Annotated in this window: 105 protein-coding genes (1 of these 105 only partly in view); 37 read left to right on the top strand and 68 right to left on the bottom strand. The window is 70.6% G+C overall.

Features of this window, described 5'->3' with window-relative positions:
- Positions 1–63, top strand: partial view of a prenyltransferase/squalene oxidase repeat-containing protein gene (locus JHE00_RS18275; RefSeq protein WP_200319583.1) — the 3' end only. Its footprint begins 828 nt before the window's first position; the window shows 63 of its 891 coding nt (coding positions 829–891); its start codon lies beyond the left edge, outside the window; its stop codon occupies positions 61–63.
- A 61-nt stretch (positions 64–124) separates the two neighbouring features.
- Here JHE00_RS18275 and JHE00_RS18270 read toward each other — a convergent pair whose 3' ends face one another.
- The 14 genes from JHE00_RS18270 to JHE00_RS18205 all read right to left on the bottom strand — a co-directional run bounded on the left by JHE00_RS18270 (position 125) and on the right by JHE00_RS18205 (position 20,281).
- Positions 125–1,015, bottom strand: coding sequence for a sugar phosphate isomerase/epimerase family protein (locus JHE00_RS18270; RefSeq protein ID WP_200319581.1), 891 nt, complete (start codon positions 1,013–1,015; stop codon positions 125–127).
- Positions 1,016–1,058: 43 nt separating this feature from the next.
- The gene (locus tag JHE00_RS18265; RefSeq protein WP_200319579.1) at positions 1,059–2,066 is read right to left on the bottom strand and encodes a sugar phosphate isomerase/epimerase family protein; all 1,008 of its coding nucleotides are present in this window, start codon (positions 2,064–2,066) and stop codon (positions 1,059–1,061) included.
- On the bottom strand, positions 2,063–3,463 hold the full coding sequence (locus JHE00_RS18260; protein WP_200319577.1) for an alkaline phosphatase family protein: 1,401 nt from the start codon (positions 3,461–3,463) through the stop codon (positions 2,063–2,065). Before JHE00_RS18260 ends, JHE00_RS18265 begins: the two co-directional genes overlap by 4 nt.
- Positions 3,460–4,557, bottom strand: a complete 1,098-nt coding sequence (gene eboE / locus JHE00_RS18255; protein WP_200320381.1) for a metabolite traffic protein EboE — start codon at positions 4,555–4,557, stop codon at positions 3,460–3,462. Before eboE ends, JHE00_RS18260 begins: the two co-directional genes overlap by 4 nt.
- Positions 4,557–5,420: a TatD family hydrolase gene (locus JHE00_RS18250; protein ID WP_200319575.1), complete on the bottom strand. Its 864-nt coding sequence runs from the start codon at positions 5,418–5,420 to the stop codon at positions 4,557–4,559. The genes eboE and JHE00_RS18250 overlap by 1 nt, the downstream gene beginning before the upstream one ends.
- A complete protein-coding gene (locus JHE00_RS18245; RefSeq protein ID WP_200319573.1) occupies positions 5,417–6,811 on the bottom strand; it encodes an EboA domain-containing protein in 1,395 nt (464 codons plus the stop codon). Before JHE00_RS18245 ends, JHE00_RS18250 begins: the two co-directional genes overlap by 4 nt.
- A complete protein-coding gene (locus tag JHE00_RS18240; RefSeq protein ID WP_200320378.1) occupies positions 6,808–7,659 on the bottom strand; it encodes an SCO3242 family prenyltransferase in 852 nt (283 codons plus the stop codon). The genes JHE00_RS18245 and JHE00_RS18240 overlap by 4 nt, the downstream gene beginning before the upstream one ends.
- A gap of 89 nt (positions 7,660–7,748) precedes the next feature.
- Complete coding sequence (locus JHE00_RS18235; RefSeq protein ID WP_200319571.1) at positions 7,749–8,897, bottom strand: inositol-3-phosphate synthase; 1,149 nt, start codon at positions 8,895–8,897, stop codon at positions 7,749–7,751.
- 14 nt (positions 8,898–8,911) lie between these two features.
- Complete coding sequence (locus JHE00_RS18230) at positions 8,912–13,504, bottom strand: ThuA domain-containing protein (protein ID WP_200319569.1); 4,593 nt, start codon at positions 13,502–13,504, stop codon at positions 8,912–8,914.
- 37 nt (positions 13,505–13,541) lie between these two features.
- A complete protein-coding gene (locus JHE00_RS18225) occupies positions 13,542–14,699 on the bottom strand; it encodes a Gfo/Idh/MocA family protein (RefSeq protein ID WP_307831994.1) in 1,158 nt (385 codons plus the stop codon).
- Positions 14,696–15,751, bottom strand: coding sequence for a substrate-binding domain-containing protein (locus JHE00_RS18220; RefSeq protein WP_200319567.1), 1,056 nt, complete (start codon positions 15,749–15,751; stop codon positions 14,696–14,698). Before JHE00_RS18220 ends, JHE00_RS18225 begins: the two co-directional genes overlap by 4 nt.
- Positions 15,748–16,803 carry an ABC transporter permease gene (locus JHE00_RS18215; RefSeq protein ID WP_200319565.1) on the bottom strand — a complete coding sequence of 352 codons (1,056 nt, stop codon included), beginning with the start codon at positions 16,801–16,803 and terminating at the stop codon, positions 15,748–15,750. Before JHE00_RS18215 ends, JHE00_RS18220 begins: the two co-directional genes overlap by 4 nt.
- Entirely contained in the window at positions 16,800–18,287 is a 1,488-nt protein-coding gene (locus JHE00_RS18210) for a sugar ABC transporter ATP-binding protein (protein ID WP_200320374.1), read from the bottom strand. The genes JHE00_RS18215 and JHE00_RS18210 overlap by 4 nt, the downstream gene beginning before the upstream one ends.
- Before the next feature lie 455 nt (positions 18,288–18,742).
- Positions 18,743–20,281, bottom strand: a complete 1,539-nt coding sequence (locus JHE00_RS18205; protein ID WP_200319563.1) for a lytic murein transglycosylase — start codon at positions 20,279–20,281, stop codon at positions 18,743–18,745.
- A gap of 626 nt (positions 20,282–20,907) precedes the next feature.
- Between JHE00_RS18205 and JHE00_RS18200 the strand changes: the two genes are divergently transcribed.
- Positions 20,908–21,291 carry a VOC family protein gene (locus JHE00_RS18200; RefSeq protein WP_200319561.1) on the top strand — a complete coding sequence of 128 codons (384 nt, stop codon included), beginning with the start codon at positions 20,908–20,910 and terminating at the stop codon, positions 21,289–21,291.
- Positions 21,292–21,573: 282 nt separating this feature from the next.
- Here the strand turns inward: JHE00_RS18200 and lpdA (JHE00_RS18195) are convergent, their stop codons facing one another.
- From lpdA (JHE00_RS18195) to JHE00_RS35590, 12 genes are all read right to left on the bottom strand, one after another.
- The gene (lpdA, locus tag JHE00_RS18195) at positions 21,574–22,974 is read right to left on the bottom strand and encodes a dihydrolipoyl dehydrogenase (RefSeq protein WP_200319559.1); all 1,401 of its coding nucleotides are present in this window, start codon (positions 22,972–22,974) and stop codon (positions 21,574–21,576) included.
- An 8-nt stretch (positions 22,975–22,982) separates the two neighbouring features.
- On the bottom strand, positions 22,983–23,723 hold the full coding sequence (locus JHE00_RS18190; RefSeq protein WP_307831993.1) for a lysophospholipid acyltransferase family protein: 741 nt from the start codon (positions 23,721–23,723) through the stop codon (positions 22,983–22,985).
- Positions 23,693–23,866 (bottom strand): hypothetical protein, encoded by a 174-nt coding sequence (locus tag JHE00_RS18185; protein WP_200319557.1) that lies wholly within the window; start codon positions 23,864–23,866, stop codon positions 23,693–23,695. Before JHE00_RS18185 ends, JHE00_RS18190 begins: the two co-directional genes overlap by 31 nt.
- Positions 23,867–23,890: 24 nt before the next feature.
- The gene (locus JHE00_RS18180; protein ID WP_200319555.1) at positions 23,891–24,298 is read right to left on the bottom strand and encodes a nitroreductase family deazaflavin-dependent oxidoreductase; all 408 of its coding nucleotides are present in this window, start codon (positions 24,296–24,298) and stop codon (positions 23,891–23,893) included.
- A gap of 42 nt (positions 24,299–24,340) precedes the next feature.
- Complete coding sequence (locus JHE00_RS18175; RefSeq protein WP_200319553.1) at positions 24,341–25,294, bottom strand: threonine ammonia-lyase; 954 nt, start codon at positions 25,292–25,294, stop codon at positions 24,341–24,343.
- A gap of 76 nt (positions 25,295–25,370) precedes the next feature.
- Positions 25,371–26,537 carry an MFS transporter gene (locus JHE00_RS18170; RefSeq protein WP_200319551.1) on the bottom strand — a complete coding sequence of 389 codons (1,167 nt, stop codon included), beginning with the start codon at positions 26,535–26,537 and terminating at the stop codon, positions 25,371–25,373.
- Positions 26,538–26,667: 130 nt separating this feature from the next.
- Positions 26,668–27,516, bottom strand: a complete 849-nt coding sequence (locus JHE00_RS18165; RefSeq protein WP_200319549.1) for a sugar phosphate isomerase/epimerase family protein — start codon at positions 27,514–27,516, stop codon at positions 26,668–26,670.
- Positions 27,513–30,692: a ThuA domain-containing protein gene (locus tag JHE00_RS18160; RefSeq protein WP_200319547.1), complete on the bottom strand. Its 3,180-nt coding sequence runs from the start codon at positions 30,690–30,692 to the stop codon at positions 27,513–27,515. The genes JHE00_RS18165 and JHE00_RS18160 overlap by 4 nt, the downstream gene beginning before the upstream one ends.
- Before the next feature lie 95 nt (positions 30,693–30,787).
- Positions 30,788–31,948 (bottom strand): Gfo/Idh/MocA family protein, encoded by a 1,161-nt coding sequence (locus JHE00_RS18155; protein ID WP_200319545.1) that lies wholly within the window; start codon positions 31,946–31,948, stop codon positions 30,788–30,790.
- A gap of 12 nt (positions 31,949–31,960) precedes the next feature.
- Positions 31,961–32,737: an ABC transporter ATP-binding protein gene (locus JHE00_RS18150; RefSeq protein WP_200319543.1), complete on the bottom strand. Its 777-nt coding sequence runs from the start codon at positions 32,735–32,737 to the stop codon at positions 31,961–31,963.
- Positions 32,738–32,747: 10 nt separating this feature from the next.
- Complete coding sequence (locus JHE00_RS18145) at positions 32,748–33,767, bottom strand: ABC transporter substrate-binding protein (protein ID WP_200319541.1); 1,020 nt, start codon at positions 33,765–33,767, stop codon at positions 32,748–32,750.
- A 26-nt stretch (positions 33,768–33,793) separates the two neighbouring features.
- Positions 33,794–34,681 carry an ABC transporter permease gene (locus tag JHE00_RS35590; protein WP_200319538.1) on the bottom strand — a complete coding sequence of 296 codons (888 nt, stop codon included), beginning with the start codon at positions 34,679–34,681 and terminating at the stop codon, positions 33,794–33,796.
- A 144-nt stretch (positions 34,682–34,825) separates the two neighbouring features.
- Here JHE00_RS35590 and JHE00_RS18135 point away from each other — a divergent pair, with 144 nt between their 5' ends.
- From JHE00_RS18135 to JHE00_RS18110, 6 genes are all read left to right on the top strand, one after another.
- The gene (locus JHE00_RS18135) at positions 34,826–35,854 is read left to right on the top strand and encodes a LacI family DNA-binding transcriptional regulator (RefSeq protein ID WP_200319536.1); all 1,029 of its coding nucleotides are present in this window, start codon (positions 34,826–34,828) and stop codon (positions 35,852–35,854) included.
- Positions 35,855–35,859: 5 nt separating this feature from the next.
- Positions 35,860–36,996, top strand: a complete 1,137-nt coding sequence (locus JHE00_RS18130) for a mandelate racemase/muconate lactonizing enzyme family protein (RefSeq protein WP_200319534.1) — start codon at positions 35,860–35,862, stop codon at positions 36,994–36,996.
- Between the two features lie 99 nt (positions 36,997–37,095).
- The gene (locus JHE00_RS18125; RefSeq protein WP_200319532.1) at positions 37,096–38,253 is read left to right on the top strand and encodes a dihydrodipicolinate synthase family protein; all 1,158 of its coding nucleotides are present in this window, start codon (positions 37,096–37,098) and stop codon (positions 38,251–38,253) included.
- Complete coding sequence (locus tag JHE00_RS18120) at positions 38,253–39,062, top strand: sugar phosphate isomerase/epimerase family protein (protein WP_200319530.1); 810 nt, start codon at positions 38,253–38,255, stop codon at positions 39,060–39,062. Before JHE00_RS18125 ends, JHE00_RS18120 begins: the two co-directional genes overlap by 1 nt.
- Before the next feature lie 338 nt (positions 39,063–39,400).
- The gene (soxR, locus tag JHE00_RS18115; protein WP_200319528.1) at positions 39,401–39,865 is read left to right on the top strand and encodes a redox-sensitive transcriptional activator SoxR; all 465 of its coding nucleotides are present in this window, start codon (positions 39,401–39,403) and stop codon (positions 39,863–39,865) included.
- Between the two features lie 53 nt (positions 39,866–39,918).
- Positions 39,919–40,467 carry an RNA 2'-phosphotransferase gene (locus JHE00_RS18110; protein WP_200320370.1) on the top strand — a complete coding sequence of 183 codons (549 nt, stop codon included), beginning with the start codon at positions 39,919–39,921 and terminating at the stop codon, positions 40,465–40,467.
- Between the two features lie 76 nt (positions 40,468–40,543).
- On the opposite strand, the gene JHE00_RS18105 is transcribed toward JHE00_RS18110, so the two are convergent.
- On the bottom strand, positions 40,544–41,125 hold the full coding sequence (locus JHE00_RS18105; protein WP_200319526.1) for a TetR/AcrR family transcriptional regulator: 582 nt from the start codon (positions 41,123–41,125) through the stop codon (positions 40,544–40,546).
- A 194-nt stretch (positions 41,126–41,319) separates the two neighbouring features.
- Here JHE00_RS18105 and JHE00_RS18100 point away from each other — a divergent pair, with 194 nt between their 5' ends.
- Positions 41,320–43,479: an MMPL family transporter gene (locus tag JHE00_RS18100; protein WP_200319524.1), complete on the top strand. Its 2,160-nt coding sequence runs from the start codon at positions 41,320–41,322 to the stop codon at positions 43,477–43,479.
- A gap of 72 nt (positions 43,480–43,551) precedes the next feature.
- On the opposite strand, the gene JHE00_RS18095 is transcribed toward JHE00_RS18100, so the two are convergent.
- From JHE00_RS18095 to hisD, 4 genes are read right to left on the bottom strand one after another with little or no spacing between them, the layout of a single operon-like run.
- Entirely contained in the window at positions 43,552–43,710 is a 159-nt protein-coding gene (locus tag JHE00_RS18095; RefSeq protein WP_200319522.1) for a CG2302 family histidine operon protein, read from the bottom strand.
- Positions 43,711–44,310 carry an imidazoleglycerol-phosphate dehydratase HisB gene (gene hisB / locus JHE00_RS18090; RefSeq protein WP_200319520.1) on the bottom strand — a complete coding sequence of 200 codons (600 nt, stop codon included), beginning with the start codon at positions 44,308–44,310 and terminating at the stop codon, positions 43,711–43,713. It lies immediately after the preceding gene.
- Positions 44,307–45,440 carry a histidinol-phosphate transaminase gene (locus JHE00_RS18085; RefSeq protein WP_372440469.1) on the bottom strand — a complete coding sequence of 378 codons (1,134 nt, stop codon included), beginning with the start codon at positions 45,438–45,440 and terminating at the stop codon, positions 44,307–44,309. The genes hisB and JHE00_RS18085 overlap by 4 nt, the downstream gene beginning before the upstream one ends.
- Positions 45,437–46,762, bottom strand: coding sequence for a histidinol dehydrogenase (gene hisD / locus JHE00_RS18080; RefSeq protein WP_200319518.1), 1,326 nt, complete (start codon positions 46,760–46,762; stop codon positions 45,437–45,439). The genes JHE00_RS18085 and hisD overlap by 4 nt, the downstream gene beginning before the upstream one ends.
- Before the next feature lie 111 nt (positions 46,763–46,873).
- Between hisD and JHE00_RS18075 the strand changes: the two genes are divergently transcribed.
- Positions 46,874–47,668 carry a carbon-nitrogen hydrolase family protein gene (locus JHE00_RS18075; RefSeq protein WP_200319516.1) on the top strand — a complete coding sequence of 265 codons (795 nt, stop codon included), beginning with the start codon at positions 46,874–46,876 and terminating at the stop codon, positions 47,666–47,668.
- Here JHE00_RS18075 and JHE00_RS18070 read toward each other — a convergent pair.
- The 4 genes from JHE00_RS18070 to nadA form a co-directional block, all read right to left on the bottom strand.
- The gene (locus tag JHE00_RS18070; protein WP_200319513.1) at positions 47,665–48,306 is read right to left on the bottom strand and encodes a LuxR C-terminal-related transcriptional regulator; all 642 of its coding nucleotides are present in this window, start codon (positions 48,304–48,306) and stop codon (positions 47,665–47,667) included. The two genes, JHE00_RS18075 and JHE00_RS18070, sit on opposite strands and share 4 nt — an antisense overlap.
- A gap of 104 nt (positions 48,307–48,410) precedes the next feature.
- On the bottom strand, positions 48,411–49,262 hold the full coding sequence (gene nadC / locus JHE00_RS18065; RefSeq protein WP_200319511.1) for a carboxylating nicotinate-nucleotide diphosphorylase: 852 nt from the start codon (positions 49,260–49,262) through the stop codon (positions 48,411–48,413).
- Complete coding sequence (locus JHE00_RS18060; protein WP_200319508.1) at positions 49,259–50,923, bottom strand: L-aspartate oxidase; 1,665 nt, start codon at positions 50,921–50,923, stop codon at positions 49,259–49,261. The genes nadC and JHE00_RS18060 overlap by 4 nt, the downstream gene beginning before the upstream one ends.
- Entirely contained in the window at positions 50,920–51,927 is a 1,008-nt protein-coding gene (nadA, locus tag JHE00_RS18055; protein WP_200319506.1) for a quinolinate synthase NadA, read from the bottom strand. The genes JHE00_RS18060 and nadA overlap by 4 nt, the downstream gene beginning before the upstream one ends.
- 112 nt (positions 51,928–52,039) lie before the next feature.
- Here nadA and JHE00_RS18050 point away from each other — a divergent pair, with 112 nt between their 5' ends.
- On the top strand, positions 52,040–52,723 hold the full coding sequence (locus tag JHE00_RS18050; RefSeq protein ID WP_200319504.1) for an NUDIX hydrolase: 684 nt from the start codon (positions 52,040–52,042) through the stop codon (positions 52,721–52,723).
- A 5-nt stretch (positions 52,724–52,728) separates the two neighbouring features.
- Entirely contained in the window at positions 52,729–53,436 is a 708-nt protein-coding gene (locus JHE00_RS18045) for an LON peptidase substrate-binding domain-containing protein (RefSeq protein ID WP_200319502.1), read from the top strand.
- Between the two features lie 7 nt (positions 53,437–53,443).
- Here JHE00_RS18045 and JHE00_RS18040 read toward each other — a convergent pair whose 3' ends face one another.
- The 4 genes from JHE00_RS18040 to JHE00_RS18025 form a co-directional block, all read right to left on the bottom strand.
- Positions 53,444–54,022, bottom strand: a complete 579-nt coding sequence (locus tag JHE00_RS18040) for a DUF2567 domain-containing protein (RefSeq protein WP_307831991.1) — start codon at positions 54,020–54,022, stop codon at positions 53,444–53,446.
- Between the two features lie 96 nt (positions 54,023–54,118).
- Positions 54,119–54,841 (bottom strand): dethiobiotin synthase, encoded by a 723-nt coding sequence (gene bioD, locus JHE00_RS18035; RefSeq protein ID WP_200319500.1) that lies wholly within the window; start codon positions 54,839–54,841, stop codon positions 54,119–54,121.
- 35 nt (positions 54,842–54,876) lie between these two features.
- The gene (locus tag JHE00_RS18030; RefSeq protein WP_200319498.1) at positions 54,877–57,153 is read right to left on the bottom strand and encodes a SulP family inorganic anion transporter; all 2,277 of its coding nucleotides are present in this window, start codon (positions 57,151–57,153) and stop codon (positions 54,877–54,879) included.
- 489 nt (positions 57,154–57,642) lie between these two features.
- Positions 57,643–58,878 carry a cytochrome P450 family protein gene (locus JHE00_RS18025; protein ID WP_200320364.1) on the bottom strand — a complete coding sequence of 412 codons (1,236 nt, stop codon included), beginning with the start codon at positions 58,876–58,878 and terminating at the stop codon, positions 57,643–57,645.
- Positions 58,879–59,178: 300 nt separating this feature from the next.
- Here JHE00_RS18025 and JHE00_RS18020 point away from each other — a divergent pair, with 300 nt between their 5' ends.
- On the top strand, positions 59,179–59,817 hold the full coding sequence (locus tag JHE00_RS18020; RefSeq protein WP_200319496.1) for a nucleoside/nucleotide kinase family protein: 639 nt from the start codon (positions 59,179–59,181) through the stop codon (positions 59,815–59,817).
- Here JHE00_RS18020 and JHE00_RS18015 read toward each other — a convergent pair.
- From JHE00_RS18015 to JHE00_RS17990, 6 genes are all read right to left on the bottom strand, one after another.
- Entirely contained in the window at positions 59,801–60,958 is a 1,158-nt protein-coding gene (locus JHE00_RS18015) for a glycosyltransferase family 4 protein (protein ID WP_200319495.1), read from the bottom strand. The genes JHE00_RS18020 and JHE00_RS18015 overlap by 17 nt on opposite strands.
- Before the next feature lie 45 nt (positions 60,959–61,003).
- Positions 61,004–62,071: a C40 family peptidase gene (locus JHE00_RS18010; protein WP_200319493.1), complete on the bottom strand. Its 1,068-nt coding sequence runs from the start codon at positions 62,069–62,071 to the stop codon at positions 61,004–61,006.
- Between the two features lie 426 nt (positions 62,072–62,497).
- On the bottom strand, positions 62,498–62,722 hold the full coding sequence (locus JHE00_RS18005; RefSeq protein WP_200319492.1) for a hypothetical protein: 225 nt from the start codon (positions 62,720–62,722) through the stop codon (positions 62,498–62,500).
- 58 nt (positions 62,723–62,780) lie between these two features.
- Positions 62,781–64,568, bottom strand: a complete 1,788-nt coding sequence (locus JHE00_RS18000) for a D-alanyl-D-alanine carboxypeptidase family protein (RefSeq protein WP_200319490.1) — start codon at positions 64,566–64,568, stop codon at positions 62,781–62,783.
- 74 nt (positions 64,569–64,642) lie between these two features.
- Entirely contained in the window at positions 64,643–66,022 is a 1,380-nt protein-coding gene (locus JHE00_RS17995; RefSeq protein ID WP_200319488.1) for an NYN domain-containing protein, read from the bottom strand.
- Positions 66,023–66,058: 36 nt separating this feature from the next.
- Positions 66,059–66,886 carry an endonuclease/exonuclease/phosphatase family protein gene (locus JHE00_RS17990; RefSeq protein WP_200319486.1) on the bottom strand — a complete coding sequence of 276 codons (828 nt, stop codon included), beginning with the start codon at positions 66,884–66,886 and terminating at the stop codon, positions 66,059–66,061.
- A 119-nt stretch (positions 66,887–67,005) separates the two neighbouring features.
- Here JHE00_RS17990 and JHE00_RS17985 point away from each other — a divergent pair, with 119 nt between their 5' ends.
- Both JHE00_RS17985 and JHE00_RS17980 read left to right on the top strand, forming a co-directional pair.
- Positions 67,006–68,697: a DEDD exonuclease domain-containing protein gene (locus JHE00_RS17985; protein ID WP_200319484.1), complete on the top strand. Its 1,692-nt coding sequence runs from the start codon at positions 67,006–67,008 to the stop codon at positions 68,695–68,697.
- A 150-nt stretch (positions 68,698–68,847) separates the two neighbouring features.
- Positions 68,848–69,129 (top strand): Lrp/AsnC family transcriptional regulator, encoded by a 282-nt coding sequence (locus JHE00_RS17980; protein ID WP_200319481.1) that lies wholly within the window; start codon positions 68,848–68,850, stop codon positions 69,127–69,129.
- Between the two features lie 67 nt (positions 69,130–69,196).
- On the opposite strand, the gene qcrB is transcribed toward JHE00_RS17980, so the two are convergent.
- From qcrB to ctaE, 4 genes are read right to left on the bottom strand one after another with little or no spacing between them, the layout of a single operon-like run.
- Positions 69,197–70,870, bottom strand: coding sequence for a cytochrome bc1 complex cytochrome b subunit (gene qcrB, locus JHE00_RS17975; RefSeq protein ID WP_200319479.1), 1,674 nt, complete (start codon positions 70,868–70,870; stop codon positions 69,197–69,199).
- A complete protein-coding gene (qcrA, locus tag JHE00_RS17970; protein ID WP_200319477.1) occupies positions 70,867–72,015 on the bottom strand; it encodes a cytochrome bc1 complex Rieske iron-sulfur subunit in 1,149 nt (382 codons plus the stop codon). The genes qcrB and qcrA overlap by 4 nt, the downstream gene beginning before the upstream one ends.
- A gap of 4 nt (positions 72,016–72,019) precedes the next feature.
- Positions 72,020–72,844: a cytochrome bc1 complex diheme cytochrome c subunit gene (gene qcrC / locus JHE00_RS17965; RefSeq protein ID WP_230424533.1), complete on the bottom strand. Its 825-nt coding sequence runs from the start codon at positions 72,842–72,844 to the stop codon at positions 72,020–72,022.
- Positions 72,845–72,890: 46 nt separating this feature from the next.
- Positions 72,891–73,520: an aa3-type cytochrome oxidase subunit III gene (gene ctaE, locus JHE00_RS17960; RefSeq protein WP_200319475.1), complete on the bottom strand. Its 630-nt coding sequence runs from the start codon at positions 73,518–73,520 to the stop codon at positions 72,891–72,893.
- Positions 73,521–73,657: 137 nt separating this feature from the next.
- Here ctaE and JHE00_RS17955 point away from each other — a divergent pair, with 137 nt between their 5' ends.
- Positions 73,658–74,077 carry a hypothetical protein gene (locus JHE00_RS17955; protein ID WP_200319473.1) on the top strand — a complete coding sequence of 140 codons (420 nt, stop codon included), beginning with the start codon at positions 73,658–73,660 and terminating at the stop codon, positions 74,075–74,077.
- A gap of 5 nt (positions 74,078–74,082) precedes the next feature.
- Complete coding sequence (gene trpD / locus JHE00_RS17950; protein ID WP_200319471.1) at positions 74,083–75,120, top strand: anthranilate phosphoribosyltransferase; 1,038 nt, start codon at positions 74,083–74,085, stop codon at positions 75,118–75,120.
- Here trpD and JHE00_RS17945 read toward each other — a convergent pair.
- A complete protein-coding gene (locus JHE00_RS17945; RefSeq protein WP_200319469.1) occupies positions 75,086–76,069 on the bottom strand; it encodes a GlxA family transcriptional regulator in 984 nt (327 codons plus the stop codon). The genes trpD and JHE00_RS17945 overlap by 35 nt on opposite strands.
- A gap of 173 nt (positions 76,070–76,242) precedes the next feature.
- Between JHE00_RS17945 and JHE00_RS17940 the strand changes: the two genes are divergently transcribed.
- A complete protein-coding gene (locus tag JHE00_RS17940; RefSeq protein WP_200320360.1) occupies positions 76,243–77,013 on the top strand; it encodes an EamA family transporter in 771 nt (256 codons plus the stop codon).
- Positions 77,014–77,063: 50 nt separating this feature from the next.
- Here JHE00_RS17940 and JHE00_RS17935 read toward each other — a convergent pair whose 3' ends face one another.
- Both JHE00_RS17935 and ctaC read right to left on the bottom strand, forming a co-directional pair.
- On the bottom strand, positions 77,064–77,480 hold the full coding sequence (locus JHE00_RS17935) for a cytochrome c oxidase subunit 4 (protein WP_200319467.1): 417 nt from the start codon (positions 77,478–77,480) through the stop codon (positions 77,064–77,066).
- A gap of 50 nt (positions 77,481–77,530) precedes the next feature.
- A complete protein-coding gene (gene ctaC, locus JHE00_RS17930) occupies positions 77,531–78,478 on the bottom strand; it encodes an aa3-type cytochrome oxidase subunit II (protein ID WP_200319465.1) in 948 nt (315 codons plus the stop codon).
- 168 nt (positions 78,479–78,646) lie between these two features.
- Between ctaC and asnB the strand changes: the two genes are divergently transcribed.
- Positions 78,647–80,575 carry an asparagine synthase (glutamine-hydrolyzing) gene (gene asnB / locus JHE00_RS17925; protein ID WP_200319463.1) on the top strand — a complete coding sequence of 643 codons (1,929 nt, stop codon included), beginning with the start codon at positions 78,647–78,649 and terminating at the stop codon, positions 80,573–80,575.
- A gap of 97 nt (positions 80,576–80,672) precedes the next feature.
- On the opposite strand, the gene JHE00_RS17920 is transcribed toward asnB, so the two are convergent.
- The 5 genes from JHE00_RS17920 to JHE00_RS17900 form a co-directional block, all read right to left on the bottom strand.
- A complete protein-coding gene (locus JHE00_RS17920) occupies positions 80,673–82,055 on the bottom strand; it encodes an FAD-binding oxidoreductase (RefSeq protein ID WP_200319461.1) in 1,383 nt (460 codons plus the stop codon).
- Between the two features lie 70 nt (positions 82,056–82,125).
- Positions 82,126–83,154, bottom strand: a complete 1,029-nt coding sequence (locus tag JHE00_RS17915; protein WP_200319459.1) for an ABC transporter substrate-binding protein — start codon at positions 83,152–83,154, stop codon at positions 82,126–82,128.
- Complete coding sequence (locus JHE00_RS17910) at positions 83,151–84,005, bottom strand: ABC transporter permease (protein ID WP_200319457.1); 855 nt, start codon at positions 84,003–84,005, stop codon at positions 83,151–83,153. The genes JHE00_RS17915 and JHE00_RS17910 overlap by 4 nt, the downstream gene beginning before the upstream one ends.
- Positions 83,989–84,795, bottom strand: coding sequence for an ABC transporter ATP-binding protein (locus tag JHE00_RS17905; protein ID WP_200319455.1), 807 nt, complete (start codon positions 84,793–84,795; stop codon positions 83,989–83,991). The genes JHE00_RS17910 and JHE00_RS17905 overlap by 17 nt, the downstream gene beginning before the upstream one ends.
- Before the next feature lie 135 nt (positions 84,796–84,930).
- On the bottom strand, positions 84,931–85,920 hold the full coding sequence (locus JHE00_RS17900; protein WP_200319453.1) for a carbohydrate kinase family protein: 990 nt from the start codon (positions 85,918–85,920) through the stop codon (positions 84,931–84,933).
- Positions 85,921–86,012: 92 nt separating this feature from the next.
- On the opposite strand from JHE00_RS17900, the gene JHE00_RS17895 reads away from it, so the two are divergent.
- Entirely contained in the window at positions 86,013–86,177 is a 165-nt protein-coding gene (locus JHE00_RS17895; protein ID WP_200319451.1) for a hypothetical protein, read from the top strand.
- A 144-nt stretch (positions 86,178–86,321) separates the two neighbouring features.
- Here the strand turns inward: JHE00_RS17895 and JHE00_RS17890 are convergent, their stop codons facing one another.
- Positions 86,322–86,693, bottom strand: coding sequence for a HesB/IscA family protein (locus JHE00_RS17890; RefSeq protein ID WP_200319449.1), 372 nt, complete (start codon positions 86,691–86,693; stop codon positions 86,322–86,324).
- A 138-nt stretch (positions 86,694–86,831) separates the two neighbouring features.
- On the opposite strand from JHE00_RS17890, the gene JHE00_RS17885 reads away from it, so the two are divergent.
- Both JHE00_RS17885 and JHE00_RS17880 read left to right on the top strand, forming a co-directional pair.
- Entirely contained in the window at positions 86,832–87,488 is a 657-nt protein-coding gene (locus JHE00_RS17885) for a DUF3043 domain-containing protein (RefSeq protein ID WP_200319447.1), read from the top strand.
- A gap of 66 nt (positions 87,489–87,554) precedes the next feature.
- Positions 87,555–88,544, top strand: coding sequence for an aldo/keto reductase family protein (locus JHE00_RS17880; RefSeq protein WP_200319445.1), 990 nt, complete (start codon positions 87,555–87,557; stop codon positions 88,542–88,544).
- Positions 88,545–88,549: 5 nt separating this feature from the next.
- On the opposite strand, the gene ispD is transcribed toward JHE00_RS17880, so the two are convergent.
- The gene (gene ispD / locus JHE00_RS17875) at positions 88,550–89,287 is read right to left on the bottom strand and encodes a 2-C-methyl-D-erythritol 4-phosphate cytidylyltransferase (protein ID WP_307831990.1); all 738 of its coding nucleotides are present in this window, start codon (positions 89,285–89,287) and stop codon (positions 88,550–88,552) included.
- Between the two features lie 110 nt (positions 89,288–89,397).
- Here ispD and cobT point away from each other — a divergent pair, with 110 nt between their 5' ends.
- Positions 89,398–90,432 carry a nicotinate-nucleotide--dimethylbenzimidazole phosphoribosyltransferase gene (cobT, locus tag JHE00_RS17870; protein ID WP_200319443.1) on the top strand — a complete coding sequence of 345 codons (1,035 nt, stop codon included), beginning with the start codon at positions 89,398–89,400 and terminating at the stop codon, positions 90,430–90,432.
- Between the two features lie 53 nt (positions 90,433–90,485).
- Here cobT and JHE00_RS17865 read toward each other — a convergent pair whose 3' ends face one another.
- On the bottom strand, positions 90,486–91,589 hold the full coding sequence (locus JHE00_RS17865; RefSeq protein WP_200319441.1) for a branched-chain amino acid aminotransferase: 1,104 nt from the start codon (positions 91,587–91,589) through the stop codon (positions 90,486–90,488).
- Positions 91,590–91,651: 62 nt separating this feature from the next.
- Between JHE00_RS17865 and JHE00_RS17860 the strand changes: the two genes are divergently transcribed.
- Positions 91,652–91,954, top strand: coding sequence for a hypothetical protein (locus JHE00_RS17860; protein WP_307831989.1), 303 nt, complete (start codon positions 91,652–91,654; stop codon positions 91,952–91,954).
- A 16-nt stretch (positions 91,955–91,970) separates the two neighbouring features.
- Here JHE00_RS17860 and JHE00_RS35145 read toward each other — a convergent pair whose 3' ends face one another.
- Positions 91,971–92,597: a DUF402 domain-containing protein gene (locus JHE00_RS35145; RefSeq protein WP_307831988.1), complete on the bottom strand. Its 627-nt coding sequence runs from the start codon at positions 92,595–92,597 to the stop codon at positions 91,971–91,973.
- A complete protein-coding gene (locus JHE00_RS35140) occupies positions 92,594–93,505 on the bottom strand; it encodes a hypothetical protein (protein ID WP_230424531.1) in 912 nt (303 codons plus the stop codon). The genes JHE00_RS35145 and JHE00_RS35140 overlap by 4 nt, the downstream gene beginning before the upstream one ends.
- Positions 93,506–93,583: 78 nt before the next feature.
- Here JHE00_RS35140 and JHE00_RS17850 point away from each other — a divergent pair, with 78 nt between their 5' ends.
- Both JHE00_RS17850 and JHE00_RS17845 read left to right on the top strand, forming a co-directional pair.
- The gene (locus JHE00_RS17850) at positions 93,584–95,077 is read left to right on the top strand and encodes a leucyl aminopeptidase (RefSeq protein ID WP_200319439.1); all 1,494 of its coding nucleotides are present in this window, start codon (positions 93,584–93,586) and stop codon (positions 95,075–95,077) included.
- A complete protein-coding gene (locus tag JHE00_RS17845) occupies positions 95,074–96,036 on the top strand; it encodes an SMI1/KNR4 family protein (protein WP_200319436.1) in 963 nt (320 codons plus the stop codon). Before JHE00_RS17850 ends, JHE00_RS17845 begins: the two co-directional genes overlap by 4 nt.
- On the opposite strand, the gene JHE00_RS17840 is transcribed toward JHE00_RS17845, so the two are convergent.
- A complete protein-coding gene (locus JHE00_RS17840) occupies positions 96,033–96,398 on the bottom strand; it encodes an oxidoreductase (protein ID WP_200320352.1) in 366 nt (121 codons plus the stop codon). The genes JHE00_RS17845 and JHE00_RS17840 overlap by 4 nt on opposite strands.
- Before the next feature lie 170 nt (positions 96,399–96,568).
- Between JHE00_RS17840 and lpdA (JHE00_RS17835) the strand changes: the two genes are divergently transcribed.
- From lpdA (JHE00_RS17835) to lipB, 5 genes are all read left to right on the top strand, one after another.
- The gene (gene lpdA, locus JHE00_RS17835) at positions 96,569–97,942 is read left to right on the top strand and encodes a dihydrolipoyl dehydrogenase (protein WP_200319434.1); all 1,374 of its coding nucleotides are present in this window, start codon (positions 96,569–96,571) and stop codon (positions 97,940–97,942) included.
- A 56-nt stretch (positions 97,943–97,998) separates the two neighbouring features.
- Positions 97,999–99,777, top strand: coding sequence for a 2-oxoglutarate dehydrogenase, E2 component, dihydrolipoamide succinyltransferase (gene sucB, locus JHE00_RS17830; protein ID WP_200319432.1), 1,779 nt, complete (start codon positions 97,999–98,001; stop codon positions 99,775–99,777).
- Between the two features lie 70 nt (positions 99,778–99,847).
- Positions 99,848–100,732 (top strand): TIGR01777 family oxidoreductase, encoded by an 885-nt coding sequence (locus tag JHE00_RS17825; protein WP_200319430.1) that lies wholly within the window; start codon positions 99,848–99,850, stop codon positions 100,730–100,732.
- Positions 100,729–101,361 carry a phosphatase PAP2 family protein gene (locus tag JHE00_RS17820; RefSeq protein WP_200319428.1) on the top strand — a complete coding sequence of 211 codons (633 nt, stop codon included), beginning with the start codon at positions 100,729–100,731 and terminating at the stop codon, positions 101,359–101,361. Before JHE00_RS17825 ends, JHE00_RS17820 begins: the two co-directional genes overlap by 4 nt.
- Positions 101,358–102,104 (top strand): lipoyl(octanoyl) transferase LipB, encoded by a 747-nt coding sequence (gene lipB / locus JHE00_RS17815; protein WP_200319426.1) that lies wholly within the window; start codon positions 101,358–101,360, stop codon positions 102,102–102,104. The genes JHE00_RS17820 and lipB overlap by 4 nt, the downstream gene beginning before the upstream one ends.
- 98 nt (positions 102,105–102,202) lie before the next feature.
- Here the strand turns inward: lipB and JHE00_RS17810 are convergent, their stop codons facing one another.
- Both JHE00_RS17810 and JHE00_RS17805 read right to left on the bottom strand, forming a co-directional pair.
- Positions 102,203–103,138 (bottom strand): LLM class F420-dependent oxidoreductase, encoded by a 936-nt coding sequence (locus JHE00_RS17810; protein WP_200319424.1) that lies wholly within the window; start codon positions 103,136–103,138, stop codon positions 102,203–102,205.
- 10 nt (positions 103,139–103,148) lie between these two features.
- Entirely contained in the window at positions 103,149–103,751 is a 603-nt protein-coding gene (locus tag JHE00_RS17805; RefSeq protein ID WP_200319422.1) for a TetR/AcrR family transcriptional regulator, read from the bottom strand.
- A 114-nt stretch (positions 103,752–103,865) separates the two neighbouring features.
- Here JHE00_RS17805 and JHE00_RS17800 point away from each other — a divergent pair, with 114 nt between their 5' ends.
- The 4 genes from JHE00_RS17800 (at position 103,866) to JHE00_RS17785 (ending at position 107,271) form a co-directional block, all read left to right on the top strand.
- Complete coding sequence (locus JHE00_RS17800) at positions 103,866–104,408, top strand: hypothetical protein (RefSeq protein WP_200319420.1); 543 nt, start codon at positions 103,866–103,868, stop codon at positions 104,406–104,408.
- A 42-nt stretch (positions 104,409–104,450) separates the two neighbouring features.
- Complete coding sequence (locus JHE00_RS17795; RefSeq protein ID WP_200319418.1) at positions 104,451–105,407, top strand: oxidoreductase; 957 nt, start codon at positions 104,451–104,453, stop codon at positions 105,405–105,407.
- Positions 105,408–105,444: 37 nt separating this feature from the next.
- Complete coding sequence (gene lipA / locus JHE00_RS17790; protein ID WP_200319416.1) at positions 105,445–106,452, top strand: lipoyl synthase; 1,008 nt, start codon at positions 105,445–105,447, stop codon at positions 106,450–106,452.
- Positions 106,453–106,593: 141 nt separating this feature from the next.
- Complete coding sequence (locus JHE00_RS17785) at positions 106,594–107,271, top strand: DedA family protein (protein ID WP_200319414.1); 678 nt, start codon at positions 106,594–106,596, stop codon at positions 107,269–107,271.
- 82 nt (positions 107,272–107,353) lie between these two features.
- On the opposite strand, the gene JHE00_RS17780 is transcribed toward JHE00_RS17785, so the two are convergent.
- Positions 107,354–109,288 (bottom strand): acyl-CoA dehydrogenase family protein, encoded by a 1,935-nt coding sequence (locus JHE00_RS17780; protein ID WP_200319412.1) that lies wholly within the window; start codon positions 109,286–109,288, stop codon positions 107,354–107,356.
- Positions 109,289–109,414: 126 nt separating this feature from the next.
- Here JHE00_RS17780 and JHE00_RS17775 point away from each other — a divergent pair, with 126 nt between their 5' ends.
- Together JHE00_RS17775 and JHE00_RS17770 are read left to right on the top strand one after the other, a co-directional pair.
- Entirely contained in the window at positions 109,415–110,602 is a 1,188-nt protein-coding gene (locus tag JHE00_RS17775; protein ID WP_200319410.1) for a L,D-transpeptidase, read from the top strand.
- Positions 110,603–110,633: 31 nt separating this feature from the next.
- The gene (locus JHE00_RS17770) at positions 110,634–111,386 is read left to right on the top strand and encodes an SIR2 family NAD-dependent protein deacylase (protein WP_200319408.1); all 753 of its coding nucleotides are present in this window, start codon (positions 110,634–110,636) and stop codon (positions 111,384–111,386) included.
- 291 nt (positions 111,387–111,677) lie between these two features.
- On the opposite strand, the gene JHE00_RS17765 is transcribed toward JHE00_RS17770, so the two are convergent.
- Both JHE00_RS17765 and JHE00_RS17760 read right to left on the bottom strand, forming a co-directional pair.
- Complete coding sequence (locus JHE00_RS17765) at positions 111,678–113,153, bottom strand: MFS transporter (protein ID WP_307831987.1); 1,476 nt, start codon at positions 113,151–113,153, stop codon at positions 111,678–111,680.
- A gap of 56 nt (positions 113,154–113,209) precedes the next feature.
- The coding region (locus tag JHE00_RS17760) for a hypothetical protein (RefSeq protein WP_200319406.1) at positions 113,210–113,454 on the bottom strand (245 nt) is incomplete at its 5' end.

Raw genomic sequence — 113,454 nt, 5'->3', positions numbered from 1 at the left:
GCATCCCTGGAGTGGCGGGGCTACCGAACGGTCAGCGCGGTCCACACGCTGCTCACCGCCTGACCGCGGTGAAGGGCACCTTTACTGCATCCAACGCAGTAAAGGTGCCCTTCACCGCAATGGGTCAGAAGCGGAGGTCGCGGAGGTAGTCGTAGCCGACTTCCGCGGTGTGCAGCGGGTCGGAGGGCTGGTCGTGCTCCACGACGTAGTGCTTCACGAGACCGCCGATCCACGTCTCGCGGAAGATCCGCGCGAAGTCGATGTCACCCGTGCCGAGGTCGGCCCAGCCGCCGTCGGGCCCCCGGTCCTTGACGTGGAACTGCGTGACACGGCCGAAGTTCTTGTAGAACTCCTTCACCGGGTCGACGCCCGCCACCACGATCCAGTAGAGATCGAACTCGAAGTGGATGTTGTGGCGCGAGGTGGTGCGGGCGATGATGTCGAACGGCCGGTGACCCTCGAGCTTCTGGAACTCGTGGTCGTGGTTGTGGTAGCCGTAGTCGATCCCGGCCCTGCGGAACGCCTTGCCCGCCACGTCGAGGCGGCGCGCGAAGTCCTTCCACTCGGCGATGGTGTCGTAGTTGGCGTAGGCGCAGTCGGCCGTGCGGTAGCCGAGGATCTTCGCGTCCTCGATCAGCTTGTTCACGTCGGCGCCGTTGAAGTCGACGTGCGCCGAGACGGCCTTGAGCCGGTACTTGTCGAGCAACTTGCGGAACTCCTGCGGCGAACGGCCGTAGGTGCCTGCCAGCTCGACGTTGCGGTAGCCGATGTCGGAGAGCTCGCCGAGCGTGCCCTCCAGGTCGGCCTCCAGCGCGGTGCGCAGCGTGTAGAGCTGCACGGCGATGCGGTCCTTCGGCAGCCGCCTGCCCCAGCCGTGACCCGGCTTGCCGCCGTGGCCCCAGCCCGCCTGCGCGGTGCCTGAAGCCGCCGCCGTGATCCCGGCGACGGCCGCGGCGCCCGCGGCAGTGCGCAGCATGTTCCTGCGAGACAGGCGAAACTCCGGTGAATCGCTCATTCTCGGTTTTCCCTTCGGTGAGGTGAGGGGGAAAGGGGAAGTCTCAGTCGCGGTCGGTGCTGAAGGCGGCGTCGAACGCGGCGGTGGGCTTGTCGAAGTTGAGGTTGCGGATGTAGTTCACGGCCTCGGCGGCGCCGCGGAGGCGGTCCATGCCCGCGTCCTCCCACTCCACCGAGATCGGGCCGGTGTAGCCGATGGAGTTCAGCGCACGGAACGCGCTCTCCCAGTCGACGTCGCCGTGCCCGGTGGACACGAAGTCCCAGCCCCTGCGCGCGTCGGCCCACGCCAGGTGCGAGCCGAGCCTGCCGTTGCGGCCGTCGAAGCGCTTCTTGGTGTCCTTGCAGTCGACGTGGTAGATCCGGTCGGCGAAGTCGAGGATGAAGCCCACCGGGTCGAGGTCCTGCCACACGAAGTGCGAGGGGTCCCAGTTCAGCCCGAACGCGGGACGGTTCCCGACGGCCTCGAGCGTGCGCTTGGTGGTCCAGTAGTCGTAGGCGATCTCACTGGGGTGCACCTCGTGGGCGAAGCGCACACCGACCTCGTCGAACACGTCGAGGATCGGGTTCCAGCGCGTGGCGAAGTCGGCGTAGCCGTCGTCGATGACGTCCTGCGACACCGGCGGGAACATCGCGACGTACTTCCAGATCTTGGAGCCGGTGAAGCCGATCACCGTGTCGACGCCCAGCTTCGCCGCGGCGCGCGCGGTGTCGGCCAGCTCGGCGGCGGCGCGCTGGCGCACACCTTCGGGCTCGCCGTCGCCCCAGATGCGGGCCGGCAGGATGTTGCGGTGCCGGTCGTCGATCGGGTCGTCGCAGATGGCCTGGCCGACGAGGTGGTTGGAGATGGCCCACACCTTGAGGCCGTAGGACTCCAGCAGCTTGTGCCTGCCCTCGACGTAGTCGTCCTCGGACAGTGCGCGGTCCACCTCGAAGTGGTCGCCGGAGCAGGCGATCTCCAGCCCGTCGTAGCCCCAGCTCGACGCGAGCCGGCAGACCTCCTCGAAGGGCAGGTCGGCCCACTGGCCGGTGAACAGGGTAACCGGTCGGCTCATCGGATCGCTCCCTCTCGGATTCCTTGAAGTTGCAGCAGCAGGTCACGGACGTCGGTGGCTCCCATGCGGCCCGACGACTCCACAGTGGACGGAATCGCGGGGTCGGAGCACAGCAGCACGGGACCGTCGGCGGGCGAGTCGGGCAGCCTGCCGTGAGAGCCGCGCACGAAGCGCGGGTCGGTGGGCACCACGTTCATGGCGTAGCGCAGGCCCACCTTCTTGCGGACCAGGTTCAGCCCGGCCTTGGCCTTCACCAGCGGGTCGTCGGGGTCGAGGAACAGCTCGGCGGGGTCGTAGCCGGGCTTGCGGTGGATCTCCACGCCCTTGGCGAAGTCCGGCTTGCGGTCGTCGTCGAGCCAGTAGTAGTAGGTGAACCACGCGTCCGGCTCGGCGACGAGCACCAGCTCACCGGCACGCTCGTGGTCGATCCCGTAGCGGGCCTGGGCCTCGCGGTCGAGCACCTCGTCGACGCCGGGCAGCGCGCCCGCGATCTCGCGCACGCGCCGCAGGTCCTGCTCGTCGTTGACGTACACGTGCGCCACCTGGTGGTCGGCGACGGCGAACGCGCGCGAGGTCCACGGATCCAGGTACTCCATCCCGTCCTGGGTGTAGACCTCGAGCAGGCCCTCGCGGCGCAGCGCGCGGTTGATGTCCACGGGCGTGTCCGCGGAGGTGATGCCGTACTCCGACAGCGCCACGACGGTCGCGCCCGCGTTCTGCGCGTCGGCGAGCAGAGGCGCCAGTTCGGCGTCCACGGCGCGCGCGGCGGCGATGGCCTGCGGCGAGTCGGGACCGAAGCGCTGCAGGTCGTAGTCCAGGTGCGGCACGTACACCAGCAGCAGGTCGGGCCCGTCGGTGCGCAGCAGCCGCCGCGACGCGGCGACGATCCACTTGGTGGAGGCGATCGAGGCCGTCGGGCCCCAGTAGTTGAACAGCGGGAACGCGCCCAGCTCCGAGGTGAGCGCGTCGTGCAGCTCCGGCGGGCGCGCGTAGCAGTCGGGCGACTTGCGGCCGTCGGCGTGGTAGATCGGGCGCGGGGTGATCGTGAAGTCGGTGGTGGCGCCCATCGCGTACCACCAGCACACGTTGGCGGCGACGTAGCCGGGAGCCGACGCGCGCGCGGTCTCCCACACCTTCTCGCCCTGCACCAGCCGGTTGTGCTGCCGCCACAGGTAGACCTCGCCGAGATCCCGGAAGTACCAGCCGTTGCCGACGATGCCGTGCTCGGCGGGCATGCGCCCGGTGAGGAACGTCGACTGCGCGCTGCACGTCACCGCGGGCAGCACCGTACCGAGCTCGGCCTGCCAGCCCCGGGTCGACAGCGCGGTCAGGTTGGGCATGTGACGCAACAGCTTCGGCGTCATGCCGACGACGTCGATCACCACGAGTTTCTTCATGCGGGCACCTCCAAGCTCGCCCAGCGCAGCTCGTCGGCGATGCCGGCGGCGAGCTCCTGGCGGTCGTGTCCTGGCAGGACGTTCCAGGTGTAGGTCTCCACCTCGACGTGCGGCAGCGGGCCCTGCGCGGCCAGCGCATCGAGGGCGCCGGTGAGCACACCGGTGGTCGATTCCAGCGGCGATGCCGGCGTGGCGTGCAGTGGCACGTGGAAGTGCACGCGCCACGGCCCCTGTGCGGGCAGGGTCTCCAGCGCCTCCGGCAGGTCGTCGGCGGCCAGCACCTCGCCCGTCGGCAACTGTTCCCGCACCTGGTGCAGATAGCGCGGTTCGGCGAACTCGCGTAGCGCGGCCACGGCCTCGTCGGTGCCGGGCCGCTCGACGTGCAGTGCGGCCGAGGCCTGCACCTTCACCACCTTCAGCCCGGAGGCGCGGATCCGTTCGACGGTCCGCGCCGGATCGGCGAAGGACACCGCGAGGTGGCAGGTGTCCAGGCACAGCCCGATGTACTCCGGGTCGACCCGGCCCGCGAGCCAGTCGACGGCGTCGGCCACCGTGTCGAGCACGCACCCCGGTTCCGGCTCGATCGCGAGCCGGATGGGCTGTTCGTTGCGGGCGAGCGCGGAGCGCAGGACGCGAGTGACCTCCTCGAACGCGATGCTCGCGCGCACGTCGTGCGACGTGCTCCACGGCTCCCGCCACGCGAGCGGCAGCGTGGAGATGCTGCCGTAGGCCGCGTCCTCGGGCAGCAGGTCGCCGAGCACCGTGATGCAGTCGAGCGTGTAGCGCAGGCGCTTCGGGTCGGTCCAGGTCGGCACGTAGACCTGGTGCTTGACGACCTCGGCGTGGAACCCGCCGTAGGGAAAGGCGTTGAGGGTCTGCACGGCCAGTCCCCTGGCCTTCAGCTCCGCGGCGAGCGTGCGCCGCGCCGCCGGGTCGGAGGCCAGCCCCGCGGCCACCTCCGAGGCCAGCCACAGTCCCACGCCGAGCCGGTCCTGCCCGAGCTTCTCGCGCACCGGCACCGCGTAGGTGTCCAGCTGCGCGAGAATCCCGGCGAGGTCCTCGGCCGGGTGCACGTTGGTGCAGTAGGAGAGCATCACGTGCGCGCCCCGCGCAGCACCGAGTTGCCCTCGAACGTTTCGCCACCCGGCTGCGCGGACTCCAGCGGGTCGAGCATCAGCTTGCCGCTCTGGCCGTAGAACTCCACGGGGTTGCCCCACAGCACGGTGTCCACATCGGACTCGGTGTAGCCCGCCGCGAGCATGGCCTCACCGGTGCGCAGAGTCTTGAGCGGGTCGGAGCGGCCCCAGTCGGCGGCGGAGTTCACCAGCACCCGCTGCGTGCCGTGCTCCTTGAGGATGGTCACCATGCGGTGCTCGTCCATCTTCGTGTCGGGGTAGATGGAGAAGCCCATCCAGCACCCGGCGTCGGCGACCAGGCCGACGGTGAGCTCGTTGAGGTGGTCCACCACGACCAGCTCGGGCGCGATGCCGGACTCTCGCACCACGTCGAGGGTGCGCTTGGTGCCCGCGAGCTTGTCACGGTGCGGCGTGTGCACCAGCACCGGAAGCTCGTGCTCGATCGCGAGTGTCAGCTGCTGGGCGAAGGCCTTCTCCTCGGCCTCGGTCATCGAGTCGTAGCCCACCTCGCCGACCGCGACGACGCCGTCCTTGGCGAGATAGCGGGGCAGCACCTCGAGCACCTCGGCGCAGCGGGGGTCGTTGGCCTCCTTGGGGTTCAGCGCGATCGTGCAGTGGTGGCGGATGCCGAACTGCGCGGCGCGGAAGCGCTCCCAGCCGATGAGGCCGTCGAAGTAGTCGGTGAACGAGCCCACGCTGGTGCGGGGCTGGCCCAGCCAGAACGCGGGCTCCACGAGCGCGCGCACCCCGGCGGCGTACATCTGCTCGTAGTCGTCGGTGGTGCGCGAGGTCATGTGGATGTGCGGGTCGAAAATCCTCATTGTCCTGCCTCCTGGAGCACGAGATAGGCGTCCTGTGGCACGTCGCGTCCCGCGGCCTCGCGTTCGGCCGCGTAGTCGGTGACCATGCGGGCCAGTTCGGCGTCGGCGCGCTCGGCGAGCCCGCTGACCGCCCCGACCGGCACCCCGGTGAACAGGCACTTGAGCACGCCGTGGCGCCAGGTGTGCGCGTCGAGGTGCCGCGCGGCGAACGGTCCGAGCGCCGCGGCGACGAGTCCGGTGTCGTTGGCCCGCAAGGCGTCCTCGACCAGGCGCAGGCCGGTGTCGACGACCTCGCCGTCGACGGGCAGCAGGTGCAGTCCGCGCAGCACTCCCCTGCGCTCGGCTCCGTCGCCGTAGCGGTACAGCTCGGCGACCTCCTTGGCCAGTTCTCCGCCCGAGAGCCCGATGCTCAGCGCCGCGAGCAGGCGGGCCCTGGCGTGGTCGTCGGTGGTGCCGTGCACGAGACCGTCCGCGTCGAGCGGCGAACGCCCCGCCTTGCGGCCGGTGGCGGGAAACAGCGTGCGGATGCGCGCCGGATCCGTGCGCACGGCCCGTTCGGCGTCGGCGAGCCAGTCCGCGGCCCGCAGCGCGGTGATGCTGCGCCGAGCGACGTCGGGAGCGGCGTGGCTGTGCCGGGGCAGCTCGACGGCCGCGAGGCCGGGGTAGCCGACCTCGGCGAGCGCGGCGAGGGTGCCCGCCAGGTCGAGCCGTCCCTCGCCGAACTCGAGGTGCTCGTGCACGCCGGGCAGCATGTCGTCGAGCTGCACGTTGAACAGCAGCTCCCCCGCCCTGCGCACGCACTCCGCGGCGTCGACCGGTTCCACGGCCACGCAGTGCCCGACGTCGAGCGTGATGCCCAGCAGCTCGGGCGAACCGAGCTCGGTGCGCAGGCGCAGCGCCTGCTCCAGGTGCTGCACGAAGTGGCCAGGCTCGGGTTCGAGCGCGAGCCGGACACGGGAGGTCTCCAGTACCGCGGCGACGCCGTCGCGCATGCGGGCCCACGCCGTCTCGTCGTCCACACCGGACGGTGTGACGCCGGACCAGAAGGACACGCACTCGGCGCCGAGGTCCTCCGCGATGCGCGTGGCGCGGCGGAGGAAGTCGATGCGCCGCGCGGGATCGGCGGAGACCAGGGTCGGCTGGTGTTTGTGCCACGGGTCGAGCAGGTACCGCGCACCGGTCTCCACCACCACGCCGAGACCGAGCTCGTCGAGCCGCGCCCGCACCCGGCGGGTCTGCTCCACGACGTCGTCGGCGAACGGGTCGAGGTGGTCGTGGTCCAGCGTCAGCGCGACGCCGGTGTAGCCGAGGTCGGCGATGACGGCGAGCGCGTCGTCGAGGCGGTGGTTGGCGAAGCCGTTGGTGCCGTAGCCGAATCGCAGGTCGCTCACGTGGGGCTCACCTTCTTCGCCAGCTTGCGGGCGAGCGGCAGCGCCGTCGCCAGCACGGCGGCGACGCGGGTGGCGCCGTGCCGCGCGGCGAGCGCGGCCTGCAACGGGACCATGCCGTGGATGCCCGCCATCGTGGCGGTGCGGACCCGGCCCGCCGAGGGCCGTTCCATCGCGGCGTACTGAGCCGTACCGACCGTGGTGGCGAAGCCGCCCGCGAAGCCAGCCGCGGCGAGCCGGTGCCCCGGCCCCGCGGAGCGGCCGGACACCGACACCGCGGTGGCGACGGCGGTACCGGCCAGAGCCGTGCCCGCCGTGCTCGGGGAACCGCCGTGGACCTCACCGGCCGACACCGCGGTGACGCCGTGGGTGTGGACGGCGAGCGCGACGGCGGCCGGCGCGGCGTCCCGCCACCGGCCGCCCGCGCCCAGCAGCACGTCCAGCGCCCGGCACGCCGCCATGCCGCAGGGTCCCGCCGCCGTACCCTTCAGCTTCGTGTCATAGGCCCAGACCGCGGCCGCGAGCGGGAGCGCGACGCGCAGGGCGGACTGACCGCCGCCGAACCGGGCGATGCCCAGTCCGGCCGCGGTCAGTGCACCCCCAGTGGCGAGTGCCGCGCCAGCACTCAGCCGTCCGGACGGGATCGGCCGCTCGGGTCGCTCGACGGCGTCGAGCTCCCGGTCGGCCCAGTCGTTGAGCGCCATTCCCGCCCAGTAGAAGGCCACCGACGCGAGCGGCAGCGTCCAGCGCCTGCCCCGCAACGGTGAGCCCGACGCCGCGGCGCCGGCGATCGTGTCGCCGAGCACCGTCAGCGCCGCCGGTGCCCGCACGAGCTCGGCCACCGCGCGCAGCGAACCACCCGTGCCTGCCGGTTCCGGGGTCGCCGGGTCCGGGTCGGGAGTCTCGACAGGTCCGTTCGTGGTCACCGCGCCCGCCGCGCTCACCGCGCCTCCGCCCACGCCGACAAAGCGGCGAACTGTTCGGAGAGCCGGTGCTCGTCGGTCCCGACCGGGTCCTTGAAGAAGAAGCCCAGCCAGCCCAGCGGCCCGGACTCGCCGGCCCGGTGCGCCGCGGCCACGAACCGCGCCAGGTCCAGCACCAGCGGCGCCGCGAGCGACGAGTCGTAGCCGGTCCACGTGAACTGCAGGCTCATCCGCGCGCCGAGGAAGCCCTCGAACGACACGTGGTCCCACGCGATCTTCTGCTCACCCAGGTCCGGCACGTTGTCGATGTGCAGCGGCGCGGTGACGTCGCCGCCCAGCAGGGTCGCCAGTCCCCTGCCCTTGGACGCGAGCTTGCTGCCCGCGTGCTCGGAGTCGGCGAGGGTGAGCCCGTCGCCGCCGCCGAGCAGGTTGGTGCCGGACCACGACCGCACGTTCAGCGCCCTCGCCGCGAACATCGGCGCGAGGGTACTGCGAACGAGGGTCTCGCCCGTCTTGCCGTCGGAGCCCGCGTACGGCAGCCCCTTGGCCCGCGCGAGCTCCTCCAGTGCGGGCAGCCGGATGCTCGTCGACGGGGTGAAGTCGATGAACGGGCTGCCCGACCGCAGTGCCGCGTACGCCGACACGGAGCTCGGCGGCAACACGGTGCGGCCGGGCACCGCCATGGCGGCCTCGAGCGCGGTCAGCGATCCGTGCTCCGGCAGAGCCGGGAACACCGGCTCCGTCGACGACACGTTGACCACCACGACGCGCGCGAGCCCGTTCCGCGCGGCGAACTCGCCGATGTCATCGGCGAGCCGCCGCGCGGCGTCGGCCTGGGAACCCTGGTGGGTCGCCGGGTGGTAACCCGGCCGCACCTCAGCGTCCACATCGGACAGACCTGGGCGGACTGCCTCGAAGACGCGGTGGGGGATCACCCCGGACTCGGTCAGCAGCTCAGCGCGCTTGTCCAGCGCGAGGTCGGCGATGTCGTGCCCGCCGACGTAGAGCTCGTCCCAGCCGGGCAGGCCGAGGTGATCGAACCGGGGCAGCGCACTGACGCAGCCCGTCGGTTCCACCATCCTCGCCCGCAGTGCCAGCAGTCCCGCGATCGCCGTGGTGGCGACCGAACCGCGTGCACCGATCAACCACAACCCTGTGGGTTCCATGGAGCTAGGCCCTTCTAACTCGCGGCGGCCAGTCGTGCGCCACCCTCGATGTGCCCGATCACTGCTTCCGCGTCACGCACGAGCGTGTCGCGGACCTTATTGTCCGGGACCGCTTCGGCCTGGTCGATGAACTTTCGTAGCTCCTTGATCGCCTTGACATCGTTGCCGTTCGCCTCGGCCTTGCGGGCCTTGGAGAGCTGGCCGGACAGGGCCACGTGATCGGTCAGCGTGAGCCGGTTGCTCGCCCTGAACCGGTCGACCAGCTGGCCGATGTCGCGCAGCGACGTCGTCGACGCGAACGTCACCGACTGCTCCGCGGTGTTACCGGCCACGTCCGTCGCGCTCACCGTGAGCGAGTGCAGCCCGAGCGGCAGCTCGTGCAGCGGCACCGTGGTGCCCGACGCGATCGGCTCGTCGTTCAGAGTCGCCGTCTGGCTCGCCAGACCCGACGTCTCGTCACCAGCCAGCCAGGAGACCACCAGGTCAGAGGCATCGCCGTAGACCCGGCCGTCCGCGACACCCGCCACGATCACCGTGGGCTTGGTCGCGTCGATGCTCACCGTCGCGGCCTTGTCCGACTCGACGTTGCCCGCCGCGTCGACCGCCCGGTACAGCAGCGTGTGTTCTCCGTCACCAGTGATCACCACGGGCTCCGAGTACTCGGTCCACTCGCCGCCGTCAAGGCTCCATTCGATGCGCTCGACACCGGAACCCTCGTCGGTGGCCGAGAGCGTCACCGCGACATCACCCTGGTGCCAGCCGCTGCCACCCGGCTCGTCGAACGAGGCCTCGGTGACCGGCGCGGTGGCGTCCAGCTCCTTGATCTGGACGTTGCGGAACGACACGTCGTCCTCATCGCCGTGGTTCTGGATGCCGACGAAGCCCTGGGTCAGGTCCCGCTCCGGGTCAGTGCTCACGAAGTCGTTGATGAGGACGTCGTTGAGGTAGACCTGGATGGTCTGGCCCTGCACCACGATCTCGTAGGCGTTCCACTCACCCGGCGGGTTCAGCGCCGCGTCGCGCGCCTCGAGGTCGGCCGACTGGAACGTGTAGATCGAGCCCGTGGTCCGGTCGTCGGCGTCGGTGGCGTCGATCTGGATCTCGTAGCCCTGGTTGACGGCGATCCACGGGTCGTCGCCCGGGTCCGGGAACCCGACGAAGACGCCCGAGTTGTCGTCGCCCGCCATCTTCCAGTCCATCTTCAGGCTGTAGGCGGCGTACTCCTTGTCGTGCCACCACAGGCCCATGCCGCCGACCGAACGGACGGTGCAGTCGTCCTGCAGTTCGAAGGAACCGGGACCGGCCTGGTTCCAGCCCTCCATGCTCTCGGCCGTGCCGTCGAAGAGCATCGAGTAGCCCTCGTCCGGCTGACCGGGCTCACAGACGGCCGGGCCGCCGGGGTCCGTGACACCCGGACCCTCGAACTGGACGTTGTCGACGTCGAACAGGCTGCCCGAACCCGATCCCTTGAACACCAGGTACAGCGGGTTCGTGCCACCCGGGTCGGTGACCGGGGCCGGAGCGATGTCGGCGTAGTCGTCGAAGCCGCCCGTGTTGGTCACCTCGACGGTCTGCAGCAGCTCACCGTCGACGCCGCCGGAGCGCACCTCGATGGTGCCGCCGTCGCCGCCCGAGGACACGCGGTAGCCGATCGACTCGACGCCGGCCAGGTTCGCCGGGTCGAAGGAGATCCAGTCACCGTCCTCGATGGCACCCACGCGCTTGCCGCCGCTGGCGCCCTCCGCGTCGATGACCTCGACACCCTCGCTCTCGGTGAAGAACTCGGCCTGCTTCAGCTTGGGCTGCAGCGTGACCTGGTCCGAACCGGTCAGCGAGGGCACGTCGCCCGCACCGTTGTCGGTGTAGCTGGCGTCGATGACACCGAAGATGTCCGCGTCCAGACCGTGGCCCTCGTCGGCCGGGGTCTCGATCACGCCCTCACAACCGGTGGCCCTCGACAGCGGGTGGCCGTGGTTGTCGTGGCCGAGGATGTACTCCACGGTCACGCGGGAACAGTCGATCTCGCCGTCCTCGGGGTCGGTCACCGACACCTTGAACGGCACCTTGTCACCGAAGCCGAAGAAGCCGCCGTTCACCGGAGCCTCGATCGTCACCTCCGGCTCCGTGTTGCCCGCGGTCACCACCACGCTCGCCGCGCCGGTGAGACCGCCCTCGTCGGTCACCGCCAGCTTCGCGGTGTAGCGACCGGGTTCGGTGTAGGTGTGGCTGACCGGGCCCGCCTCGGTGGAGTCGGTCGTGCCGTCCCCGTCGAAGTCCCACGCGTAGGTGAGCGCGTCACCGTCGGGGTCGGTGGTGCCCGTCGGGTCGAAGTTCACCTCGAGCGGCGTCTGGCCCGACGTCTTGTCCGACGTGAGGTCGACCCGCGGGGTCCGGTTGCCCTGGGTGTAGTCGATCCGGTACACCGCCGAGTCGTCCGAACCACCGAAGTAGCCGCTGCCGTAGTCCAGCACGTACAGCGAGCCGTCGGGTCCGAACTCGATGTTCATCGGCCTGGTGAGCTGCATCGAGTCGAAGAACGGCTCGATCGCGCCCTCCTCACCGTTCTCGCCGATGTCGATCGTCTTGATCCAGCCGCGGTCCCACTCGTAAGCGAAGTTCTTGCCGTCGTAGGTCTCGGGGAACTTCGTCTCCATGTCGAGTTCGGCGTCGAAGTTGTACGTCGGGCCGCCCATCGGCGACTCGCCGCCGGTACCGAACTCGGGCTTCGAACCGCCGTCGTAGGGAATCCACGCTGCCTGCGAGGGCGGCAGATCGGTGAGACCCGTGTTGTGCGGGCTCTCGTTCTTCGGCGCCGCGCAGTCGAACGCCTCGCCGGACTCGCCGGTCGCGAAGTCGTAGTCGATGTACGGGGTGTTGTCGCCGACGCAGTACGGCCACCCGAAGTTGCCGGGCTCCTTGATCAGGTTGAACTCGACCATGCCCGCGGGGCCGCGGTCCGGGTTCGCCTGGCCCGCGTCGGGACCGTAGTCGCCGAGGTAGATCCAGCCGGTCTCCTTGTCGACCGCGAACCGGAACGGGTTGCGGAAGCCCATCGCGTAGATCTCGGGCTTGGTCTTCTCCGTGCCCTCCGCGAACAGGTTGCCCTCGGGGACCGTGTAGCCGCCGTCCTCACCGACCTTGATGCGCAGCAGCTTGCCCCGCAGGTCGTTGGTGTTGGCGGACGTGCGCTGCGCGTCGAAGACCGGGTTGCGGTCGGCCCGCTCGTCGATCGGCGTGTAGCCATCGGACGAGAACGGGTTCGAGTCGTCCCCTGTGGACAGCAGCAGGTTGCCGTCGGCGTCGAAGTCGATCTCGCCACCGGCGTGGCAGCAGATGCCGCGCTCGGCGGGAACCTGCAGGATCTCCTGCTCGCTCTCCAGGTCGAGGACACCGTCGTCGCTCAGCTGGTACCGCGACAGCTGGTTGTAGCCGAGGTAGGGCTCGAAGTCCTCCGGAGTGCCGTTCTCCGGCGCGTCACCGGGAGGGGTGTCCAGCGGCGGGGCGTAGTAGACGTAGACCCAGTTGTTGTTCTCGAAGTCCGGGTCCACCGCGATGCCCTGCAGACCGTCCTCGTCGTGGCTGTAGACGGGGATGGTCGCGGCCACCGTGGTCGTCGCCTCCGGCGTGGTCACGAAGACGCGGCCGTCGCGCGAGGTGTGCAGCACGCGCCGGTCCGGCAGCACCGCCATGGCGATGGGCTCACCGGTCACGGACTCGCCCTGCGCCAAGGTGATCTGGTCGAAGTCCTCGTCGTTCGGGACCTCACCACCCGGGTCCTCGTTCGAGCAGTTGCCGTCGGCCTCGCCCGCCGCGTAGCGGATGCCGCCGAGCAGGTGCTGGCGGAACTCGGGCTCGTCGTAGGACTCGACGGTGTGCCCGCCACCGGTGTACCAGGCGCGGCCACCGCTGTTCTCGTGACACCAGGAGATGGGGTGGTCGCCCATGGCGCCGTCACCCGGGTCGTAGCTCTCCTCGTCGAGCGAGGCGAGCACGTGGACGTCCTGCCTGGGGTTGTCGCGGTAGTTGTACCACTCGTCGGTGCGGTTCCACTGCTCCGGCAGGTCCACTGTGGACGGGTGCTCGTGGTCCTCGACGTTGACCGTGGCTTCCTGGATCTGGGGGTGCGAGTCGAACCACGCTCCCACCAGATCGCCGTACCAGGGCCAGTCGTACTCGGTGTCGGACGCGGCGTGCACGCCGGCGTATCCGCCACCGCCCTCGACGTAGCGCTCGAACGCACCCTGCTGCTCGTCGTTCAGCACGTCGCCCGTGGTCGACAACCACACCACGGCGTCGTAGCCGGCGAGGTTGTCATCGGTGAACGCCGCGGAGTCCTCGGTCGCGTCAACGGTGAAACCGTTCGCTTCCCCCAGTTCCTGAATGGCGGCGATGCCCGTGGGGATCGAGTCGTGCCTGAAGCCCTCCGTCTTCGAGAAGACGAGGACACTTGCGTTGCCGTGCTCTGGCGGCTGCTGGCCGGTCTCGGCGGCCGACGCGGTGACCGCGAGACCACCGAGACCGGTGCAGGCAGCGAGGGTGGCGGCGCCGAAGCGCCACCAATTTCGGGGAGATCGGGGACGGGACGGGGTACTACTGCTTCGTCGCACTGGTACCTTTCCTTGTTCGACCGGCGGGGAGAGTTGCCTAGGTCGGGCTGACTTCCACCTGCTTCCAGCGCGACGCCTCGGACGCGCTGTCTTCCACCGCCTCGAGCACCTGCTGTACGCGCAGGCCGTCGGCGAAGCTCGGTTCTGGCGACTGTCCACTGCCGATCGCCCTCAGAAGGTCGGCGATCTCATGGGTGAACGTGTGCTCGTAGCCGAGGCCGTGCCCCGGCGGCCACCACGCGCCCACATAGGGGTGGTCGGGTTCGGTGGCGACGATGCGGCGGAAACCCGCGGTCTCGCCGGACTCGTCACCGTCGTAGAACCACAATTCGTTCATCGACTCGAAGTCGAACGCGAGGCTGCCCCTCGAACCGTTGACCTCGATGCGCATCGCGTTCTTGCGGCCCAGCGCGTACCGGGTCGCCTCGAACGTCGCGATCGCGCCGGAGGACAGGCGTCCGTGGAACACCGCGCAGTCGTCGACCGTCACGGACTCGGAGGCACCGTTCTCACCGGGACGCGAGCGCACGAAGGTCTCCGTGAGACCCGCGACGCCGGTGATCACCTCACCGGTGACGAACTGTGTGGCGTCCACGATGTGCGCGCCGATGTCGCCCAGCGAGCCGGAACCGGCCTGTTCCTTGCGCAGCCGCCACGTCATGGGCGACGTCTCGTCGGAGAGCCAGTCCTGCAGGTACACGGCCCGCACGTGGCGCAGCTGCCCGAGCCTGCCCTCGGCGACGAGCTTGCGGGCCAGTGCCAGCGCGGGAACCCTGCGGTAGTTGAAGGCCACCATCGACCGCACGCCCTTCGCGTCGGCGCGAGCGGCGGCCTCGGCCATCCGCTGCGCCTCGGCGACGGTGTTGGCGAGGGGCTTCTCGCACAGCACGTGCTTGCCCGCCTCCAACGCGGCGATCGCGATCTCGGCGTGCGTGTCGCCGGGCGTGCAGATGTCGACCAGGTCGACGTCGTCACGCTCGATGATCGCGCGCCAGTCGGTGGCCACCGAGTCCCAGCCGAACCGGTCGGCGGCCACCTTGGCCCGCTGCTCGTCGCGCCCGCCGAGCACCACCATGCGCGGGGTCAGCGGGACGTCGAAGAAGCGATGAACGTTGCGCCATGCCTGCGAGTGGACCGCTCCCATGAAGGAGTGCCCGATCATGGCGATGCCGAGCGACTGTGCACCTTCGGTCACGAGTCGAACCCGACGTCCATGTAGCTGTCCACGTTCTCCCTGGTGACGACCGCCGAGTAGGTCGTCAGCATGGCCGGGACCTCGTGCTCGGCCAGGTCGCCGAGGCCCTTGTTCTGGCCCAGCAGGCGCGCCATGCCGATCGCCGAGGACGCCATCGACGGGCTGTAGAGCACCGTGGCCTTGACCGGGCCGGAGTCGGCCTTGATCAGGTCCATCATGTTGCGCGACCCGGCGCCACCGACCATGAAGAAGTCGGTGCGGCCCGAGTTCTCGATGGCGGCGACCACGCCGATGCCCTGGTCGTCGTCGTGGTTCCACAGCGCGTTCAGGTTCTGCGCGCCCTGCAGCAGGTTGGAGGTCCGGGCCTCGCCCGACTCCGGCGTGAACTCCGCCGAGACCCGCGGGCCGACGTCGAAGCCGTGCCGCCGCAACGCGTCCCGGAAGCCCTGGCTGCGCTCCTGCGTCAGCGGGAGCGAGTCGATGCCGGCGACCTCGCCGATCACCGGGTTGTTCACGTTGTCCTGCTTGAGCCGCTCGGCGATGTAGTTGGCGGCGTTGACGCCCATGCGGTAGTTGTCGCCGCCGATCCAGGTGCGGTACGCGAGCGGGGAGTCGAACACCCGGTCCACGTTGACGACCGGGATCCCGGCGTCCATGGCCTGCTGGCCGGCCTGGGTGAGCGCCTTGCCGTCGAAGGGCAGGATCACCAGCACGTCGACACCCGCGTTGATGAGCTGCTCGACCTGCGCGATCTGCTGGTTGACGTCGTTGGTGCCCTCGGTGGCGTTGAGCGTGACGTCGGAGAACTGCTCGGCGGCCGCCCTGGCGTTGATCGTCATGGCCGCCATCCAGCCGTGGTCGGCGGCGGGAGCCGAGAAGCCGACGGTCACCGGCTCACCGGGCTCGGCGTTGTCGCCCTGCGCCATGTTCTCCTGCTGCGGGTCGCTCTGCTGCTCGGGCTCGTTCGACGTGCAGCCCACCAGCACGGCGCCGGCACCGAGCCCGGCGGCGCCGAGGAGGAATCCGCGTCGCGCTAAGTTGGTCTGGATCATGACTGGCTCCCGGTGGCTTGAGTGGGTTGCGGGCCTGGTTCTGATGTCGCTGGTTTGCGCTTGCGTCGCCTCGACGTGGTTTGCTGCAGCAGCACGGCGGCGACGATGATCGCGCCCTGTGCGATGTTCTGGATGTCGGTGTCGAGGTTGTTCTGCGTGAAGATGTTGCGCAGCACGGTGAAGATCAGGACGCCGATGAGCGTGCCGATCAGGCTTCCCCTGCCGCCCGAGAGCAACGTGCCGCCGATGACGACCGCGGCGATGGCGTCGAGCTCGTAGAACAGTCCGTTGGTCGAGGCGCCGGACGTCGTACGCGCGACGACCATGATCGCGGCGATGCCGCAGCACAGGCCGCTGATGCCGTAGACAAGCGCGGTGTGGCGCTTCACGTTGATGCCCGACAGGCGCGCGGCCTCGGCGTTGCCGCCGATCGCGAAGGTCCGCCTGCCGAAGGTCGTGCGGTTGAGCACGATCCAGCCGACCACGAACACCAGCGCGAGCACGATCACCAGCACGGGGATGCCGAGGAACGACGCGCGGAAGAACTCGGTGAAGCCGGTCTCGGTGACCACCTGGGTGCGGCGGTCGGACAGGCGCTCCGCCAGTCCCCTCGCCGACACCATCATCGCCAGCGTCATGATGAACGCCACGACCTTGCCGTAGGAGATCAGAACTCCGTTGACCAGGCCGCAACCGAGGCCGACGAGCAAGGCGCACAGCACCATCACGAACGGTCCGTACGACTGGGTGGCGAGTGTCGTCATCCACACGCTGGAGAGCGCGACGATCGAACCGACCGAGAGGTCGATACCTCCCGCGATGATCACGAACGTCATGCCGACGCTCACCACACCGATCGCCGCGGCCAACCGCAGCATGGTGGAGAGGTTCTCCTGCGTCGGGAACGTCTCGGGGCGCGTGATGATACCGATGACGCACAGCAGGATCAGTACACCGAGCAGGCCGAGCAGCCGGACGTCGAGGCGCAACGAGCGGCGCAACGCGCTCGCGGTGGACGAGGCCACCGGCGGTGTGTCGAGTGCCTTGGTCATGCGGCACTCCCTTCCATAACCATGTCCAGCACGTCACCTTCCGTGAGTTCAGCCGCGGGCCGGTCGGCCAGCACGTCGCCCTCGCGCAGCACGAGCACCCGGTCGGAGAGCCCGAGGACCTCCGGGATCTCGCTGGACACCAGGACGATCGCGACGCCGGTCGCGGCGAGTTCGTGAATGAGCCGGTACAGCTCGGCGCGGGCGCCGACGTCGACACCGCGAGTGGGCTCGTCGAGCAGCAGGACCCGGCAGCCGTGCACGAGCCAGCGCGCCACGACCGCCTTCTGCTGGTTGCCGCCGGACAACGTGCGCACCAGGCGCCACGGGTCCGCGGGCCGCAGATCCAGCCGCTCCAATGTGGACAACGAGTCCTTGGTCTCCCTGGACCGCTGCGTGAACCCGACGGTGCTGTAGTCGTCCAGGCTCGCGAGCGTGACGTTGTGCGTCACCGACATGTCGAGCAGCAGCGCCTGGCTCTTGCGCTCCTCCGGTGCGAGTCCCACGCCGGCCTTGACCGCCGCGGCCACACTGCCGGAGCGCAGTCGCTTGCCGTCGACCGAGACCGTGCCCGCGTCGGCACCGCGCGCGCCGAAGATCGTCTCCAGCACCTCGCTGCGCCCCGCGCCGACCAGTCCGGCCAGGCCCACGATCTCGCCCGCCCGGACGGAGAACGAGACGTCGCGGAACTCACCGTCGCGGCGCAGGTCGCGCACGTCGAGCACCGTGTCGCCGAACTCGACGGCGGCCGCTCCCGCCTCGCGGAACGCGGTCTGAACCTTGCGGCCCGCCATCAGGTCCACCAGCTCCGACGTCGACGACTCGCGCGCGTCGAGGTTGGCCGACACCGTGCGGCCGTCCTTGATCACCGTGACCCGGTGGCCGATGCGGCGAAGCTCCTCGAGCCGGTGGGAGATGTAGACCACCGCGACGCCCGAGGCCGTCAGCTCGGTGATGATGCGGAAGAGGTTGTCCACCTCGTCGCTCGCCAGCGCCGCGGTGGGCTCGTCGGCGACGATCAGCTTGGCGTCGTGCGCCAGCGCCCTCGCCATCGAGACCAGCTGCTGGCCTGCCGCCGACAGCTCACCGACCTCCTCGTCGGGCGAGATCTCGGCGTGCCCCAGCCGCTCGAACAGCTTCGCGGTCTCCGCGCGCGCCGCGGCGGGCCGCGTGAAGCCGTACCGCGCCCGCTCGTGACCGAGGAAGATGTTCTCCGCCACCGACAGGGTCGGGATCAGGTCCAGTTCCTGGTACATCGTGGCGATGCCGAGCTTGAGCGCCGCGACCGGCGAGGGCAGCGTCACTCGCTCGCCGTTCCAGACGATCTCGCCGCCGTCGGGCTGGTGTGCACCGGCCAGTGTCTTGATGAGCGTCGACTTGCCCGCGCCGTTCTGGCCGAGCAGACAGTGCACCTCGCCCGCCTTGACCTCCAGGTCGACGCCGTCGAGTGCCCGAACGCCGGGAAAGGTCTTGACGATGCCGCGCATGGCGAGCAGAGGCTTCGCGTCCTCGTCAGCGCTCACCGCGTGCAGACTTAAATCCACATCAGCCCCACTTCCTCCTTTGACATGCAAAAGTAGAGTGACCCACAACACCCGTCAAGGTGAAGTTGCACGCTCGTAAACAACTACTTCGCGTAGTCGCCCGGACAAAACGGGCGCGACCAGGTGAAAGATCGGTGGCGAGGGCGCCGCTGTGACATGTCCGGACCTCGTTCACGACGGCGTTCGGAGTCCGCGAAGGTGCCACCCGGGCCGAGCCACGTCGGCGACACACGCCGGAAACGCGCCCGGCTCAGGCGCTCGGCAGCGTGTTCGGGTGGGGGTTGTGCGGGATCGGGCCAGAGCCGCGGTCCCGCCGGATGCGCGCGCCCGCGGACGTCACCGCGGGCCGGAGGGTGCGCCCCGGCGCACGGCGTGGCGCGCGCCAGGGCGACTCGACGTCAGGGAGTGGGAGGGGCGCAGTTCGGCGGCTCGGTGGTCTCGTCAGGGTCCTCGGTCTCGTCCGAGTCCGTCGAGTCGTCCGACTTCGTGGTCGCGGCCGACAGGGCCTGCGGCGACTGAGGGGCCGACCCGTCGGTGGTTTCCGTCGACTCGGTGTCCTCCGGGTCCGGTGTCTCGCACGTCGGCGGCTCGCTGGTCCCGGGCGGAGTGCCGTCTGTCGGCGGCGTGGTGCCGGGCGGGGTCGTTCCCGGCGGGGTCGTTCCCGGCGGGGTCGTTCCCGGCGGGGTCGTCGGCGGTGTTGTCGTCGGCGGCGGCGTGGTGCCGGGTGGGTTGCCGCTCCCCGGCGGGTTACCGGTCTCCGGCGGATTGCCCGTCCCCGGCGGGTTGCCGCTCTCCGGCGGGTTGCCGCTCTCCGGCGGATTGCCCGTCCCCGGCGGATTACCGGTCCCCGGCGGATTGCCGGTCTCGGGCGGCAGGGTCCCCGGCGGCTGAACGGTGCCCGGCAGCTCCGGCTGGTTGGGCGGGCCTGGCTTGTCCGGCGTGCCGGGCGGCTTGCTGGAGGTGGGCGGGTTGGTCGCGCCGGGGGCCGGCCTCACGGCAGGGGCCTTCGGTGCCTGCCCGCCGGGCCGGGGCGCGCGGTCGAACCGAGGTGTGGGCCCGCCGTCGGCGAGAACGACCTCGCCGGGTGTGCCCTCGGTCGGCGTGACACCGCCCGCGTACAGGTTCGCCCAGAGCAGCACCGAGCGCACGTACGAGTCGGACTGGTTGTACCGGAACACGGCCCGCGCCCGGTCCTGCGGATCGCGCAGGTCGCCACCGCCCGCGCACAGGTACCTACCGGCGGAGACCGTGGCGTCGTAGATGTTGTGCGGATCCGCCACGCCGTCGCCGTCGCCGTCGGTGGCGTAGGCGCTCCACGTGGTGGGGATGAACTGCATGGGCCCGACGGCCCTGTCCCAGGTCGAGTCGCCGTCGAGGGCGCCTCCGTCGCTGTCGCGGATCGCGGCGAAGGCGCCCGCGCCGTTGAGCTGCGGCCCGAGGATCGGGGTGAGCGTGCGGCCGTCCGCGCCGACGTTGCCGCCGCTGGCGTGGCCGGACTCGATCTTGCCGATGCCCGCGAGCAGGCTCCAGTCGATGTTGCAGCCGGGGTTCAGGCCCGCGAGCGTGCGCTCCGCGTCGCGGTAAGCCTTGAGCACCGCGCCGGGGATGCCGAGCGAGCCGGTGCCCGACGCGCCCGTGGCACGCGTGCCGTCGGGCAGTTCGGGAATGGGCACACCGAGCGGAGCGCCGTCCCTGGACAGCGCGAGTGGATCACCGGCGTCGGCGAGGATCTGCGGGCTGAGCTCTCGCTGTTCGGGCACCTTTCCACCGGCACCGAAGGGGTCCTGCGCGTCGTCCGCCGCCATCGGCAGCAACATCGAGCCGCCGCCGACGAACGGCACGAACGCCAGTGACACGGCCGCCAGCGAGGCCACCCGTGCTCTGCGCGCGTTGGCGCGTCCACGGCGCGCGGCAGCCCTGCGCTGCGATCGGTGCATGCTGTTCTCCCCTTCGAACGTCGTCGGCCGAACGAGCCGCCGGCTCCGTCCGCCCGCGCCGGCACCAGGATTGTCACCCCGGCCGACACCACGATGAATCCGCCGAATGCCAGGGCCAGCCTGCCCCATGTACCGCCGTTTTGGCTACGGCCAAAATGGGCAAAAGGATCTCCGCACCGGATCTTGACCCGAGAGCGACGAGGCTCGCGTGGGATCGCGCGCGAACCGAAAGCACCGGCGCTTTCCCTGGCACACCGGGGTTTCGAGGGTCCGGACCGCCGCCCGCCACGGCGGCGGGAAAACCGGCGGCCCGACCAAGCGCGACCAGGCCGGTTGAAACACCGCGGACGCCCCAAGATCCTCCGACGGCCCGATGAACGGAACCACAACCACACCAGTCCAACCCCTGAACCTTGCCGCACCAACCACCCCGCGAGTCCCCCACTCCAGCACGCGAGTCCCCCGCTCAGGTGCGCGAGTTCCCCGCTCCTGCACGCGAGGTGCGCACTCCCGGTAGCGAGCGACACAGTCCGGGGCCGAGTTCGCGCCCGGATGGCTCGACGAACGGCCACGTGGCCGCGGAAACCCGTCCACCACGCGGATACCGACAACGGCAAGATGACGACATGGCCCGGATTCGCGATGTTGTGTTCGACTGCCGACACGCCGCCTCGTTGGCCCGTTTCTGGGCGGCCGCACTGGACGAGCACCGGGTCGCACCGTACGACGACGCCGAACTGGAACGCCTGCGCGGCCTCGGCATCACCAGCACCGAGGACGATCCGACCGTTCTGGTCGAACCCCCGCAGCGGACGCGGCCCCGCCTGTTCTTCAACACGGTTCCCGAAAGCCGGTCAGTGAAGAACCGAGTGCACCTCGACCTCGACACCGACGACCTCGACGCCGAGGTCGCCAGGCTGACCGCGCTCGGAGCGACGGTCCTCACCGAGCACGAGGGTCACGTCGTACTGGCCGACCCCGAGGGCAACGAGTTCTGCGTGATGGAATGACACGGCACCACACACGGGTTTGACACGACGACGACCGCCCGCCGACCGGTGTGACCGGCCCGCGAACGGCCGACTCGTCATCCACACCGCAGGACTCGCGGTCCCGAACGCGGGACTCGCAGTCTGGAGTGCACGACACGCTCACCGAGCGGGCAACTCGCAGTCCGGAGTGCAGGACTCGCGGCGCCGAGCGCGCAACTCGCGCGCGGGAACGGGAGACTCGCGCGCCTGGACGGGGAACTCGCGCGCCCCAGCGGGGGACTCGCGCGGCGGGGGCCCTGCCTACATGTTGATCATGTGGCCCGCCAGGCCGTGGATGGCTTCCTTCACCGCTTCGCCCAGGGTCGGGTGGGCGTGGACGTTGCGGGCCACCTCGTGCACGGTCAGGTCCCACTGCTGCGCCAGGGTCAGCTCAGGCAGGAGCTCGGTGACCTCGGGGCCGATCAGGTGGCCGCCCAGCAGCTCGCCGTACTTGCCGTCGCTGATGATCTTCGCGAAGCCCACCGTGTCGGCGAGCCCGTGGGCCTTGCCGTTGGCACTGAACGGGAACTTCGCCACCTGCACGTCGTAGCCCTCGGCGCGCGCCTGCTCCTCCGTGAGCCCGAAGCTCGCGATCTGCGGCTGGCAGTACGTCGCCCTCGGGATCATGCGGTAGTCGAGCTCCATCGTCTCGGCGTCGGCGATGGTCTCGGCCGCCAGGATCGCCATCGACTCGGCCGCGTGCGCGAGCATCAGCTTGGCCGTCACGTCACCGATCGCGAAGATGTGCGACACGCTGGTACGGCACCGCGAGTCGACGTCGATCGCGCCGCGCTCGGTGAGTGCCACACCGGTGTTCTCGAGCCCGAAACCGTCCACATTGGGCTGGAAGCCCATGGCCTGCAGCACTTTGCCGGCCTCGAGCACCTGCTGCTCGCCGTCGGTGGAGACGGTGACGCGCACGCCGTCGGCGTTCTCCTCGATGGCCTCCACGCGGGTGGACGTGAGCACGTCGATGCCGAGCCTGCGGTAGCGCCGCGCCAGCTCGGCCGACACCTCCTCGTCCTCGAGCGGCACCACGCGGTCGAGGAACTCGACGATGGTCACCTTCACGCCGTAGTTGTGCAGCACGTAGGCGAACTCGACGCCGATCGCTCCCGCGCCCGCGATCACGATGCTGTCCGGCAACTCGGAGGCGAGGATCTGCTCCTCGTAGGTCACCACGCGCTCGCTCACCGCCGTGCCGGGCAGCAGCTTGGGCGTGGCGCCCGAGGCGATGATGCAGTGGTCGAACGTCACGGTCTCGACCTCGCCGTCGGCGCGCCGGACCTCGATCGCCTTGTCGCTCGTGAAGGTGCCGCGGCCATCGAGCTGGGTGATGGCGTTCTTCTTCATCAGGTAGTGAACGCCCTTGACCCGGCCGTCGGCCACCTTGCGACTGCGCTGGTACGCGGCCTGGTAGTCGAACGACACCTCGCCGTTCACCTGAATGCCGAAGGTGCGGGCCTCGGTGGTGAACAGGTGGGCCAGCTCCGCATTGCGCAGCAACGCCTTCGACGGGATGCAGCCGACGTTGAGGCACACCCCGCCCCAGTAGCGCTCCTCGATGATGGCGGTGTCGTACCCGAGCTGTGCCGCACGGACGGCGGCGGTGTACCCGCCGGGACCCGCACCCAGCACCACGACGTCGAAGTGTTCGCTCATGGCCGCGATTATGCCTTCACGAGGTCGGGCGGCGGGTCCTCCCCGCGCACCTCCGCGAGCAGCGAGGTGACCGCCGCCATGATCCGTTGCGTGGCCTCGCGCTGCTGCGTGGCCGTGGGCCGCTCGGACACCAGGTCCGAGAGATCCACCGGTGGCCCGGCCAGCAGTTCCACCCTGCGCCGCGGGAACACGCGGGGCAGCCGGGCGCCCACGGGCAGCACGTGGTGCGAGCCCCAGCACGCCAGTGGCACCACCGGCGCACCCGTGGTGAGCGCGACCCGCGCGAGACCGGTCTTGGCCTTCATCGGCCACTCGTCGTCGCGGTCGGAGAACGTGCCCTCGGGGAACACGACCACGCAGTCGCCCTCCCGCACCGCCGAGACGGTGTCGCGGAACGACTCCAGCGCGCTCGCTTTGCCGCGGTTGACGGCGATGTGCCTGCCCGAGGTCATCACGTTGCGCACCACGGGCACCTTCCACAGTCCCGACTTCGCGAAGAACCGCGGCACCCGGCCGCCCATCAGGCAGGCGGCCGTGATCATGACCGGGTCCGCGTACGAGAGGTGGTTGCTCGCCACGAGCACGCCGCCCTCGCGGGGAATGTGGTGTGCGCCGGTGACCCGGTACCGGGTACCGAGTGCCAGAAACGGTGCGAGCACGTCGATCGCGAGCCCGAACCACCGTCCCCTGCCGGTACGGGGAAACCGGCGCAGTGCGGTCAGCGGTCGGAGTCGACTTCCTTCGGCCACCCCGCGAGATCCCGGACCAGCCGCTGTGCCCTGATCAGCCCCGGCAGTTCCGCGGGGTTCAGTTCCCCCCGCTCCGCCTGGTGCTCCGCCTCGGCCAGCTTCGCCAGCAGACCGGCGACGTCGACGTTCGACTGCTGCCCCATATCTTTCTGTCCCTTCGTCGAAGCTCAGGCCACACGCTCCAGCACCACGACCGGGATGTTCCGGTCGGTCTTCTTCTGATAGTCATCGTAGGAGGGCCAGACCGCCGCCATCTTCGGCCACAGCACGGCCTTCTCCCGCTCGCCGGCGATGCGCGCCTTCGCGGTGAACTTGTCGGCCTTGACCTGCACCTTCACGTCGGGGTTCGCGACGAGGTTGTGGTACCAGCCCGGGTGCTCGTCGGCGCCGCCCTTGGACGCGACGATCACGTAGGCGCCGTCGTGCTCCTGGTAGATCAGAGCGAACTTGCGCTCCTTGCCGGTTTTGCGGCCGGTCGTCGTCAGGATCAGGATCGGGGCGCCGTTCTCCCAGTCGTGGCCGACCTCGCCGTCGGTCTCCTCGTAACGGCGGACGTGCTCATCTCCGAACAGCATCGGTCAGTCTTCCCTTCCTCGGATACCCGCTCACCCTAATCCTCAGGCGCCGAGTACGTCGGCCAGGAGCGCGCGGTCCACGTTGCCGCCCGACACCACGATCACCGTGCGTCCACGGGGCAGGTCGCCCGCCCGGTGGAGGTAGGCCGCGAGCCCGACGGCGCCGCTGGGCTCGGTGACAAGCCTGCTCCTGGTGGCCAGCACGCCCATCGCCGAGCGGATCTCGTCCTCGCTCACCGTGACGATGCCATCGAGCCTGGTGCGCAGGTGGGCGAACGTCAGCTCGGACAGCTGGGACCGCAGGCCGTCGGCGATGGTCCGGGCGCGCAGTTCGATAGGCCAGTCGACCAGCTCGCCCGCTCGCAGGCTCTCGCGCGCGTCGCCCGCGAGCTCGGGCTCCACGCCCACCACCGCGGCGGACGGGCACAGCGCTTTGACGGCCGACGCGACCCCCGAGGAGAGCCCGCCGCCGCTGACGGGCACGAGCACCAGCTCCACGTCGGGCAGGTCCTCGGCGATCTCGAGGCCGATCGTGCCCTGGCCCGCGATCACGTCGGGGTGGTCGAAGGGCGGCACCAGCACCGCGCCCAGCTTCTCCACCAGCTCGTACGCCGCGGCTTCGCGCTCGGCGATGGGCACCAGCACCACCTCGGCGCCGTAGGCCCGGGTGTTGTCGATCTTGATCTGCGGCGTGACGTCCGGCATGACGATGTGCGCGGGCACGCCGAAGCTGCGCGCGGCGTAGGCGACGGCCTGCGCGTGGTTGCCGCTGGAGTAGGCGACGACGCCGCGCCGCCTGCTCGCCTCGTCGAGGCGGGCGAGGGCGTTCTGGGCACCCCGCAGCTTGAAGGCTCCGATGGGCTGCAGGCTCTCGGGCTTGAGCCACAGCGGGCGGTCCTCGTCGGCCCACGGGCTGGCGAGCAGCGGCGTGCGCACGATGGCCCCGCGGATGCGGTCGGCCGCGGCACGGATGTCGTCGATCGTCACGAGTTCCACACCCGTGAGTCTGCCTCAGCCCACCGGCCGGCCGGTCGCCAGTGGCACCTCGGCGTGGTCGGCCGTCCGGTGCCGCTCAGGCTCGTGAAGCACTGTGGACCGGGGCGCTCGCCGCGAGGCGGAACAGGCCCAGCGCCACCACCCCGAGCACGGCGGAGACCACGGGCAGCGAACCGGCGCCCAGCGACAGCAGGCCACCACCGAGGGCGCCCCCGAGCGCGACGCCGACGTAGTTGGCGCTGGTGTTCATGCCCAGCGCCTGCGGACCGACGGGGCCCGCGATCCGCAGCAGCCGATCCCGCACGGGCGAGGAGGTCCAGAACGCGGCACCGGCCCACACCACCGCGAGCGGCGCGACCACCCACAGCGGCACCGGCCGCACCAGCCACAGCAGCGCGAGCACCACCATGATCGCCACGAACACCGCCACACCCAGCGCGAGGGTGCGGCCGGCGCCCCAGCGGTCGGTGGCGATGCCGCCCAGAAGGATGCCGATCATCCCCGCCACGCCGGAGGCGGCGAAGATCATCGCCCTGGCCTCGATGCTCGCGTCACCGAGGCCCGCGAGGAACGGCGCGAGGTAGGTCAGCAGCATCATCGAGCCGGTGATCAGCACGGCGCTCCCGAGCAGCGCCAACGCGACCGGCCGCGACACGAGCACGGCGACCTGGTCGCGCAGCGGTACCGCGGGGTCCGGACCCGACCTCGGCAAGGTCGCGAGCAACCACACCAGCGCGACGACGCCGGCACCGGCCATGGTCGCGAACGTCGCGCGCCAGCCGACCTCGCCGCCGATCCAGGTGCCGACGGGCACACCGACGGCGATCGACCCGGTGACGCCGAGCCCGACGATGCCGAGGAAGCGGCCCTGTTTTCCCTCCGGGGCGAGCTTGGCCGCGGCGGCGAACAGTGCCGGGGTGCTCATCGCGGCCGCGATCGCCGCGAGGACCCGCAGGCCCAGCAGCACCCCGAACGACGGGGTCACCGCTGCGAGTGCGTTGGCGGCGACGAACAACGGCAGTGCGATCACAAAGACCCTGCGGCGGGGCCAGCGCGCCACCACCACCGCCGCGATCGGGGCGCCCACGGCCACGGTGATCGAGAAGACGGTCACCAGCTGCCCGGCGGCGCCCACCGACACCCCGAGGTCGGCGGCGATCTCGGGCAGCACCCCCGCGATCACGTAGTCGTCGGTGAAGAGCACGAACGCCGCGAACAACAGGCCGAACAACCACACAGGCACAGCGGACCCCTGCTCCCCCGACGACACCGCCGCCGCAGCGTAGCGCCGCGGCGGCCCGATCCCGAAACGAATAAGCGCCCCCGGGCGCCCGCGTCGCGGGGCCCGGGGGCGAACTCATCCCTGGAGTGGCTCAGAACCGGATCGTGCGCAGCGTCTTGTAGCTGCGCGCGGCACTGGCCAGCGGATCGGCGGGCTGGTCGTGTTCCACGACGTACTCCCGCACCCCCGAGACGTCGCGACGCCGGAAGATGCGCCGGAAGTCGATGGTGCCGTGACCCACGTCCTCGAACGAGCCGTCCTCGGCCATGTCCTTCACGTGGAACACCGGGAACCGGCGCGGATACCGCTCGAAGTACTCGACCGGGTCGTAGCCCGCCTTGATCGCCCAGTACAGGTCGAGCTCGAAGTCCACGTACCTCGGGTCGGTCTCACTCGCCAGGATGTCGAAGAGCACCTCACCGTCCACGGTCCTGAAGTCGAAATCGTGGTTGTGGTAGAGGAATCCGAGCCCCGCCTCGTGCGCGGCCCTGCCAGCCTCGGTGAACTCCGCGGCCACCTGCCGGTAGCCCTCCGGTGTCCACAGTGAACTCGGCAGTGACGGCACCACCACCCACTTCGCGCCCAGCACGTGGGCGTTAGCGAGCTCCTGCTGCCAGTCACCGCGGATCGCGTCGAGCGAGAGGTGGGTGAGCACCGCCCTCAGCCCCGCCCGGTCCAGCATCGCGCGGAACTGCTGCGGGGTGTGCCCGTAGAGCCCGCTCACGCCCACGGTCGAGTAGCCGATCCTGCCGAGCGCGTCGAGCGTGCCCTGCGGGTCATCGGCCATCAGCGTGCGCACGGTGTAGAGCTGGATCCCGATGTGGCCGGGCGGAACCCTGCGCGGACCGGACGCGAGCGCCGTGCCGCCGAGTAACCCGCTCGCCCCGGCGACCGCGGCGGTGCCCGCCGCGAGCCGGAAGAAGTCCCGTCGTGTGCTCATGGCGTCACGCCCTTTCCGTTGAACTGCAGCACGTCCACCGAGAGCAGGTCGGGCTGCTCCGGGGTCCAGTCCGGGTTCACGAACACGAGGTAGAGCTTGATCGTCCGGCCGGGGTCGGTGAGCGTCACGTCGTGCTCGACGATGCTGTCCCAGCCGCCCGTGTCACCCACGTCGACCGAACCGAGCAGCTCACCGTCCGGCGCGTCGGCACGGAGCTCGATCGTGCCGCCGAGCCCCCCGGAACTCGCACCGACCGTCAGCGAGTCGATGCCCTGCAGGTGGATCGGGTCGTAGGCGACCCAGTCGCCGTGCTCGATCTCGCCCAGCCGCTTGCCTGCCGAGGCCCCTGGCCGGTCGAGCACCTCCACACCGTTGTTGTCCTCGAAGTGCTCGGCTTCCTTGTGCTTCGGCTCCAGCGTCACGTGCGCCGAGCCGGTGAGCGGCGGAACGTCGTTCTCACCGCCACCGTCGGTGTACTGCGCGCTCAGCGCCGCGTACAGGTTCTGCCCCGGGCCGTGGCTGTCGCCGGTGTCGGTGGCCACCTCACCGGTGCAGCCCGTGACGTTGTCCATCGGGTGCAGGTGGTCGTCGTGGCCGAGCTGGGACTGCACCACGACCTTCGAACAGTCGATCTCGGTGTCCTCGGCGTCGGTCACCTCCACCTGGAACGGGATGGTGTCACCGAAGTCGAACATCCCGCCGTCCGGTGGCAGCACGATCCGCACCTCGGGCCTGGTGTTGCCCGCCGTGATCTCCGTGACCGCGACGCCCTTGAGCTCCTCGTTCTCCGTGCTCGTGACGGTGAGTCTGGCGCTGTACTGCCCCTCTTCGGCGTAGGTGTGCGTGGGGTTGGGCTCCGTGGAGTCGGTCGTGCCGTCGTTGTCGAAGTCCCACGCGTAGGTCACCGGCTCGCCGTCGCCGCCCGCCGAGCCCTCACTGGAGAAGGACACCTCAAGCGGAGCCGGACCGGAGTCGACCGAGGGCGTGATGCGCGCCGTGGGCGAACGTCCCTCGGCGGCGTAGTCGATGCGGTAGATGCCCGCACCGTCGTTGCTGCCGCCCCGGCCGGTGCCGCTGCCCTCGCCGAAGTCGATGACGTACATCGAACCGTCGGGGCCGAAGTGGGCGTCGAAGGGCTGGACCCAGTCCATGTCCTCGAAGATCCCGTTGGTCGAGAGCAGGTCGCCCGCGGCCGCGGGGTCGAACCGCGGATCGGTGAACTCCTGGTCCTCCTGCTGCACCGACATGACCTTGAACCACGTGCGGGTCAGCTCGTAGTTGAACCACTTGCCGTCGAAGTACTCGGGGAACTTCGAGATCCGCTCGTTGTCCGGGTCGTAGTCGTAGACCGGGCCTGCCATCGGACCGCCACCGCCCGTACCGAGCTCGGGGAACTCGGGCGACTCCGAGTACGGGTACCACATGTACGCACCCTGGGCGGGCGGCAGCTCGGTCAGGCCGGTGTTGTTCGGCGAGTCGTTGACGAGGTTGCCGCAGTCGAACTTCTCCCCCGAGGTTCCGGTGGCGAAGTCGTAGTCGTTGAACGGCGTGTTGTCGCCGACGCAGTACGGCCAGCCCTCGTTGCCCGCCTCGGTGATCCGCAGGTACTCGACCGTCCCTTCCGGACCGCGCTCGGGGTTCTCCTGCCGCGCGTCCGGTCCGTAGTCACCGACCAGCAACGCGTTCGTCTGCGGGTCGACGGTGATCCGGAACGGGTTGCGTACGCCCATCACGTAGATCTCCGGCCGGGTCAGCTCCGTGCCCTCGGCGAAGAGGTTGCCCTCGGGGATCGTGTAGGTGCCGTCGTCCTGCGGCGTGATGCGCAGGACCTTGCCGCGCAGGTCGTTGGTGTTGGCAGCCGTCGCCTGGGCATCCCAGGCGCGCCTGCCCTCGCGCTCGTCGATCGGGGTGAACCCGTCGGAGGCGAAGGGGTCGGTGTTGTCGCCCGTGGCCACGTAGAGGTCGCCCTCGGGCCCGAACGTGATCGAGCCGGCCATGTGGGAGTTGGCCCTGCCCTCACCGCGGAAGGTCGGAATCTCCAGCAGCCTGGCCTCGGTCTCGATGTCCACCGTGCTGTCCTCGGCCACCGTGAACCGCGAGAGGTTGAGCTGCGCCTTCTCCGGGTCGGAGTAGAGCAGGTAGAGCCAGTTGTTCGTGGCGAAGTCCGGGTCGAGGGTGAGCCCGAGCAGCCCGTCGGACTGGCTGGTCATCTCCGGCGTGTAGTTGAAGTCGAGCGCCGTGGTGACCTTGAGCGTCTCCTGGTCGATGACCTTGAGCGCGCCGGTGCGCTGGACGAAGAACACCCTGCGGTCCTCGGCCACGGCCAGCTCGAACGGGTCGGCGAGGTCCTCCTGCACCAGCGGCACGCGCTGGAAGTTGCCCGTCTGGGTCGCGGAGCAGTCGCCCTCGACCGCGCCCGCGGCCCACTCGATGCCGCCGAGCAGGTGGGACCGGAACTGCTCGTCGGAGAACTTCTCGGCGTCGTGGCCGCCCGCGGTGAACCAGGACCGGCCACCGTCGTAGTTCTGGCACCACGAGTACGGGTGGTCGACACCCTCGTCGAGTCCGTCGATGCCGTCGCGGACCTTGATCTGGGCGAGGGTGTGGACGTTACCGGTCGGGTTGGCCCGCCAGTTGTACCATTCCTCGTTCTGCTCCCAGAGCTCCGGAAGGTCCTGAGTGGACGGATGCACGCGGTCGAGCACCTTGACCCGGCCGACCTGCGGCTCGGGGTGGTTCTCGAAGATGGCGCCGACCAGGCCCTCGTACCACTCCCAGTCGCGTTCGCTGGCCGAGGCCGCGTGGATGCCGGCCCAGCCGCCACCGCCCTGGACGTAGCGCTGGAGCGCCTCGCGCTGCGCCGCGTCGAGCAGGTCGCCGGACTCGGGGGTGGAGTTGGTGTTGTTGAAGAGCACGGCGTCGAACCGCGAGAGGTTCTCGTCGGTGAACGCCGCGGCGTCGTCGGTGGCCTCGACGGTGAAACCGTTCTCGGCGCCGAGTTCCTCGACCGCCGCGATGCCCGCGGGGATCGAGTCGTGTGGATAGTTGGTGACCTTGGAGAACACGAGCACACTGAAGCGTTCCTGCGCCGCCACGGGGACCGCTGCCGCGATCCCCGTGGTCAACAGCAACGCGAGCAGTGCCGACAGAATTCTGGCACGTCGCGAGCCGGACATGTGGGTCCTCTCCATTGAGTTCCGAAAGCGCTTTCACGATCTACATGCCGGGTTTATTCAGTTGTCGTGCCGGGATTTGTCGAAAATCGTGTGAATCAGAGGGTGAGCTCGGGGACCTCGATCCTGCGTCCCTCCCTGGCCGACTGGAGCCCGAGCTCGGCCAGCTGCACGCCACGCGCGCCGGCCAGGAAGTCCCAGGAGAACGGCTCGTCGGCCACCACGTGGCGGAGGAACAGTTCCCACTGCGCCTTGAAACCGTTGTCGAAGTCGGCGTTGTCCGGAACCTCCTGCCACTGCGAGCGGAAGTCCTCCGTCGCGGGCAGGTCCGGGTTCCACACCGGCTTCGGCGTCATCGAGCGGTGCTGGACGCGGCAGCGGCGCAGACCCGCAACGGCGCTGCCCTCGGTGCCGTCCACCTGGAACTCCACCAGCTCGTCGCGGAACACCCGCGTGGTCCAGGAGGAGTTCACCTGCGCGACGATGCCGCCGTCGAGCTCGAAGATGCCGTACGCGGCGTCGTCGGCCGTGCAGGCGTAGGGTTTGCCGTCCTCGCCGACCCGCTCCGGGATGTGGGTGGCGGCCAGCGCCTGCACCGAGCGGACGGGACCGAAGATCTCCTCCAGCACGTACCGCCAGTGGCAGAACATGTCGACGATGATGCCGCCGCCGTCCTCGGCGCGGTAGTTCCACGACGGGCGCTGCGCCTCCTGCCAGTCGCCCTCGAAGACCCAGTAGCCGAACTCGCCGCGCACCGAGAGGATCTTGCCGAAGAAGCCGCCGTCGACGAGGCGCTTGAGCTTGAGCAGTCCCGGCAGGAAGAGCTTGTCCTGCACCACGCCCACCTTCACACCGGCGTCCCGGCAGATCCGGCCCAGCTCCAGCGCCGTCTCGGTGTCCTCCGAGATGGGCTTCTCGGTGTAGATGTTGAGCCCCGCGGCCACGGCCTTCTTGACGCCCTCGACGCGGCGGCTGGTGACCTGGGCGTCGAAGTAGATCTCGGCGCCCGGTGCCTTCAGTGCCTCGTCCAGGTCGGTCGTCCAGCTGTCGACGCCGTGTTCCTTCGCGATGGTCGCGAGCTTGCTCTCGTTGCGGCCGACCAGAATCGGCTCAGGACGCAGCACCGTCCCGTCGGCCAGCCGCAGCCCGCCCTGGTCCCGAATCGCCAGGATCGACCGCACAAGGTGCTGCCGGTAACCCATGCGACCGGTGACCCCGTTCATCACGATCCCGATGGACCGTTCCTCGTTCGCCGCCATCGAACACCTTTCTCACTCAGCCACCGCGGCGGCGCCGAGGTGGTCGCGAATGTGCCGGGTCGCCTTCGCGAACTCCGGCTCCGACATGGTTTTGCCGTAGTCGCGCTCCTTCGGGAGGTTGACCTCGATGACCCCGGCGACGGTGCCCGGCCTTGCCGTGATCATCACGACCCGGTCGGCCAGGTACACGGCCTCAGCGATCGAGTGCGTCACCAGCAGCACGGTGGTCTTCGTCTCCTGCCAGATCCGGCGCAACTCGACGTTCATCTGCTCACGCGTGAGGGCGTCGAGTGCGCCGAACGGCTCGTCCATCAGCAGCACCGGCGGGCGGTGCAGCAGCGCGCGGCACAGGGCGACGCGCTGCTGCATACCCCCGGACAGCTCGTGCGGGTAGGCGTCCTCGAAGCCGGTGAGCCCCGTCATCTCGATGAGCTCGTCGACCCTCGCCTTGGCCTCCCGCGCGGGCATTCCTCGCATCTCCGCCTGCAGCAGGATGTTCTTGCGCGCCGAGCGCCATTCCAGCAGAGCGGCCTTCTGGAACACGTACCCGATGTCCTTGCGCGGGCCGCTGACGCTCTCGCCGTGCAGCCGGACGCTGCCGCTCGAGGGCGCCAGCAGACCCGACGACAGCTTCAGCAGCGTGGACTTGCCACAGCCGGACGGGCCGACGATCGCGACGAACTCACCGGGGTCGACCCGCATCGTCACGTCGCGCAGCGCGGTGACGTCTCGCTTCTTCGTGCGGAAGCGAACCGCGACGTCTTCGATCTCGACCGCGTAGCCAGTCATCTGCCTCAACTCATTCCTTCGGTGCGAGCTCACTGACCCAGTAGGCGCTGGGCTCTTCGGCGCTGGAGATCACGTCCGCCTCGGCGAAGATCTCGATCGTCTTCTGCCAGTCGTCCTCGGTGTTGACACCGGGAGCCTGACCCTCCGTGGCCTCGGTGTGCAGCAGCTCCAGGGTCGAGGCGAGCTGCTCGGCCAGCACCTCCTTCGACGGGAGCTGCTCCGAGGAGCCCTCCATCGAGTCGACGGCGGCCTGCTGGTCCTCCTGCACCGCGGTCCACGCCTCGCTGGTCGCGGCGACCATGCGCTCGGCGAGATCTCCCCTGTCGTCGAGGAGTTCCTGCGACGCGATGAGACCGTTCGAGTAGAAGTTGAGCCCGTTCTCGGCGAAGCGGAGGTACGAGACGTCCTTGCCCGCCTTCTCCTGCATCGTCGGGCCCTGGTCGGTGGCGTAGCCGAGCAGCGCGTCGGTCTGGCCCGACATCACGGCGGCCATCTTGCCCGCGGCGTCGGTGTTCTGGACGTTCACGTCGCCCTCGGCCAGTCCGTTGGCCTTGAGGAACGCCGGGAACGTCTTGGTCAGCGCGTCACCCGCGGTGCTCGCGATGGTCTTGCCCTTGAGATCGGCGGGCGAGTTCACGTTCTGCTCGGTGAAGAACTGCACCGACGACGGCGTGGTCTGCAGGAAGACGCCGATGCTCTTGACGTCGAGGCCCTGCGACACCCCGGCCAGCAGTGCGGGCGTGTCGGCCCAGCCGAAGTCGGTCTGGCCCGCGGCCGCCGCCTGGACGGTCTTCTGCGAACCCTGGCCGGCCCTGATCTGGAGGTCGATGCCGTGCTCTTCGTAGATCCCCTGGGCCTTGCCGTAGTAGAACGGCGCGTGCTCGCCGTAGGGGTACCAGTTCAGGGTCAGCGTGACCTTGTCGAGGGTCTCGCCTTCGGCGTTGGTGGTGGTCTCCGGTTCGGATCCGCCACAGCCCGCGGCGAGGAGAAGCACTGCGGCAGCGCCGGCGACAAGTGCGGGTAGTTTCATGGCTTTCCTCTGTCTCCCAAGGGGTTTCACATCGTTGTGGTGGAGGAGTCGGCACGCCGGCTGGCGTGCCAGGGCAGCACGAGGTGCTCGAGCCACTCGACAAGCACGAACAGCAGCACGCCCAGCAGCGACATGATCAACAGCCCGGCGAACAGCACCGGGGTGTCGAGGTTTCCGTTGGCCTGCAGGATGACGAAGCCCAGTCCCTCGTCGGCGCCAACGAACTCGCCGACGACCGCACCGGTCACAGCCATGGTCGCGGCGACCTTGAGGCCGGCGAACAGGTGCGGCAGCGACGCGGGGAACCGGATTTTCCAGAACGTCTGTCCTGGCTTGGCGCCCATGGTGGCCGAGAGTTGCAGCATCTCCGGGTCCACGGACTTGAGCCCGGTGACCATGGAGATCACCACGGGGAAGAACGCCATCAGCACAGCGACGACGATCTTGGGGCCGATCCCGAAGCCGAGCCACACCACGAACAGCGGCGCGATGGCGATCTTGGGGATGACCTGTGCGAACAACAGCAGCGGGTAGAGCGTCTTCTCCACCGTGGTCGACTGCACCATGATCACGGCCGCGAAGACACCGACCGCGGCGGCGATGACGAAGCCGAGCAACGTCTCGTACGTGGTGGCCCACGTGTGCTGCCAGAAGTAGTCGGGGCGGCTCGCGATGGAGTCGAACGTGTCGCCGGGCGAGGGCACGAGGTAGGGCTCGATCAGCTCCGCGGCCGTCACCGCCCACCACGCGAAGAACAGCACCACCAGCAACGCGATCGGCCGCCAGGCGTTCTCGACGAAGCCCACGAGCCGCTGTGCGAGACCGGGCCTCGCCCGTTCCGTCACCCCCGCCTGCGGCCCGGGACCCGGGGGTTTCCCGGGTTCGGTGCGTGCCGACTGACTGTGCGTGACCATGACCCTCCGTTCACCGTCGAACGTGTCGGAAAGCACCTGATCGAGACCTGGAGTATGTCTCTGAATGCGCTTTCAGAATGCGCTTTCAGGTAGAGTATGCAGACCGGGAAACTCGGTCAAGCTTTCTTTATCCGGGAGTTGCGCATGGACGCTCACCCACACGTCACGCTCGAGGACGTCGCTCGCGCCGCTGAGGTCTCGCTGGCCACGGCTTCCCGTGCGCTCAACGGCACGACCAAGGTCAGAACGGACCTGCGCGAGCGCGTGCTCGCCGCGGCCGAGAAGCTCGCGTACACGCCCAACGCGCACGCGCAGGCACTGGCCGGGGCCTCCCACCGCACCGTCGGCGTCATCTGCCACGACGTCAGCGACCCCTACTTCGCCGCCATCGCGCGCGGCGTCATGCGCGTGGCCGGGGACAACGGCCTGCTCGTGATGCTGGCGAGCACCTTCCGCGACCCGCAGAAGGAGATCGCCTACATCTCCATGCTGCGCGCCCAGCGCGCCTCGGCGATCCTGCTGGTCGGCTCCGGCTTCGAGGACAAGGCCTGGGAGCGCGCACTCGCCGCCGAGATCGACCCCTACCGCCGGGGCGGCGGCCAGGTCGCCGTGGTCAGCCGCCACCGCAGCCTGCGCGTCGACAGCGTGCAGCCGGAGAACCGCGAGGGCGCCGCGGAACTGGCCAAGGCCCTGCTCGAGATGGGCCACCGCAGGTTCGCGGTGCTCACCGGCCCGCGCACGCTCACCACGGTGGTCGACCGGCTCTCCGGGTTCCGCGAGACACTCGCCGAGGCGGGCATCGAGCTGGCCGAGTCCGCCGTCGCCGAGGGCACCTTCACCCGCGACGGCGGCCACGCCGCGATGTCGGAGCTGCTGGCCAGGGGTGTCGACGCCACCTGTGTGTTCGCGGTGACCGACGTGATGGCCATCGGTGCGCTCACCGCGCTGCGCGAAGCGGGCCGCTCGGTGCCCGACGACGTCTCGCTCGCCGGTTTCGACGACATCCCCGTCGTCCGCGACCTCTCCCCACCGCTCACGACGGTGGCCCTGCCACTGGAGGAGCTCGGCGAGCGAGCCATGGAGCTGGCGTTCCGGGGCAACCGCGGCACCCGCAGCCGCGTGCTCCGGCTCCCCGGCGAGGTCGTGCTCAGAGCCAGTACCAGAAAGGTGTAGCAACGATGCGAGACCTGACGATCGACCGGATCGAGACGTTCGCGGTGGCCCTGCCCACCCTGCGCTCGTTCGGTGTCTCCGGCGGCTCCGTCGCCGTGGCCGGCTCCCCGAGCATCCGCGTGCTGGTCAAGGTGACGGCGGGTGACGTGCACGGCTGGGGCGAGGCCACCCCGATCCCCGCCTGGACCTACGAGACCACCGAGTCGATCGTCACCACGATCGACCGCTACCTGGCGCCCGCGGTGCTGGGCAAGCCGTGCTGGGACCTCGACGGCGTCACCACGGCGTTCGACCGCGCCATCAACCGGGGCTTCACGATCGGCTCACCGCTGGCGAAGTCCGCGGTCGACATGGCGCTGCACGACCTGCTCGGCCGCGCGCTGGGCGTCCCCGTCAGCATGCTGTGGGGCAGGCGGCGCGCCGAGCGGATCACACTGGGCTGGATGGTGTCGGGCCAGACGCCGAGCGAGGTCGCCGACGCCGTCGCCGAGGGCCGCGAGCTGGGCTACGACGCGTTCAAGGTCAAGATCGGGCTGCACGGCGAGCGCGAGGACCTGGCCGTGGTGCGCGCGGTGCGCGACGCCGCGCCGAAGGCTCCGCTGTGGGTCGACGCGAACCAGGGCTTCACCATCGACGCGGCGCTGCGCCTGTCGCGCGAGCTCGACGCGCTCGGCGTCACCGCGTTCGAGCAACCGTTGCCCGCCAACGACATCGCGGGCCTGCGCAGGCTGCGCGCCGACTCCCCCGTGCCCGTCGCGCTCGACGAGAGCCTGCGTCACCCCAGCGACCTAGCGACGTTCGTGAAGCTCGAGGCCGTGGACGTCGCCATCGCCAAGGTGCAGCGCAGCGGTGGCCTCACGTTGTCGCTGCGGCTGTGCTCGCTCGCCGAGGACTGCGGCGTGCGGCTGATGGGCTCCGGGCTCACCGACTCCGACCTCGGGCTCGCCGCGTCGCTGCACCTGTTCGCGGCGTTCGGCATCGACACGCCGGTCGACCTCAACGGCAGGCAGTTCGTCGACTCCGTCTACGCCTCGGGAGTCGAGGTGAAGGGCGGCGTGGCCGAGGTGCCGACCGGACCGGGCCTCGGTGTCGAGGTCGACGAGTCGGTGGTGCGCGACCTCGCGGTGGACCCGCTGTCCTGAATCCCCTGGCGCGCCCGGCTCTTGTCCGGGCGTCGGGCCGTGACCTATGGTGTCTGAAAACGCTTTCTTGCAAGCGCTTTCAGTAGAGACGGAGTTGTCATGACTGGGTTGCTGCTACCCACCAGGGACGGCACGCTCGAGAGCTGGTCGCCGTCCGGACGCACGGTTCCGGACGCTCCGGCCGAGCCGCCGCGCTCGCGCATCGCCTACGCCGCCGCCCACGTCGTCGCCGACCCGCTCTCCCCCGGCGACCCCGCGCACTCGGTGGTGCTCGACTGGGACACCACGCTCGCGTTCCGCCACCACCTGTGGTCGTGCGGACTCGGGGTCGCCGAGGCCATGGACACCGCCCAGCGCGGCATGGGGCTCGACTGGGCCACCACGCAGGAGCTCATCCGGCGCACCGGCGCCGCGGCGAGGTCCACCGGCGGTCGCTGGTGCGCGGGCGTCGGCACCGACCAGCTCCCGCCCGGTCCCTCCACTGTGGACAAGGTGGTGGACGCGTGGCGGGAACAACTCGCGCTCGTCGCCGCCGAGGGCGCCACCCCGGTGATCATGGCCAGCCGTGCGCTGGCCGCCGCCGCGTCCGGGCCCGAGGACTATCGCTCCGCGTACGGCAAGCTGCTCTCCGGTGCCGAGGGCAAGGTGTTGCTGCACTGGCTCGGCGAGCAGTTCGACCCCGCGCTCGCGGGCTACTGGGGCCACTCCGACGTCCGCGCCGCGGCGGCCGAGCTGGCCGCGCTGTGCACCGAGCACGCCGACGTCATCGCGGGAGTGAAGGTGTCCGTGCTGGACGCCTCCGTGGAGACCGAGTTCCGCCGCGCGCTGCCCGAGGGCGTCGCCTGCTACACCGGCGACGACTTCAACTACCCGGAGCTGATCGCGGGTGACGAGCAGGGCCACAGCGAGGCGCTGCTCGGCATCTTCGACCCGATCGCGGCGGTCGCGGGCGCGGCACTGGCCCGCCTCGACGCGGGCGACACCGCGGGCTTCTCCGAGCTGTTCGACCCGACGGTGCCGCTCTCGCGCGAGATCTTCCGCGCGCCGACCAAGCACTACAAGGTGGGCGTGGTCTTTTTGGCCTACCTCAACGGCCACCAGTCGCACTTCCGCATGGTCGCCGGCTTGGAGTCGGCACGCTCGATCGCGCACCTGTCCGACGTGCTGCGCCTCGCCGACGCGGCGGGCGTGCTGGCGGATCCCGAACAGGCGGTGGCGCGGATGCGCCCGCTGCTGACCGCGGCGGGGGTGTCGTGATGGAACGGCTGAGCCTGAACCAGATCACCACCAAGCGCTGGTCGCTGGCCGAGGCCATCGAGGGCTGCGCCGCCAGCGGCGTCGGCTGGATCGCGCCGTGGCGCGACAAGGTCGCCGAGATCGGTGTCGAACAGGCCGCGAAGCTGCTCAAGCAGCACGGGGTGCGGGTGTCGTCGTTGTGCCGTGGTGGGTTCTTCACGGGCGTGACGCCCGATGGGTCCCCTGTGGACGGCGTCGCCGACACGCGCGAGGCCATCGACGAGGCGGCCGCGCTGGGCACCGACGTGCTGGTGCTCGTGGTCGGCGGCATCGCGAACAACGACCTGGCGGGCTCGCGGCAACGCGTGGCCGACGCGCTGGGCGAGCTGGCGCCGTACGCGCTGGAGCGTGGCGTGCGGCTGGGGCTCGAGCCGCTGCACCCGATGCAGTGCGCCGAGCGCTCGGTGCTCTCCACACTGGACCAGGCGCTGACGCTGGCCGAGGAGCACCCCGCCGAGGCGGTGGGCGTGGTCGTCGACGAGTTCCACGTCTGGTGGGACCCGCGCGTCGAGGAGTCGATCGCGAAGGCGGCGGGCCGCATCCTCGGCTTCCACGTGTGCGACCAGCTGGTGCCGCTCACCGACACCTTCCTGGGCAGGGCGCTGCCCGGCGACGGCCCGATCGACCACCGCGGGCTGCGCGCGTGCGTCGAGGCGGCCGGCTACCAGGGTCCGATCGAGGTCGAGATCTTCAACGCCGAGCTGTGGGCACAGCCAGGTGACCAGGTACTTCGCCAGGTCATCGACTCCTACGCCGAGCACGTGGACTGAGTCTGGAGTCGCGGCCGGAATTTTCCTGGAATCGTGGTTTAGGGGTCGGGCCTCCCGGGTAGACGTTCGGACACGTTCTGCCTCGGGAGGCCGGCATGGCCCAGGAAAATCCACTCGACGACATGTTGAGGGCCTGGCGCGACGACATCGACAGCGATCCGTTCCCCGTCATCAGCGATGTCGTGCTGCCCCGGCAGACCCGGCGCAAGCTTCGGAATGACTCCCGTCACACCTCGCACCGCACGGACCGGCCGAACATCGATCGGACCTCGACAACTCCCTGACCTGCACCGCCCGGCAACCTCGACCTAGGTGTAACTCGGGGTACTGTGGCGGCTGTGACGACGAAGCTTGCCGACCACCTGAGCATCGGACAGGTATCGGACCGCAGCGGCGTGCCCCACACGGCGCTGCGGTTTTACGAGGACCGTGGGCTGATCTTCTCCGAGCGCTCCGCAGGCAACCAGCGCCGGTACCCCCGCGCCGTGCTGCGGCGCATCGCGTTCATCCGCGCCGCCCAGCGCGTGGGGCTCAGCCTGGAGGAGATCGGGCAGGCGCTGGCGTCGCTGCCGAAGGACCACGCGCCGACGAAGGCGGACTGGGCGCGGCTGTCCCGCAACTGGCGCGACGAGCTCGACGCCAGGATCGACGCGCTGCAGCGGCTGCGCGACCAGCTCACCGGCTGCGTCGGCTGCGGCTGCCTGTCCCTGCGCACGTGCGGCCTGCACAACGTGGACGACAACCTCTCGCGCTTCGGGCCCGGCGCCCCGTTGCTCAAGCCCACCAGCGAAGGCGGCATCTGAGCGCGTAAAGCGCTTGCGGTCGAGGTCGGCATCGTGGGCCAATGGCTCCGGACATGAAAGAACACGACCTCATCCGCATGTCCAAGCGGCTTTCCCTGCATCTGCGCCACGCGCCCGAGCGCATCGGCATCGAACTCAGCGACGACGGCTGGGTGGACGTCGACGAACTGCTCGCCGCTCTCGGCAGGCACGGACTCCGCCTCACCCGGGCCGAGCTGGCCGAGGTGGTCGAGCGCAACGACAAGCGCCGCTACGCCTTCGACGACTCGGGCGCCCGCATCCGCGCCAGCCAGGGACACAGCGTCGGCGTGGAGCTGGGACTCCCGCTCGCGACGCCACCACCCACGCTCTTCCACGGCACGGTCGCCCGATTCGTGCCCGCGATCCTGCGGGAGGGCCTGCGGCCCATGCGCCGTCACGACGTCCACCTGTCCGCGACCGAGGCCACGGCCCGCGCGGTCGGCGCCCGCCGCGGCGGACCCGTGCTGCTGGTGGTGGACGCCGCCGCGCTGACCGAGGCGGGACACGAGTTCCGGTTGAGCGCCAACGACGTCTGGCTCACACCCCACGTCCCGCCCGCCTTCCTGCGCCAGCTGCGGTGAAGGGCACCTTTACTGCGTTGAACGCGGGAAAGGTGCCCTTCACCGCATCGGTGAGCTCGGGCTGGCGGGGCCGCAGTCAGGGCCTCGGGGATCGGCGGCGGGGGCGGCCCAGCAGGCGCCTGCCCGCGGCCATGAGGTGCTCGCGCAACGTCTCGTCGTCGATCTCGGCGTTCTCCTCGCCGCCGCCCGCGAGCGCGAGGCCGCCGAGTACGACGTGGACGGTGATCTGGTCGGCGAGCGTGGGATCGGGACCGACGAGCACGCTCATCATCCGCGTCTTGAAGTTCTCAGCGCCCTTGAGCGAGCGTTCGATCGCGCGCTGGATGCCGGGGTCGCTGTTGAACAGCGCCACGAGCGGACGGTGCCTCACGACGAGATCGACGAAGCCGACGAGTGCGTGCTCGATCTGCGCGCCCCGCGTGCGCTGCGCCGCAGCCTCGTCGATGACCGTCTCGAACTCCGCCAGCGCCGGGGCGGCGACGGCCTCGGTGATCTCGTCCTTGGTCTTGAAGTGGTAGTACACGGCGGCTTTGGTGACGCCGAGGTCCGCCGCGATCATCTGCAGCGACGTGCCTTCCACGCCGTGCAGGGTGAACTGTCTCAGCGCGGTGGCCAGCAGACGTGACCTGGTGTCCTCTGTGGTCGTGCCTGCGGTCATCGATCCTCCTCACGAGCAGCACGACAGTACGCCCCGGCCTCCCGGGCGGCAAACCCCGATACCTGCCGATCGGCTAGCTCGCCACTTGCTGTTCGGCAAGTCACACACTTGCCGATCGGCTTGGCCGCTCCTAGCCGATCGGCTAGCTTGTGCGTAACTCGATCGTGTGAACCACAGCAGAAACGGAGCCCGTTGTGGCCCTCTTTCTCTCCCGGCTCGGCCGCTTCTCCTTCCGGCGGCGCAAGCTCGTCGCCGGACTGTGGGTGGTGCTGCTCGCCGGGCTCGGCCTCGGCGCCGCGACCCTCTCGGGACAGCTGACCAACTCGGTGACCATTCCCGGCACCGAGTCGCAGCGCGCCATCGACCAGCTCGAAGAACGTTTCCCCGAGGCAGGCGTCGGCGGAGCCACCGCGCGCGTCGTGCTCGCAGCGCCGGAGGGCGAGACGCTCGACCGCGAGGCCGTGGCAGGAGTGGTCGCCTCGCTGCAGGACGCGCCCAAGGTGACCGCGGTCGTCGATCCGTTCCAGGCGCAGTCGGTGTCACCGGACGGCCGCGTCGCGCTCGCGCAGGTCAGCTACTCGGTCCCGGGCTTCGAGCTCACCGACACCGACCGCGAGGCACTGCTGGCCGCGGCCGATCAGGGCCGCGACGCGGGGCTCGAGGTCGAGTTCGGCGGCGACGCGCTCCAGCCCGTGTTCGAGACGCAGGCCACCGAAGTGCTCGGCGTCGTCGTGGCGGCCATCGTCCTGGTGATCACGTTCGGCTCGCTGATCGCCGCGGGACTGCCGCTGCTGACCGCGCTGATCGGCGTGGGCGTCGGCATGGCGGGCATCCTCGTCGCGTCCGGCCCGATGGAGCTCAGCTCGTACTCGCCGGTGCTCGCGCTGATGATCGGCCTCGCCGTCGGCATCGACTACGCGTTGTTCATCGTCTCGCGCTACCGGCACGAACTACGCGACGGACGCGCACCCGAGGACGCCGCGGCCCACGCCGTGGGCACCGCGGGCTCGGCGGTGGTGTTCGCGGGACTCACGGTGATCATCGCGCTGTCCGGGCTCACCGTCGTCGGTGTGCCGCTGCTCGGCGAGATGGGTGTCGCCGCGTCGGTCACCGTGGCCATCGCGGTGCTGATCGCCGTCACGCTGCTGCCCGCGGTGCTCGGCTTCGCCGGGATGAAGGTGTTCGCCGGGCGCGTTCCCGGCCTGCGCAAGACCGAGCGTTCCACGCGGCCCGCGGGCGAACGGTGGGCGTCGTTCGTGGCGCGGCACCGGGTGCTCGTGCTGCTGGGCTCCGTCGTGGCGCTGCTGGTGATCGCGATTCCCGCGCTGTCCATGCGGCTCGGCCTGCCCACCGACGAGACGGCGGGCCCCGAGACCACCCAGAACAAGGCCTACAACCTGATCAGCTCGGGCTTCGGTCCCGGCGCCAACGGTCCGCTGGTGGTCGTCATCCAGACCGACGAGGACCCGCAGGGCGCGGTGCAGGCCGCGACCGAGCGCATCGGGGCGCTCGACGGCGTCGCGGCCGTCACTCCCCCGCAGCTCAACCCCGCCGGCGACACCGCACTGCTCAACGTGATCCCGCTGAGTGGGCCGAGCAGCGAGGAGACCGAGAACCTCGTCAGCGACATCCGGTCCGAGGCGGGCGAGCTGCGCGACTCGACGGGCGCGGACATCTCCGTCACCGGGCAGACCGCGATGAACATCGACGTCTCCCAGAAGATGGCCGACGCGCTGCTTCCCTACCTCTCGCTCATCGTGGGGCTCGCGTTCATCCTGCTGATGCTGGTGTTCCGCTCGGTGGTGGTGCCGCTCAAGGCGACGCTCGGCTTCCTCGGCTCGGTGGTGGCCGCGTTCGGCGCCGTCGTCGCCGTGTTCCAGTGGGGCTGGCTCAGCGACCTGCTCGGCGTGGAGTCGACGGGGCCGATCATGTCGATGCTGCCGATCCTGCTCATCGGCGTGCTGTTCGGGCTCGCGATGGACTACCAGGTGTTCCTGGTGACCCGGATGCGCGAGGAGTACGTGCACGGCGCCGAACCGGGCACGGCGGTGATCACCGGCTTCAAGCACGGTGCCCGCGTGGTCACGGCCGCGGCACTGATCATGATCAGCGTGTTCGCCGGGTTCGTCCTCGCCAAGGAGTCGCTGATCCAGTCGATCGGCTTCGCGCTGGCCTTCGGTGTGGCCGTGGACGCGTTCGTGGTGCGCATGACGCTGGTGCCCGCGGTGATGTCGTTGCTGGGCAAGCACGCGTGGTGGCTGCCGAAGTGGCTGAACCGCATCCTGCCCAATGTGGACGTCGAGGGCGAGAAACTCGCCAAGCGCGAGGGAGAGCGAGCCCTCGAACCGGTGTAGCGGTCACGAAAACAGGGCCCGTCGCCGCGAAGGTCGATCCTCGCGGCGGCGGGCCCTGTGTCGTGTGAGTACCTAGGCCAGCCAGGCCACGGCGCCGCCGATCGACAGCAGCGCGGCGAAGGTCAGCACCGCGGCGAGTCCGCGCGAGCCGTTCCTCCACGTGCTCCAGACGCCGCCCACGAGGAAACCCGCGACGGCCAGCAGCAGAAGTGCCACCCACTGACCCGACATCTACAGCACACCCTTCGTGGAGGGGATCCCGCCCGCGCGGGGATCCGGTTCGGTCGCCGCGCGCAGTGCCCTGGCGACGGCCTTGTACTGGGCTTCCGCGATGTGGTGCGGGTCGCGGCCGTACTCGACGCGGACGTGCAGCGCGATCTGCGCGTGGAACGACAGCGAGTCGAACACGTGCCGCGTCAGCACGAACGGGTAGTTGCCACCGATCGTGAACGTGCTGAACTGCTCCGGCTCGCCGACGTGCACGCAGTAGGGCCTGCCGGAGACGTCGATCGCGGCGTGCGCGAGCGTCTCGTCCATGGGGATCCAGCAGTCACCGAAGCGGCGAATGCCTTTCTTGTCGCCGAGCGCCTCGCGGATCGCCTGGCCCAGCACGATCGCGGTGTCCTCGACGGTGTGGTGGGCGTCGATGTGCACGTCACCCTCGGCCGCGACCGTGAGGTCCAGCGACCCGTGCACGCCGAACGAGTGCAGCATGTGGTCGTAGAACGGCACCCCTGTCGACACGTCGACAACGCCGGTACCGTCGAGATCCACCTCGACGCGGATCGACGACTCCTTGGTGGTGCGCTCGATCTTGCCTACCCTGCTCACCTCGGGACCTCCTTGCTCGCCCGCAGAAAGGCGTCGTTCTCCTCCGGCGTGCCGACGGTGACCCGCAGGTGCCCTTCGACGCCGACGTCGCGGATCAGCACTCCGCTGTCCACATAGGCCTGCCAGCTGGCCTTCGCGTCGGTGAACCGTCCGAAGAGGATGAAGTTGGCGTCGCTGGGCACCGGCGAGAAACCGAGGCCGCGCAGCTCGTCCACCACCCGGTCACGTTCCGCGGCGAGCTTCGCCACCGACGCCAGCGTCTGGTCGGCGTGGCGCAGCGCGGCGCGCGCGGCGGCCTGCGTGAGGCTCGAGAGGTGGTACGGCAGGCGGACGAGCTGCAGCGCGTCCACCACCGCCGGCGCGGCGGCCAGGTAGCCCAGCCTGCCGCCCGCGAACGCGAACGCCTTGCTCATGGTGCGCGACACGATGAGCTTGGCCGGGTACTCCTCCAGCAGCGTCACCGCACTGGGCTGCGCCGAGAACTCCGCGTAGGCCTCGTCCACCACCACGATCCCGGGAGCCGCACGGAGCACGGCCTCGAGCTCACCGTGCGGGATCGAGCCGCCGGTCGGGTTGTTGGGACTGGTCAGGAACACCACGTCCGGCGCGCGCTCGGCGACGATCCGCGCGGCGGCGTCGGTGTCGAGTGTGAAGTCCTCACGACGCGGCGCAGGCACCCAGTCCGTGCGCGTGCCCGCGGCGATGATCGGGTGCATCGAGTACGACGGCTCGAACCCGAGCGCGCTGCGACCCGGGCCGCCGAAGGCCTGCAGGATCTGCTGCAGCACCTCGTTGGAGCCGTTGGCCGCCCACACGTTGCGCTCGGTGAGCGCCACCCGCGTGGCCACCGACAGGTACGCCGCGAGCTCGTCGCGCAGGCGCAGCGCGTCGCGGTCCGGGTAGCGGTGCAGCTCCGCGGCCACCTCACGGACGGCCTCGGCGACGTCGGCGACCAGCTCGGGCGGCGGCGGGTACGGGTTCTCGTTGGTGTTGAGCCGCACCGGCACGTCGAGCTGCGGAGCGCCGTACGGGCTGCGGCCGCGCAGGTCCTCGCGCAGCGGCAGCTGGTCCAGCGTCACCGCGTCGACGGCCGACACGACCTCGGCGGGCGCGTCCCCGGCGGCGCTCACGCGGCGCCCTCCGGGAACCGTGCGGTGACGGCCTCGCCGTGAGCGGGCAGGTCCTCGGCGTTGGCGAGGGCCACCACCTTGCCCGCCACCTCGCGCAGCGCCTCGGCGCTGTAGTCGATCACGTGGATCCCCTTCAGGAAGCTCTGCACCGACAGGCCCGACGAGTGCCGGGCGAAACCACCGGTCGGCAGCACGTGGTTGGAGCCCGCGCAGTAGTCGCCGAGCGACACCGGCGCGTACGGGCCGACGAAGATCGCGCCCGCGTTGCGCACGCGCGCCGCCACGGCGGCCGCGTCCTCGGTCTGGATCTCCAGGTGCTCGGCGGCGTAGGCGTCCACCACGGCGAGCCCGTCGTCCACAGTGGAGACCAGGACGGTGCCGGACTGCCTGCCGTGCAACGCCTCCGTCACGCGCTCGGTGTGCTTGGTGGCGGCGACCCTGCGGACCAGCTCCGCGTCGACGGCGTCGGCCAGCTCCGGCGACGTCGTGACGAGCACGCTCGCGGCGAGCGTGTCGTGCTCGGCCTGACTGACCAGGTCGGCCGCCACGTGCGCCGGGTCGGCGGTGCCGTCGGCCAGGATCGCGATCTCGGTGGGACCTGCCTCCGAGTCGATGCCGATGATGCCGCGCAGCATGCGCTTGGCGGCGGTGAGGTAGATGTTGCCCGGCCCGGTGACCAGGTCCACGGGCTCGAGCTCGGCGCCGTCGGTGTCGGTGCCGCCGTAGGCGAGCAGCGCCACGGCCTGCGCCCCGCCGACCGCCCACACCTCGTCCACGCCGAGCAGCTCGGCCGCGGCGAGGATCGTCGGGTGCGGCAGCCCGTCGAAGTCGGCCTGCGGCGGCGAGCACAGTACGAGCGAGCCCACCCCGGCCGCCTGCGCGGGCACCACGTTCATCACGACGCTCGACGGGTACACCGCGAGCCCGCCGGGGGCGTAGAGCCCCACGCGACCGACCGGAACCCAGCGCTCGGTGACGGTGCCGCCCTCGGCGACCGTGGTGGTGACGTCGGCGCGCCGCTGGTCGGCGTGCACCACGCGCGCCCTGGCGATCGACTCCTCGATGGCCTCGCGCACGGCGGGGTCGAGCCCGGCGAGCGCGCGCCGCAGCTCGTCCGCCGGGACCCGGACCGACGAGGGCCGGACCCGGTCGAACCGCTCGGTGTACTCGAGCGCGGCCTCGGCGCCGCGGTCACGCACCGCCTCGACCACGGGACGCACCTGATGCAACGCCGCGTCCACGTCCACCTCGGCGCGCGGGAGCACCGCGCGCAGCTGTCCAGGTGCCGGGACACGACCTCGCAGGTCGGTGCGGTTCAACATGCCCTCAAGGGTACGAGGTGAGCACTGCCACCCAGCTCACGGGCCTTGCCGCCCGTCGCCGCCCGTGCGCGCTGGCATACTGCCCCTACACCCGCGTGCGAGGAGGTCACCGTGCTCCGGATCGCCCTGTGCCAGCTCACGTCGAGCGCCGAACCCGCCGAGAACCTGGACCTGATGCGCGAATGGGTCGCCAAGGCCGCGGGCGAGGGCGCACGCGTGGTCGTGTTCCCCGAGGCGGCGATGGCGCGCTTCGGCGTGAAGCTCGGCCCGATCGCCGAGGCACTCGACGGCCCGTGGGCGCGGGCCGTGAGCGAGCTCGCGCGCGAACACGACGTGCTGGTGGTGGCCGGGATGTTCACCCCGGACGGCGAGCGGGTGCGCAACACGCTGCTGCTCACCGGCCTCGGCGTGCACCGGGGCTACGACAAGATCCACCTCTACGACGCGTTCGGCTTCCGCGAGTCCGACACCGTCGCGGGCGGCGACGACCTGGTCACGGTGGACGTCGACGGTGTCACGCTGGGTGTCGCGACGTGCTACGACGTGCGTTTTCCCGCCCTGTTCCAGGCCCTGGCCGAGTCGGGCGCGGGCGCCGTCGTGCTGCCCGCGTCGTGGGGAGCGGGTGAGGGCAAGCGCGAGCAGTGGGAACTGCTGGTGCGGGCCCGCGCGCTCGACTCGGGCACGTGGGTGCTCGCGTGCGGGCAGGCCGACCCGAAGGCCGCGGGCGTCGACGTGAACCCCAAGGCGCCCACCGGCATCGGGTACTCGACCGTGGCCGACCCGTTCGGCCGCGTGCACGCCCAGCTCGGAGCGGAGCCAGGACTGCTGGTGGCCGACGTCGACCCGGCCGTCGCCGAGAAGTCGCGCATCGCCACCGCCGTGCTGGCCAACCGCAAGATCCGCTAGCGGCCAGGGCGCCCGGGCACCGTGATGCCCTCCTCGATCGCCAGCCGGGTCAGCTCGGGCCTGCGGCGCCTGCCCGTCTTGTCGCGGATGCGGTCGAGGTAGGAGCGCACGGTGCGCACGCTGATCCGCATCGTGTCCGCGATGTCCTGGTCGCGCTCGCCCGCCGCCACGAGCGCGAGCACCTGCTTCTCGCGCTCCGACAGCTCCGCGCGCGTCGCGGCGTTGCGCTGCGCGGCGAGCACGAACGACGCGAGCGCGGGCGAGACGTAGGAGCCGCCCGCACCGATCTCGCGTACCGCGTCGAGGATCTCGCCGCCCTCGGCCTCCTTGGTGAGGTAGCCGCGGGCGCCCGCGGAGATCGCGCCGAGCACCTCGGACTGTCCGGCGTGGGCCGAGATCACGAGCACGTGATAGCCCATCGCCACCACCTGCCGCACCGCCGCGGCGTCGGCGAGGCCGCGCAGTTTGAGGTCCAGCACCACCACCGTCCCCGGCCGCTGGTCGCGCGCGGCGAAATGCCCGACCGACTCGGCGACGGCGCCCAGCTCGATGTCGTCGGCCTCGTACAGCACCCGCGCGAGCGCTTCGCGGTAGAGCGGGTGATCCTCGATCACCCCGACGACGACGGTCTCAGCCATGCACCTCACCCCACCCTCGCGCGCCCGAGCAGGGTATCGGACCCCGTGAGCCGCCTACAGGAAATCGCCACGACGCCCGTGGTCGTGACAGCTGGGACGGCGCTCTACTTCAAGTCCATCCCGAGATCCAGAGCCTGGGCCGAATGGGTGAGGCCACCGACCGCGAGATAGTCCACTCCGGACTCCGCGTAAGCGCGAGCGTTCTCCAGCCGCAGTCCGCCCGAGGACTCCAGCCGGGTCCGGGGCGAGGCCTCGTCCCGCATCCGCACCGCGCGCACGCAGTCCTGCGGCGTGAAGTTGTCGAGCAGCACCTCGTCGGCGCCCGCGGCGAGCGCCTCGGCGAGCTGGACCAGATCGTCCACCTCCACCTCGCAGGCGAGCCCGGCCGCGTGCTCGCGCGCGAGCCGCAGCGCCTCGGCGACCGAGCCCGCGGCGACCACGTGGTTGTCCTTGATCAGCACGGCATCGCCGAGGCCCATCCGGTGGTTCACGCCACCGCCGCAGCGCACGGCGTACTTCTCCAGCAACCGCAGGCCCGGCAGGGTCTTGCGGGTGTCGCGGATCGCGCAGCCCGTGCCCCGCACCGCCGACACCCACGCCGCCGTCGCCGTGGCGACGCCGGAGAGGTGACACACCAGGTTGAGCGCCGTGCGCTCGGCCGTGAGCAGTCCGCGCACGCTCCCGCGCACCACGAGCGCGGGCTTGCCCGCGACCAGCGGGGCGCCGTCCTCCTCGCGGGCCAGCACCTCGTAGGCGTCGCCGAGCACCTCGTCGAAGACGGCCAGCGCGGCGGGTACGCCGGCGAGCACGCCGTCGGCGCGGGGGGTGAGCTCGGCGATGGCGGTGGCCTCGGCTGGCACGGTGGCCGCCGTGGTGGCGTCGGGTCCGTAACGCAGGTCCTCCGCCAGCGCCGTGGTCACGACGCGGCGGAGGTCGTCGAGGTCGAGTGCGGTCACGCCGCTCCCTCCAGTACGGGGTCGGCCAGCACGGGCTGGCCGGACGGGCTGAGCTTGATCAGTTGGCTGCGCCGCCACGCGAGGTCGTCGCGGGCGGTGACGTCGGTGCGCACGTGGCAGCCACGCGACTCGGTGCGCCGCGCCGCGGCCGCGACGAGCGCCTGCGCGAGCAGGGTCAGCGCGGCGTCCTCCACCGCATCCTGCGTCCACAACGGACGGTCGGTGGCCGAGAGGTCGAGCACCGAGCCCGCCGCCGCGAGGCCGTCGGCGTCGCGGCCGATGGCGGCGTAGCGGCTCATCACGCGCTGCAACGCGTCGCGTTCGGTGACCGCCACCGGACCGGTCTCGGGCGCACTGCCGTGCTTGGGGTTGGCGAGGACGCCCGCGGCCAGGTCGGCGGCCACGGCCTCGGCGGCGCGCTCCCCCACGACGAGGCCCTCGAGCAGGCTGTTGGACGCGAGCCGGTTGGCGCCGTGCAGCCCGGTGCGCGCCACCTCGCCCGCCGCGTACAGACCGGTGACGCCGGTGCGCCCGTCGGTCCCGGTCACCACGCCGCCGCACGCGAAGTGCGCGGCCGGGGTCACCGGGATCGCCTCCCGCGCGGGGTCGGTGCCAGCCGCGACGCACGCCGCGTGCACCGTGGGAAAGCGGCGCGCGAAGCCGGAGATCGCCGTGGCGTCGAGGAAGACGTGATCGTCGATGCCGCCTGGCGCCTGCGCCATCCTGCGCGTGATGGCCGCCGACACGACGTCGCGCGGCGCGAGGTCGCCCAGCGGGTGCACCCCGCGCATCACGGGCTCGCCCGCGCCGTCGAGCAGCACCGCGCCCTCGCCGCGCACCGCCTCGGTGACCAGCGGGCACCGGCCGCGGGCGCCCGGCGTGTAGAGCACCGTGGGGTGGAACTGGACGAACTCGATGTCGGCCACCACCGCTCCCGCGCGCAACGCGAGTGCGAGGCCGTCGCCGGTGGCGATCTCCGGGTTCGACGTCGCCTGGTAGAGCTGGCCGTAACCGCCGGTGGCGAGCAGCACCGCGGGTGCGCGCAGCACCCCGGGGACCCCGGCGGGGTCGAGCACGGTGACACCGGCGACGTCACCGGCCGGCGTGCGCAGGGCGTCCACCGCGAGGTGGCGTTCCAGCACGGGAATCCCGTGCTCCCCGGCCGCCGCGACGAGCGTGCGCTCCACCTCGGCGCCCGTCGCGTCGCCGCCCGCGTGGATCACGCGGAACGCGCTGTGCCCGCCCTCGCGGGTGCGCGCGAGACCGGAGGCGCCCGCGTCGAACTCGGCACCCCTCGCGCGCAGCCGGGCGACCGCGGCGGGACCGGCACCGACGATCTCGCGCACGGCGCCGTCGTCGCAGAGACCCGCACCCGCCGTGATCGTGTCGGCCACGTGCGCGGCCACCGTGTCGCCCTCGTCGCGTTCCCCGTCGAGCACCACGGCGACGCCGCCCTGCGCCCAGCGCGTGTTGCCGTCGGCGACGCTGGCCTTGGTCACCACGAGCACGCGGAGCCCGAGCTCCCGCGCACGCAGTGCCGCGGTCAGCCCCGCGACCCCGCTGCCGAGCACGACCAGATCGGCCCGGGCCTCCCACCGAGGATGCTGTCGACGCTGTGGACGCCCGGTTTTCGCCTCATGATCGCTAACCGGACCGGTCATTCCCCGCCGCCAGGCTTGCCGATCTCGATCATCCGCTGCACGGACGCGCTCGCCCGTGCCGCGACGTCGAGGTCGACGTGCACCTCGTCGGCACCCTCGCGCAGCGAACGCAACAGCGCGGCCGGGGTGATCATCTTCATGTAGCGGCACGACGCCCGGTCGTTCACCGCGCGGAAGTCGATCTCGGGCGCGGCCTTGCGCAGCTGGTGCAGCATGCCGACCTCGGTGGCGACGAGCACCGACGACGCCTGCGTCTCCCGCGCCGCGTGCAGCATGTCGCCCGTCGACAGGATCTTCACGCGCTCCGGCTCCACCGCGCCCTCGCCCGCGAGGTAGAGCGCCGAGGTGGCGCAGCCGCACTCGGGGTGGATGAACAAGTCGGCCTCCGGCGACGCCGCGGCGCGCTCGGCCAGCTCGGGCCCGTTGATCCCGGCGTGCACGTGGCACTCACCTGCCCAGATGTGCAGGTTCTCGCGCCCGGTCACCCGCTTGACGTGCGCGCCGAGGAACTGGTCCGGGCAGAACAGCACGTCGCGGTCCTCAGGGATCGACGCCACCACGTCGACGGCGTTCGACGACGTGCAGCAGATGTCGGTCTCGGCCTTCACCTCGGCGGTCGTGTTGACGTAGGAGACCACGACCGCGCCGGGATGCTGCGCCTTCCACTCGCGCAGCTGCTCCCCGTTGATCGAGTCGGCGAGCGAGCAGCCCGCCCTCGCGTCCGGGATGAGCACGGTCTTGGCCGGCGCCAGGATCTTGGCGGTCTCCGCCATGAAGTGGACGCCGCAGAAGACGATCGTGGACGCGTCACTGGCCGCCGCGATCCGGCTCAACGCCAGCGAGTCGCCGGTGTGATCGGCGATCTCCTGAATCTCGGGGAGCTGGTAGTTGTGCGCGAGCAGCACGGCGTCGCGTTCCTTCGCGAGCCTGCGCACCTCCTCGACCCAGTTCGCATCGGCCTCGACACCCCCATAGGGAACGAATGCCTCCGCCTGCACCGTCATGTCGATCCTCCGGTTGCCTCCGGTAGTTTTCGCCTTATAATCGAAAACTGTGCGGTCTCATATTAACAGCACCAACCCCCTGGCACACGAGGTCCTTGCGGCCGTATTGCAGGTGCGTTACGACACACTGCAGGTCTTGCTCTGGCGGCGGGCGCTCGATCCCCACCTCGGTCGCTGGTCGTTGCCGGGCGGCAGACTCCGCCCCGACGAGGACGTCGAGACCTCGATCCGCCGCCAGCTCGCCGAGAAGGTCGACATCCAGCAGCTGACCCATGTCGAGCAGCTGTCGGTGTTCAGCGACCCGCATCGCGTGCCAGGGCCGCGCGTGGTCGCCACGGCCTTTCTCGGATTGGTCCCCTCCGGCGTCGATCCCGAAGTGCCAGAGGACACCGCGTGGCATCCGGTCGACTCACTGCCGCGCACGGCCTTCGACCACGAGGCGATCGTGCTCGGGGCGCGCGACCGCCTGTGCGCGAAGCTGAGCTACACCAACCTCGGCTTCGCGCTGGCACCACAGGAGTTCACGCTCTCCGAGCTGAGCGCGCTCTACTCGGCCGCGCTCGGTTACCGCGTCTCGGCGACCAACCTCCAGCGCGTACTCGCGCGGCGCGGTCTGCTGGTCCCCACCGGCTGCACTGCACCGCCGGGGAAAGCGGGCGGACGGCCCGCGGCGCTGTACTCGTTCGCACACGACGACATGCAGGTCACCGACCCGTTCGCGGTCTTCAAACCACCGGCACCGAAACAGGGTGCTCGTTCGCGAACGCGCGCGGCCCGCTCCGACGCCGTAACGTGAGGCCCGTGCCCGATTCGAGACCGGAAGGTGTGACAACCCTCCCCCTTTTCCCGTTGCAGACCGTATTGCTGCCGGGAGCCCACCTGCCGCTGCACATCTTCGAGCCGCGCTACCGGCAGCTCACGGTCGACCTCGTCAACGAGACGCTGCCCGACCGGCTCTTCGGTGTCGTCGCGATCAAGACCGCGCTGGTGCGCGAGGTGGAGGAGCTGGACCACGTCCAGCCGGTCGGCTGCGCGGCGGTGCTGCGCCAGGCCAAGCAACTGCCCGACGGGCGCTTCGACCTCGTCACCACCGGCGACCGCCGGTTCCGGCTGCTCGACATCGACGCGCGCGCGGCGCCGTACCTCGTCGGGACCGTCGAGTGGGTCGACGACCATCCGCTTCCCGACGGCAGTGCCGACGCGGCGGCCAGGCTGGGCGATCTGGCGAGGGCCTCCCACCACCGCTACTGCGCGTCGGCGTGGGAACGCGACGGCTGGAACATCCCGGATCCGGAGACCCGCGCGGAGGAGCTCGCCTATCTGCTCGCGGCCGACTGCCTGCTGCCCGTCGCCGATCGGCAGGCACTGCTCGAAGAACGCAACCCTTTGCGCAGACTCCGCACCGTATGCCAGCTGCTGGCGCGAGAAGCGGGTTTCCTGTCGGAACTCCGGGCGGTACCGGCGCCCTTCACCGAGGTGGACACCGAGTCGAAGCCGAGCCTGAACTGAGGGGTCGCTACGCGAGCCTGCGGCCGAGGTCGTCGCTGCTGTTCCACGTGGCGAGCAGTCCGTAGGCGGCCGCTGTCGTGAACGGCTGGGCGAGCAGCGTCCACCCGCTCTCCAGCACCGGGGCCTTCTCGATGATGTCGCCGACGGCAGGCGGGCCGGCCAGCGCGTACCGCCCCTCGGCGAAGGAGACGCCCATGCGGGCGCCGAGCCACGCGGCGAGCAGCGATCCGGCGACCGCGGCGATGAGCACCACCGGTCCCCGTCGCTCGCGCAGGAACCACACGGCGATGCCCACGATCAGCCCGGCGAACAGGCCCATGAGCAGAAAGATCGCGATGCCGTCGAACCGGTGCCAGCTCTCCAGCTGCAGCGGCACCGGGTCGGAGTCGGCACTGACCACCCGCATGCGCTGCGGCGGCGCGAGCAGCGACCAGACCCAGCCGAGCGGGATGCCGAGCAGGCCCACCATGGACAGCACACTGACCGCGGGCAGCAGATCCGCCTTGACGACCACCTTCGGCGGCTCGCGCCGCACCCCGGCGAACGCCTGGGCGAACCACGTGGCCTCGGCCTGCTGGTCTGGCACTCCCGGCCCTCCTCTACCCCCGCCGGTTCCTCACTCGGCGTGACTCAGCCTAACCGGTCGCCGTGCCGGAGTTCGCCGCGCCGTGCGCGTGCCGGATCACGTCTGTGCCGAGGCGCTGTCCGCGAAACAGTCGGGATCGAACTCGCCGCCGAACCACGGCGACAACCCGCGCCTGGCCTCTTCGAGGAATTCCTCGCGCGTCGCCGCGCCGAGCCCCTCGGGCAGCACACCGAGTAGCGGAGCACCCGCCGCCGCGGGCAGGTCGGCGAGGTTGCTGCGGGCCGCGAGGTCGGGTGCCGAAGGCCACGAGCCCACGATCACGCCCGCCACGTCGAGCCCGCGCCGCGCGGCGGCCTCGGCGGTGAGCGCGGTGACGTTGAGCGTGCCAGCACCCGCCTCGGCCACGATCAGCACAGGCGCGCCGAGCGACCAGGCGACGTCGGCGACGGTGCCGCCACCGGGATCGAACCGCACGAGCAGTCCACCGTCGCCCTCGACGAGGACCAGGTCGTTCTTCTCGTGCAGCTCGCCGGCGGCACGAGCGGCCTGCGCCGGGGTGACCGGCAACAGGCCGCTACGCCTCGCCGCGGCTTCCGGGGAGAGCGCGTCCGGATATCGGCGCAGCTCCCGGGTGTCGACGTCACCGGCCAGCCTGCGCACGTCGGCGAGGTCACCCGGTTGATCCGGGGCCACACCGGTCTGCGCGGGCTTGAGCACGGCAACGCCGTCGCCGCGGTCCCTGGCGAGTGCGGCGATCGCCGCACTCACCACGGTCTTCCCGACGCCGGACCCCGTTCCAGAGATCACCAGCACGGTCACGGCTCACGACACTAATACCGGCCGCTCGCCGCCTGTCAGCCGGTCTGCACCGGCGTCTCCGAGCCGGCCGACGCGAAGGTCGCGCGGTCGCCGTCGAGCAGGTAGACCTGCGCGTTGCCGACGTCGAAGTACATCCCGGTGAGCTGGAGCTCGCCCTTGCGCTCCGCCTCGGCGACCGCCGCGTACCCGCGCAGGTGGTCCAGCTGCTGGAGCACGTTGTGCAGAGCGAGCCGGTCACCCGGCAGATCCTGCACCGTGCCGTCGCACGTCACCGAGCCCTCCGCGCGGTAGCGCCGCACACTGGGTTCGCCGTGGCGCAGCCAGCGCGCGAGCGACGGCATTCCGCCGGGGACGTCCCCGACGAGCGCCTTCATCGCCCCGCACGAGGAGTGCCCGCAGACCACGATCTCGCGGACGCCGAGCACGCTGACGGCGTACTCGATGGACGCGCCCACCGACGTGTCGTCCTCGGCGGTCTCGTGCAGCGGCTCGGGCACGAAGTTGCCGACGTTGCGCACGGTGAACAGGTCGCCGGGGCCACTGCTGGTGATCATGTTCGGCACGATGCGCGCGTCGGCGCAGGTGATGAACAGCGTGTGCGGATCCTGGCCGGTGGCGAGCCTGCTGAGCGTCTCCTGCACCAGCGGCGCGGTGCGAGCCTGGAACTCCGACGTGCCCCTGCGCAGCGGCTCGGTGCGCTGGCCGGGGATCTCCACCCCGTGATCCTTGGCCATCCACTCCGACCACGGCGCCAGCCATCGTGGCGCCGAGCGTGTGCCTGCGCCCCTGCGCACGGTCGGCGAGGCGGACTTGCCCTTGGCGAACCACGGGTGCCCGATCTCGTCCACCACCACGGTGCCGCCGGTGCGCTCGTGCGCCTGCTGCCAGCTGTGCAGGCATTCGAACGAGGCGTGGTCGAGGTAGTCGACCACCAGCTCCAGCGTCACCGACGTGCCCTCGGGAATCGAGTTGAGCACAGTGGACAGTCGCGGCACGGAGAGGAACGTCAGCGCGCCCTCGACGACGAGCCGCCGCTGCCTGCCCTCGCCCTCGAGGTGGATTCCGGACCACATGGTCCGGTGCAGCATCATCAGCAGCGACATCGCGATACCGATGAGGACACCGGAGAGCAGGTCGATCACGACCACGCCGAGCAACGTCACGACGTAGAGCGGCAGATCGCCGTGCTTGAGCACCTGCCGGATGTGAGCAATGTTCACGAGCTTGGCGCCGACGTGCACCAGCAGTCCGGCGAGCGCGGCGAGCGGGATGGACTCGATGAGCCCGGCCAGCGCCACCACGAACAGCACGATCCACAGGCCGTGCATGATCGCGGAGGCCCGCGTGCGCGCTCCGGAGGCCACGTTGGTGGAGCTGCGGACGATCACGCCGGTGATCGGCAGGCCGCCGAACGCGCCCGAGGTCATGTTGCCGACGCCCTGGCCGACGAGCTCGCGGTTGAGGTTGGCCCTCGGCCCGGTGTGCATCTTGTCCACGGCCACCGCGGACAGCAGCGACTCCACACTCGCGATCAGCGCGATGGTGAGCACCGCGATGCCGAACTCGAAGAAGCCGCTGTCGGGGAACTGCGGCACGAAACCGAGCTCCAGCACGTTGCCGGGCAGGTCGACCCGCTCGGCCGAAGCACCCGTGGTCACGGCGAGCACCGTGACGACCGCGATCGCGGCCAGCGGCCCCGGCACCTTGCGCACGGCGGCGGGCAGCTTGCCCCACACCAGCAACATGGCGATGGTCAGCAGTCCCAGTAACGCGGCGGTGTCGTGCAGGTTGATGATCTGGCTCGGCAGTTCGAGCACGTTGTCGACGGCGGAGCTCTGCGGCTCGCCGCCGAGCACGATGTGCAGCTGGCCCAGCACGAGCGTCACACCGATCCCGGCCAGCATGCCGTGCACGATCGCCGGGGAGATGGCGAGCGCGGCACGAGCGACGCGACTCAGTCCGAAAAGGACCTGGAGCGCGCCGGCGCACACGGTGATCGCACAGGTGACGACCCAGCCGAACTGGTTGATGGTCTCGGCCATCACGATCGTGAGTCCCGCCGCGGGACCACTCACCTGCATCGGTGCGCCGCCGAGCGCACCCGCGACGACGCCACCGACGACAGCGGCGATCAGGCCGGCCACGATCGGGGCGCCGGAAGCGAGCGCGATCCCCAGCGACAGCGGCACCGCGACCAAAAAGACCACAAGGGAAGCGGGGACGTCATAGCGCAGGATCGTGCCCAGCAACTCTCGGGGACGAGCGCGCACGCCTTCACTCCCCTCGTTGGTTCGATCGACGTTCCGCGTCATGGATCACCCTCCTGGTAGGCGACAGTTGCGAAGGCTCTTCACATTGAGTGGATGCCGTCCGGGGTCGTCGTCGACCGCGGAGAGCCAGAGCGCTCCCGGTGGACTGCAACCAGATAACCCGACAGTGCGTGATTTGTCCGCTATCGAAAAATCTTCTCATGATCTCTTCATCCGCCTGTCACTACAAAGAGGACACCAGGCCGTGAACGGATCCCGCGAGAAGTGGTCTAGATCTCACTCGATTATTGATATAGCAGGAAAAACTGACAGCACAGGGTGATCAACGATCATGATGATTAATCGCAAAACCCGATAAGGTGATCTTGTCGAGATCGCGCCACTCGCGCGGTCTGAACCAGGACTTCAGTAACACGCGCAACCTCAGTGTCACATAGTTCTCGAGGCAGTGGCGGCCATATCCGCGTCGGCCCGCGCCAGCCCAACTCACACGGACCATACGTCCACAAAGGATCCGGCGCGGGCCGACGATCACACCAGCCGCACGCGCAGGGACTCGAGCGCGTGCACGAGAGTGCTGTCGCGCCAGCGCAGCCGATCCGTCGCCTCGGCCAGAGCCAGCCCGGGGAACCGGTCGAGCAGCCTGCCGATCGCGATCTCCCCCTCGAGCCGGGCCAGCGGCGCACCGACGCAGTAGTGGATGCCGTGGCCGAACGCCAGATGCCCGCCCGTCTGCCGGGTGAGATCGAGCCGCTCGGGTTCGGGGAAGCGCTTCTCGTCGCGGTTGGCTGCCAGCAGCGACACGAACACGAGCGCGTTCTCGGGGATCTCCACGTCGCCGACGCCGACCGGTTCGCTGGTGAAGCGCAGGGTCGCGATGTTGATCGGACCGTCGAAGCGCAGGAACTCCTCGACCGCGCCCGGCAGCAACGAGGGGTCCGCCCGCAGCGCGTCGAGCTGGTCCGGCGCGCGCAGCAACGCGAGCACGCCGTTGGCGATCAGGCTCACGGTGGTCTCGTGGCCCGCGACCAGGAGCAGGAAGGCCATCGACACCAGCTCGGCCTCCGAGAGCTGGTCGCCCTCGTCGGACACGTGCACCAGGTCGGACAGCAGGTCCTCGCCCGGCGTGGCCCGTTTCCGGTCCAGCAGCGCGGTCAAGTACTCGGCCAGCTCCTTCGACGCCGTCCCCGCCTCCTGCGGGCCGCTCGCCGTGATCAGCGACGCCGACCAGGCCCGGAACTTCTCGCGGTCCTCGGCGGGCACCCCGAGCAGCTCGCAGATCACCGTGACGGGCAACGGAAACGCGTAGGCCTCCAGTAGGTCGGCCTCGTCGCGGCCCGCAAGGTCGTCCAGCAGCTCGTCGGCGATCTGCTCGATCCGAGGGCGCAGCCGCGCGACGGTACCGGCGGTGAACGCCTTGGTGACGAGCCTGCGCAGCCGCGTGTGATCCGGCGGGTCGCTGTTGAGCAGGTGCTCGGACAGCAGCAAGGTGCTCGGGCTGGCCTGAGCACCGCTCGCGGCGCGCAGGTTGGCGAACAGCTCGGGCCGCGTGCTCGCGTCCTTGTGCAGTCGCGGGTCCGACAGCAGGGCCTTGGCCTCGGCGTAACCGGTGACGATCCACGCGGGCAGGCCGCTGCGGCTGTGCACCGGCCGTACCGGCCCCTCCTCGCGCAGCATCCGCGCGATCGTGTGCGGATCCTGGACGAACTCCTCGCCGAGTCTGCTCGGTGCGCTCACTTCGGCCTCCCTGCCGTGGTCGATCACCATCACCCCGTCCAACGGATCAGCGGCGCCGCGGGTGCCCGTCGATCAGTCGTCTCGTGGCCTGCGATACGCGCTGGCACGCCAAACCTCGACGGACGCGGGACGAAGTTCCACTGTGGACTACCCCTGACCAGCCTCCGCGCGTGGGCACGATCGCCGCACGGTGACCCGATCGGATGCATCGCAGCGACCGGCGCGTGAATCGCGACGCACCATCGCCTTTTACGATGTGCCGGTGCCCGCCTGCGCCGATCCGACGGTGACCCAGGACCTCCGCGAGCTCGTGCTCACCGAGGTGTCCCGATGAGCGCGCGGTACCGGCCGGTGTCACCGGAGCTGCTGGTGGAGGAGCTCACCGAGCGCATCGCGGAGCACGCCTCCGGCGACCGGGTTCGCGTCGCGGTGGACGGCGCGGGCGGCGGGCCCGCCGAGCTGGCCGACGCGCTCGTCGACCCACTGCGGGTGCTGGGCCGCGAGGTGCTGCGCGTGTCGGCGCACGACTTCCTGCGCCCGGCCTCGGTGCGGCTGGAGCGGGGTCGCCATGACCCCGACGTGCGCTACGAGGACTGGCTCGACCTCGGCGCGCTGCGCCGCGAGGTGCTCGACCCGGCGGGTCCCGGCGGCAGCGGGGCCGTGCTGCCCGCGCTGTGGGACCCCGAACGCGACCGCGCCTACCGCCTGCCCCGCACCGACCTGCCACCGGGCGCGGTGCTGCTGGTGGACGGCGAGCTGCTGCTCGGCAGCGGGCTCGCGTTCGACCTCACCGTGCACCTGTGGCTCTCCCCCGCCGCGCGGGAACGACGGCTGCCGGCCGGGCAGCGCTGGGCACTGCCCGCCTACGAGCGGTACGAGCGCGAGGTGCGCCCCGTCGAGACGGCCGACGTCGTGGTGCGGATGGACCACCCGCGCAACCCGGCGGTGCGGGTCAGCCCGCGAGCGTGACCGGCGTGCCGTCGAGCATCGCGGCGAGCCGCCTGGCGAGGATGTCCCACCGCCAGTGCTCGCTGACCCACCGGCGGCCCTCCTGCCCCATGCGCCGTGCGCGCACCGGGTCGGCGAGCAGCGGGGCCACGGCGTCGACGAGCTGGTCGAGCCGCCTGCCGTCCACCACGTGGCCGGTCACCTCGTCGAGCACGGTCTCCGGCGCTCCACCCGAGTTGCCGGCCACCACGGGCAGGCCGGTGGCCGAGGCCTCCAGGTAGACGATGCCGAGCCCTTCCACGTCCAGGCCCTTGCCTCGCGTGCGCGCGGGCATCGCGAACACGTCGCCCGCGGCGTAGTGGGCCGGCAGTTCCTCCCACGGCACCGAACCGGTGAGCACCACGTGCTCCTCGACGTCGTTCTCGACGGCCAGTTGCCCGAGCCGCTTGCGGTGCGGGCCGCCGCCGACCAGCAGCAGTGCCGCGTCCGGCACGCGCTTGCGCAGCTCCGGCAGCGCACGCACGAGCATGTCCTGCCCCTTGCGCGGCACCAGGCGCGACACGCACACCACCACCGGCCGGTCCCCGAGGCCGTGCCGCTCGCGGATCTCCGCGCGCGCCACGTCGTCGGGCTTGAACACGTCCGGATCGACGCCGGAGGGCAGATGCTCGAGACCGGCGAGCGGGCCGAACGCGGCCGCGAACCGGCGGCGCGTGTAGTCGCTGACGTAGGTGACGACGTCCGCGGTGTCGCCGATGCGCCGCAAGGCCTGGCGTGCGGCGGGAACCATGGACCAGCCGACCTCGTGGCCGTGGGTGCACGCGACCACGCGCTGCGCTCCGGCTGTCCGCAATGGACTGCCGAGCAACGCGAGCGGGGCGGCGGCGCCGAACCAGACGGCCTCACAACCGCGTGCGCGCAGAATGTCCTTGGCGCGCCCCAGTACGTCGGGCGTCGGCAGCATCAGAGAGGTGGGATGCCGGACGACCTCGAACGGGGCCTCGGCGTCGAACTTCCGGTGCGAGCCGGAATCGCGCTCCCACGACGGCGCGTAGACCACCAGGTCCTCGGCGGGAAGCCGGGTGGTCAGAGCGTGCAGATAGGACTGGATTCCACCAGGCCGGGGCGGGAAGTCGTTCGTCACCAAGAGCGTGCGGCGCATGGCTGGAGACTATCCCGCCCCGGATGTGGAATTAGCGTTCGTTCGTCACGCGACCCTGCGGGCGCCGGAGAACTCGTCCTGCAGCGGCGCGACCTTCACGACGTCACCCTCGGTGGGCGCGTGCACCATCATGCCGTTGCCGATGTACATGCCGACGTGCGTGACGGGCGAGTAGAAGAACACCAGGTCGCCCGGCTGCAGCTGGTCCCTCGACACGGACTGGCCGTACGTCGACTGCGAGCTGCTCGTGCGGGGGATGCTGATACCCGCCTGCGAGTAGGCCCACTGCGTGAGACCGGAGCAGTCGAACGAGCTGGGACCGGTCGCGCCCCAGCCGTAGGGGCTGCCCCGCACGCTCATGGCGGCGTCGACGGCGACCTGCGCCGCCTGGCCGGGCGCCGTGACAGGACCGACGTCGGGGCCAGTGTCCTGCTGCGAGGCCTGGTCCTCGGAGCTGAGCTGGCCCGCCTGCACGGCCAGTTCCTCGACCTGCTGGTCGAGGCGCTCCTTGCGCGCTTCGAGGTCAGCGGTGATGCGGGCGGCGGAGTCCTTGGCCTCCTGCGCCCTGCGCTGCGCGTCGGCTGCCTGGTTCTCGGCAGCGGTGGCCGAGTCGACGGCCCCCTTGAGCTTGGTCAGCGCCTCGTTCTTGTCGGTCGCCAGGATGTCCAGCGCGGACGAACGGTCGAGGAAGTCCTGGGCCGAGTTACCGGTCAGCAGCGCCGACAGCTTGTTCAGCTGGGCACCGCTGGTGAACGACGCACCGGCGAACCGGTCGACGTCGACGCGGTACCGGTCGATGTCGCCTGCGGCCTGACGCTGGGCCTGGCCCGCGTTCTCGAGCTCCTTGTTGGCCTGCTCGAGCTCGCCTTCCCTGGCTTCGAGGTCCTCTTCGGCCTGCAGGAACTCCTCGTTGAGCCGCTCGGCCTGGGCGGCCATGTCGCGGTATTCCTCGAGGGCGTCGGAACCACTCGGCTGCTGGAGGGCCGGGGTCGGTCGCTGGGGGACGGGGGTGGGGGATGCGGTGGCCGGGGCCTGGGTGAAGGTGACGACCGCGATCACGGCGGAGGCCGCCAACGCGCCCGAGACCACGCGCTTCACGGGATGCGACTGCACGTCGCGCAGGTCTCCTTTGCTATCGGCCGCCTACCGGTGACGTGGGACGCGGGTGAGGTCGGGGGCCCTCGTCGCGTTCCGACGTTCGCGGCGCCGTCGGGCATGGCCGTACCAATGGCACGAGCACCTACCTGAGGTCGCACAGCAGGTCCGGCACAGCTCCCCGACTACAAGCTGTTTCGGCGGCGATCCCACGTCGCCGGTCATGGTCGACCGGCTGCCTGGCGCGAGATCTCGGCCAGATTACGAAAGGACGGTGCCCACGTCCACCAACGGCGCAGCCGAATTCGCCGACCGGACGTGGTTTCTCGTTTAGACCAGCGCTTAGTCGCGCGCTGTGACAGATATAACAACGCGGAGCTGAATACTTTCCGACCGTTCACCTGATCGGATGGACCGCTCGGCGCACCGAGTTTGCGGCTGTAATCAACCGGCCCGGCGCTGCTTCCTCGGCCGTTCGGGCACGAGGCGTAACCGCGGCACCATCCCCGCCTCGGCGAGCGCGTCCACCGCGCGTTGCTCGGCCGGGTCCCACTCCACGGACGGGGGCGCGCCGAGCAGCACGCTCACCACGCACTCGGAGCAGGCGTCGCCGCGGACCTGGCAACGGTCACAGTCGATGACCAGCGTGTCTTCGTCGAAGAAGTCCATGCCGCAGAAGGTAGGGACCCCCACCGACAATTTCCGGCCACCACCGGAGCGCATCCCGCTACCGGGTACCCACGAACTCCCAGTGCCACGGCTCCTCCCGGCCCCCGCCCTGGCGCGCCCACTCGGGGTTCACCCAGCCGAACTCCCTGGCGTTGGCCACAAGCCAGTCGTACTGCGGCGTGCCGAACGAGTCGGCGCCGCCGCAGAGGTCCACCGCGAGGCCCCAGCCGTGGCTGCTGGTGCCCGGAACCGCCGCCAGAGCCGGCTTGCGCCGGTAGAGGTCCACCTGGGCCGGGAACGTGCGGTAGGAGTCCGTCAGGCACAGCTCGCTGCCGAACGTCCCCGCGTACGCCCGGGACATGGCCTGGAACGCCTGGGCCGCGTCGCAGCGCAGCACGTGCGAGTCCACGCCCAGCTGGCACAGCGCCGCACCGGGGATGAGCCCGTTGGGATAACCACCCCAGGCGCCCGCGGCCTCGTCTTCTGCGCCCTCCTGCCCCAACGGCAGCTCGATGCCGCCGCACCGCCACGCGAGCCGGCCCTCTGCCCGCCGCGGGACGGGACCCGCCTCCCGCGTGCCCAGCGAGGGGCGCACGACGCGGAGCAGGCTGTCACCAGCCGGCCGGTCGGCCACAACCACGCCGGCCAGGCGCGCATCGGCCACGAGCATCGTCGCGTCGTCGAGCACGATGCCCACCGACTGCACGCCGTAGCGCTCGGGGCCCGCGAACACGAGGTCGCCTGGCTGCGCGTCGGCCGACGCCACCGGACGTCCGGTGGCGAACTGCTTTGCCACGCCGGCGGGCAGGTCCAGACCGGCGCCCGTGAACACCGACCGCACCAGCCCGTCGCACGAGTAGGCCGCCGGCCCCTCGCCACCCTCGCGCGGCACGTACGGCCTGCCCAGTGCGTCCACGGCGGCCGACACCGCGTCGATCGTCTCCCTGGGCAGGACCAGCAGCCGTTGACCGTCCACACCGACCTGGGCCACGCCCGCCTGCGGGCGGCCGTCCTCGCCGGGCAGCGCGCGCAGTCCGGCCGGCAGCGACGCGGGGTCGCGCAGCGCGGCCGCGGACGGCGGCTCGACACCGGCCGCGGCGAGCCTGCCGAGGTAGGCGCGCCAGCCCTCGGCCGTGCCCTCGTTGCGGTCGCGCTGGGCCCGCTGCTGCGCCACCACGGCGTCGTTGGCCGCGGCGATCGGATCGCGCAGCTCGGCGGAGACGGCGTCGGCACGGTTGGTCGCGTCGCCGCTGCGGCGCTCCAGTTCGGTGACGCAGTCGGTGGCGGCCCGCTCGGCGGCCGCCGCCGAGCGTTCGGACTCCGCGGCCGAGCGCTGCCGTTCCAGTGCGCCGAGCAGCCGCCGGTCCTGCGTTTCCCTGAGCCTGCCGAGCATCGACGTGCCGTCCAGCAGCTCACCCGCGTTGACCGAGGTGACCAGCAGGCGGAACTCGTCGGCCCTGCCCATCGCGCGAAACACCGACCGGGAGAAAGCGTCGACCTCCACCTGCTGAGCCGACAGCGCCGACTCCGCGGCCGCACGGTCGGCCCTGGCCCGCTCGAGCCTCGCGGCGGCGTCGTCGGCCCGCCGCTGAGCCGTGTCGATCCGGCCGGCGAGCTCGCCGAGCTCACGTTGCACCTCGCTCGCGGCGCGCTGCAGGTCCGCGACCACCGGGTTGGCGAAGGCCTCCCCAGGCCTCGGGTCGGGCACCTCCGCACCGGGCGCGATGCCGGCCGCTACGCACGCGCCGCCGCGCTCGGCAGGCGGGGGCTGCCGCGCGGCGGCAGGCACCGGCAGCAGCATCGACCCGGTCAGCACCACCGGAACCAACAGCCTGCCCACCCGCATCCGCGACCTCCAGCCTCGGCGACTCGCGAGTGACAACGAGCCGTACCAGCGAATGTCACGCCCCGGGCGCGGACCTACACGCGACCGAGACGCGCCAGGAAGACAGCGGAGGGCACCGCGTGGGCCCCACTGCCCCTGACCGAGGTGACGACGGCCTGATCGGAGGTCGCGACGACAATCGGCCTGCCCCTCGGCTCCGAGGCGACGAGCGAGCGGATCACGTCGTCGGCGAGCACGCCGGGATCGGAGAACAGCACCCGCACGCCCCTCGGCGCCGCGGCCGGGATCGAAGTCACGCCCGCGCCGTCGAACACCACCGTGAGCTCGGCGCCCGTCCGCGCGGCCAGCGCCGTGAGCTGGCCGATCAGCCGGTTGCGCTGCTCGGCCAACGTCAGCTCAGGATAGCCGGTCTTGGTGACGTTGTAGCCGTCGACGATCGCGTGCGCGTTCGGCAGCGTCAGCAACCGGTCCAGCGTCGCGGGGTCCTGCACGCGATCGCCGTGGTGCTTACCGGTGCCCGCGCCGCGCACGGTGTCGGCGGGCCTGCGCCGGGTGTGGCCGACGGAGAGCTCGTGGCGCAGCCCGTCGACCGCGCCGCCGAGCGTGTCGAGCAGCAACGACAGGCGCACCTCGTCGGCATCGCGGGCCTCCCTGGCCGACTGCCGCGCGTTCTCGGCCTCCGCGACCGCCTTGTCGGCCCGCGTCCGTTCGGTGGCGACGCGCTGCCGCTCACGCTCGAGCTGGGCGGCGAGGTTGTCGATCTCGGAGCCGCGACCGGAACCGGCTCGCTCGGCCTCGGCCCGCGCCTGCTCGGCGGCGTCCTTGGCCTGCCGCAGCACCACACCCTGCTCGCGCAGCCTGCCGCGCAGCTTGTCCAGCTCGGCCTCACGCTCTCCGCGTGCCTCTTCGGCGGCGGCGCGGGCCTCGTCCAGCTCGGAGCGCAGGCGTTCCAGCTCACCCTCCAGCCGCCGCGACTTCGCGACCGCCGCGTCCCGCTCCACCCGCAGCGCGGTCTCCCCTGTGTTCTTGGCGACCAGCCGCACGCGGGAGGTGGCACTGGACTCGCCGAGCAGCACAGCCGCGGCCGCGGCGAAGACGGAGTCCGGCGAGTTCGGGTCGAGCGCGTCGGTGCGGTGCTCACGCAACCACTCCAGTACCGCGGTGCGGAACCGGCTCGAGTCACGCAGGCCGGTGAGCAGCGCGGTTCCCCCGACCTTGGCCCGCTTGGCCGGGGCGAAGCGAGCGATGGGCCTCAGCTGTCGCGGGATGTCGTCGGCGGGGAGCTTGCCGAGTGCCGCGGCCGACAGCTCCGCGATGCGCTCGCGCACCGGCTCGGGCAGAGCGAGCCAGTCGAGTTCGTCGGAGTCGGGTGCTTCGGGGTCGCCGGGCACGCCGGCAGCCGGCCCGGGAGGCTCTTCCCCGGGCCGGTCGGAGTGCGCGGACGACGGCAGCATCCATCAAGCTTAATTTCCTGGAGCCGAGAGCGCGCCCTATGGGATCTCCACCCGCGAGACGACCGGCAGGTGGTCCGAGGCCTCGGGCTCCGTGTCCAGCACCTTCGTCTCCACGGGCCGCGCCGAGCCCCCGGTGAGGACGTAGTCGATCCGCCGGTCGGGCGACGCGGACGGATACGTCGCGCCATCGCCGTCGCCCGCGGTCCACGCGTCGGTGAACACCTCGTCGAGCGTGCGGATCTCGGGTGCGCCCGGCAGCGCGTTGAGATCGCCCACCAGCACGGACCGCTCGGCCGAACCCGCGAGGTCCACGATCTCGCGGGCCTGGCTGAGGCGGTCCTGCTCCGAGCCGGCGGCGAGGTGGGTGTTGTACAGGTGCACGGGCACCCCGTCGACGTCCAGCTCAGCGTGCAGCAACCCGCGCTGCTCCTCGCCGGGCGAGGAGGTCAGGTGGGTGTTCTCCGCCGAGGTGATCGGATACCGCGACAGGACCGCGGTGCCGTACTGGACGCGCGGGCGGCCCTGCGCGGGAGGGTCGCGGTCGATGTTGGCGCCGAACGCGACGTGGTAGCCGAGCAGTTCGGCCAGCTCGCCCGCCTGGTCGGCCCAGTCGCTGCGCTCCGAGAAGTGCTTGTCGACCTCCTGCAGGCCCACCACGTCGGCCTCGCTGGACCTGATCACCCTCGCCGTGCGCTCGAGGTCCAGCACGTCGTCGGTGCCCTGCGCGTGGTGGATGTTGAACGACAGCACGGTGAGCTCACCCACAGCATGCGCCGGGGCCGTCGTGAGCGCGGCCAGCGTGCCTGCCGCCAGCGCGAGCGTCAGTGCCCGTCGCGGTCCCCTGCCCGTCCTCAGCGTCCGCATCGTCACCTCCAGACGAGTCGTCGTGAGGCTGATCATTCCCTCGGATGTCCGTTTCCAGGGCGACGCGGCGGTGAATCGGTGGCGAAGAACTGTCGGTGGTCGTGCCTAGGGTGCCGATCATGCAGCTGACGTTCGACGAACTCGGTACTCCCCTGCGCGACACCACGTTCGTCATCGTCGACCTGGAGACCACCGGCGGCGCGCCCGGCCCGCAGGGCATCACCGAGATCGGGGCGGTCAAGGTGCGCGGCGGCGAAGTGCTCGGCGAGTTCGGCACGCTCGTCGACCCCGCGGCGCCGATCCCGCCGCAGATCGTCGCGCTCACCGGCATCACCACGGCGATGGTGCAGGCCGCCCCCCGCATCGAACGGGTACTGCCCGCGTTCCTCGAGTTCGCCGCGGGCTCGGTGCTGGTGGCGCACAACGCGGGCTTCGACGTCGGTTTTCTGCGCGCGGCCTGCCAGGGGCACGGCTACGCCTGGCCCCGTCCGCCCGTCGTGTGCACCCTCAAGCTCGCGCGCCGTGTCCTGACGCCGCAGGACACGCGCAGCCACCGGCTCTCCGCGCTGGCGACCGTGTTCGGCGCGCGCACCAAGCCCACCCACCGGGCGCTCGACGACGCGAAGGCCACGGTGGACGTCCTGCACGGGCTGCTGGAACGCGTCGGCCCGCTGGGCGTGCAGTCGCTGGAGGAACTGCTCGACTACCTGCCTGACGTCACGCCCGCGCAGCGCCGCAAACGTGGGATGGCCGCACACTTGCCCGAGCGTCCCGGTGTGTACCTCTTCCGCGGTCCAGGGGACGAGGTGCTCTACGTGGGCACCTCGAACAACCTGCGCCGCCGTGTCCGCCAGTACTTCACCGGCTCCGACAGCAGAGGCCGGATCAGGGAGATGGTGGGCCTCGCCGACCGCGTGGACGGCATCGAGTGCGCACACGCGCTGGAGGCGCAGGTGCGGGAACTGCGGCTGCTCGCCGCGCACCGGCCCTCCTACAACCGCCGCTCGAAGAACCCGAGGAAGGCCTGGTGGGTGACGCTCACCGACGAGGCGTTCCCGCGCCTGTCGGTGGTGCGGACCGAACGCGACGGCGCGCTCGGCCCGTTCGGCTCGCAGGCCCGAGCCAAGGTCGCCGCCGACGCGCTGGCCGGCGCCACCGGCCTGCGCACCTGCACCCAGCGCATCCCGGCCACGGGCGCCGACGCCCGGCCGTGCGTGCTGGCCGAGCTGGGCCGGTGCGGGGCACCTTGTGCGGGCAGGCAGAGCGTCGAGCAGTACACGCCCTCCGTGCGGCTCGTCATCGACCTCGTGCGCGGCACGGACAATTCGGCGCTGCACGCCGCTCGCGAACACGTCGACGCGCTCGCCGAGGCCGAGCACTTCGAGCAGGCGGCCCGCAGGCGCGACGAACTGGTGACACTGCTGCGCGGCGTCGAGCGCGGGCACCGGCTCGCGGCGCTGGCAGGCATTCCGGAGCTGGTCGGCGCGGCTCCGGACGGAGCGGGCGGCTGGGAGTTCGCCGTGGTGCGACACGGCAGGCTCGCCTCGGCGGGCGTCGCGCGCCGAGGGGTGGCACCGATGCCGGTGGTCGACGCTCTCGTGGCCTCGGCGGAGACGGTCCTGCCTGGCCCCGGTCCGCTGCGCGGCGCCGCCGCCGAGGAGGCCGGTGTGCTCCTGCGCTGGCTGACCGGACCCGGGGTGCGGCTGGTGCGCACGGCGACGCCGTGGGCCGAGCCTGCGCACGGCGCGGGCGGCTGGCGCCCGTGGCTGGACCGCGCCGCCACGGCCACCACGCTGGAACACCTCGCCTGAGCACTCCCCGCACTGGCGCCTAGATGCGGTGAAGGGCACCTTTACTGCACTGAACGCGGTAAAGGTGCCCTTCACCGCGTACGGGCGCCGCACCGGCTCACCGGGCTACGATCACCGCGGAAAGCCCATGCCCTTGCGAGGAGGCCCACGTTGATCACCGCGATCGTCCTGATTCACGCCGCCGCGGACAGCATCCCCGAAGCCGCCCAGGCGATCGCGGACATCGAAGGGGTGTCCGAGGTGTACTCCTGCGCCGGTGACGTCGACCTGATCGCCCTCGTGCGCGTACCCACCCACGAGGGCCTCGCCGACCTCATCCCGGCCAGGATCAGCAAGGTCGACGGCGTGCTCGGCACCGACACCCACATCGCGTTCCGCTCCTACTCGAAGGCCGACACCGAGTCGGCGTTCGAGATCGGTGTCGAGGACTAGAGACAACCCCCGACACGCATCGAGGCCCCCCGCGTCGTACGCAGGGGGCCTCGATGGTGTCTGGCGGTCAGTGCTCGCGGGAGCCCGCGCCTGCCTCTTCGGTCTCTTCGGTCCGCTGGGACTCAGCGTCACCGTTGTGACCGTTGTGGCCGTTGGCCCGCGCGCTCTCCAGAGCGGCGGTCTCCTCGGCCGGGTCGGGCGAGATCCAGCCACCCGCCACGGGGTGTCCGGCGGAGCCGAGCTTGTTCATCTTCTTCGGCACCGGCGCGCCCTGGTACTCCAGCGGCAGCGGGTGACCGTGGTCGTCCACCGGGCCCAGCGGCTGGTGGATCTCGATGAACTCACCGTGCGGGAGCCGCTTGATGATGCCGGTCTCCACACCGTGCTCGAGCACCTCGCGGTCGGCCCGTTGCAGGCCGAGACAGATCCGGTAGGTGATGAAGTACGCCAGCGGTGGCACCACCAGCACTCCGATCCGGCCTGCCCACGTCGTCGCGTTCAGTGAGAGATCGAACGTGTACGCGATGATGTCGTTGAAGCCGGACAGCTCGAGCACCATGAAGAACGAGATCGCCATGACGCCGAGGCTCGTCCTCACCGGTGCGTCCCGGGGGCGCTGCAGCAGGTTGTGGTGCGCGGTGTCCTTCGAGAGTTTCTTCTCGATGAACGGGTACGCGATGAGCACCGTGAACAGAATGCCCATTCCGATCGCGCCGGCGAAGAACACCGGCGGGATCGTGTAGTTGCCGATGTAGAGCTCCCACGCCGGCCAGATACGTAGGATGCCGTCCGCCCACGCCATGTACCAGTCGGGTTGTGAACCCGCCGAGACTTGTGACGGGTTGTACGGACCCAGATGCCAGATGGCGTTGATCTGGAACAGCCCGGACATCAGGGCGACGAAGCCCGTGACCACCGCGAAGAACGCACCGGCCTTGACGGCGAACATCGGCATGATGCGCACGCCGACGACGTTGGTCTCCTTGCGACGGACACCCGGGAACTGCGTGTGCTTCTGGTACCAGACCAGTGCGAGGTGCGCCGCGATCAGGGCGAGCATGATGCCCGGGATGATGAGGATGTGCAGCGTATACATTCGCGGCACGATCACCATTCCGGGGAACTCGCCCCCGAACAAGGCCCAGTGCAACCACGTCCCCGCCACGGGAACCGAGAGCACGATGCCCGACAGAGTCGCGCGGATACCGGTACCGGAGAGCAGGTCGTCCGGCAGCGAGTAGCCGAAGAAGCCCTCGAACATGCCCAGGATGAGCAGCAGCGCGCCGATGATCCAGTTGGCCTCGCGCGGCCTGCGGAACGCTCCGGTGAAGAACACGCGGAACATGTGGACCATCATCGCGGCGACGAAGATCAGCGCCGCCCAGTGGTGCACCTGCCGGACGAACAGTCCACCTCGGACCTCGAAGGAGATCTCGAGCGTGCTCTCGAACGCGCGGGACATCTCGATGCCCTGCAGGTTCTGGAACGGGCCCTGGTAGACGACCTCCTCCATGGAGGGATCGAAGAACAGGGTCAGGTACACCCCGGAGATGATCAGGATGATGAAGCTGTAGAGCGCGATCTCCCCGAGCAGGAACGACCAGTGGGTCGGGAAGACCTTGTTCATCTGGTGGCGCAGGCCCTTGGCCGCGATGTATCGCTTGTCCGCGTTGTCGGCGGCGTCGGCGGCATGTCGCTGGACAGCGCTGGAGCCCTTGGTCGGCGTGGTGAGTGAGCTCATGACTTCCGCTCCCAGTAACCGGGTCCGATCGGCTCGATGAAGTCGTGCCGCGCGATCAGGTATCCATCACTGTGCACCGTGATGGGCAGTTGCGCCAACGCTCGCGTGGCCGGGCCGAAGATGGGCTTGGCGTACTCGAGAGCGTTGAACTGCGACTGGTGGCACGGGCACAGGATCCGGTTGGTCTGCTGCTCGTACAGCGAGGTCGGGCAGCCGACGTGGCTGCAGATCTTCGTGTACGCGTAGTAGTCGCCGTAGTTGAAGTCTTCCTGACCCTTGCGCTTGATGACCTGCTCGGCGTCGTCGGGGCGCAGGCGGATCAGCATCACGGGGTTGTCGGAGCGCTTGAGCGCGTGCACGAGCGCGTCGTGGTCGTCCCGCTCGGACTCCCGGAACGGGAAGACCGTCTCCATGCCGCCCGCGTCGAGGTCCTCGGGACGCACCAGCGAGACCTCGCCGAAGTCACCGGTGTGCCGGCGCATGTAGACGATCTGGCCGGGGAACTCCGGCTGCCAGCCCGTGTGGGCGAGCGAGTCCGGGCCGTTGGCGTCCGCCCACGGGTTCTTGATGAAGGACGCGACCGGCAGCGCCACCGCGCCGAGGCCCAGCACGCCCGCGCCGAGACCGGCGCTGCGCTTGATCATCGACCGGCGGCCGATGGTGCTGCGCTCGCCCGCGTCGGCGAGGTGCGCGACGAAGGTCTTGCGGTCGAGCTCGGGAGAGCCCTTGCCCATGTTGTCGCTGCGCTGCTGGACCGAGACCTCGGCCGGGATGAACTTCTTGCTGTACACCAGTACGCCCACCGAAATGGCGAGCACCGCGACGCCCAGCGTGATGCCGAGCACCGGCGTGTAGAGGCTGTACCAGAAGTACCCGTCGCTGTTCGACGGCGGCTCGTACTGCCACGGCCACCAGATGAGGGCCACGAAAAAGGCCACGCCCGCCACGGCCGCGAGCAGGAACCAGAGCGCGACGACGCGCTCGGCGCGCTTCTCCGCCTTGGTGCCCTTGACCGGCCACGGGTCCTCGTACTCGACGATCTCGACGCCGTCCAGCTTGCCGCCGAGACGCAGAAGCTCCTCACGGCTCATGGCCGCGAGCTCCTCGTCCGTCGGACGCTGGTCCGGCTCGTTACCGCTACTCATGGTTCTATGCCCTCGATCCGATCCACAGGGTGGCGCCGATCAGCGCGCCGATACCCACGACCCACGCGACGACACCTTCGGACGCCGGTCCGAAGCCACCGAGGCTGCTACCGCCGGGGTTGTTGCCCTCGTTCACCGACTTGACGTAGGCGATGATGTCTTCCTTCTCCTCCGGCGTCAGCTGCCGGTCGGAGAACTTCGGCATGTTCTGGGGGCCGGTGAGCATGGCGGTGTAGATCTCGTCCTCGTTGGCAGGCGCCAGGTGAGGCGCGAACTTGCCGGCCGAGAGAGCACCGCCCTGTCCGGTGAAGTTGTGGCAGGACGCGCAGTTGAGGCGGAACAGCTCGGCGCCGCGCGCCGGGTCCTCGCCACGCAGGGCCTGGCCGGTCTCCGAGGGACGCTCCGGGCCGCCGCCGTGCGCCTGGATGTAGGCGCCGAGCGCGTCGATCTCCTCGGGCGTCAGCTTCGCGGGCTTGCGGTTGGCCTGGGCCTCCTGACGCACCATCGGCATGCGGCCGGTGGAGGTCTGGAAGTACACGGCCGCGTCGCCGACACCGATCAGGTTCGGGCCCTTGTCCTCGACGCCCTCGAGGTTCGCACCGTGGCACGAGATGCACGTGTTGTTGTAGATCTGCTCGCCCTTGCGCAGCAGCGCCGGGTCGACCTGCGCCTCGGCTGTCTGCGGCTGCGGCGCGAACACCGCGTAGAGGGCGCCCGCAGCGATCAGCGCCATGCTGAGCGCGAGCAGGCCGGCCATCCGCCGACGGAACTTCGTGCGGCGACCCGCGCGCCGCTTGCCGGCGGTGCCGGACTCTGTGCTTCTGGTCATCTTCTGCGGCAACCCTTGCTGTCAGTTCGGCAGATAGTGCTGGTGGTCAGGGAACGATGTAGATCACCGCGAAGAGCCCGATCCACACGATGTCGACGAAGTGCCAGTAGTACGAGACGACGATCGCCGAGGTCGCCTGCGCCGGCGTGAACTTGCTCAGCCGGGTACGGATCAGCAGGTAGACGAACGCGATCAGACCGCCGATGACGTGGAGTCCGTGGAAACCGGTGGTCAGGTAGAAGACCGTGCCGTAGGCGCCGGACGGGATGGTGACGCCCTCGCCGATCAGCGTGACGTACTCGCCCGCCTGGCCTGCCACGAACACCGTGCCCATGATCAGCGTGATCAGGTACCAGCGCCGGAGGCCGAAGACGTCGCCCCGCTCCGCCGCGAACACGCCGAACTGGCAGGTGAACGACGACGCCACGAGGATGATCGTGAACGGCAGCGCATACGGGATGTCCAGATGGATCGGCTCACCGTTGGCCGGGTTCAGTGGTGGCCAGTGCCCGGTGTCGTTCTGGGCCTTGACCGTGAAGAACATCGCGAACAGCCCAGCGAAGAACATGAGTTCGCTGGACAGCCAGACGATCGTGCCGACGCTGACCATGTTCGGCCTGTTCAGCGAGTGCACCCGCTGGCTGATGGTGGGAGCTGCCGTTGTCACGTTTCGCATTATGTCTCCCCCTGGCCGGAGGGCGCAGAGCGGGTCCTACGGAGAGTCGTGGAACACTATCCGGCCCACTGGGTTGACACGGGGTCAGACCGATAGCATCAGGGCCAATCCACCAGCGAGGCGCGGAGGGCGTGACCATGTCGGAGCAGGCAGGGCAGGCGATGAGGATCCTGGTTTTCAGCCACCGGCCCGAGGTCAGGGACTCGATCATCAACGCCGTGGGCCGCAGGCCCGCCACCGATCTCGGCAAGGTCGACTACGTCGAGGCCGATGGGGTCTCCGACGTGCTCACCGAGATGGACTCGGGCGAGATCGACCTGGCGATCCTCGACGGCGAGGCCCAGCCGACCGGTGGCATCGGCCTCACCCGTCAGCTCAAGCACGAGATCGACGACTGCCCGCCCATCGTGGTCGCGGTGCGGCGCAAGGACGACCGGTGGCTCGCCACGTGGTCGCAGGCGGATGGCGTGCTCGTGCATCCGCTCGACCCGCTGGCCGCAGCCGAGACCGTCGCGGACGTGCTGCGTGCGCGACGGGTTCCCGTCGTACGCGGCTGATCCGCATGGCGGACACGCACACCTGGCCCTCGGTGCTGGGCAGGCTCATCGAAGGCGTCGACCTCGCCGAGGCCGAGACCGAGTGGGCCATGGACCAGATCATGTCCGGCGCGGCCACCCCCGCGCAGATCGGCGGCTTCGCCGTCGCCCTGCGCGCGAAGGGTGAGACGCCCGCCGAGATCTCCGGCATGGCCACCGCGATGCTCGCGCACGCGCGCACCGTCGACGTGGCGGGCCGCGCGGTGGACGTCGTCGGTACCGGCGGCGACCGCTCCGGTTCCGTCAACATCTCCACGATGTCGTCGCTGGTCGTGGCCGCGGCCGGTGCGCCGGTGGTCAAGCACGGCAACCGCGCCGCCTCGTCGAAGTCCGGCGCAGCCGACGTCCTGGAGGCGCTCGGGGTGGCCATCGAGCAGTCGCCGGAGAACGTGGAGCGTTGTGTCGCCGAGCTCGGCATTGGGTTCTGCTTCGCTCCGTCCTTCCACCCCGCGTTCCGCTACACCGGCGGCCCGCGCAGGGAGCTGGGCGTGCCCACGACGTTCAACCTGCTCGGCCCGCTCACCAACCCGGCGCGTCCCGCCGCGGGCATGATCGGCTGCGCCTACGCCGACAAGACGCGGGTGCTCGCCGAGGTGTTCGCCCAGCGCGGTCGCAGCGTGCTGCTGGTGCGCGGCGACGATGGTCTCGACGAGATCACCACCACGACCACCAGCTCGGCGTGGGTCATCTCCGGCGGCGAGATCCGCGAGGAGTCGATCGACCCGGCCGCGCTCGGCCTGCCGAGGGCGACGACGGAGGACCTGCGCGGCGGCGATGCGGAGGTCAACGCCGAGGTGGTGCGCGAGCTGGTCGGTGGCAAGACCGGCCCGGTGCGCGACGCCGTGCTGGTGAACGCGGCGGGCGCGCTCGCGGCGTTCGCGGGCTTCTCCGGCGACCTGACGGGCGACCTCTCGGCCGGTCTCGGCAAGGCCGCCGACGCCATCGACTCCGGCGCCGCGGCGAGCCTGCTCAGCCGCTGGGCCGAGTTCTCGTCGGCGCTCTGAACGTTTTCCGGTAGGCACTCGGTGAGGTTCCGCGCAGCCGCGTGAACTGGTGGCGCAGCGCCGCCGCCGAGGAGTACCCGCACGCCACGGCGATCTCCTCCACCGAGAGCCCGCCGTTCTCGAGCAGTCCCTGCGCGCGGTCGAGCCTGCGCTCGGTGAGCCAGCGGTGCGGCGTCGTGCCGGTCGCCGACGCGAAGCGGCGCAGGAACGAGCGCTGGCGCAGTCCACTGCGCCTGGCCAGCTCGGCGACCGTCAGCGGCTGGTCGAGGCGGCGCTCGATCCACTCCAGCACCTCGGCGAGCACTGCGTCGTCGGGCGCCTTCGCCTCCGGAACGGGCGCCTGCACGAACTGGGCCTGCCCGCCGGGACGGTGTGGCGAGGCGACCATCCTGCGGGCCAGCGCCGTGGCGGCCTCGACGCCGCGCAGCTCGCGCACGAGGTGCAGGCACAGGTCCACGGCCGCCACCGTGCCCGCGCTGGTGAACACCCCGTCGTCCTCGGCGTAGAGCGCGCCGGCGTCGATCCTCGCCGACGGGAACCGAGGGGCGAACTCCCGCTCGTACACCCAGTGCACGGCGCAGTCGCGGTCGTCGAGCAGGCCCGCGTGGCCCAGCGAGAAGACGCCGGAGCAGAACCCCGCCACCCAGGCGCCGCGGGCGTGGGCGTCGCGCAGCGCCGCCAGCAGCGGTTCCGGGGGCGGGCTCGTGCGGGGCGCGCAGGTCGGCACCACGAGCAGCTCCGCCGAGGCCGCGAACTCGAGAGTCCTCAGGCCGCCCACGTCGAAGCCCGACCAGCTGCGTACCGGTTCACCCTCCGGTGAGCACACGGCGAAGTCCCAGCCAGGCATCCCGGCGGCCGAGCGGTCGGTGCCGAACACCTCGCACGCCACTCCCAGCTCGAACGGCGAGACCTCGTTCGCCACCACCACGGCGACCCTGTCGACGCGCATGACCGCGAGGCTGTCACAAGCTTTGCGGTCCATGTCATCTCTGCCACTCGTCGGCTCGCGCCCGGCCGTCGAGGCTGAAGCGCATGACGACAACGACACCGACAACGGCGGCGACCCGGCCCTCCGCCCCGGAGCACGGCTCACGGAACGCGCTGCTGCAGTTGACGGCGGCGATGGCCCTCTCGGGAACCATCGGGGCGGTCGTGCTGGAGAGCGGCGCCGAGGCGCCCGCGGTGGCGTTCGCGCGCTGCCTCGTGGGTGGCGTGCTGCTCGCCGTGTGGTGCGCGGCTCGCGGCTGGTTGCGGCCCTCCGCACTGACGCTCAGCAGGCGCGAGTTCGCCCTCGCCGCGCTCGGCGGCGTGCTGTTGGTGGGCAACTGGGTGCTGTTGTTCGCCTCGTACGCGCTGTCGTCGATCTCGGTCAGCACGGTCGTCTACCACACGCAGCCGCTGCTGCTGGTCGGTCTGGCTGCCCTGCTACTGGGCGAGAAGGTGACGCGCGGGCACCTCGCCAGGGCGGCCGTCGCGTTCGGCGGTGTGGCACTCGCGCTGGCGGCCGCGGTGCTCTACGCCGGGGCCACTCTGATCGCGAAGCAGCTGAGCCACCTCCGGCCGCACCTGCTCGCGGCGATCCAACTGGGCCTCGGCACGGTCCTGCTGGCCCCGGCACTGGTGTTCACGCCGCTGCCGTCCGACCCGGGCGGGCTGCTGTGGCTGGCGTTGCTCGGCTCGGTGCACACGGCGGTGATGTACGTGCTGATGTACGGCAGCGTCGGCATGCTGCCGACCACGACCGTGGCGCTGCTGTCCTACGTCTACCCGGTGGTCGCGGTGCTGGTCGACGTGCTCGCCTACGGCCACCGCGTGAGCCTCGTCGAGGGCGCCGGGATGCTCGCCGTGCTCGTCGCCGCGATGGCGCCGGCCCGGAGACGGAACTCCTGCTGACAGCAGAAAGGCCCCTGCCGCCGAAGCGACAGGGGCCTTGCTGGCAAGCCTCAGTGGCTGGGACCGGTGTGGTACTCGAAGACCAGTCCGCCGATGGCGATCAGCAGCGCGATGATCGCGAAGATCAGCAGCCAGATCTGGAAGAACGCCAGCGCGAGACCGCCCATCGCGGCCGCGGCGGCCAGAGCCACGGGCCAGTAGCTGCCGGGGCTGAAGAAGCCCAGCTCACCCGCACCGTCGCTGACCTCGGCCTCCTCGCGGTCCTCGGGCCTGGCCTCGATACGCCGGGCCACGAACCGGAAGTAGCTGCCCACGAGCAGCGCGAGCGCGCCGGTGAGGAGCAGCGCGACCGTCCCGATGGGCTCCACGCCGTCCCGCGTCATGGAGCCGGTCATCACCGCGTAGACGATCGCTACGAGGAAAGCGAAGACCGTGACGATGTCGAAAATCCGGGCTTCGACCTTCATTGCCGTGTCCTTACTGGTTCGCTCGGGCTACTTCGCGGATGTGGCCGGACTCAGCCGGTCGCGGTCCGCAGGGTCCGGTCCGTGTTGAACGGCTCGGTCGTCGTGGCGGTCGGGCTGCACAGCTCGCCACAGCCCTCGTCCTGCAGGACGCTGAGTGCCTCGGCGGCGGTGTTCGGCTGGCCCGACTGCTCGTTGACCTGCGTACGCAGCTCGATGTAGCGGTCGTACTTGTCCGGGGACAGCGCACGCACCTCGAAGTTCATCATCGCGTGGTAGGTGCCGCACAGCTCGGCGCAGCGGCCGACGAAGGCACCCTCACGGTCGATGGTGTTCTGGAAGACGTTGTCCTGGTTGTTCTTCTCCGGGAACGGCATGACGTCCCGCTTGAAGTTGAACTCCGGAACCCAGAACGAGTGGATGACGTCGGTCGACCGCAGGTTGTACTGGATCTTCCGGTCCGTCGGGAGCACCAGCAGCGGGATCTCGGTGGAGCTGCCGACAGTGGAGACGCGCTGACCGTTCTCGGTCTCGGGCTCCTCCGGGTAGGCGAACTCCCAGTTCCACTGGAAGGCAATGACGTCGACGGTCACCTCGGGGTCGGGCTCCTTCGCCAGCACCTTGCTCTCGGTGGTGGCCGTGAAGAAGAACAGCACGCAGACCATGACCACGGGCACGACGACGCAGAACAGCTCCAGCGGCACGTTGTACTGGAACTGGCGCGGCAGCGCCTCGACGGTGTCCTTCTTCTTCCGGTGGAACGCGATGCTCCAGAAGATCAGGCCCCACACGATGACGCCGACGATGAGTGCGGCGACGACGGACCACGTCCAGAGGGTTCGCATGTGGTCGGCTTCAGGCGTGACACCCTCGGGCCAGCCGAACCGCAAAATCTCTTCGCCGGAACATCCGGTCGCCGTGACGGCGACTAGCCCGGCGAGCGCGGCAACCTTGGCGGACTTGCCCCGTCGTTTGCCCCGGGTGCGCTCTGGAACGCCCACTCCGCGATGCCTCCTCGCCCGATCTCTCTGACGCCCCGGACTTTAGCCGAGATAGCCGGGCTCGCCGCCCAAGGGGTGTCCCGCGACCCGCCCGGCCGGGGGCCGTGTGTCCCCCGGCATACTGACGACTTCGAGTTGCGGCGACGAGCAAAAGGTGTGTGAAGACGCGTGTGCGGCCTGCTTGGACTGGTTTGTGCCAGCGAGAACGACGCGGTGAACGCCAGGCCCGCTGTCGGCCAGGCACTGCGCTGCCAGCGGCATCGCGGCCCCGACGAGACCGACACCTGGACCGACGGTGAGGTCGTCTACGGCTTCAACCGGCTCGCCATCATCGACGTCGAGCACTCCCACCAGCCGCTGACCTGGGGTCCGCCGGAGAACCCGGACCGCTACACCATCAACTTCAACGGCGAGATCTACAACTACCTCGAGCTGCGCGAGGAACTCGCGGCCGAGCACGGTGCGAAGTTCGCCACAGAGGGTGACACCGAGTCCATCGTCGCGGCCTACCACCACCTCGGCCCAGCCGCGGTCGGCCGGCTGCGCGGCATGTTCGCGTTCTTGATCTGGGACTCCGAGCGCAAGGTCGTCTTCGGCGCGAGGGACCCGTTCGGCATCAAGCCCCTCTACTACTCCGCCGGCCCCGGCGGCGTCGCGTTCGCCAGCGAGAAGAAGAGCCTGCTGGAGCTGGCGAGCACGCTCGCCGTCGCCGAGGAGCTCGACCGCACGGCGCTGCAGCACTACCTGGTGCTCCAGTACGTGCCGGAGCCGGAGTCGCTGCACAGCGGCATCCGCAGGATCGAGTCGGGCACGTCGTTCACGGTGGAGCCGGGCGGCGAGGTCAAGACCGAGCGGTACTTCTCCCCCGAGTTCACGGCCAAGCCCGTGTCCGGCCCCGCCGAAGTCGCGGCGCTGCACGAGCAGATCGCCGAGGTCATGCGCGACTCGGTGGCCAAGCACATGCGCGCCGACGTCACCGTGGGCGCGTTCCTCTCCGGAGGCATCGACTCCACCGCGATCGCCGCGCTGGCCAAGGAACACAACCCGAACCTGATCACCTTCACCACCGGGTTCGAGCGCGAGGGCTACTCCGAGGTCGACGTGGCGGCCGAGTCCGCGGCGGCGATCGGCGTCGAGCACGTGGTGCGCACCGTGTCCGCCGACGAGATGATGGACACACTCCCGCTGATCGTCTGGTACCTCGACGACCCGGTGGCCGACCCGGCGCTCGTGCCGCTGTGGTTCATCGCCCGCGAGGCCCGCAAGCGCGTCAAGGTCGTGCTCTCCGGCGAGGGTTCCGACGAGCTCTTCGGCGGCTACACGATCTACCGCGAGCCGCTGTCGCTGGCGCCGTTCGAGAAGGTGCCGGGCGGCGTCCGCAAGCTGCTCGGCAAGGTGTCGTCGCGCATCCCGGAGGGCACCCGAGGCAAGGACCTGCTGCGCCGCGGCGCGCTGTCGCTGGAGGAGCGCTACTACGGCAACGCGCGGATCTTCCGCGACGACCAGCTCCGGGGCGTGCTCAAGACGTTCCGCGAGGGCGTCGGCCACGGCGACGTCACCGCACCCTGGTACGACCTCTCGCGCGGCTGGGACCCGGTGGCGCGCATGCAGCACGTGGACCTGTTCACGTGGCTGCGCGGCGACATCCTGGTGAAGGCCGACAAGGTCACCATGGCCAACTCGCTGGAGCTGCGGGTGCCGTTCCTCGACTCCGAGGTCTTCCGGGTGGCGTCGTCGATCCCGCTCGACCAGAAGATCACCAAGGAGACCACGAAGTTCGCGCTGCGCAGGGCACTCGACGGCATCGTGCCCGCACACGTGCTCAACCGGCGCAAGCTCGGCTTCCCCGTGCCGATCCGCGTGTGGTTGCGCGACGAGATGTACGACTGGGCACGCGGCGTGATCGCCGACTCGCAGACCGGCGACCTGCTCGACAAGCCCGCCGTGCAGGCGATGCTCGACGAGCACAAGTCGGGCGCACTGGATCACAGCAGGCGGCTGTGGGCGCTGCTGGTGTTCATGCTGTGGCACGGCATTTTCATCGAGAACCGCATCAAGCCCGAGATCCCGGAACCGCAGTACCCCGTCAAGCTCTGAGCCCTGATGCGGTGAAGGGCACCTTTACTGCATTCAACGCAGTAAAGGTGCCCTTCACCGCATTTGCGGGGCCGCACCTGTGGGGGCCTGTGGGGGTTCAGGCGGCCGGTTGGACCGCGTGCCAGCGGTTGAAGACGTTGTCCGGGTCGAACTCCGCCTTGATCCTGGCGAGCCTGCGGTAGTTGTCCTCGCCGTAGCCCGCGACCACGCGGTCGGCGCCCTCGTCGCCGATGAAGTTCAGGTAGACGTCACCGCTCGACCACGGCTGCATGTCCGCGCGCAGGTTGCGGGCCCACGCGATCGCGCGGTCGTCGTCGGCCGGGTCCTCCCACAGCCCGAGCGGGTGCACTGCCCACGGCACGGTGCGGTCGAAGCCGGGCCAGTCACGGCCCCTGGTCACCGCGCCGCCCCACGGCAGCAGGGCGTGCTGCGACGGCGAGGGCACGACCATGTCGTACGCCCGCCTGCAGAACCGGTCCAGCGCCTCGTCGGGCAGCTCACGCACGTGCTCGTCCGACCAGTAGTTCCGGTAGCCGGGCGGGTCGTCGAGCATGCACTGCAGGTCGGCGTAGCCGATGTCGGTGACCACCTGGCCGTGCGGCTCGGCGGCGAGCAGCGGGGCGGCGAACTCGCGCAGCGCGGCCTGCGGCCCGCAGTAGGTGACGAGCACGCCACAGCACAGCGTGCCCACCAGGTGTGGCGGCACGAAGTCCTCGGGCGGGCCGGTGAGGAAGAGCATGCCCCCGCCCGCTTCCTCGGGCGCGTCGCGCATCAGGTCGCGGTAGCCGGCCGCTACGGATCGGCCCTGCTCGGCGGGCCAGAACAGCAGCGCGATCGAGAACTCCGGCAGCGGGTGCAGCTGGAACGTCAGCGCCGTCGCGACGCCGAAGTTGCCGCCACCGCCGTGCAGCCCCCAGAACAGCTCGGGGTTGTGGTCCTCGCTCGCCGTGACCACGCGGCCGTCGGCGGTGACGAGCTCGGCGGAGATCAGGTTGTCGCAGGCGAGCCCGAACCTGCGCTCGAGCCAGCCGGATCCGCCGCCGAGCGTGAGCCCGGCGACACCCGTCGTCGACACGCGCCCGCCCGTGGCCGCCAGGCCGTGCCGCTGGGCGGCCTGGTCGAAGTCGGCCCAGCTCGCGCCGCCGCCGACGCGCACCGTTGCCCGGCCGGGGTCGACCGTGGCGTCGTTCATCAGGCGGGTGTCGATCACCAGGCCACCGTCGACGAGGCTCGCCCCCGCCACGCTGTGCCCGCCCGAGCGCACGGCGACCTCCAGCCGGTTGGCCCGCGCGAACGCCAGCGCCGCCGCGACGTCGGCGGCGTCGGCGCAGCGCGCGATCACCTGCGGTCGCGCGGCGATCATCGCGTTGAAGATCGCGCGCACGTCCTCGTAGTCACCGTCGTCGAGCGTGACGATGCGGCCGTTGAACCGGCTCCGCAGTTGGTCCACGGACGCGGGTTCGAGCAGGTTACCGGTCATGATGTGCCTCCTAGCCCCTCGAGGGGCCAGTCGCACGACTCCGGCGGCCGTTACGGGCGCTGCAAAAGAATCAGCTGGTCTCCGAGGGCAGGTAGTCGTTGGAGAACGTGGTGGAGACGTCGATGTCGGCCCGCTCGACCTCGGGGATGAACTGCGCCAGCACCTCGCGCACGGCCTCGGCTCCGTCGGCCTCCAGGGTGCCGTCCTTGGAGTACGCCTCCTTGACCTTCGCGATCGACTCGACGTAGACGTCGCGGTTGCCCTGCGCGTACTCCTCGGGCATCTCGGCGGCGATCTCCTCGGCGGAGTGCTGGTCGATCCACTCGAGTGTGCGCACGATCGCCTTGGCGAGCTTGCGCGCGTTGTCGTCGTTGTTCTCCAGCCACTGCCCCGTGGAGTACAGCACCGCCGCCGGGTAGGTCGAGACGCCGAAGTCCTCCTGGACGCCCTCGGCCGTCCTCGTGTCGGTGAGGACCTGTACCTCGTCGGCGCCCACTCGCTGCTGCAGCAACGAGAACGCCGGGTCGAGCATCACCGCGGCGTCGACGCGGCCCTGCTCCATCGCGGCGACCGCGCTGGAGTCTCCGCCGACGGCCTGCACGGTCGCCGAGTCGGCCGGCAGACCTTCCTTGCCGAGCAGGTACTTCAGGAAGAAGTCCGTCGACGAGCCGGGAGCGGTCACGCCCACGTTGGCGCCCGCGAGGTCGGCGATCGACTCGATCGGCTTGCTCGCCTTGGGCGACACCGCGATCACGAGCGACGGGTAGCGCAGCATGGAGACGAACGACTGGACGTCGCGGTCCTTGGCCGCCATCTGGATGGCGTGGTCGTAGTAGCCGCTGACCACGTCGACGCTGCCGCCCTGCAACGCCTGCAGCGCCTTGGAACCACCCTGCAGGTCCTCCAGGGTCACGTTGAGGCCCTCGTCCTCGTAGTAACCGAGTCGCTGCGCCAACGTGGTGGGCAGGTACACCAGCAACGGCTGGCCGCCGACGCCGATAGTGAGCTGACCGCCCTCCGAGCGCTCGCCAGGCTTGGCCTGGCACGCGCTCAACAGCAGCACCACGGCGAGCACCGGGGCGAGAATCCGCTTGATCATCGTTGACCTCCGCCGAAGTTGTTGTCCTGGGACGGCTTCCAGCGCAGCAGGTAGCGCTCGACGCGGTTGACGGCGACGTCGACGACGAGCACCACCGCGGAGAGCACGAACATGCCCGCGAAGACACCCGTGGTGTCGAACGTTCCCTCCGCCTGCGAGATCAGGTAACCGACACCCTTCGAGGCTCCGAGGTACTCGCCGACCACGGCGCCGACGATGGCGAAGCCGACGCTGATGTGCAGGCTGGAGAAGATCCAGGTGAGCGCGCTCGGCAGCAGGACGTGGCGAACCAGCTGTCCTTCCTTCGCGCCGAGCATCCGCGCGTTGTCGACCACGACCCGGTCGACCTCACGCACACCCTGGTAGGTGTTGAAGAAGACGATGAAGAACACCAGCGTGACGCCGAAGGCCACTTTGGACCAGATGCCGAGTCCGAACCACAGCAGGAAGATCGGCGCGAGCACGACCCTCGGCAGTGCGTTGAGCACCTTGATGTAGGGGTCGAACACCGCGGCGATGAACTCGACGCGCGCCAGCAGGAAGCCGATGACGAGGCCGAGCAGGCCACCGATCACCAGTGCCAGCGCGGCCTCGACGAGCGTGATCTGCAGGTGCTCCCAGATCGAGCCCGTCGCGAACCAGTCGATGGTGCGGGACACGATGTCGCTGGGCTTGGAGAAGAAGAACTCGTCGACGATCCCGGCGCGGGCGCACAGTTCCCAGCCGAGCACCACGAAGACCGCCACCGCGATCTGGGTGATGAGCACCGCGGGCCTGCGCTTGCGACGGGGCTTGCGCCGGACCGGGCCCGTCGTGCGGGTCTCCGGAGTCGTCTCAACCGATGCGCTCATAGGTCTTCATCACCTCGTCCCGCAGGTCCGACCAGATGGCCCGGTAGATCTCGGTGAACTCGGGGCTGGTCCTGATGTCGAGCAGGTTGCGCGGCCGGGGCAGGTCCACCGGGTACGTGCCGACGATGCGGCTCGCCGGGCCCGCGGAGAGCAGCACGACCTCGTCGGACAGCGAAATCGCCTCGTCGAGGTCGTGGGTCACGAACAGCACGGTCTTCTCCGTGCCCGTCCACAGCGTCAGCAGCTCGTTCTCCATCACCTGGCGCGTCTGGACGTCGAGCGCGCCGAACGGCTCGTCCATCAGCAGCATCTCGGGGTCGCCGATCCAGGTCTGCGCCACCGCGGTGCGCTTGCGCATGCCGCCGGAGAGCTGGTGCGGGTAGGAGTCCTCGAAGCCGGCGAGGCCGACCCTGGTGATCCAGTCCCTGGCGAGCTCGTCGCGCTCGCTCTTGCTCGTGCCGCGCAGCTGGAGCCCGAAGGCCACGTTGTCGAGCACGGTCTTCCACGGCAGCAGGCCGTCCTGCTGGAACATGTAGCCGGCCTTGCGGTTGAGCCCGCGCAGCGGCTGTCCCTCGATCAGCACCTCGCCCGCCGCGGGAGGCAACAGCCCGGCGACGGCGTTCAGCACGGTCGACTTGCCGCACCCGGTGGGCCCGACGACCGAGACGAACCGGCCCCTGTCCACGGCCAGGTCCACGTCGGACACCGCGGTGTAGTCGCCGTCCCTGGCCCGGTAGGCCATGGTGACCCCGCGTAGCTCGACGGCTCTGGCGACCGGGTCGTCACCCATTCTCGTTCCTCCTCACGGCACATCGCCCACAATGTGGCACGGAAATCGCGATGTGATGCGCACATTAAGTGGATGTGAACCGGGACAACAAGCGTCATCCCAGGAGGTGAGAAAAGAACCGACCGCCGGTCCGGCTCAGCGGGGCAGCACAGCGCCGATCTCGGCGGCCGCGTCGGCGCCGAACGCGCCCGTCAGCCGCGCGAGCGCGGTCTCGCGGTCGAAGAGCCACTCCTGCGTGCCGATGGTCTCCAGCACGAGCACCGCCGCGAGCGAGCCGAGCTGCGCCGAGCGCTCCAGCCCGAGGCCGTAGTCCCGGCCGGCGAGGAAGCCGGCGCGGAAGGCGTCACCGACGCCCGTCGGGTCCGCCTTCGCGGTCTCGGGCACGGCACCGACCTGCAGCGAGGCACCGTCGGCCGAGACGATCTCGACGCCCTTCTCGCCCAGCGTGGTCACGCGCATCCCGACGCGGCTGAGCACGTCCTGCTCGGTCCAGCCGGTCTTCTGCAGCAGCAGTTCCCACTCGTAGTCGTTGCTGAACAGGTAGTGCGCGCCCGCGACGAACGAGCGCACCTGGGCGCCGTCCATCCTGGCCAGCTGCTGCGAGGGGTCGACGGCGAAGGTGTAGCCGCGCTGCCTGCACTCGGCGGCGTGGCGCAGCATCGCCTCCGGGTCGTCCGGGCTGATCAGCACCAGCCCGAGGCCGCCCGCACGCGCGGCGACGGGCTCGAGCTCGATGTTGCGGGCCTCGGCCATCGCGCCCGCGTAGAACGTGGCGATCTGGTTCAGGTCCTCGTCGGTGGTGCAGACGAACCGCGCCGTGTGGGCGATGTCGGAGACGTGCACGCCGGAGGTGTCCACGCCGTGCCGCTCGAGCCATGCGCGGTAGTCGGCGAAGTCGGCACCGACCGCGCCGACGAGCACGGGCGAGACCCCGAGGACCCCGAGCCCGAACGCGATGTTGGCGCCGATTCCGCCACGGCGGACCACCAGGTCGTCGGCGAGGAAGCTCAGGGAGATGCGGTGCAGCTGCTCCGGAACGAGCTGTTCGGCGAACCGGCCCGGGAAGTGCATCAGATGGTCTGTCGCGATGCTTCCCGAAACCGCGATCCGGTCCTTGACTGCCACCGGTCCTCCAGACGGGTAACGGTTCGATTCCCGGGCGAGACTACCGAGGGGTAAGGGTGTCGCGCATTCGGCCGAGCACTTACGTTGCCCGTGTGAGCATCGCCACCGAGCCCGAGACCATGGCCGAACTGATCGCGGACTGCGCGGAGATCCCGCGGCCCGAGATCCCCGGGACGGAGCCGGTCGCCGCCGCAGAGCCCTGGCGGGTGGACGACGCCTGCCACGCACAGGTGGCCGATCTGGACGAGTACGTCTGACGGCGATCCTTCGAACTCGCAGGGGCCACGGTCAACGGCGATCGTGGCCCCTGTGTTGTGTCCGGGGTCCTTCGCCTGGTCCGGACACGAAAAAGGCGCCGACCACGAGTGTTCGTGACCGGCGCCTTCTCGCGTGCGGAGGACTCAGTGGAAGGAGTCGCCACAGGCGCAGGAGCCGCCCGCGTTCGGGTTGTCGATGGTGAAGCCCTGCTTCTCGATGCTGTCGACGAAGTCGATCTCGGCGCCCTGCACGTACGGCGCGCTCATCCGGTCGACGGCGACGCGCAGGCCGCTGAAGTCGCGGAAGAGGTCCCCGTCCAGCGTGCGCTCGTCGAAGAACAGCTGGTACCGCAGGCCTGCACAGCCACCGGGCTGCACGGCGATCCGCAGGTGCATGTCGTCGCGGCCCTCTTGATCGAGCAGCGCCTTCGCCTTCGTGGCCGCGGCGTCGGTCAGAATGACGCCGTGCGTGGTCTCGCCGGCCTCGGCGGCGGTGTTCTGCTCAGCGGTCGTCATGACTCTCCCTCAAGGTCTGTTCACGGGGCGGTTACCGGCGGCAACAACTCCGGCTCCCGTTCTGTTCCCCACGCTCCATGGTGACACATCTTTCGACCGGCTGAACATGCGCAGTGAGCGCTGCAATACCCTGGTGAGGTGAGGTTCCTGCGCCGCAACACCACTGAAGAGGCCCCTGCCGAGGCCGACGCCGTCGAGGTCGAGGGCGTCGGCGAATCTCACGGCAGCCGGGGGTACACGCCGAGCAAGGGCAAGGCGACGCCGAAACGGCGTGAGGCCGAGGGCAAACGCCGTGGTCCCGTCGCCCCGCCGCCGCGCACCACGCGCGAGGCGATCCGCCGCAACCGGGAGCTGCGCAAGCAGAACCCGGTGAGCAAGGAGGATCGCCGCGCCGCCGCCAAGGAGCGCCGCGACCGCATGATGGCGGGCGACGAGCGCTACCTGCTGCCGCGCGACCGCGGCCCGGTCAAGGCCTACGTGCGCGACCTGGTCGACTCGCGGCGCAACATTCTCGGGCTGTTCATGCCGCTCGCGATCCTGGTGTTCGTGTCCCTGCTCGTGCCGGTGCCCGCCGTCCAGCAGTACGCGACGCTGGTGACCACCGTGATGCTGCTCGGCATGATCGTCGAGGGCTTCCTCAACGGCCGCAAGATCGCGAGGCTGGCGCGCGAGCGCTTCCCGAACGAGGTCGTCAAGGGCGGCTCGATCGGCTGGTACGCGTTCGTCAGGGCCAGCCAGGTGCGCAGGCTGCGCATGCCGAAGCCGCGGATCAAGCCGGGCGACCCGATTCCGTAGACCGGCGCACCTGGAGCGACTCCAGGTCGTTAGCAATGCGAACTATTCGCGGCTAGGCTCCCGGTCATGGAGTTTCGTCGTCTTGGCCGCAGCGGTCTCTCGATCAGCGAGATCGCGTACGGCAACTGGCTCACCCACGGTTCGCAGGTCGAGGAAGAGCAGGCCCAGTCCTGCATCAAGGCCGCGCTCGAGGCCGGCATCACCACCTTCGACACCGCCGACGTCTACGCCAACACGGCCGCCGAGTCGGTCCTCGGCCGAGGGCTCGCCGGGCAGCGTCGCGAGAGCCTGGAGATCTGCACCAAGGTCTTCGGGCCGACCGGCCCCCGAGGGCCCAACGACAAAGGCCTCGGCCGCAAGCACATCATGGAGGCGGCCCACGGGTCGCTGAAGCGTCTCGGCACCGACTACGTCGACCTCTACCAGGCACACCGCTTCGACCGCACGGTGCCGCTCGAGGAGACGATGCTCGCCTTCGCCGACCTCGTGCGGCAGGGCAAGGTGCTCTACGTCGGTGTGTCCGAGTGGACCGCGGAGCAGATCACGCGGGGCGCCGCGCTCGCGCGTGAGCTGAAGGTGCCGTTCGTGTCCAACCAGCCGCAGTACAACATGCTGCACCGCGTCATCGAGGAACACGTGGTGCCCACCTGCGAGCGCGAGGGCCTGAGCCAGATCGTGTGGTCGCCCATCGCGCAGGGCGTGCTCACCGGCAAATACCGCCGTGGTCAAGCGCCGCCCGAGGGTTCACGGGCCACCGACGAGAACGGCGGCGCGAACCTGGTCACCCGGTTCCTGCGCGACGAGATGCTCGACCGCGTCGAGCGGCTGCGCCCGCTGGCCGACCAGGCGGGTCTGTCGCTCGCGCAGCTCGCGGTGGCGTGGGTGCTGCAGAACACCAACGTGGCCGCGGCGATCATCGGTGCCTCGCGCCCCGAGCAGGTGCACGAGAACGTCAAGGCCGCCGGCGTGCGGCTGGAGGCCGACCTGCTGACCGCGATCGACGAGGCGCTCGACGGCGTCGTCGAGAGCGACTCGCGGCTCACGACGAGCCCGTAGGGACCTCAGCCGTCGCGCGCGGCCCCCGCGCGCGACGGCTCGGTCGCGAGCACCTGCTCGGCGACCACGAGATCGTGCGGGTAGGTGATCTTGAAGTTCCGTTGCTCGCCGCGGACCCAGTGCACGGGCAGTCCGGAGTACCGCTCCATGCAGGAGGCGGTGTCGGTGCCGAGGAACCGTTCGCGCGCGGCCTGTTCGTAGGCGGCCAGCAGTGGCGCGGCGCGGAAGCCCTGCGGGGTCTGCGCCCTGACCAACGTCGCGGAGTCCTGCTCGGCCAGCACGACGCCGTCGTCCCCGACGGCCACGATGTCCTCGGCCGGCAGCCCCGGGATCGCACCGCCGTGCTCCCTCGCCGCGCGCAGCACGTCGGTGATCAGCGCCGGGCTCACCAGCGGGCGCGCCCCGTCGTGCAGCAGGACGGTGTCGATCGCCCCGTCGTCGATGCGGCCCGCGAGGTGACGCAGTGCCCGCAGCTCGGAGTCCTGCCGCGTCTCTCCGCCGTGGACGACCTCCACCTCGACGCCGTCGACCTCGCGCTCCAGCACCGACGCGACGAGCTCGTCGTCCTGCGGCCTGGCCACCAGCACCAGCACCCCGACGTCGGGAACGCGGGCGAACGCGGTGAGCGACCACGACACCAGCCGGCGCCCCGCGAGCGGCAGATAGACCTTGTTCAGTGCGGCGCCCACGCGGGTACCCGCCCCGCTGGCGAGCACCACGCCCGCCGCTTTCGGTTCCACCACAGCGGAATCATACGAGTTCGCTCCCCCATGACCCGGGCGTGCGGCCACGTCCGCGCTCAGCTCGCTGGCCAGGGCCCTGCACCCGGGTGGCGCGCGGTAACTTGACCGCTGTGCCCATCGAGTTCGCTGACGTCCCCCACCCCGACGAGATCGCGCGTGGCGACGCCCTCCGACGCCACGGCCTGCTGCTGAAACCCGAAGGTTCGCTCGGCAAACTGGAGGACCTGGGCGCGTGGATCGCCGCGTGCCAGGGCCAGTCGCCGCCCCGCCCGCTCAAGCGCATGCGCGTGGTCGTGTTCGCCGGCGACCACGGGATCGCCGCCAAGGGCGTCTCCGCCTTCCAGCCCGCGATGACCGGGCAGATGCTCGCCGCGCTGCACGACGGAGGCACCGCGCTCAACGTGGTCGCCGACGTGGCCGGCGCGGGCCTGCGGGTCGTGGACGTGGCGGTGGACTCCGACGACGAGGACGAGTTCAAGATCCGCAGGGGCTCCGGCTCGATCGACTCCGAGGACGCCCTCACCGCCGAGCAGGCCGAGGCCGCCGTGCGCGTCGGCATGCGCGTGGCCGACGCCGAGGTGGACGCAGGCGCCGATCTGCTGGTGCCCGCCGACCTCGGGGTCGGCGTCACCACGCCGTCCTCGACGCTCGTCGCCGCACTGACCGGCACGGAGCCGGTGGCCGTGATCGGCAGGGGCTCCGGCGTCGACGACAACGGCTGGATGCGCAAGTGCGTCGTGGTGCGCGACGCCCTGCGCCGCGCCAGGCCCGTGCTGTCCGACCCGGTGGAGTTGCTGCGCGCCGTGGGCGGCGCTGATCTCGCCGCGATGGCGGGTTTCCTCGCCCAGGCCGCGGTACGCCGCACGCCGGTGCTGATCGACGGACTGCCCGCCGCCGCTGCCGCGCTGGTGGCCGAGGAGTTCGCGCCGGGCGCGCGCTCGTGGTGGCTCGCCGCGCACCGCTCGACGGAACCGGCGCAGGTGCTGGCGCTCGACCACCTCGATCTGGAGCCGGTGCTCGACCTCGGCATCCGCCTCGGCACCGGCGCCGGGGCGAGCGCGGCGCTGCCGCTGCTGTCGGCGTCGGTGCGGCTGCTGTCGGAGATGGCGTCCTTCAGCCAGGTGTCGCTGCCCGGCCCGGCCTGAACGCGCAACGCTCCGGACCGCACGGTTGGCGGTCCGGAGCGTCGAACTCGCGGTCAGGCCAGCGTGTGCATCCAGCCGTGGGGGTCAGGGCGGACGCCCTCCTGGATACCGGTGAGCTCCTCGCGCAGGCGCATGGTGAGCTCACCCGGCTTGCCACCGGAGATCGTGAACTCGCCCTCGGCGTGCTTGACCCGGCCCACCGGCGTGATCACGGCGGCGGTGCCGCACGCGAACACCTCCGTCAGCTCACCCGAGGCGGCGGCCTTCTCCCACTCCTCGGTGGAGATCTTGCGCTCCTCCACCTCGTGGCCGAAGTCCGAGGCCAGCCGCAGCAGCGTGTCGCGGGTGACGCCGGGCAGCAGCGAACCGCTCAGCTCGGGCGTCACCACCTTCGCGTCGGCACCGGAGCCGAAGACGAAGAACAGGTTCATCCCGCCCATCTCCTCGACCCAGCGGCGCTCGACCGCGTCGAGCCACACCACCTGGTCGCAGCCCTGCTCCGTCGCCTGTGCCTGCGCCACGAAGGACGCCGCGTAGTTGCCGGCGCACTTCGCGAAGCCCGTGCCGCCGGGAGCGGCGCGCACGTACTCGGTGGACAGCCACACGCTGACCGGCTTCACGCCACCGGTGAAGTAGGTGCCGGCGGGCGAGGCGATGAGCGAGTACAGGTAGGAGCCCGACGGCCGGTTCACGCCGAGCCCGGCCTCGGTCGAGATCATGAACGGGCGCAGGTAGAGCGCGTCGCCCTGCCGCGTCGGCACCCAGCGCTCGTCGACGCCGACGAGCTCGTGGATCGAGCCGAGGAACAGCTCGTCGGGCAGCTCCGGCATCGCGAGCCTGGCCGCGGAGCGACGGAACCGCGCCGCGTTCTGCTCGGGCCGGAACGCCCTGATCGAGCCGTCGGGCTGCCGGTAGGCCTTGAGCCCCTCGAAGATCGCCTGCCCGTAGTGCAGCACGGACGTGGCGGGGTCGAGCGAGAATCCCTCGTAGGGGCGGACGCGGGCGTCGTGCCAGCCACGCTCGGTGTCCCACTCGACGGTCACCATGTGGTCGGTGAAGTGAGTACCGAAACCCGGAGCGGCCAGTACCTCTGCTACCCGCTCCGCCGAGGCGGGCGACGCGCTGAGGGTACGACTGAACGGGCTCGTGGTAGTCATGCCGATGAGCATATCGCTTTAGTAGGAAGTCAGAGCATCTGCCAGGGCTCTACGATGGAGGTGTGAGCCACCAGCCTCTGACTCCCGCGGGCGGCAACACCGTGTCCGCGGGCGCAGCCTCCGACGCCAAGACCTTCGCGGCCGCAGCGCTGCTGACCTTCGCCGCAGGGCTCATCGTGGTGATCGGCTACATCATGGCCGGTGGCTTCGGTGGCTTCCTCGGCATCATCGGGGCCGTGTTCGGCTTCGTGTGGTGGAAGAACCTGCACGGCAAGGTCTTCCCGCGCGACCTGCCCGCCAAGTCGCTCGTGGCGCTGCTCGTGGCCACCGCCGCGCTGTTCGGTCTCACCTACCTGATGGCCTGACCGGCCTCACCCGGCCTCAGAGGTCGCGCAGCAGCTCACCGGGCAGCTCGGGCCTCGGCCACGCCGGGTCGGGCCGGAAGTCGGTGTAGGTGCCGTCGAAGGGGAACTCCCCCGCCTCGGCCAGCGCCACATAGCGCAGGCCCTCCTCACGCAGCAGCGCCAGCTCGGCTTCGGTGAGCCTGCCGGCCCGCAGCGCCGCCTGCGCCTCGTCCTCGTCCTTCCACGCCCAGCTCCGGTCCGGGTCCACGGCCACGTCCAGCACCCCGTCGATCCGCTTCGGACCGAGCGCGTCCCTGCCGAGCGGGATCTCCAGGTTCACGTACCAGCCGGTGAAGTCGCCCCGCTCGTCGAAGAACCACCACACCGACGACCACACGCCCTCGCACACGAGCCGCAGCGTCGACGTGCCCCGCCAGTGGTCGCGCACCCGCACCCGCGGCGTCGTGAAGCGCTCCTCCAGCGGCGCCTCCCGCTGGTCCCTGCCGTCGGCGAGCCTGCTGCCGACGATCCGGGTGCCCTCGGGCAACCAGCCGAGCAGCCGGGCGCCGTCGTCGGCGAGCACCCGCAGCGGGTGCTGTTGACCGACGCTGGAGTCGGGACGCACGAAACTCAGCACCGCGGTCTGTCCCGGCAGCCACCTCACGCGCCGAACACCAGCCCGGCGAACAACGCCACCGACAGCGCGGCCGTCGCCACCGCGGGCACCGTGCGTTCCCTGGTCAGGATCGCGGCGGCGAGTGCCTCGGCCAGCGCGAGCGCCGCGGCGACGAACAGCGCGCCGCCCGGGCCGAGCAGCACCGCGAGCAGGCCGATGATCAGCGCACAGCCGAGAGTGCCCGCCACCCGGTTGCGCGGCACCAGTTCCTCCCGCGCGGCGGTGAGCGCGGCCAGCGCGGCGGTCACGGTCGCCAGCACCACGACGGCGCCGAGCACGGGTTGCAGTGCCTCCGCGTCGGCGGCGGCGAGCGCGTCGCGCAACGACGTCACCGAGAGCCCCAGCCGGTCGGGCCCGAGCTGGTACAGCGCCGCCGCGCCGACCGCGAGCACGACCACCGTCGCGGTGGCGAGCCGCCCGCGCGTGAGTCCCGTGACGAGCGGGAAGAGCACGGCGGCGGCGAGCAGCATCCCGGTGGGACTCGGCAGTCCGGGGCCGCTGACTTCGGTGGCGGGCGCGATGGCGACGCTGACGGCCACGAACGCGGCGCCGGCGGCGATGAGCAGCCCAGTGATCCAGCGGCGCCAGTAGTCGCCGATGCCCATGCCGGCCAGGTCGGCGACGGCGATCAAGAGCACCAGGGCGCCCACGCCCAGCCACGGCGAGCCGGGCACCGCGTAGGCCGTCAGCACCGCGGCGAAGAAGGCGCCGCGGGCGAGCCCCGCCGTCACGCGCAGACCGAGGTACAGCGTGGCCGACCTGCCCTCCGCTTCCGGCACCGTCCACTGAGCACAGAACGCCAGCGCGGCGGCGAGCGCGACCCCGCCGAGCAGCCACCACCCCGCCGCCGAGGACGCGACGGCGAGCGCGCCGAGAATGCCCGCACCGACCTGCACGCTCGCACCTACCTCTCCCGGGTCGTGACGCCGTCAATAGCATGGCGGAGAAGATTCGTGAACGACGAGGAGCCTGACGTGAGCGTGCCGAAGCTTGCCCTGTCCGAGAACACCGAGGCCGTGCTCGGCAAGACCCGCGCGGAGGCGGTCGTCGTCGGCACCGTCCAGGGCGCGAACGGGCTCGAGCTGGCCCCTGGCGCCGAGGCGGTCGACGCGGCGCTGGGCGGCACACTGGCCGACGTGCTGCGCACGCTCGGCGCCACCGGCAAGGCCGAGGAGGTCGTCAAGGTCCCGACGCTGGGCAAGCTGCCCGCGGGCGTCGTGCTGGCCGTCGGCCTCGGCAAGCCGGAGCCGACGCGGGAGCAGGTGCGCCGCGCCGCGGGCGCGTCGGGCCGCGCGCTGACAGGCACCGCCAGGGCGCTCACCACGCTGTCCGCCGTGGACCTCCAGGCCGCCGTCGAGGGCACCGTGCTCGGCGCCTACTCCTTCACCGCGTACAAGTCGGAGCCCGGCGACGCCCCGGTGTCCACGGTGGACGTCGTGAGCCCGGCCGAGGGCTCCGCGCGCGAGCACCGCGCCACGCTCAAGGCGGCCACCGCCATCGCGGAGTCGGTGCTGGCCGCGCGCGACCTGGTGAACACCCCGCCCAACGACCTCTTCCCCGGCTCGTTCGCCGACCGCGCGAGGAAGCTGGCCGAGGGCGCGGGCCTCGACATCGAGGTGCTGGACGAGAAGCAGCTCAAGCGCAAGGGCTACGGCGGCATCCTCGGCGTCGGCGGCGGCTCGTCGCGCCAGCCGCGGCTCGTGCGCCTGTCCTACCGCGGCCCGAAGGCCAAGAAGAAGGTCGCGCTGGTCGGCAAGGGCATCACGTTCGACACCGGCGGCATCTCGCTCAAGCCCGCCGCGAACATGGACCACATGACCTCGGACATGTCCGGGGCCGCCGCGGTGCTCGCCTCGATCGTGCTCGCCGCGAAGCTCAAGTACCCGCTCGAGATCACGGCGTACCTGCCGCTCGCCGAGAACATGCCCTCGGGCACCTCGTACCGGCCCGGCGACGTGCTCACCATGTACGGCGGCAAGACCGTCGAGGTGCTCAACACCGACGCCGAGGGCAGGCTCGTGCTGGCCGACGCGATCGTGCGCGCGGCGGAGGACGACCCGGACTACCTGATCGAGACGTCCACGCTCACCGGCGCGCAGATGGTCGCGCTCGGCAACCGCACCCCCGGTGTCATGGGCTCCGACGAGTTCCGCGACCGCGTGGCCACGATCGCGCAGGCCACGGGTGAGAACGGCTGGGCGATGCCGCTGCCGGAGGAGCTGCGCGGCGAACTGGACTCCAAGCTCGCGGACCTCGCCAACGTCACCGGCTCCCGCTGGGGCGGCATGCTCGCCGCGGGGATCTTCCTGCGCGAGTTCGTCGCCGAGGACCTGCCGTGGGCCCACATCGACATCGCGGGTCCCGCGTACAACTCGGGCAGCCCGTGGGGCTACACCGGCAAGGGCGGCACGGGCGTCCCGGTGCGCACGATCGCCGCGGTGCTCGCGGACATCGCCGACAACGGGTGACCGAACCCGAGGGCTACGTCGAGACGGCCGTGCACAAGGTGCTCACGGCCACCGACGACGCTGTCGACGCGGTGGTCTCGGCCGAGGCGCTCCTGCTCGCGTGCGCGGGCGCCCCGGCCGAGTCCGACCGGCTGGTCACGCACTGGCAGGCGGTGAGCGGCCGCGAGGCGAGCAGGCTCGCGGCCGACGCGCTCACCGCCAGGGCCTGGGCGATGCTGTTCGCGGCCAGGGGCGAGACCCCGGACTGGGCGGGCGAGCTGTCGCCGCTCGACCTCGACGCCGAGGCGGAGGCACAGCGCGCGCACCTCGCCAAGGAGAGCAGGGACCCGCTGCGGGCGATCACGGCGGAGGCACAGACGGCCGCCGACCAGGGCGACGTCGAAGCCGCCACGGAGGCACTGGGCCGGTGGGCGCAGCGGGCGGGTGAGACGAGCAGGCCCGACGTGGCGACGCTGGCCGCGTGCCGCGACCTGGCGCCGCTGCTGCTCCGCGGCGCGCTGGGCGTGCCGGCGGAGTGGGCGAGCGACTACACGGGAACGCTCGTCGCGGCGCTCGCAGCCCGCTACCGCGCCGAGAGCGGCGAACGCAGGGGCTGGCGCGACCTGGTCGCCGAGATCATGCGACTGCGCGGCGAACCCGGCGCGGTGCCGCCGCCCGCGACCCCGGCCGCGATCGCCGCCGTGGAACGCAGGCTCGGCCGGGCGCTGCCCGCCGACTACCGGGAGCTCCTGCTGACGTGCGACGGCCTGCGCGCCGACGTGGTGTTCCCCCGGCTGCTCGGGGTCTCCGAGCTGGCGGTCACCGAGGGCGGGATCGTGATCAGCGAGCCGGAGGGCATCGTGCTGCGCCCGGACACCGGTGAGGTCCTCGAGTCGGACGACCTGTTCGGGACCACCACCCATCCGGGCGTCCGCGCACTGCTCGAAGAGCACCTCCGGCTGCTGGAGGCCAGCGTCTAGCTGCCGGAATCCCGCCGCCTGCGCTCGATGATCTTCTGCCGCTCGGTGTACTCGCGCATGCGCTGCGGGTAACCGGTCTTGGCGACCTCGTAGACCGGAATCGAGCGCTTCCGGCCGAAGTCCTGGGCCGCACCGAGACTGCCGATGCGCCTCCGCGTCCACTCGCCGTCGTGTGCGACCAGCACCACAGTGGTGTCGGTGACAGTGGTCTTCGGCTCGACGAACGCCTCCACCCCACGCCTGGAGGCGGCCCACTCGTCCAGGTGCCGTGTGTCCGCCGAGCTGGACTTTCGCAGTGTTCCCGGCTTCGAAGATCCCTTGTTTTTTCTGCGCAGCGAATCGAACAGCCCCACGCCGACCACCTCTCTTTCCGTCGTCCCCACGATCATTATCCCGGGATGGGAACGACGTGTCCGCCACATCGGCAGCACTAGGTCGCAAGCGTGTCAGGCGAGGTGACAAGATGAGGTGTGATGAGCGCACCACGGCGCCCGTGAACCGCATCGACGCTGCCTGCCGAGGAGTTTGAGAAGTGACCGACGCTGAAGCCGACCTGGTGATCCTGGGTGGCGGATCGGGCGGCTACGCCGCGGCGTTCCGCGCCGCCGAGCTGGGCCTTTCCGTCACGTTGATCGAGAAGGACAAGCTGGGCGGCACCTGCTTGCACCGCGGATGCATCCCGACCAAGGCGCTGCTGCACGCCGCCGAGGTCGCCGACTCGGCCCGCGACGGCGAGCAGTTCGGCGTCAAGTCCGTCCTCGAGGGCGTGGACATGGCCGGAGTGCACAAGTACAAGGACGGGGTCATCACCCGCCTCTACAAGGGTCTGCAGGGCCTCGCCAAGGCCCACAAGATCAATTATGTCGAGGGCACCGGCACCTTCGCCGGCGGCACCACCGTGACCGTCGACGGCAAGAACTACACGGGCAAGAACGTGGTGCTCGCCACCGGTTCGTACTCCAAGTCGCTGCCCGGCCTCGAGCTCGGTGGGCGGGTCATCGCCAGCGAGGACGCCCTGAAGCTCGACTACGTCCCGAAGAAGGCCGTGGTGCTGGGCGGCGGCGTCATCGGCGTCGAGTTCGCCAGCGTCTGGGCCTCGTTCGGCACCGAGGTGACCATCGTCGAGGCACTCCCCCGCCTGGTGCCCAACGAGGACGAGTTCGCCTCCAAGCAGATCGAGCGTGCGTTCCGCCGCCGCAAGATCGCCTTCAAGACCGGCGTCAAGTTCACCGGCGCGAAGCAGGACGACAACGGCGTGAGCGTGTCGCTGGAGTCCGGCGAGACGCTGGAGGCCGACCTGCTGCTCGTCGCCGTCGGCCGCGGCCCCAACACCGCGGGCCACGGCTACGAGGAAGCCGGCATCACGATGGACCGCGGCTTCGTGCCGACCGACGAGATGCTGCGCACCAACCTGCCGAACGTCTACGCGGTCGGCGACATCGTGCCGGGCCTGCAGCTCGCGCACCGCGGCTTCCAGCAGGGCATCCTGGTCGCCGAGCACATCGCGGGGCTCGACCCCAAGCCCATCGACGAGGCGGGCATCCCGCGCGTCACCTACTCGCACCCCGAGGTCGCCTCGGTCGGCCTCACCGAGGCCGCGGCCAAGGAGCAGTACGGCAACGACGTCGTGACGCTGACCTACGACCTGGCCGGTAACGGCAAGAGCCAGATCCTGAAGACCTCCGGCGCTGTGAAGCTGGTCAAGGCCCCCGACGGTCCCGTCGTCGGCCTGCACCTCGTGGGCGACCGCGTCGGCGAGCTGATCGGCGAAGCGCAGCTGATCTACAACTGGGAGGCGTTCCCCGAGGACGTCGCCCCGCTCATCCACGCCCACCCGACCCAGACCGAGGCCCTCGGCGAAGCTCACCTTGCCCTCGCCGGCAAGCCGCTGCACACGCACGGCTGACGTCGGACGCCTCAGAACCAGCCCACATCAGAAACAGTCAAGGGAGTCAGCGAACGATGGCGTACTCCGTCACATTGCCGGAGCTCGGTGAGAGCGTCACGGAGGGCACGGTCACCCGGTGGTTGAAGCAAGAGGGTGACTCGGTCGCGGTCGACGAGCCGTTGCTCGAGATCTCCACCGACAAGGTCGACACCGAGGTCCCCTCCCCCGTCGCGGGCACGGTGCAGAAGATCGTCGCCCAGGAGGACGAGACCGTCGAGGTCGGCGGTGAGCTCGCGGTGATCGACGACGGCTCCGGTGGAGGCGCCGCCGCGCCAGCGCCGCAGGCCGAGGAGGCGCCCGCACAGCCCGAGCCGCAGGCCCAGCCGGAGCCCGAGCCCGCCCCGGCGGCGTCGGCTCCGGCGGCTCCGGCGGCTCCGGCGGCTCCGTCCGGCCAGGCCTCCGGCACCCCGGTGACGCTGCCCGAGCTGGGCGAGAGCGTCACCGAGGGCACCGTCACCCGGTGGCTCAAGCAGGTCGGCGACACCATCGCCGTCGACGAGCCGCTGCTCGAGATCTCCACCGACAAGGTCGACACCGAGGTCCCCTCCCCCGTCGCGGGCACGGTGCTCGAGATCTCGGTGAACGAGGACGAGACCGTCGAGGTCGGCGGCCAGCTGGCCGTGATCGGCGACGCCAGCGCGGCGAGCTCGGCCCCGGCCCAGCCCACGCAGCCGGAGCCGCAGGCGCCCGCCCCGCAGGCCCAGCCGGCCCCGCAGGCCCAGCCCGCCCAGCCGAAGCAGGAGACCCCCGCTCCGGCAGCGCCCGCGCCTCAGGCTCAGCCCGCGCAGGCGGCCCCGCAGAAGCAGGCCGCTCCGAGTGGGGACGGCGCCGCGACGCCGTACGTCACCCCGCTGGTGCGCAAGCTCGCCGCTGAGCACGACATCGACCTGAACAGCCTCACCGGCACCGGTGTCGGCGGTCGGATCCGCAAGCAGGACGTTTTGGCCGCGGTCGAGGAGAAGCAGCGTGAGCAGGCGCCCGCGCCCGCCGCGCAGCCCGCCGCCGCGGCGGCCCCGGCCGCACAGGCGCCCGCCAAGCCCGCTCCGGTCTCGGACGCGGAGAAGGCCGCGCTGCGGGGCACCGTGCAGAAGGCCAGCCGCATCCGGCAGATCACGGCGACCAAGACCAGGGAATCGCTGCAGCTGTCGGCTCAGCTCACCCAGGTGCACGAGGTCGACGTCACCAAGATCGCCAAGCTGCGCAAGCAGGCGAAGGGTGCGTTCCGCGAGCGCGAGGGCGTGAACCTCACGTTCCTGCCGTTCTTCGCCAAGGCCACGGTGGAGGCGCTCAAGCAGCACCCGAACGTCAACGCCTCGTACAACGAGGACACCAAGGAGATCACCTACCACGGTGCGATCAACCTCGGCATCGCCGTGGACACCGAGCGTGGTCTGCTCTCCGTGGTGATCCACGACGCGGGCGAGCTGAGCCTGGCCGGCCTCGCGCACCGCATCGCCGACCTGGCGGAGCGGGCGCGCAACAACAAGGTCACGCCGGACGAGCTCACCGGTGGCACGTTCACGATCACGAACATCGGCAGCAACGGTGCCCTGTTCGACACGCCGATCATCGTGCAGCCGCAGTCCGGCATGCTCGGCACGGGCGCGGTCGTCCGGCGTCCGGTGGTCACCGCCGACGCGGACGGCAACGACACCATCGCCATCCGGTCGATGGCCTACCTGCCGCTCACGTACGACCACCGTCTCGTCGACGGTGCGGACGCGGGCCGGTTCCTCACGACGGTCAAGCAGCGTCTCGAGGAAGGCAACTTCGAGGACGAGCTCGGCCTCTGAGTCACATCTGAGTGAAGGGGCGTCCACCTTTGGTGGGCGCCCCTTCACTGTGTCTCTCTAAGGTGGACCCATGCGAGTCATCGTCGCCGGATCCAGTGGTCTGATCGGAAGCGCACTCGTCCCTCGGCTGCGCGAGGCGGGGCACGAGGTGCTGCGGCTGGTGCGCCGCGACACCCGCGCCGGTGACGAACGGAGCTGGGACCCGCCCGCCGGGCGCATCGACCCCGGCACCTTCGACGGCGTGGACGCCGTGGTGAACCTGTGCGGCGCCCCGCTGGCCTCGGGCCGGTGGAGCGGAGCCCGCAAGCAGGTGCTCACCGACAGCAGGATCGAGCCGACGGAGGTACTCGCCGAGGCCGTCGCGGAGCACGGCATCGGGGTGCTGGTGAACTCCTCCGGCGCGCACTACTACGGCGACACCGGCGAGCGCGAGGCCGACGAGTCGCTGCCGTCGGGCACCGGGTTCCTGCCGGAGCTGTGCGTGTCGTGGGAGGCGGCCACGGCGCCGGCCGCCAAGGCGGGCGCGCGCGTGGTGCTGCTGCGCAACGCTCCCGTGCTCAGCGGCAAGGGCGGGCTGCTCGGCCCGCTCAAGCCACTGTTCCGGTTCGGCCTCGGCGGGCGGCTGGGCGACGGCACGCAGTACTTCCCGTGGATCAGCCTGCCCGACCAGCTCGCCGCGATCCGGTTCGTGCTCGAGCACGACGACGTGCGCGGCCCGGTGAACCTCTCCGCTCCCGAGCCGGTGACCAACGCCGAGTTCACGCGCGCGCTCGGCCGCGCCCTGCACCGGCCCGCGCCGTGGTGGGTGCCCGGCATCGCGTTGCGGGTCGCGCTGGGCGAGTCGGCCGACGAGATGATCCTGAGCGGGCCGCGAGCCGTGCCTCGCAGGCTCCTCGACGCGGGCTTCGACTTCGGCCACCCGGGACTCGACGAGGCGCTCACGGCGGTGCTGTGAGCGCCCGGCGTTCCCTCGTCCTCGGCACGCTGCTGCTCGCGGCGTTCCTGGTGCTCGGCGTGTTCGTGAGCGACCGGCCTCGCGGACTGGACGCACTGCTCGGCGACGCGCTGCACGACACCTGGACCGGTCCCGCCGGTGTCGTGGCCGAGGTCGTGAGCGCCGTGCTGGGGCCCGTGCTGCCGGTGGTGCTCGCCCTGGCCCTCGGCATCGCCGCACTGGTGCTCTGGCGCCGGGACGACCAGCGAGCGTGGATCGTGGTGCGGGTGCTGACGCTGCTCGTGCTGTGCCGGGCGACGAGCTGGCTCGCCAAGCCGGTCTTCGGCCGCGAGCGTCCGCGCGACTACCCGGACTTCAGTTACCCGAGCGGGCACGTCGTGTCGGTGGCGAGCACCGCCGTGGCCGTGGTGGTGCTGTGCGTACTGCTGGCTCCGCACCTCGTCGCGCTGGTGACCCGCGTGGCGGTGGTGGCGACCGTGCTGTGCGCGGCGAGCAGGGTGGTGCTGGACGTCCACTGGGTCACCGACACCGTCGGCGCGGTGCTGGCGGTGGGCGGGGTCGCGCTGCTGTCAGGCGTGGCACTTCGGCTGTTGCCGCCGGTGAGGCGCGGCGTAGCCTCGTCGGCGTGACTGAGAATGCGAGTAGGTCCTGCCGCGCCGGTGCCGCCGCCGTCGACGTCCGCGAGATCGGCACGATCGACTACCAGCGGGCGTGGGACCTGCAGCGCGAGTACGTCAACGCGCGCGCGGACGAGCTCGGCCCCGACACCATGCTGCTGCTGGAGCACCCGTCGGTCTACACCGCGGGCAAGCGCACCCAGCCCGAGGACCGGCCCGTCGACGGCACCCCCGTGATCGACGTGGACCGGGGCGGCCGGATCACCTGGCACGGCCCCGGTCAGCTCGTCGGCTACCCCATCGTCAAGCTCGCCGACCCGATCGACGTCGTGCAGTACGTGCGGCGGCTCGAGGAGGCGCTGATCCACGTGTGCGGCCTGTTCGGCGTGCACACCGGCCGGGTCGAGAGCCGCAGCGGCGTGTGGCTGCCCGCCGACGACCGCGGCCCCGAGCGCAAGATCGCCGCGATCGGCATCCGCGTGCAGCGCGGCGTGACCATGCACGGCTTCGAGCTCAACTGCAACGCCGACATGAGCGCGTTCGACAAGATCGTGCCGTGCGGCATCAGTGACGCGGGCACGACGTCGCTCTCGGCCGAACTGGGCCGCGACGTGCCGGTGACCGAGGCGCTGCCGCTGGCCCGCGACGCCGTGCTGGCGGCGCTGGAGGGCGAGCTGGCCGTCAGCGACGATCGCTGGCTGCCACGCCCGCAGGCCCCCAGCGCCCCCGGTGTCACGTTCGCGCTGCGGAACTAGGGCGTGCCTGACAATTCCTGCCGATCGAGCGGGGATCAGCGCGGCTAGCCCCGCGCGGCCGGTAGCGGAATCGTCAGACGCGCCCTGGCCGCACGCCCTCAGTCGAGCTGGCGCGCGACCTCCGCCGCGATCAGCTCGAGGTGGTCCAGATCGGCCAGGTCGAGCACCTGCAGGTACAGCCGGGTGACCCCGGTCCGCTCCCGCCAGGTGCCGATCGTGTCGACGGCCTGTGCCGGAGTTCCGGCCACCCCGTTCTGCCGCAGCTCGTCGACCTCGCGGCCGATGGCGGCGGCCCTGCGCGCGATCTCGGCGTCGTCGCGGCCGATCGCCACCACGAGCGCGGCCGAGCGCACGATCTCCTTCGGGTCGCGGCCCGCGGCCGACGCGGCGTTGTCGACGCGCTCGAACTGCGTGGTCGCGGACTCGACGGAGCCGAAGGGGATGTTGAACTCGTCGGCGTAGCGCGCCGCCAGCTCCGGCGTGCGCTTCTTGCCCGCGCCGCCGAGGATCACCGGCGGGCGCGGCCGCTGCGCCGGCTTGGGCAGCGCCGGTGCGCCGTCGAGGGTGTAGTGCTCGCCCTGGAAGGAGAACGTCTCACCCTCAGGGGTCTCCCACAGTCCGGTGACGATCGCGAGCTGCTCGGCGTAACGGTCGAACCGTTCCTTCAGCTCCGGCAGCTCGAAGCCGTAGGCCGTGTGCTCGTCGGCGTACCAGCCCGAGCCGAGGCCGAACTCGACCCGGCCGCCGGACATCTGGTCCACCTGGGCCACGGAGATCGCCAGCGCCGAAGGATGCCGGAAGGTGGCCGCGGTGACCAGCGTGCCGAGCCGGATCCGGCTGGTCTCCCTGGCCAGTCCGCCCAGCGTGACCCACGCGTCGGTGGGGCCTGGCAGACCGGAGACCGACCCCATCTTGAGGTAGTGGTCGGACCGGAAGAAGGCATCGAATCCGTTGTCCTCGGTCGCCTTGGCGACGCGGAGCAAGTCGTCGTAGGTAGCGCCCTGCTGGGGCTCGGTGAAGATCCTCAGTTCCACGCGTCCGAGCCTAACGGCGCACCTGCTCCAGGAGGCTGATGATGACCTGTTCCACTTCCGCGCCGACCTTCTCCGGCTCGGGCGAGCTCGCGATCTCGGTGGCCGCGCTGGAGAGCGCGCCGAACAGCAGCCGCGAGGTGATCTCCACGGGCACCCGCACCACCTCGCCCGCGTCGATCAGGTCCTGCAGGGCCGAGCGGATCAGCCCGAAGCTGTAGCGGTCCTCGGCATCGCGCCAGCGCTGCCAGCCCATCACGACGGGCGCCTCGTGAATGGCGATTCGCTGATAAGCGGGGTCGAGGCAGCTGGAAATGAACTCGCGCAGCCCTTTCTGGGCGCGTTCCCACGGTTTCTCGGGGCCGCTCATGATCTTCTCCAGGCGGCCCTTGACCCCGGTTTCCACGGCGTCGAACGCGGCCTCGAACACCGCCTGCTTACCACTGAAGTGGTGGTAGAGCGCACCTTTGGTCACCCTGGCCCGTCTGGCGATCTCGTCGAGTGAGGTGCCGGCATAACCACGATCCGTGAACAGTTCGACCGCGCTGGCGACGAGGGCACTTCGCGTGGACTCCGAATAGTCTTCCCGCCTGGACCTCGTTGTCACCACGCTCACAACTCTACGCGCGTTTCCCTATCCCATACCGATGGTATGTTGGGCGTGTCAGTCCGTACCGGGAGTATGCCGCAAACCGCTGGTATGACCCGCGTCACGGGAGGGGAACAGGCCATGAGCTGGAACGACTTCTATCGCAGGCGCGACGTGATCGACGCCGTGCTCAGGCGCGCGGAGCGTGATCCGCACGGTGCGCTGCCGTTCGCCGAGGTCGCCGGAGCGCGCGAGGCGTTCGGGTCCGAGGAGAACCTGTTGCTCGCACTGCAGTACAAGTGGACCCAGGTGCTCAGCGGGCGCCTGCGGTCCGAGGTCGCGGGCCCGGAGGACGCCGACGGCGTTCCGGGCGGCGGCGAGCGGGACCACGTCGACGCGGTGTCGAGGGCGTGGCGGGCCGCCGTGCGCGAGCAGCCCACCCTGCGCGCGGTGCTCGAGGCCCACGCAGGGCGCTACGCCTCCACCGACAACGCCCACGAGGCCGAGCTGCGGATGCTGGCCGTCACCGCGGGCCTGGCGGAGCCGAACGAGCCCCGCGCGGAGGTCACCCGCATCGGCCAGGCGTTCGTCGCGCTGCTCGAGGCCCGCGCCGGGAGCCGCACTCGGAGCAGGCGCGCGAACCCGGTCGGACAGCTACTCCGCAGGCTCGCCCCCACGGCGTGACGGTCTTGGCGCCAGGCCAACACGTGTAGTTAGGTGGTCGGCATGGTTACCTCGGGAGCGCACTGGAGCGAGTCCGACATCGGCGACCAGTCGGGTCGCACCGTGCTGGTCACCGGCGCCAACTCCGGACTGGGCCTGCGCACCGCGACCGTGCTCGCAGAGCACGGCGCCAGGGTGCTGCTCGCCTGCCGCAACCCCGACCGGGGCGCCGCGGCGCTGCGCGAGGTGGCCGCGAGGGCGGGGACCGAACCCGCGCTCGTCTCGCTCGACCTCGCCGACCTCGGTTCCGTGCGCGACGCGGCAGCCGCGGTGAGGGACCTCACCGGCGACTCGCTCGACGTCCTCGTGAACAACGCCGGGCTGATGGGCACGCCGCGAGGCCTGACCAGTGACGGGTTCGAGACCCAGTTCGGCACCAACCACCTCGGCCACGCCGCGCTCACCTGGCAGCTCCTGCCCGCGCTGCGCGGCGGCACGCGACCCCGCGTGGTCACCGTCTCGAGCCTCGTCGCGGCGGGCGGCTCGATCGACCTCGCTGACCCGAACTTCGAGCGCCGCCGCTACCACCCCGCCACGGCCTACGCCCAGGCCAAGCTCGCCAACCAGGCGTTCGCGCTCGAACTCGACCGCCGCCTGCGCGCGGCGGACGAGACGGTGGTGAGCGTGGCCGCCCACCCCGGTTACAGCCGCAGCGGACTCGGCTCGGCGATGGCCCGCTCGCAGTCCACCTCGATCGTCAGGACCGTCGTCGGCACGGGCACCCGGCTCGGCGAGCTGCTGCTCGCGCAGAACGCGCGGATGGGTGCGCTGCCGCAGCTGCGGGCCGCCACCGATCACGAGATCACGGGCGGCACGTACGTCGGTCCGCGCGGGCCCGGTGGCCTGCGCGGATATCCCAGGGTGGTCACTCCGTTGCGGTCCGCACGCGACGCCGCGACCGGCTCCGGGCTGTGGGAGCTGACCGCGAAGTTGACGGGCGTCACGCCTGATCCCGCATAGCGTCATCCGCTGATCTCCGGCGCGTAGTGTGGAGCCCGTGACTGCTGTGCCGGAGGGTAGGAAGCTGCTGCGTCTCGAGGTTCGCAACAGCCAGACGCCGATCGAGAAGAAGCCGTCGTGGATCAAGACCCGGGCGCGCATGGGCCCGGAGTTCACCGAACTCAAGGGTCTGGTGCGCCGCGAAGGCCTCAACACCGTGTGTGAGGAGGCCGGCTGTCCCAACATCTACGAGTGCTGGGAGGACCGCGAGGCCACGTTCCTCATCGGCGGCGAGCAGTGCACCCGTCGCTGTGACTTCTGCCAGATCGACACCGGCAAGCCCGCCGAGCTCGACCGCGACGAGCCGCGCAGGGTCGCCGAGAGCGTCCAGGCGATGGGCCTGCGCTACTCGACGGTCACCGGCGTCGCGCGCGACGACCTCGAGGACGGCGGCGCGTGGCTCTACGCCGAGACCGTCCGCCAGATCCACAAGCTCAACCCCGGCACCGGGGTCGAGCTGCTGATCCCCGACTTCAACGCCGACCCGGACCAGCTGGCCGAGGTGTTCGGCTCGGCGCCCGAGGTGCTCGCGCACAACCTCGAGACGGTCCCCCGGATCTTCAAGCGCATCCGCCCCGGCTTCCGCTACGAGCGCTCGCTCGAGGTCATCACGCGGGCCCGCGAGGCGGGTCTGGTGACCAAGTCCAACCTCATCCTCGGCATGGGCGAGACCCCCGAGGAGGTCGTCGCCGCGATGCGCGACCTGGTCGAGGCCGGCTGCGAGATCATCACCATCACCCAGTACCTGCGGCCCTCGCCGCGGCACCACCCGGTGGACCGCTGGGTCAAGCCCGAGGAGTTCGTCGAGCACACGGCCGCGGCCGAGGAGCTGGGCTTCGCGGGTGTGATGGCGGGACCGCTGGTGCGCTCGTCCTACCGCGCGGGCAAGCTCTACGCCCAGACCAAGGCCCACCGTGGCGAGACGCTGCCCGCCAACCTGGAGCACCTCGCCAACGCCCAGCCCGCCGCGCAGGAGGCCAGCAGCGTCCTCGCCCGTCAGTCCTGAGCGGAACTGACCGAGCGTCGCCTTTCCGGGGAAATCCGGGAAAACCCCGAGCCAGGGCGAACCGGTCAGGCGCTACTGTCGTCCTAGGGGTTGCAAGCACGTGGCTCGCGCCGCCGGGGACGACAGGCAAGGGGATAGTACGTGGTAACCGACCTGCTCGAATGGCTGCAGAACCTGCCGCAGCCCGCACTCGTCGGCGCGACCGGCCTGCTCGTCATGCTCGAATGCACCATCGGGCTCGGCTTCATCGCGCCCGGTGAGTCGGGGCTGCTGATCGCGGCCACCACGGCGACCACGGTGCCGAGGTTCGTGATCCTGTGGGCGGTCGTCACCGTCTGCGCGGGCATCGGTGACTCGATCGGGTACGCCATCGGCAAGCGGTTCGGTCCACGCCTGCGCGACACCAAGCTCATCCGGCGCTACGGCACCGACGCGTGGGACAAGGCCACCGACGTGTTGCAACGACGAGGCGCGTGGGCGGTGTTCTTCGCGCGGTTCCTGCCGGTGGTGCGCACGCTGACGCCGGCGGCCGCGGGCACCTCGGGCCTGCCGTACCGCAAGTTCCTGCCGGCTGTGGTGAGCGGCGCGGCGGCCTGGTCGCTGCTGCACATCAGCATCGGCGCGGCGCTCGGTGAGGCGGCCAAGCGCGTGGAGGGCATGCTCAGCACGGGCGGCCTGATCGTGGTCGGCGTGCTCGCCGCGGTCGCCGTGATCGCGCTGATCCGGTTCAAGAAGAAGAAGGCGCTCGCGCCGACTTCGTCCCAGACCAAGGAACCCGCGGGCACCCAGGACGCCGGCGACGAGCCGGTCGGCTCCTGACCCTCTCGACGACTGCGGTGAAGGGCACCTTTACTGCGTTCAATGCAGTAAAGGTGCCCTTCACCGCATGTGGCCCAGCTACCTAGGTGGTCGGCGGGAGGTAGCGGCGGGCCACGTTGTCCGTGGCGGACTCCCCCGCTCGCCAGTCGGCGATCCACGGCCCGGTGCCCTCGCTGGGGTCCAGCACGCCGTCCTCGAGCCACGTGTGGCGCCCGTCCAGCACCGACCTGGTGAGGCCGGCGTCAGCGGCGTCCGTGTTGGACCACAGCGCATGGAACAACCGCTCGATGCGCAGCCGCGACTGCTCGCAGAACACGTCGGCCAGCTCGTAGGCCGCCGCACCCTGCTCCGCGTCGTCGGCACGCTGCCGCTCGGCCCGCACACACGCGGCCGCCATCGCGAACAGCTCGGCTCCGATGTCGACGATCCGGCCCAGGAAGCCCTGTCGCTGCTCCAGCCCGGCCTGCCAGCGCGCCATGCCGTAGAAGGTCGAGCGGGCCAGCTTGCGTGCGGTGCGCTCCACGAACCGCAGATGCGCCGCCAGCGGACCGAACTCGCGGAACGACGACGGCAGCTGCCCCTTGCCCGAGACCAGCTGCGGCAGCCACTTCGCGTAGAAGCCGCTCGCCTTGGCCGCGGCGCTCGCCTTGCTCTTGAGGTCGGCCTCGGCGTCGGCGAGATCGCCCGCCGCCGCCAGGTGCGCGTCGACGGCCTCACGTGCGATCAGCAGGCGCATGATCTCCGACGAACCCTCGAAGATCCGGTTGATGCGCAGGTCGCGGACGAGCTGCTCCACCGGCACCGCCCGCTCCCCCCGCGCGGCGAGCGACGCGGCCGTCTCGTAGCCCCTGCCGCCGCGGATCTGCATGAGCTCGTCGGCGACGACGCAGGACATCTCGCTCGCCCACAGCTTCGCCAGCGCCGCCTCGATGCGGATGTCGTTGCGGCCCTCGTCGGACATGTGCGCCGAGAGCTCCACCACGGCCTCGAGCGCGTACGTCGTCGCGGCGACGAACGAGATCTTGCTCGCCACCGCCTCGTGCCGCCCGAGGGGCTTACCCCACTGGACGCGCTCGCCCGACCACTCGCGGGCGATCTTGAGCGCCCACTTCGCCGTGCCCGCGCACGAGGCGGGAACCGAGAGCCTGCCGGTGTTGAGTGTCGCGAGCGCGATCCTGAGGCCCTTGCCCTCACCGCCGACCACGTTCTCTTTGGAAACCCGGACCTGGTGGAAGCGGGTGACGCCGTTCTCGATGCCGCGCAGCCCCATGAACTCGTTGCGCCGCTCCACCGTGATGCCCGGTGAGTCGGCCTCGACGACGAACGCCGTGACCCCGCCCTTGCGGTCCTCACTCTTCGGCACCCTGGCCATCACCACGAGCAACTCGGCGACCACACCATTGGTGGTCCACAGCTTCACGCCGTCGAGCAGGTAGGCCTCACCGTCGTCGGTGGGCACGGCGGAGGTGGCCAGCCGCGCGGGATCGGAACCGACGTCGGGTTCGGTGAGCAGGAACGCCGACACCGCGCCCTTGGCGCAGCGCGGCAGGAACCGCTCCTTCTGCTCGGGCGTGCCCGCGAGCTTGAGCGGCTCGGGCACGCCGATCGACTGGTGCGCCGAGAGCAGCACGCTCAGGGTCGAGTGCACCGAGCCGACGAGCATCAGCGCCTGGTTGTAGGCGACCTGGGTCAGCCCGAGCCCGCCGTAGGACTCGGGGATCTTGATGCCGAAGCAGCCGAGCTCGGCCAGGCCCTTCACGTACTCGTCGGGGATGCGGGCCTCGCGCTCGATCACGGCGGGATCGAGCGTGGCGCAGTACTCCCGCAGGCGGGACAGGAACTTCTCCCCCTTCACGGAGTCCTCGCGGGACTGCCGCGGGTGGGGGTGCACCAGGTCCAGCCGGAAGCGGCCGAGGTAGAGCTCCTTGGCGAAGGAGGGCTTGTGCCAGTCGCTCTCCCTCGCTTCCTCGGCGACGGCCCTGGCTTGTTTCTCCGTCACCTTCGGTTGGTCGACCATCGGCCCTCCTCATGGGTCGGCGCGAACGGGTCAATCACACTGCACCAGTGTTACCCATCGGTAGCGGATTCAAAAGCCCGCTACACTGCGTGAAATAGGCCTCTCAATTAATAAAACAAGGACAAAATGCTTCCCAAAAGGGCATTACTTTTCGCATCGGTGCTGGGCGCGGCGACACTCGCGCTGACGTCCTGCAGCACTGGGGGAACCGGCGAGAACACACCGACGACGACCGCGGAGAAACCGGCCGCGAGCGTGACGATCGACGAGGCTGGCGCGACCGGCGCCAGTCCCGTCACACCCGTGGTGGTGCGCGCCGATCACGGCGAACTCGGCGACGTCTCGGTGGTCAACACCGAGACGTCGAGGGCCGTGTCCGGCGAGCTCGACGAGTCGGCGTCGACGTGGACCTCGACGGAGCCGCTCGGCTACGGCAGCACCTACGAGGTAGTCGCACACGCTTTGGGGGACAACGGAAAGCAGACCGAGCAGCGGGGCACCATCACCACCGTGACCCCGAGGGCGCAGGCCGAGCCGAACCTCATCCCTGGTCCCGCCGCGGTGGCCGACACGGGTGTCGGCGTGGGACAGCCGATCTCGTTCCAGTTCACCCAGCCGGTCACCGACAAGGCAGCTGTCGAGAAGCAGCTGTCCGTCGTCTCCGAACCCGCGCAGGAGGGCGGCTGGTACTGGATCGACGACCAGAACGTGCATTACCGGCCCAAGGAGTACTGGCAGCCGGGAACCACGCTGACGGTATCGGCGAAGGTGTACGGAGTCGATTTCGGAAACGGCGTCTACGGAGCCTCGGATCGCACCGAGACCTACCACGTCCACGATTCCTGGACGGCGAAAGCCGACGGCGCGACCGCGCAGATGGCGATTTTCCACAACGGCCAGCAGGTGCGCACCATGCCGATCTCGATGGGCAAGGACGAGACCCCGACCCACGTGGGCACGCACGTCATCTCCGACAAGCAGGCCAGCTACACGATGGACTCCTGCACCTACGGCGTCTGCCAGGGCGATCCCGACTACTACCGCTCCGAGGAGCGCTGGTCGCTGCGGATCTCCAACGACGGCGAGTTCGTGCACGAGAACCCGAACAGCGTGGGTGCCCAGGGCAGCACGAACGTCTCGCACGGCTGCATCAACCTCAACGCCGAGAACGCGCAGTGGTTCTTCGAGCGCTTCGGTCTCGGTGACGTGGTGGAGGTGACCAACTCGGGAGGCCCGCAGCTGCCCGTGTGGGATCTCTACGGCGACTGGTCGCTGTCGTGGCAGGACTGGCAGGCGGGCTCCGCGCTGCACTGACGCCCACCTCTCTCGACGGCATCATGGACGTATGGACACCGCCGAGGAATTGAGTCACGCCCGGGAACTGGTGGCGGGTGCGGACCGGATCGTGGCCATGACGGGCGCCGGCATCTCCACCGACTCCGGTATCCCGGACTTCCGGGGGCCCAACGGTGTGTGGACCAAGGACCCGGCGGCCGAGAAGATGTCGAACCTGCAGGCCTACGTCGGCAGTGAGGAGGTCCGGCGGGCGAGCTGGCAGAGCCGCGTCCGGCACCCGGGCTGGGAGGCGAAGCCCAACGCCGCGCACCAGGTGTTCGTCGACCTGGAGCGGGCAGGGCGGCTCTCGGCGGTCATCACGCAGAACATCGACGGTCTGCACCAGAAGGCGGGCTCCGATCCGGCGCGCGTGATCGAGCTGCACGGCACGATGTTCGAGAGCGAGTGCCTCGGGTGCGCAGACCGCCGCGACATGCGTGAGGCGCTGGCCCGCGTACGGGCCGGCGAGGTCGATCCGCCGTGCGAGCGCTGCGGAGGGATCCTCAAGTCGGCGACGATCTCGTTCGGCCAGGCGCTCGACGCCGAGGTGCTGGAGCGGGCGCGGGCCGAGGCCGTGTCGTCTGAGCTGCTGCTCGTGGCAGGCAGTTCGCTCACGGTGCATCCGGCCGCGGGGCTGGTGGGTAGCGCACTGAGCGCGGGCGCGACGGTGATCGTGTGCAATGCCTCGAGGACCCCGTACGACAGCCCGGCGGCCGCCGTCCTGCGCGGCCCGCTCGGTGAGGTGCTGCCCGCTCTCGTGTAGAGCGGGACAGACCCGGGCGGGCCCTGGCCCCCTACCGTCCAGAGCCCACCCGGGTGGTGCCTTCGTACTCGCCGGCGGCCCCCCGCGGCCGTCGGTCAGCGTGATCAGTGAGGGTCACTCTGGGTGTTCGAGCCACCAGGATCCGAACAACACGCAGCGTTTCCTCGGTTTACGTTCCCATCCCCGGATCATCCACCGATTTGCCACACTAGGTAGCCGAAACCCTCATGGAAGGCACGAGTAAACGTCTACCCGGTCGCTCTCCGTGAAACCAGCCGACACAAGTCAACATCACTCCAACGGACCAGTGGCCGTCACGCTGGGTGTCTTCTCCGATAGACGGCGGTGAGGATGCCGGCGCGCGTCGATCACGGCGAGCAGCAGCGCGGCGACCGTGAACGCCACCGAACAGGCCATCGCGTACGCCAGCGCGGCGGGATAGTTCTCGCCAGGGCCAGTGATCCCCGCGTGGAAGACGGTGCCGAGCACGGCGACGCCGAGCGCCGTGCCGAGCCGCTGGCCGGTCTGCAGCGCACCGCCCGCCACACCCGCCATGCGCGTGGGAACGCGGTCGAGGGTGAGCGTGGTGTTGGGCGCGATCACCAGGCCGCCGCCGAGGCCCGCGACGAGCAGCGGCGCCGCGATCGCATAGCCGATGGTCTGCTGGGGCACCAGCGGCACGAGCACCGCGACGGCGCCGAGGCCCACCGCGACGAGGCAGAGCCCGCTGACCGTGAGCCACCTGCCGAAGCGCGGCACGAGCCTGCCCGCGACGGCGGCCGACACCGCGGAGCCGAGCGCGAACGGGCTCACCAGCAGGCCGGACTCCAGCGGCGAGAAGCCGAGGCCCTGCTGGAAGAACATGGCGAGCACCAGCCAGATACCCGCGAAACCACAGAAGTAGATCGCGCCGATCGACGCACCCGTCGCATACCCGGGCGTCTCGGTGTAGAGCCGTGGGTCGAGCACCGGCGAGCACTGCCTGCTCAGCATCCGCTTCTCCCACCGTACGAACGCGTAACCGAATGCCGCGGCGAGCGGGAAGAGCCACCACAGGCGGCCCAGGCCGCCCTGCTCGGACTGCGCGAGCGGGTACAGGACGCCGAGCACGGTGAGCCCCAGCAACAGCATCCCGACGAAGTCCAGCCGCGAGCGCAACGGCGTCGTCGAACGGGGCGCCTTCGGCAGCAGCCGGGCGGCGAGCACGAGCGCCACCAGCCCGATGGGCACGTTGACGTAGAACACCCAGCGCCACCCGTTCTCGGCGCCGAACGCGGCGATGATCAGCCCGCCGAGCACCGGCCCCATCGCGGTGGAGATGCCCACCGTGGCGCCGAACATGCCGAAGGCCCTGCCGCGCTCCGCTCCGCGGAACAGCTCCTGGATCAGGCCGCTGTTCTGCGGGGTGAGCATGCCCGCGGCGATGCCCTGCAGCAGCCGCGCGGACACGAGCATCGTCTCGTTGACCGAAGCGCCGGCCAGCACGCTGGTGAGGATGAACGCCGACAGCGCGATGAGGAACATCCTGCGCCTGCCGAACGCGTCGCCGAGCCTGCCACCGGTGACGAGCACGAGCCCGAACGCGAGCGCGTAGCCCGACACCACCCACTGGGCTCCGGCGATCGAGGTGCCGAGACCGGACTGGATCGACGGCAGCGCGACGTTGACGATGCTGACGTCGAGCAGCGACATGAACCCGGCCGTGAGTGTGACGGCGAGTGCCCGCCACCGGCGCGGATCGGGTTCGTAGCTCTCGTCCTGACTCACACTCTCCACGTTATGACCCCTGCCGCGCTCCGGCAGGTGACCCCGGGTGACGTGCCTCAGGCGCCCGCGGTGATGCCCGGGATTCCCTTGAGCTCACCCATGAGCATCGAGCTGACCTTGACGGGGTAGTCGTAGAGCGCGAACACGGTCTCGCGCTGCTTGCCCATCAGCTTGAGCCGGACGGGGGTGTCGCCGCGGTGGGCCTGCAGGGTCTGTTTGAGCTCGGTGACCACGCTCTGGTCGAGCCGCTCGGCCGAGGCCAGCAGCAACAACGGCGGCTCCTCCTCCCCCACGGCCAGGT

The sequence above is a fragment of the Prauserella cavernicola genome (genome assembly GCF_016595675.1).
GTDB lineage: Bacteria > Actinomycetota > Actinomycetes > Mycobacteriales > Pseudonocardiaceae > Prauserella_A > Prauserella_A cavernicola.
The sequence above is the reverse complement of the archived record's forward strand: the minus strand, read 5'-3'. Positions and strand labels throughout refer to the sequence as shown.

What these genes read in the sequence shown, in the direction of transcription:
- JHE00_RS18160 (WP_200319547.1), bottom strand. Translation starts at nt 30,692, where the DNA reads ATGTCCGGCTCGCGACGTGCCAGAATTCTGTCGGCACTGCTCGCGTTG.
- JHE00_RS17990 (WP_200319486.1), bottom strand. Translation starts at nt 66,886, where the DNA reads ATGCGGACGCTGAGGACGGGCAGGGGACCGCGACGGGCACTGACGCTC.
- JHE00_RS17995 (WP_200319488.1), bottom strand. Translation starts at nt 66,022, where the DNA reads ATGCTGCCGTCGTCCGCGCACTCCGACCGGCCCGGGGAAGAGCCTCCC.
- JHE00_RS17955 (WP_200319473.1), top strand. Translation starts at nt 73,658, where the DNA reads ATGTCGGAGCAGGCAGGGCAGGCGATGAGGATCCTGGTTTTCAGCCAC.
- JHE00_RS18220 (WP_200319567.1), bottom strand. Translation starts at nt 15,751, where the DNA reads ATGATCCAGACCAACTTAGCGCGACGCGGATTCCTCCTCGGCGCCGCC.
- JHE00_RS18155 (WP_200319545.1), bottom strand. Translation starts at nt 31,948, where the DNA reads ATGGCGGCGAACGAGGAACGGTCCATCGGGATCGTGATGAACGGGGTC.
- JHE00_RS18235 (WP_200319571.1), bottom strand. Translation starts at nt 8,897, where the DNA reads ATGGAACCCACAGGGTTGTGGTTGATCGGTGCACGCGGTTCGGTCGCC.
- JHE00_RS18000 (WP_200319490.1), bottom strand. Translation starts at nt 64,568, where the DNA reads ATGCGGGTGGGCAGGCTGTTGGTTCCGGTGGTGCTGACCGGGTCGATG.
- nadA (WP_200319506.1), bottom strand. Translation starts at nt 51,927, where the DNA reads ATGACGGTGCAGGCGGAGGCATTCGTTCCCTATGGGGGTGTCGAGGCC.
- JHE00_RS18020 (WP_200319496.1), top strand. Translation starts at nt 59,179, where the DNA reads ATGAGCGCGCGGTACCGGCCGGTGTCACCGGAGCTGCTGGTGGAGGAG.
- JHE00_RS17935 (WP_200319467.1), bottom strand. Translation starts at nt 77,480, where the DNA reads ATGAAGGTCGAAGCCCGGATTTTCGACATCGTCACGGTCTTCGCTTTC.
- JHE00_RS18125 (WP_200319532.1), top strand. Translation starts at nt 37,096, where the DNA reads ATGACTGGGTTGCTGCTACCCACCAGGGACGGCACGCTCGAGAGCTGG.
- JHE00_RS35590 (WP_200319538.1), bottom strand. Translation starts at nt 34,681, where the DNA reads ATGGTCACGCACAGTCAGTCGGCACGCACCGAACCCGGGAAACCCCCG.
- JHE00_RS17910 (WP_200319457.1), bottom strand. Translation starts at nt 84,005, where the DNA reads ATGAGCGCATCGGTTGAGACGACTCCGGAGACCCGCACGACGGGCCCG.
- JHE00_RS17825 (WP_200319430.1), top strand. Translation starts at nt 99,848, where the DNA reads ATGCGAGTCATCGTCGCCGGATCCAGTGGTCTGATCGGAAGCGCACTC.
- JHE00_RS18260 (WP_200319577.1), bottom strand. Translation starts at nt 3,463, where the DNA reads ATGAAGAAACTCGTGGTGATCGACGTCGTCGGCATGACGCCGAAGCTG.
- JHE00_RS17775 (WP_200319410.1), top strand. Translation starts at nt 109,415, where the DNA reads ATGCTTCCCAAAAGGGCATTACTTTTCGCATCGGTGCTGGGCGCGGCG.
- JHE00_RS18165 (WP_200319549.1), bottom strand. Translation starts at nt 27,516, where the DNA reads ATGAGCACACGACGGGACTTCTTCCGGCTCGCGGCGGGCACCGCCGCG.
- JHE00_RS18180 (WP_200319555.1), bottom strand. Translation starts at nt 24,298, where the DNA reads ATGCTGTTCGGAGATGAGCACGTCCGCCGTTACGAGGAGACCGACGGC.
- JHE00_RS18150 (WP_200319543.1), bottom strand. Translation starts at nt 32,737, where the DNA reads ATGACTGGCTACGCGGTCGAGATCGAAGACGTCGCGGTTCGCTTCCGC.
- JHE00_RS18015 (WP_200319495.1), bottom strand. Translation starts at nt 60,958, where the DNA reads ATGCGCCGCACGCTCTTGGTGACGAACGACTTCCCGCCCCGGCCTGGT.
- JHE00_RS18145 (WP_200319541.1), bottom strand. Translation starts at nt 33,767, where the DNA reads ATGAAACTACCCGCACTTGTCGCCGGCGCTGCCGCAGTGCTTCTCCTC.
- JHE00_RS17770 (WP_200319408.1), top strand. Translation starts at nt 110,634, where the DNA reads ATGGACACCGCCGAGGAATTGAGTCACGCCCGGGAACTGGTGGCGGGT.
- JHE00_RS18135 (WP_200319536.1), top strand. Translation starts at nt 34,826, where the DNA reads ATGGACGCTCACCCACACGTCACGCTCGAGGACGTCGCTCGCGCCGCT.
- qcrA (WP_200319477.1), bottom strand. Translation starts at nt 72,015, where the DNA reads ATGAGTAGCGGTAACGAGCCGGACCAGCGTCCGACGGACGAGGAGCTC.
- trpD (WP_200319471.1), top strand. Translation starts at nt 74,083, where the DNA reads ATGGCGGACACGCACACCTGGCCCTCGGTGCTGGGCAGGCTCATCGAA.
- JHE00_RS17945 (WP_200319469.1), bottom strand. Translation starts at nt 76,069, where the DNA reads ATGCGCGTCGACAGGGTCGCCGTGGTGGTGGCGAACGAGGTCTCGCCG.
- JHE00_RS18205 (WP_200319563.1), bottom strand. Translation starts at nt 20,281, where the DNA reads ATGCACCGATCGCAGCGCAGGGCTGCCGCGCGCCGTGGACGCGCCAAC.
- JHE00_RS18250 (WP_200319575.1), bottom strand. Translation starts at nt 5,420, where the DNA reads ATGAGGATTTTCGACCCGCACATCCACATGACCTCGCGCACCACCGAC.
- JHE00_RS18110 (WP_200320370.1), top strand. Translation starts at nt 39,919, where the DNA reads ATGAAAGAACACGACCTCATCCGCATGTCCAAGCGGCTTTCCCTGCAT.
- lpdA (WP_200319559.1), bottom strand. Translation starts at nt 22,974, where the DNA reads ATGAGCGAACACTTCGACGTCGTGGTGCTGGGTGCGGGTCCCGGCGGG.
- JHE00_RS17985 (WP_200319484.1), top strand. Translation starts at nt 67,006, where the DNA reads ATGCAGCTGACGTTCGACGAACTCGGTACTCCCCTGCGCGACACCACG.
- JHE00_RS18095 (WP_200319522.1), bottom strand. Translation starts at nt 43,710, where the DNA reads ATGTCGGGTCAGTGGGTGGCACTTCTGCTGCTGGCCGTCGCGGGTTTC.
- hisD (WP_200319518.1), bottom strand. Translation starts at nt 46,762, where the DNA reads ATGTTGAACCGCACCGACCTGCGAGGTCGTGTCCCGGCACCTGGACAG.
- JHE00_RS17915 (WP_200319459.1), bottom strand. Translation starts at nt 83,154, where the DNA reads ATGATCAAGCGGATTCTCGCCCCGGTGCTCGCCGTGGTGCTGCTGTTG.
- JHE00_RS18210 (WP_200320374.1), bottom strand. Translation starts at nt 18,287, where the DNA reads ATGCGCGGCATCGTCAAGACCTTTCCCGGCGTTCGGGCACTCGACGGC.
- JHE00_RS17865 (WP_200319441.1), bottom strand. Translation starts at nt 91,589, where the DNA reads ATGACTACCACGAGCCCGTTCAGTCGTACCCTCAGCGCGTCGCCCGCC.
- JHE00_RS17905 (WP_200319455.1), bottom strand. Translation starts at nt 84,795, where the DNA reads ATGGGTGACGACCCGGTCGCCAGAGCCGTCGAGCTACGCGGGGTCACC.
- JHE00_RS17890 (WP_200319449.1), bottom strand. Translation starts at nt 86,693, where the DNA reads ATGACGACCGCTGAGCAGAACACCGCCGCCGAGGCCGGCGAGACCACG.
- JHE00_RS17780 (WP_200319412.1), bottom strand. Translation starts at nt 109,288, where the DNA reads ATGGTCGACCAACCGAAGGTGACGGAGAAACAAGCCAGGGCCGTCGCC.
- ctaE (WP_200319475.1), bottom strand. Translation starts at nt 73,520, where the DNA reads ATGCGAAACGTGACAACGGCAGCTCCCACCATCAGCCAGCGGGTGCAC.
- JHE00_RS18030 (WP_200319498.1), bottom strand. Translation starts at nt 57,153, where the DNA reads ATGACGCGGAACGTCGATCGAACCAACGAGGGGAGTGAAGGCGTGCGC.
- qcrB (WP_200319479.1), bottom strand. Translation starts at nt 70,870, where the DNA reads ATGAGCTCACTCACCACGCCGACCAAGGGCTCCAGCGCTGTCCAGCGA.
- JHE00_RS17920 (WP_200319461.1), bottom strand. Translation starts at nt 82,055, where the DNA reads ATGACCGGTAACCTGCTCGAACCCGCGTCCGTGGACCAACTGCGGAGC.
- JHE00_RS18105 (WP_200319526.1), bottom strand. Translation starts at nt 41,125, where the DNA reads ATGACCGCAGGCACGACCACAGAGGACACCAGGTCACGTCTGCTGGCC.
- JHE00_RS17800 (WP_200319420.1), top strand. Translation starts at nt 103,866, where the DNA reads ATGAGCTGGAACGACTTCTATCGCAGGCGCGACGTGATCGACGCCGTG.
- eboE (WP_200320381.1), bottom strand. Translation starts at nt 4,557, where the DNA reads ATGCTCTCCTACTGCACCAACGTGCACCCGGCCGAGGACCTCGCCGGG.
- JHE00_RS18215 (WP_200319565.1), bottom strand. Translation starts at nt 16,803, where the DNA reads ATGACCAAGGCACTCGACACACCGCCGGTGGCCTCGTCCACCGCGAGC.
- JHE00_RS18120 (WP_200319530.1), top strand. Translation starts at nt 38,253, where the DNA reads ATGGAACGGCTGAGCCTGAACCAGATCACCACCAAGCGCTGGTCGCTG.
- JHE00_RS17940 (WP_200320360.1), top strand. Translation starts at nt 76,243, where the DNA reads ATGGCCCTCTCGGGAACCATCGGGGCGGTCGTGCTGGAGAGCGGCGCC.
- qcrC (WP_230424533.1), bottom strand. Translation starts at nt 72,844, where the DNA reads ATGACCAGAAGCACAGAGTCCGGCACCGCCGGCAAGCGGCGCGCGGGT.
- JHE00_RS18060 (WP_200319508.1), bottom strand. Translation starts at nt 50,923, where the DNA reads ATGACCGGTCCGGTTAGCGATCATGAGGCGAAAACCGGGCGTCCACAG.
- JHE00_RS18005 (WP_200319492.1), bottom strand. Translation starts at nt 62,722, where the DNA reads ATGGACTTCTTCGACGAAGACACGCTGGTCATCGACTGTGACCGTTGC.
- JHE00_RS18025 (WP_200320364.1), bottom strand. Translation starts at nt 58,878, where the DNA reads ATGGTGATCGACCACGGCAGGGAGGCCGAAGTGAGCGCACCGAGCAGA.
- JHE00_RS18270 (WP_200319581.1), bottom strand. Translation starts at nt 1,015, where the DNA reads ATGAGCGATTCACCGGAGTTTCGCCTGTCTCGCAGGAACATGCTGCGC.
- JHE00_RS17880 (WP_200319445.1), top strand. Translation starts at nt 87,555, where the DNA reads ATGGAGTTTCGTCGTCTTGGCCGCAGCGGTCTCTCGATCAGCGAGATC.
- JHE00_RS18265 (WP_200319579.1), bottom strand. Translation starts at nt 2,066, where the DNA reads ATGAGCCGACCGGTTACCCTGTTCACCGGCCAGTGGGCCGACCTGCCC.
- JHE00_RS17795 (WP_200319418.1), top strand. Translation starts at nt 104,451, where the DNA reads ATGGTTACCTCGGGAGCGCACTGGAGCGAGTCCGACATCGGCGACCAG.
- JHE00_RS18185 (WP_200319557.1), bottom strand. Translation starts at nt 23,866, where the DNA reads ATGGGGCAGCAGTCGAACGTCGACGTCGCCGGTCTGCTGGCGAAGCTG.
- sucB (WP_200319432.1), top strand. Translation starts at nt 97,999, where the DNA reads ATGGCGTACTCCGTCACATTGCCGGAGCTCGGTGAGAGCGTCACGGAG.
- JHE00_RS18130 (WP_200319534.1), top strand. Translation starts at nt 35,860, where the DNA reads ATGCGAGACCTGACGATCGACCGGATCGAGACGTTCGCGGTGGCCCTG.
- JHE00_RS18070 (WP_200319513.1), bottom strand. Translation starts at nt 48,306, where the DNA reads ATGGCTGAGACCGTCGTCGTCGGGGTGATCGAGGATCACCCGCTCTAC.
- JHE00_RS18200 (WP_200319561.1), top strand. Translation starts at nt 20,908, where the DNA reads ATGGCCCGGATTCGCGATGTTGTGTTCGACTGCCGACACGCCGCCTCG.